This window comes from Streptosporangium sp. H13245, from assembly GCF_055690525.1.
This window is the reverse complement of sequence record NZ_JBSZKT010000005.1, coordinates 227,023-326,222: the sequence shown is the minus strand read 5'-3', so window position 1 is coordinate 326,222 and position 99,200 is coordinate 227,023. Positions and strand designations below refer to the sequence as shown.

77 protein-coding genes and 1 CRISPR repeat array (1 of these 78 running past the window's edge) are annotated in these 99,200 nt (G+C 69.0%); of the genes, 48 read left to right on the top strand and 29 right to left on the bottom strand.

The window, feature by feature from the left end:
- Nucleotides 1-287 precede the first annotated feature (287 nt).
- Nucleotides 288-2,129, bottom strand: coding sequence for a cellulose binding domain-containing protein (locus tag ACW9TB_RS13000; protein WP_472748232.1), 1,842 nt, complete (start codon nucleotides 2,127-2,129; stop codon nucleotides 288-290).
- A gap of 1,450 nt (nucleotides 2,130-3,579) precedes the next feature.
- Nucleotides 3,580-3,927: a luciferase domain-containing protein gene (locus ACW9TB_RS12995; RefSeq protein ID WP_472748231.1), complete on the bottom strand. Its 348-nt coding sequence runs from the start codon at nucleotides 3,925-3,927 to the stop codon at nucleotides 3,580-3,582.
- Nucleotides 3,928-4,221: 294 nt separating this feature from the next.
- Between ACW9TB_RS12995 and ACW9TB_RS12990 the strand changes: the two genes are divergently transcribed.
- The 3 genes from ACW9TB_RS12990 (at nucleotide 4,222) to ACW9TB_RS12980 (ending at nucleotide 6,282) form a co-directional block, all read left to right on the top strand.
- Nucleotides 4,222-4,881: a VC0807 family protein gene (locus tag ACW9TB_RS12990; protein ID WP_472748230.1), complete on the top strand. Its 660-nt coding sequence runs from the start codon at nucleotides 4,222-4,224 to the stop codon at nucleotides 4,879-4,881.
- Between the two features lie 67 nt (nucleotides 4,882-4,948).
- A complete protein-coding gene (locus ACW9TB_RS12985; RefSeq protein WP_472748229.1) occupies nucleotides 4,949-5,422 on the top strand; it encodes a TspO/MBR family protein in 474 nt (157 codons plus the stop codon).
- Between the two features lie 230 nt (nucleotides 5,423-5,652).
- Nucleotides 5,653-6,282, top strand: a complete 630-nt coding sequence (locus tag ACW9TB_RS12980; RefSeq protein ID WP_472748228.1) for a DedA family protein — start codon at nucleotides 5,653-5,655, stop codon at nucleotides 6,280-6,282.
- On the opposite strand, the gene ACW9TB_RS12975 is transcribed toward ACW9TB_RS12980, so the two are convergent.
- Nucleotides 6,266-7,930, bottom strand: coding sequence for an aldehyde dehydrogenase family protein (locus tag ACW9TB_RS12975; protein ID WP_472748227.1), 1,665 nt, complete (start codon nucleotides 7,928-7,930; stop codon nucleotides 6,266-6,268). The two genes, ACW9TB_RS12980 and ACW9TB_RS12975, sit on opposite strands and share 17 nt — an antisense overlap.
- Nucleotides 7,931-8,099: 169 nt before the next feature.
- On the bottom strand, nucleotides 8,100-8,501 hold the full coding sequence (locus tag ACW9TB_RS12970; RefSeq protein WP_472748226.1) for a lipocalin-like domain-containing protein: 402 nt from the start codon (nucleotides 8,499-8,501) through the stop codon (nucleotides 8,100-8,102).
- 210 nt (nucleotides 8,502-8,711) lie between these two features.
- Between ACW9TB_RS12970 and ACW9TB_RS12965 the strand changes: the two genes are divergently transcribed.
- The 4 genes from ACW9TB_RS12965 (at nucleotide 8,712) to ACW9TB_RS12950 (ending at nucleotide 12,550) form a co-directional block, all read left to right on the top strand.
- On the top strand, nucleotides 8,712-9,560 hold the full coding sequence (locus ACW9TB_RS12965) for a DMT family transporter (RefSeq protein WP_472748225.1): 849 nt from the start codon (nucleotides 8,712-8,714) through the stop codon (nucleotides 9,558-9,560).
- Between the two features lie 16 nt (nucleotides 9,561-9,576).
- On the top strand, nucleotides 9,577-10,791 hold the full coding sequence (locus ACW9TB_RS12960) for a glycosyltransferase (RefSeq protein ID WP_472748224.1): 1,215 nt from the start codon (nucleotides 9,577-9,579) through the stop codon (nucleotides 10,789-10,791).
- Nucleotides 10,788-11,495 carry a DUF998 domain-containing protein gene (locus tag ACW9TB_RS12955; RefSeq protein ID WP_472748223.1) on the top strand — a complete coding sequence of 236 codons (708 nt, stop codon included), beginning with the start codon at nucleotides 10,788-10,790 and terminating at the stop codon, nucleotides 11,493-11,495. The genes ACW9TB_RS12960 and ACW9TB_RS12955 overlap by 4 nt, the downstream gene beginning before the upstream one ends.
- A 122-nt stretch (nucleotides 11,496-11,617) precedes the next feature.
- Nucleotides 11,618-12,550, top strand: a complete 933-nt coding sequence (locus ACW9TB_RS12950) for an acyl-ACP desaturase (protein WP_472748222.1) — start codon at nucleotides 11,618-11,620, stop codon at nucleotides 12,548-12,550.
- Nucleotides 12,551-12,595: 45 nt separating this feature from the next.
- On the opposite strand, the gene ACW9TB_RS12945 is transcribed toward ACW9TB_RS12950, so the two are convergent.
- On the bottom strand, nucleotides 12,596-13,828 hold the full coding sequence (locus ACW9TB_RS12945) for an MFS transporter (RefSeq protein ID WP_472748221.1): 1,233 nt from the start codon (nucleotides 13,826-13,828) through the stop codon (nucleotides 12,596-12,598).
- A gap of 242 nt (nucleotides 13,829-14,070) precedes the next feature.
- The gene (locus ACW9TB_RS12940; RefSeq protein WP_472748220.1) at nucleotides 14,071-15,441 is read right to left on the bottom strand and encodes an MFS transporter; all 1,371 of its coding nucleotides are present in this window, start codon (nucleotides 15,439-15,441) and stop codon (nucleotides 14,071-14,073) included.
- Between the two features lie 54 nt (nucleotides 15,442-15,495).
- Between ACW9TB_RS12940 and ACW9TB_RS12935 the strand changes: the two genes are divergently transcribed.
- Nucleotides 15,496-16,713 (top strand): LacI family DNA-binding transcriptional regulator, encoded by a 1,218-nt coding sequence (locus tag ACW9TB_RS12935; RefSeq protein WP_472748219.1) that lies wholly within the window; start codon nucleotides 15,496-15,498, stop codon nucleotides 16,711-16,713.
- 317 nt (nucleotides 16,714-17,030) lie between these two features.
- On the opposite strand, the gene ACW9TB_RS12930 is transcribed toward ACW9TB_RS12935, so the two are convergent.
- Nucleotides 17,031-18,011 (bottom strand): hypothetical protein, encoded by a 981-nt coding sequence (locus tag ACW9TB_RS12930; protein WP_472748218.1) that lies wholly within the window; start codon nucleotides 18,009-18,011, stop codon nucleotides 17,031-17,033.
- A gap of 250 nt (nucleotides 18,012-18,261) precedes the next feature.
- On the opposite strand from ACW9TB_RS12930, the gene ACW9TB_RS12925 reads away from it, so the two are divergent.
- From ACW9TB_RS12925 to ACW9TB_RS12905, 5 genes are all read left to right on the top strand, one after another.
- The gene (locus ACW9TB_RS12925) at nucleotides 18,262-18,744 is read left to right on the top strand and encodes a hypothetical protein (RefSeq protein WP_472748217.1); all 483 of its coding nucleotides are present in this window, start codon (nucleotides 18,262-18,264) and stop codon (nucleotides 18,742-18,744) included.
- Between the two features lie 559 nt (nucleotides 18,745-19,303).
- On the top strand, nucleotides 19,304-20,473 hold the full coding sequence (cas7g, locus tag ACW9TB_RS12920; RefSeq protein WP_472748216.1) for a type I-G CRISPR-associated RAMP protein Csb1/Cas7g: 1,170 nt from the start codon (nucleotides 19,304-19,306) through the stop codon (nucleotides 20,471-20,473).
- A gap of 5 nt (nucleotides 20,474-20,478) precedes the next feature.
- On the top strand, nucleotides 20,479-21,861 hold the full coding sequence (csb2, locus tag ACW9TB_RS12915) for a type I-G CRISPR-associated protein Csb2 (protein ID WP_472748215.1): 1,383 nt from the start codon (nucleotides 20,479-20,481) through the stop codon (nucleotides 21,859-21,861).
- Complete coding sequence (gene cas3g / locus ACW9TB_RS12910) at nucleotides 21,858-24,716, top strand: type I-G CRISPR-associated helicase/endonuclease Cas3g (RefSeq protein ID WP_472748214.1); 2,859 nt, start codon at nucleotides 21,858-21,860, stop codon at nucleotides 24,714-24,716. Before csb2 ends, cas3g begins: the two co-directional genes overlap by 4 nt.
- Complete coding sequence (locus ACW9TB_RS12905; RefSeq protein WP_472748213.1) at nucleotides 24,713-25,648, top strand: type I-G CRISPR-associated protein, Cas3-extension family; 936 nt, start codon at nucleotides 24,713-24,715, stop codon at nucleotides 25,646-25,648. Before cas3g ends, ACW9TB_RS12905 begins: the two co-directional genes overlap by 4 nt.
- A gap of 229 nt (nucleotides 25,649-25,877) precedes the next feature.
- Nucleotides 25,878-26,501: direct repeats of the CRISPR family, unit length 36 nt; unit sequence GTTTCACCCCGGTCTCCGGACCGGTCTCATTGCGGC.
- 435 nt (nucleotides 26,502-26,936) lie between these two features.
- Here ACW9TB_RS12905 and ACW9TB_RS12900 read toward each other — a convergent pair.
- Both ACW9TB_RS12900 and ACW9TB_RS12895 read right to left on the bottom strand, forming a co-directional pair.
- Entirely contained in the window at nucleotides 26,937-27,152 is a 216-nt protein-coding gene (locus ACW9TB_RS12900; RefSeq protein ID WP_472748212.1) for a DUF397 domain-containing protein, read from the bottom strand.
- A gap of 10 nt (nucleotides 27,153-27,162) precedes the next feature.
- A complete protein-coding gene (locus ACW9TB_RS12895) occupies nucleotides 27,163-27,987 on the bottom strand; it encodes a helix-turn-helix domain-containing protein (protein ID WP_472748211.1) in 825 nt (274 codons plus the stop codon).
- 251 nt (nucleotides 27,988-28,238) lie between these two features.
- Between ACW9TB_RS12895 and ACW9TB_RS12890 the strand changes: the two genes are divergently transcribed.
- The 7 genes from ACW9TB_RS12890 to ACW9TB_RS12860 all read left to right on the top strand — a co-directional run bounded on the left by ACW9TB_RS12890 (nucleotide 28,239) and on the right by ACW9TB_RS12860 (nucleotide 34,224).
- Nucleotides 28,239-28,496 carry a hypothetical protein gene (locus tag ACW9TB_RS12890; protein WP_472748210.1) on the top strand — a complete coding sequence of 86 codons (258 nt, stop codon included), beginning with the start codon at nucleotides 28,239-28,241 and terminating at the stop codon, nucleotides 28,494-28,496.
- Nucleotides 28,493-28,900, top strand: coding sequence for an ATP-binding protein (locus ACW9TB_RS12885; RefSeq protein WP_472748209.1), 408 nt, complete (start codon nucleotides 28,493-28,495; stop codon nucleotides 28,898-28,900). The genes ACW9TB_RS12890 and ACW9TB_RS12885 overlap by 4 nt, the downstream gene beginning before the upstream one ends.
- A 4-nt stretch (nucleotides 28,901-28,904) precedes the next feature.
- Nucleotides 28,905-29,189 (top strand): hypothetical protein, encoded by a 285-nt coding sequence (locus ACW9TB_RS12880; protein WP_472748208.1) that lies wholly within the window; start codon nucleotides 28,905-28,907, stop codon nucleotides 29,187-29,189.
- Nucleotides 29,190-29,331: 142 nt separating this feature from the next.
- Entirely contained in the window at nucleotides 29,332-30,081 is a 750-nt protein-coding gene (locus ACW9TB_RS12875) for a class I SAM-dependent DNA methyltransferase (protein ID WP_472748207.1), read from the top strand.
- The gene (locus ACW9TB_RS12870) at nucleotides 30,078-32,732 is read left to right on the top strand and encodes an SUMF1/EgtB/PvdO family nonheme iron enzyme (protein WP_472748206.1); all 2,655 of its coding nucleotides are present in this window, start codon (nucleotides 30,078-30,080) and stop codon (nucleotides 32,730-32,732) included. Before ACW9TB_RS12875 ends, ACW9TB_RS12870 begins: the two co-directional genes overlap by 4 nt.
- Nucleotides 32,729-33,013 carry a hypothetical protein gene (locus tag ACW9TB_RS12865; RefSeq protein WP_472748205.1) on the top strand — a complete coding sequence of 95 codons (285 nt, stop codon included), beginning with the start codon at nucleotides 32,729-32,731 and terminating at the stop codon, nucleotides 33,011-33,013. Before ACW9TB_RS12870 ends, ACW9TB_RS12865 begins: the two co-directional genes overlap by 4 nt.
- On the top strand, nucleotides 33,010-34,224 hold the full coding sequence (locus ACW9TB_RS12860; protein WP_472748204.1) for a hypothetical protein: 1,215 nt from the start codon (nucleotides 33,010-33,012) through the stop codon (nucleotides 34,222-34,224). Before ACW9TB_RS12865 ends, ACW9TB_RS12860 begins: the two co-directional genes overlap by 4 nt.
- Nucleotides 34,225-34,831: 607 nt before the next feature.
- On the opposite strand, the gene ACW9TB_RS12855 is transcribed toward ACW9TB_RS12860, so the two are convergent.
- Nucleotides 34,832-35,260, bottom strand: a complete 429-nt coding sequence (locus tag ACW9TB_RS12855) for a group II truncated hemoglobin (RefSeq protein ID WP_472748203.1) — start codon at nucleotides 35,258-35,260, stop codon at nucleotides 34,832-34,834.
- 354 nt (nucleotides 35,261-35,614) lie between these two features.
- Between ACW9TB_RS12855 and ACW9TB_RS12850 the strand changes: the two genes are divergently transcribed.
- Genes ACW9TB_RS12850 through ACW9TB_RS12840 form a run of 3 tightly spaced genes read left to right on the top strand, consistent with a single transcriptional unit; the run spans nucleotide 35,615 to nucleotide 37,573 of the window.
- Entirely contained in the window at nucleotides 35,615-35,983 is a 369-nt protein-coding gene (locus ACW9TB_RS12850; protein WP_472748202.1) for a YbaB/EbfC family nucleoid-associated protein, read from the top strand.
- A gap of 52 nt (nucleotides 35,984-36,035) precedes the next feature.
- A complete protein-coding gene (locus ACW9TB_RS12845) occupies nucleotides 36,036-36,371 on the top strand; it encodes a hypothetical protein (protein ID WP_472748201.1) in 336 nt (111 codons plus the stop codon).
- Nucleotides 36,368-37,573, top strand: coding sequence for a hypothetical protein (locus tag ACW9TB_RS12840; protein ID WP_472748200.1), 1,206 nt, complete (start codon nucleotides 36,368-36,370; stop codon nucleotides 37,571-37,573). The genes ACW9TB_RS12845 and ACW9TB_RS12840 overlap by 4 nt, the downstream gene beginning before the upstream one ends.
- Nucleotides 37,574-37,731: 158 nt before the next feature.
- On the opposite strand, the gene ACW9TB_RS12835 is transcribed toward ACW9TB_RS12840, so the two are convergent.
- Both ACW9TB_RS12835 and ACW9TB_RS12830 read right to left on the bottom strand, forming a co-directional pair.
- The gene (locus ACW9TB_RS12835; RefSeq protein WP_472748199.1) at nucleotides 37,732-37,971 is read right to left on the bottom strand and encodes a hypothetical protein; all 240 of its coding nucleotides are present in this window, start codon (nucleotides 37,969-37,971) and stop codon (nucleotides 37,732-37,734) included.
- 80 nt (nucleotides 37,972-38,051) lie between these two features.
- A complete protein-coding gene (locus ACW9TB_RS12830) occupies nucleotides 38,052-38,519 on the bottom strand; it encodes a MarR family winged helix-turn-helix transcriptional regulator (RefSeq protein WP_472748198.1) in 468 nt (155 codons plus the stop codon).
- A gap of 62 nt (nucleotides 38,520-38,581) precedes the next feature.
- Between ACW9TB_RS12830 and ACW9TB_RS12825 the strand changes: the two genes are divergently transcribed.
- Nucleotides 38,582-38,968, top strand: coding sequence for a tautomerase family protein (locus ACW9TB_RS12825; RefSeq protein WP_472748197.1), 387 nt, complete (start codon nucleotides 38,582-38,584; stop codon nucleotides 38,966-38,968).
- Between the two features lie 110 nt (nucleotides 38,969-39,078).
- Here the strand turns inward: ACW9TB_RS12825 and ACW9TB_RS12820 are convergent, their stop codons facing one another.
- Nucleotides 39,079-40,398, bottom strand: a complete 1,320-nt coding sequence (locus ACW9TB_RS12820; RefSeq protein WP_472748196.1) for a hypothetical protein — start codon at nucleotides 40,396-40,398, stop codon at nucleotides 39,079-39,081.
- 202 nt (nucleotides 40,399-40,600) lie between these two features.
- Nucleotides 40,601-40,921, bottom strand: coding sequence for a hypothetical protein (locus tag ACW9TB_RS12815; protein WP_472748195.1), 321 nt, complete (start codon nucleotides 40,919-40,921; stop codon nucleotides 40,601-40,603).
- A gap of 121 nt (nucleotides 40,922-41,042) precedes the next feature.
- On the opposite strand from ACW9TB_RS12815, the gene ACW9TB_RS12810 reads away from it, so the two are divergent.
- Nucleotides 41,043-44,300 (top strand): tetratricopeptide repeat protein, encoded by a 3,258-nt coding sequence (locus ACW9TB_RS12810; RefSeq protein ID WP_472748194.1) that lies wholly within the window; start codon nucleotides 41,043-41,045, stop codon nucleotides 44,298-44,300.
- Between the two features lie 48 nt (nucleotides 44,301-44,348).
- Here ACW9TB_RS12810 and ACW9TB_RS12805 read toward each other — a convergent pair whose 3' ends face one another.
- The 4 genes from ACW9TB_RS12805 to ACW9TB_RS12790 form a co-directional block, all read right to left on the bottom strand.
- Nucleotides 44,349-45,221, bottom strand: a complete 873-nt coding sequence (locus tag ACW9TB_RS12805) for a serine hydrolase domain-containing protein (protein WP_472748193.1) — start codon at nucleotides 45,219-45,221, stop codon at nucleotides 44,349-44,351.
- A gap of 165 nt (nucleotides 45,222-45,386) precedes the next feature.
- Nucleotides 45,387-45,896, bottom strand: a complete 510-nt coding sequence (locus ACW9TB_RS12800; RefSeq protein WP_472748192.1) for a GbsR/MarR family transcriptional regulator — start codon at nucleotides 45,894-45,896, stop codon at nucleotides 45,387-45,389.
- A gap of 348 nt (nucleotides 45,897-46,244) precedes the next feature.
- Nucleotides 46,245-47,315, bottom strand: coding sequence for a hypothetical protein (locus ACW9TB_RS12795; protein WP_472748191.1), 1,071 nt, complete (start codon nucleotides 47,313-47,315; stop codon nucleotides 46,245-46,247).
- Nucleotides 47,316-47,353: 38 nt separating this feature from the next.
- The gene (locus ACW9TB_RS12790) at nucleotides 47,354-47,809 is read right to left on the bottom strand and encodes a helix-turn-helix transcriptional regulator (RefSeq protein WP_472748190.1); all 456 of its coding nucleotides are present in this window, start codon (nucleotides 47,807-47,809) and stop codon (nucleotides 47,354-47,356) included.
- A gap of 62 nt (nucleotides 47,810-47,871) precedes the next feature.
- Between ACW9TB_RS12790 and ACW9TB_RS12785 the strand changes: the two genes are divergently transcribed.
- Entirely contained in the window at nucleotides 47,872-48,279 is a 408-nt protein-coding gene (locus tag ACW9TB_RS12785) for a hypothetical protein (protein WP_472748189.1), read from the top strand.
- A gap of 192 nt (nucleotides 48,280-48,471) precedes the next feature.
- On the opposite strand, the gene ACW9TB_RS12780 is transcribed toward ACW9TB_RS12785, so the two are convergent.
- Complete coding sequence (locus tag ACW9TB_RS12780) at nucleotides 48,472-49,080, bottom strand: ATP-binding protein (protein ID WP_472748188.1); 609 nt, start codon at nucleotides 49,078-49,080, stop codon at nucleotides 48,472-48,474.
- 330 nt (nucleotides 49,081-49,410) lie between these two features.
- Between ACW9TB_RS12780 and ACW9TB_RS12775 the strand changes: the two genes are divergently transcribed.
- Complete coding sequence (locus ACW9TB_RS12775; RefSeq protein WP_472748187.1) at nucleotides 49,411-51,021, top strand: hypothetical protein; 1,611 nt, start codon at nucleotides 49,411-49,413, stop codon at nucleotides 51,019-51,021.
- A 169-nt stretch (nucleotides 51,022-51,190) separates the two neighbouring features.
- Here the strand turns inward: ACW9TB_RS12775 and ACW9TB_RS12770 are convergent, their stop codons facing one another.
- Both ACW9TB_RS12770 and ACW9TB_RS12765 read right to left on the bottom strand, forming a co-directional pair.
- Nucleotides 51,191-51,769 (bottom strand): GNAT family N-acetyltransferase, encoded by a 579-nt coding sequence (locus ACW9TB_RS12770; protein ID WP_472748186.1) that lies wholly within the window; start codon nucleotides 51,767-51,769, stop codon nucleotides 51,191-51,193.
- Nucleotides 51,770-51,907: 138 nt separating this feature from the next.
- A complete protein-coding gene (locus ACW9TB_RS12765) occupies nucleotides 51,908-53,146 on the bottom strand; it encodes an NAD(P)/FAD-dependent oxidoreductase (protein ID WP_472748185.1) in 1,239 nt (412 codons plus the stop codon).
- A 145-nt stretch (nucleotides 53,147-53,291) separates the two neighbouring features.
- On the opposite strand from ACW9TB_RS12765, the gene ACW9TB_RS12760 reads away from it, so the two are divergent.
- The 5 genes from ACW9TB_RS12760 to ACW9TB_RS12740 all read left to right on the top strand — a co-directional run bounded on the left by ACW9TB_RS12760 (nucleotide 53,292) and on the right by ACW9TB_RS12740 (nucleotide 58,885).
- A complete protein-coding gene (locus ACW9TB_RS12760; protein ID WP_472748184.1) occupies nucleotides 53,292-53,543 on the top strand; it encodes a hypothetical protein in 252 nt (83 codons plus the stop codon).
- 15 nt (nucleotides 53,544-53,558) lie between these two features.
- Nucleotides 53,559-54,263 carry a hypothetical protein gene (locus tag ACW9TB_RS12755; protein ID WP_472748183.1) on the top strand — a complete coding sequence of 235 codons (705 nt, stop codon included), beginning with the start codon at nucleotides 53,559-53,561 and terminating at the stop codon, nucleotides 54,261-54,263.
- A gap of 218 nt (nucleotides 54,264-54,481) precedes the next feature.
- A complete protein-coding gene (locus tag ACW9TB_RS12750; RefSeq protein ID WP_472748182.1) occupies nucleotides 54,482-54,967 on the top strand; it encodes a MarR family winged helix-turn-helix transcriptional regulator in 486 nt (161 codons plus the stop codon).
- Nucleotides 54,936-57,722, top strand: a complete 2,787-nt coding sequence (locus ACW9TB_RS12745) for a PEP/pyruvate-binding domain-containing protein (RefSeq protein ID WP_472748181.1) — start codon at nucleotides 54,936-54,938, stop codon at nucleotides 57,720-57,722. The genes ACW9TB_RS12750 and ACW9TB_RS12745 overlap by 32 nt, the downstream gene beginning before the upstream one ends.
- A gap of 161 nt (nucleotides 57,723-57,883) precedes the next feature.
- Nucleotides 57,884-58,885, top strand: a complete 1,002-nt coding sequence (locus ACW9TB_RS12740) for a carbohydrate kinase family protein (RefSeq protein WP_472748180.1) — start codon at nucleotides 57,884-57,886, stop codon at nucleotides 58,883-58,885.
- 43 nt (nucleotides 58,886-58,928) lie between these two features.
- Here the strand turns inward: ACW9TB_RS12740 and ACW9TB_RS12735 are convergent, their stop codons facing one another.
- Entirely contained in the window at nucleotides 58,929-59,510 is a 582-nt protein-coding gene (locus ACW9TB_RS12735; RefSeq protein WP_472748179.1) for a TetR/AcrR family transcriptional regulator, read from the bottom strand.
- Nucleotides 59,511-59,565: 55 nt separating this feature from the next.
- On the opposite strand from ACW9TB_RS12735, the gene ACW9TB_RS12730 reads away from it, so the two are divergent.
- The 7 genes from ACW9TB_RS12730 (at nucleotide 59,566) to ACW9TB_RS12700 (ending at nucleotide 74,238) form a co-directional block, all read left to right on the top strand.
- On the top strand, nucleotides 59,566-60,708 hold the full coding sequence (locus ACW9TB_RS12730) for an FAD-dependent monooxygenase (protein ID WP_472748178.1): 1,143 nt from the start codon (nucleotides 59,566-59,568) through the stop codon (nucleotides 60,706-60,708).
- Nucleotides 60,709-60,911: 203 nt separating this feature from the next.
- Complete coding sequence (locus tag ACW9TB_RS12725) at nucleotides 60,912-63,302, top strand: alpha/beta hydrolase (RefSeq protein ID WP_472748177.1); 2,391 nt, start codon at nucleotides 60,912-60,914, stop codon at nucleotides 63,300-63,302.
- Between the two features lie 269 nt (nucleotides 63,303-63,571).
- Nucleotides 63,572-64,852, top strand: a complete 1,281-nt coding sequence (locus ACW9TB_RS12720; protein WP_472748176.1) for an ROK family protein — start codon at nucleotides 63,572-63,574, stop codon at nucleotides 64,850-64,852.
- 126 nt (nucleotides 64,853-64,978) lie between these two features.
- The gene (locus ACW9TB_RS12715) at nucleotides 64,979-70,777 is read left to right on the top strand and encodes a ThuA domain-containing protein (protein WP_472748175.1); all 5,799 of its coding nucleotides are present in this window, start codon (nucleotides 64,979-64,981) and stop codon (nucleotides 70,775-70,777) included.
- A 206-nt stretch (nucleotides 70,778-70,983) separates the two neighbouring features.
- Nucleotides 70,984-71,562 (top strand): hypothetical protein, encoded by a 579-nt coding sequence (locus ACW9TB_RS12710; protein ID WP_472748174.1) that lies wholly within the window; start codon nucleotides 70,984-70,986, stop codon nucleotides 71,560-71,562.
- 132 nt (nucleotides 71,563-71,694) lie between these two features.
- Nucleotides 71,695-71,916, top strand: a complete 222-nt coding sequence (locus tag ACW9TB_RS12705) for a hypothetical protein (protein WP_472748173.1) — start codon at nucleotides 71,695-71,697, stop codon at nucleotides 71,914-71,916.
- Nucleotides 71,917-72,351: 435 nt separating this feature from the next.
- Complete coding sequence (locus tag ACW9TB_RS12700) at nucleotides 72,352-74,238, top strand: adenylyl cyclase (protein WP_472748172.1); 1,887 nt, start codon at nucleotides 72,352-72,354, stop codon at nucleotides 74,236-74,238.
- Between the two features lie 237 nt (nucleotides 74,239-74,475).
- On the opposite strand, the gene ACW9TB_RS12695 is transcribed toward ACW9TB_RS12700, so the two are convergent.
- Together ACW9TB_RS12695 and ACW9TB_RS12690 are read right to left on the bottom strand one after the other, a co-directional pair.
- Nucleotides 74,476-75,018 (bottom strand): hypothetical protein, encoded by a 543-nt coding sequence (locus tag ACW9TB_RS12695; RefSeq protein ID WP_472748171.1) that lies wholly within the window; start codon nucleotides 75,016-75,018, stop codon nucleotides 74,476-74,478.
- 444 nt (nucleotides 75,019-75,462) lie between these two features.
- Nucleotides 75,463-76,125 (bottom strand): hypothetical protein, encoded by a 663-nt coding sequence (locus ACW9TB_RS12690; protein ID WP_472748170.1) that lies wholly within the window; start codon nucleotides 76,123-76,125, stop codon nucleotides 75,463-75,465.
- A gap of 134 nt (nucleotides 76,126-76,259) precedes the next feature.
- On the opposite strand from ACW9TB_RS12690, the gene ACW9TB_RS12685 reads away from it, so the two are divergent.
- On the top strand, nucleotides 76,260-76,991 hold the full coding sequence (locus tag ACW9TB_RS12685; protein ID WP_472748169.1) for a GntR family transcriptional regulator: 732 nt from the start codon (nucleotides 76,260-76,262) through the stop codon (nucleotides 76,989-76,991).
- A gap of 516 nt (nucleotides 76,992-77,507) precedes the next feature.
- Here ACW9TB_RS12685 and ACW9TB_RS12680 read toward each other — a convergent pair.
- Nucleotides 77,508-77,705: a hypothetical protein gene (locus tag ACW9TB_RS12680; RefSeq protein ID WP_472748168.1), complete on the bottom strand. Its 198-nt coding sequence runs from the start codon at nucleotides 77,703-77,705 to the stop codon at nucleotides 77,508-77,510.
- Between the two features lie 308 nt (nucleotides 77,706-78,013).
- Between ACW9TB_RS12680 and ACW9TB_RS12675 the strand changes: the two genes are divergently transcribed.
- Nucleotides 78,014-78,385 carry a hypothetical protein gene (locus ACW9TB_RS12675; protein WP_472748167.1) on the top strand — a complete coding sequence of 124 codons (372 nt, stop codon included), beginning with the start codon at nucleotides 78,014-78,016 and terminating at the stop codon, nucleotides 78,383-78,385.
- Nucleotides 78,386-81,889 (top strand): tetratricopeptide repeat protein, encoded by a 3,504-nt coding sequence (locus tag ACW9TB_RS12670; RefSeq protein ID WP_472748166.1) that lies wholly within the window; start codon nucleotides 78,386-78,388, stop codon nucleotides 81,887-81,889.
- Nucleotides 81,890-82,074: 185 nt separating this feature from the next.
- Here the strand turns inward: ACW9TB_RS12670 and ACW9TB_RS12665 are convergent, their stop codons facing one another.
- Nucleotides 82,075-82,647: a DUF6461 domain-containing protein gene (locus ACW9TB_RS12665; RefSeq protein ID WP_472748165.1), complete on the bottom strand. Its 573-nt coding sequence runs from the start codon at nucleotides 82,645-82,647 to the stop codon at nucleotides 82,075-82,077.
- A gap of 295 nt (nucleotides 82,648-82,942) precedes the next feature.
- Between ACW9TB_RS12665 and ACW9TB_RS12660 the strand changes: the two genes are divergently transcribed.
- The 3 genes from ACW9TB_RS12660 (at nucleotide 82,943) to ACW9TB_RS12650 (ending at nucleotide 86,158) form a co-directional block, all read left to right on the top strand.
- The gene (locus tag ACW9TB_RS12660) at nucleotides 82,943-83,479 is read left to right on the top strand and encodes a hypothetical protein (protein ID WP_472748164.1); all 537 of its coding nucleotides are present in this window, start codon (nucleotides 82,943-82,945) and stop codon (nucleotides 83,477-83,479) included.
- Nucleotides 83,480-83,748: 269 nt separating this feature from the next.
- Nucleotides 83,749-85,305 (top strand): AAA family ATPase, encoded by a 1,557-nt coding sequence (locus ACW9TB_RS12655; protein WP_472748163.1) that lies wholly within the window; start codon nucleotides 83,749-83,751, stop codon nucleotides 85,303-85,305.
- 1 nt (nucleotide 85,306) lies between these two features.
- Nucleotides 85,307-86,158, top strand: a complete 852-nt coding sequence (locus tag ACW9TB_RS12650; RefSeq protein ID WP_472748162.1) for an HNH endonuclease — start codon at nucleotides 85,307-85,309, stop codon at nucleotides 86,156-86,158.
- Nucleotides 86,159-86,320: 162 nt separating this feature from the next.
- Here the strand turns inward: ACW9TB_RS12650 and ACW9TB_RS12645 are convergent, their stop codons facing one another.
- Both ACW9TB_RS12645 and ACW9TB_RS12640 read right to left on the bottom strand, forming a co-directional pair.
- Entirely contained in the window at nucleotides 86,321-86,632 is a 312-nt protein-coding gene (locus ACW9TB_RS12645; RefSeq protein WP_472748161.1) for a hypothetical protein, read from the bottom strand.
- A gap of 580 nt (nucleotides 86,633-87,212) precedes the next feature.
- Nucleotides 87,213-89,444: a hypothetical protein gene (locus ACW9TB_RS12640; protein WP_472748160.1), complete on the bottom strand. Its 2,232-nt coding sequence runs from the start codon at nucleotides 89,442-89,444 to the stop codon at nucleotides 87,213-87,215.
- 567 nt (nucleotides 89,445-90,011) lie between these two features.
- Between ACW9TB_RS12640 and ACW9TB_RS12635 the strand changes: the two genes are divergently transcribed.
- The 3 genes from ACW9TB_RS12635 to ACW9TB_RS12625 all read left to right on the top strand — a co-directional run bounded on the left by ACW9TB_RS12635 (nucleotide 90,012) and on the right by ACW9TB_RS12625 (nucleotide 95,838).
- Entirely contained in the window at nucleotides 90,012-91,937 is a 1,926-nt protein-coding gene (locus ACW9TB_RS12635; protein WP_472748159.1) for a hypothetical protein, read from the top strand.
- Between the two features lie 461 nt (nucleotides 91,938-92,398).
- Nucleotides 92,399-93,712, top strand: coding sequence for an IS701 family transposase (locus ACW9TB_RS12630; protein ID WP_472748242.1), 1,314 nt, complete (start codon nucleotides 92,399-92,401; stop codon nucleotides 93,710-93,712).
- A 407-nt stretch (nucleotides 93,713-94,119) separates the two neighbouring features.
- Nucleotides 94,120-95,838: an HAD family hydrolase gene (locus tag ACW9TB_RS12625; RefSeq protein ID WP_472748158.1), complete on the top strand. Its 1,719-nt coding sequence runs from the start codon at nucleotides 94,120-94,122 to the stop codon at nucleotides 95,836-95,838.
- Between the two features lie 786 nt (nucleotides 95,839-96,624).
- Here ACW9TB_RS12625 and ACW9TB_RS12620 read toward each other — a convergent pair.
- On the bottom strand, nucleotides 96,625-99,200 hold the 3' portion of the coding sequence (locus ACW9TB_RS12620) for an AfsR/SARP family transcriptional regulator (RefSeq protein WP_472748157.1). The gene runs 205 nt beyond the window's last position; only the last 2,576 of its 2,781 coding nucleotides appear in the window; its start codon lies beyond the right edge, outside the window — the gene reads right to left on this strand; it ends in the stop codon at nucleotides 96,625-96,627.

Below are 99,200 nucleotides of genomic sequence, written 5' to 3'. Positions count from 1 at the left end.
CCGTGTACTTGCCCTCGAAGCCGGTGCCCCAGTCGGAGACCTTGGTGAAGACGGCCGTGTTGGGAGCGGCGAAGGCGGGGGTCGCGACCATTGACAGGCCGAGTGACATGCCGAGCGCGGCGAGGACCGCGGTCAGCGTTCGTCGAAATCTCATGGCTCTTCCTCGGTTGGGGGGTGCGAGGTTGGGAGGTGTTCGGGGTGCTCAGGTGCTCCGGGTGTTCGGGGTGCTCCGGGTCTTCGGGGGGCGGGATTCGGGGCCTGCCCGGACGGGCAGGCCCCGGGGGTCGCTAGGGCAGGGTCGCGAGGTGCGGCTTGACGGTCCTGGAGAAGTTCCAGTTGTTGCTGGCGTCCCAGTTGATGGACCAGGTCATCGCGCCACGGATCCCGGGGTAGGCGCGCGGCGGCACGAAGCTGCCGCAGTTGGTCCGGGTGGCCAGGCAGGTCAGGGCCTGGTTCACCAGGGCCGGGGCGACGATCCCGCCGCCCGCCGCGCCGGGTCCCGCGGGCAGGCCGAGCGCCACCTGGTCGGGGCGGAGGCCGTTCTCCAGCTGGATGCAGGCCAGCGCGGTCATGAAGTTGACCGACCCCTGCGAGTAGGCGGCGTTCTGGTCGCAGCCGAGCATGGAGCCGGAGTTGTAGAACTGGGTGTGGACGACGGTGAGGATGTCCTTGATGTTCAGCGCCAGCTTGAAGTACTCGCCGCCGGTGGACTGCATGTCGATGGTCTGCGGCGCCATCGTGATGATCAGGTTCGCCCCCGCCTTGGCCCGCAGCGACCGGAGCGCCTGGCCCATGTAGGTGGAGTTGAGCCCGTTCTCCAGGTCGATGTCGACGCCGTCGAAGCCATAGCTCTGCATCAGGGCGTAGACGGTGTCGGCGAACTTGGTCGCGGCGGCGGCGCTGGCCACCTGCACGCGGCCCGCCTCGCCGCCGACCGAGAGGATGACCTTCTTGCCTCGGGAGTGGAGGGTCTGCACGTCGGCCCTGAACTGGGCGTCGGTGTAGCCGCCGAGGGAGGCGGACAGGCCCGGGTCCACGCCGAAGACGACCTCACCGGGGGTGGCGGTGGCCTCTCCGAAGGAGACCGCGACCAGGTCGTACTCGTTGGGCACCGCCGACAGCCGCAGCTCGACGGCCGGGTTGTCGAAGTTGTGCCAGTAGCCGGTGAGGAAGTGCTTGGGCAGCTGACCGCCGCTGGTGCAGCCGGTCGTGGTCGCGGTGGCCGGGTCGCTCTTCTGGCCCTCGCCCGCGGAGTTGTACGCCGCCACCGTGTAGGTGTGCGCCTCACACACGCCCAGCCCCGACACCGTCGCGCTCGTCCCGGTCACGGTCGCCCTGACCGTCGTCCCCTCGTACACCCGGTAGCCGGTCACCGTTCCCGAGGACGCGCCCCACGACAGCGCGACACTGTTCGCGCCACCCGTCGCCGACACCGCGCCCGGCTTGCCGGGGGCTCCACCGGTGCAGCCGGTGGTGGTGGCGCTCACCGCTCCGCTGGCGGCCGACTCCCCCTGGGCGTTGTACGCCTTCACGGTGTAGGTGTGCGAGGTGCAGGTACCCAGCGAGCCGATCGTGGTGCTGGTCCCGGTGACCTGGGCCCGCTGCGTGGCCCCCTCGTAGACCCGGTAACCGGTGACCGTGCCACTGGAGGCACCCCACGACAGCGAGATCGAGGAGTTGGTCGTCCCGGTGACCGACGGATTCCCCGGTGCCCCCGGAGTGGTGGGAGTCGTCCCGCCGCCACAGGCCACGCCGTTGAGCGTGCAGTTGGACGGCGTCGCGCCGCCCGGACTGCCGTTGAAGCCGAAGCTCACGCTCGCCCCGGGGGCCAGGGTGCCGTTCCAGCCGACGTTGGTGAAGGTGAACCGCTGCCCGCTACGGGTCATCGACGCGTCCCAGAAGGACCCGATGTTGGCACCCGAGGGCAGGTCGAAGGCGACCGACCAGCCGCTGATGGTCGTCGTCCCACCGTTGGTGACCGTGTACTTGCCCTCGAAGCCGGTGCCCCAGTCGGAGACCTTGGTGAAGACGGCCGTGTTGGGAGCGGCGAAGGCGGGGGTCGCGACCATCATCGCCAGGACGAGGGCCGCCAGAGCGACGAGAGAACGAGCGATGGCGCGTAATTTCACGTTAACCTCATGCATTCCGTGGGGGTGACCGTACGACCCGCGCCACGCGGGGGGTGCGCGGGCGCGAACGTGGGCGCGAGCCGTACGGCGGGGTGGGCACGGTTTCGCCCGGGGGCGGGACCGTTCCGTTGATCGGCGCGGGACGCCGGGACCGCCGGGTTCAGCGAGTCGTCACCGGGTCACCGGCACCCGCGCCGCCTGAGCCGGTGCCGGTACCCGCGCCGGTGCCCGGACTGGCGCCTGTGCCGATACCTGTACCTGCGCTGCCTGTGCTTGTGCCGGTGCCTGTGCTGCTGCCTGCGTCGGCGCCTCCGCCTGTGCCGGTGCCTGTGCCGTCGCCGTCACGTGCCCCGGACGTCGCCGATCGGCGGGTGGCGCCGCCGGGATCCGGCAGCGGCGCTCCGGGGACGGGCCGCGCCCGGCTTTCCCGGGGATCGGGGGCCCGGCCTCGGGGAGGATCAAGGGGGCGGCGAAGGTGTCCGTGGTCGCGCGCTCGCCCGTGGCTCGCGGGCCCCGGTCTGGCGCCTCGGGGCGGGCGACGGCGGCGGCCACGGGGACGGCGACGGGAACGACAGGGACGGCCGCGGTGCCGGAGACGGCGGTGGTGCCGGGCGCGGGCAGGCCACGGTGAGGGCTTGCAGCCACAGTCAGGACAAGTAAGGGAAAGGTGCGCCGCATGATCGCTCCCATGGACGTGGAACCTGGGGGGTGAGGCGTCCGGACGGTCGGACCTTCAGCAGCGACGGCTCTCGCCGCCGAGTTTTCGCAGCTAGAAATCGGTCGGAGGGGAAGCGCGGGCCACGGGCACTCCCTGTCGGCATTTCTTTTAGGAAAGTTTCCTAAGAGTTGTCGCGATCGTAGCCTTGACAGACCCCTGCCACAAGGCCCAAAAACGTCAGCCGCCGATACCGTGTCCGGGCGCGTTCCAGCGGGGGACGGGGACGCCGGTGCGGCCCGACTCGCGTGGATCGGGTTCCGGATGCTCCGGCCGGGCGCCCGGTACCGGGAGTGAGGACGCGGAGGCGACCCCGGTCCGCGAAGAGTTCCTTCCGCGAGGCCCCGATCGTCGGCTTGATGAACCCGGAGGCCCCGATCGTCGGCCCGATGAACCTGAGGGCGATTCCGCCCTTCATCCGGCTCGCGGACCCGGCCTACGGCACTTCCGCGCCGTCGTTCCTACTTCTGGGCGCGCTCTACCCGTCGGTGCCGATCTTCGATCGGACGTTCCCGGCCCGGCGCGGGCTGTCGGCCGTCCGGCGCGCTCCACCTGTCGAGGCCGATCTTCGGTCGGACGTTCCCGACCGGTCGGCTCCGGGCCCGGCGCGCTCTATCTGTCGGCGCCGAACTTCGGTGTCACGTTCCCGACCTGTTGGCTCCGGGCGCGGGCGTGGGCGCGCTGTTCATCGGCTTCGGGGCGAGACCGGTCGCCGCGCCCCTCGGTCGGTGCCGGTTACCGCGAGCCCTGGTTGGCCTTGATCGCGACGCTGACGAGCGAGAGGAACAGCTCGGCGTCGGCCCGGCCCTCGATGGACATGGCCACCCACCCCGTGTCGGCTCCGGGGGTGACGCGGTGGCAGTCGGTGAGCACCCGTGCCCATCGGTCGATCACGGGTTTGGTGAGGAGCAACTCCGCGGTGTGGTCACCGGACATCCTGACGATCTCCCGGCCACCGGCCCGGAACCCCAGCCCTTTCCTGGTACGTTTCAGCGCCAGGTCGGGCCAGCGTACGAGCTGGGCCGCGACATTCTCGACACCCTCGGTGGAACGGCGGAACGCGTGCGTGCGCAGCACTGCCATGTCTCTCATCGTCGCGGACCGGCCCCGATCAGGAAAGCTCCTGTTTCTTAACCGTTACCGGCATAGTGATCCTTTTCATGAATCGTAATGATCCTCACCGGTCTCATCCGTTATTGCAGTGTTATTGAGTTGTTTTCACGAGAGCGCTAGCCGGGGTCAGGTACGGTGAGTGGCCGGTGAACTCCGGAACCAGCCCTCTCCAGCAACCCCCTGCGACGGCCTGACATGCGTGTGTCATGCCGGGGTAGGCGTGAACGCCCAGCGTCTGCCACCGCACCAGCCCGTGGAGTGTCAATGAGCCATCAGCCCATCGTCCTCCCCCGCCTCGCGGCTCTCGCCAGGCAGGCCGCGCCGAAACTACTCGAGGGCGTCGTCGCCCCCCTCGCCGTCTTCTACGCCGCCCTGGCCCTCCTCGGCCTGAAGGGCGCGCTGATCGCGGCGGTCACCTGGGTGTACGCGGGGGTGGGATGGCGGCTGGTCCGCCGGATCCCCGTCCCCGGGACGATGATCCTCGCCGTCATCGCGATCACCGTACGGGCGCTGCTGGGCTTCTGGACCGGGAGCGCGGTGATCTACTTCCTCCAGCCGGAGCTCGGGACGATCTGCATCAGCATGGTCTTCCTCGCCTCGGTGCGCCTCAACCGCCCGCTGGTGCAGAAGCTCACCCTCGACTACATCCACCTGCCCTCGGCGGTGCTGAAACACGAGCGGGTCCGCCGGTTCTTCGCCCGTATCACCCTGCTGTGGGCGTTCGTGCTGCTGGCCAACTCCGCGGTGAGCATCTGGCTCCTGCTGCACGAGTCGATCGGCACCTACCTGCTGGTCCGCACCTCGGCCGTGGCCGTCATCAGCGGCCTGGCGGTGGCCTTCTCCCTGTACGCCTTCCGCCGGATGCTGCGCCGCCTGCACTACGACCCCGTGGCCACCCCGGCCGTCGCCGCCCCGCCCGTCTAGGACGCCTTTCCCGTACGGGGGAAACCGCCGTGCGGCGGGCGTACGAAGGAGGGGGCGGGAGGTTTTCATGGTCATCGCGCAACATCCGAAACGCTGGGCCGGTTTGCCGGTGTTCGCCGTCGCGCTCGTGCTGGTGGCGGTGGTGGGGTCGCTGGCCGCCGTCAACGCCGGTGGTGAGTACCTGTCGCTGGAACGGCCCCCCTGGGCCCCGCCGCAGTGGCTGTTCGGCCCGGCCTGGACGGTCCTGTACGTCATGATCGCCCTGTCCGGCTGGCTCGCCTGGTCGGCGCGCGGCCTGACCCCGGCGCTCGGCGTCTACGCGGTCCAGCTGGTTCTCAACGCGGCCTGGACGCCGCTGTTCTTCGGCGCCGGGCGGTACGGCCTGGCGTTCGCGGAGATCGTCGTCCTCTGGCTCGCGATCGTGCTCACCATCGTCCTGTTCCGGCGGATCAGCCGCCCGGCCGCCTGGCTGCTGGTGCCCTACCTGCTCTGGGTGACGTACGCGTCCGCGCTGAACCTGGCCATCTGGCGGCTCAACTGAGCCGCGTCTCCTCCCTGAGGAGGAGGGCCCCCAACCGAAGACGGGGGATGACTCAAGCCGTTCGAGTGATGCGCCCGGATCCGTCCGATTCCTAGGGTCGACGGGACGGACCCCCGGTGATCTCAGGGGCGTGCTCTGGGAACACCGGGGTTCATCCCCGATGTCCAAGGGGTCGCCGGGCCGTCAGCCTTCTGCGTGAGACATTCCGCGACCCCCGGCTGGAGCTCGATGTGACACAGGCCATCCTCGACGTCCTGCACGACGTGATGACGTCTCCATGGATCTACCTGGCGCTGTTCGCGCTGGCGATGCTCGACGGGTTCTTCCCCGTGGTCCCGGCGGAGACGTCCGTCATCACGGCCGGGGTGTTCGCCGCCTCCACCGGCGCCCCCGACCTGCTCCTGGTGATCGTGGTGGCCGCGCTGGGCGCGTTCGCGGGTGATCACATCTCGTACGCCATCGGGCGTACCACCAACGACCGGCTGCGCAACGGCAGGCGCAGCCGCAAGGCGTTCGCCTGGGCGGAGCGGGCGCTGGCCGAGCGGGGCGGGCTGGTCCTGGTGGTGGCCCGCTACATTCCCGGCGGCCGGACCGCCTGCACCCTGACCATGGGCGCGGTCGCCTACCCCCGGCGCTCGTTCGCCCTCTTCGACGCCGTCGCCGCGGGGTCCTGGGCGGTCTACTCGGGGCTGATCGGCTACGTGGGCGGCGCGGCCTTCGAGAACGACCCGATCAAGGGGCTGCTGCTCGGCCTGGGCATCGCCCTGGGGATCACCGCCGTGGTCGAGATCGTCCGCTACCTCCGCCACCGCCGTGCCGTCCCGGAGAAGGAGGCCGCGCTGGTCACCTCCGGTGACTGACGGAGGGGCGGCGTGACTGCGTGACGCGGAAGCGCCCGGACACGAAGGCGTCGTCGGTGAGGGAGGCGTTCCCCGCCGGATTGAGCCCGCTGACGTGGTAGTCGCTGTAGGCGGCGGAGAAGTTGAGCGGCATCGGGCCGGTGAGGTTGGAGGTCAGCGCGGCGCCCGCGAGGGCGAAGGCGTCCTCGGCCCGGCCGACGAAGTCCTCGTCCACCGAGTAGCAGAACGCGGTGATCGCGCCCTTGTCCCCGGCGTCGGCCGAGGCCGTCCGCAACGCGGCCTCCCGGTCCTCGGCGGGGACGAGGAACGCGACCGGCCCGAACCGCTCCTCGCCGTAGACCGCCGGGTCCCCGGTGGCGAGCAGGAGCGGCCCGCTGGTGCGGGCCGAGGGAAACTCCGGGTGCTCGTACGGCGCGGCGTCCAGTAGCACGGTGCCCCGGCCGCGCAGCCCGTCCAGCAGGGCGAGCGTGGCGGGCGACTGGATGGCCGCCAGCACGGAGGCCGCCCGCCTGGGCACGGTGGAGATCTGCCGTACGGCCTCCGCCAGGGCCTCGCCGACCTCCTCGAAGGAGACCGTTCCCGAGGAGGTCCGCACCCCGGCGCGGGGCACGAAGATGTTCTGCGGGCTGGTGCACATCTGCGCGGAGAACAGGCAGAGCGATCCGGCGACGGCCCGCAGCACGGGCGCGAGGTCGTCGGCGGAGTCGAGCACGACCGCGTTGAGCCCCGAGGTCTCGGTGTAGGAGATCGCGGGGAAGGCGTTCGCCTCCACCCAGGCGCCGAACGCGGCGCTCCCGGTGAAGTCGACGATCCGGCAGGCGGGGTGGCCGATGAGCTCCTTGGCGATCGGCGCCCCGGCGGTGTCGACGGCGAGGGTGACCAGGCCGGGGTCGAACCCCGCCCCGGCGAGGACCTCGCGGCAGGCGCCGACCGCCAGCGCCATCGGCAGCACCGCGGTGGGGTGCGGCTTGACGATCACCGGGTTGCCCGTGGCGAGGTTGGCGAAGATCGCCGGGTAGGCGTTCCAGGCGGGGAAGCTCGCGCAGGTGACGACGACCGCGACCCCGCGCGGCACGATCCGGTAGCGCTTGTCCAGGCTGAGCTCGGAGGTGCCGAAGCCCCGGGCCCAGGTCGCGTGCGGGGTGACCCGCTCCATGGCCGACCAGGCGGCGGCGATCGCCTCGATCCCCCGGTCGAGGGCGTTCGTGCCGCTGCCGGTGAAGCTCATCGCGGCACTCTGGCCCGCGGTGTGCATGGTGGCGGGGACGAACTCGAAGGACCGCTCGTAGATCAGGTCGCAGGCGGCCAGGCAGAGGTCCGTCCTGGTCTCGGGGGTGGCGTCGCGCCAGGCGGGCCACGCGGCCAGGGCGGCCCGGTAGACCTCGTCGGCGCTCGCGACCGGGTAGGCGACGCCCAGCGGCTCACCGGTGTAGGGCGAGACCTCGCCCCGGGCGACGGCGTGGGCACCGGGGTGCTCCGGCAGGTCGAACCGGCCGCCGAGGCGGGACTCGTGGGCCCTCAGCCCGGCCTCCCGGGCGCTGTCACCTCCAGGGTGGCGGGAGGGCGCCTCGGGGTAGGCGCTCCAGCTCTCCCTGGTGCGCCTGGCCTCGACCGCCCGCGCGAGCCGTGCCGACCGCTCGACGTTCATGACCGCCTCCAGATCCGTGCCGAACGCCCGGCGCTCATGACCGGCCGCGCGAGCCGTACAGAACGCCCGGCGCTCGTGATCGACCGCGCAGGCCGTACCGACCGCTCGACGTTCATGATCGAACGCGCGACCCGTACCGCCCTGGTAAGCCGTACAGAACACCCGGTGTTCATGATCGCTTCCAGATCAGGGTGTGCCATCTGCCGCCCTCGGCCGCCGCCAGGACCAGCCGGTCGCCGTCGGCGTTCAGCTCGCGGACCTGGACGGTGCCGGCGAGGGCCGGGTTGAGCGCCACCTCGACGTCGTGGGCGACGTGGCCGTCGCGGACCTCGTAGCGGCCCGCGTAGGCGAAGAACGAGGTGAACGCCTCGGCCAGCGCCTCCGGGGGCGCCTGCCTCGGGCTGACGCCGGGCAGCGGGGCGCGCCCGGCCCGCGCGATGGTCGCGCTCATGTGGCCGTCGGGGGTGTAGCAGAGCAGGCCCACCGCGTCCGTGCCGAAGGGGTGGGAGACCCGTCCGTCGGCACCCACGATCCGCCACTCGACCAGGTGCCAGGCGCCCACGAGATTCATGCCCGCGAAACTACGATAAGAAAAGCCAGCAGGTCAACAGCCCCGACGCGAATCTCGGGGAATTCCCTGCGAAGTCAGGGAGAACCCCTATGGCTCCGGCACCTCCATCCGGGGGACGCTTCGACTGTTCACCGTAAGCCCCTTAACGGACGCCTCCCAGAGGTGATCCGGTCATCTCGCCATGTCTTCATCTGCTTGGGAGGAGTGCGCATGACTGTGCTGGCTGCCGGCCTGGCGTTGCTGGGATCCCTGTTCTTCGCACTCGGTGCCGCGCTGCAGCAGTTCGAGGCGGCGAGGACACCCAGCGCCGGCCTCGTCCATCTGGCCCGGCGCCCCCGATGGCTGCTCGGCGGGCTGGCCATCGCGGGCGGCACGGCCCTGCACATCGTCGCGCTGAAGTACGGCCCGCTCACCCTGGTGCAGCCGATGGGCGTGGCCAGCCTCCTGTTCGCCCTGCCCTGCGCCGCCGCCCTGCAACGCCGCAGGCCGAAGCCCGGCGAGCTGGCCTCGGCGGCGGTGATCGCCATCGGCCTGATCGGCCTGGTGCTGGTCGTGCCCGAGCACAGCGGGAAACCGCACCTCAGCACCGGGGAGGCGGTGACCCTGCTCGCGGGGGCGGCCACCGCCGCCCTGGTGCTGTGGGTCCTCGCCCGGCAGGTCTCCCCCGCCGCGCGGGCCTGCCTGCTCGCCATGGGGGCGGGCGTGCTGTACGGCGCGACCGCCACGCTCACCCGCGTCCTGGTCGACGGCAACTGGGAGCTCTGGTTCCTGCTCGCCGTCCCGATGCCCGCCCTGATCGCGCTGGCGCTGCTCCAGCGCGCCTATGCCGTCGGACACTTCGGCGTGGCGTTCGCCGCCCTGCAGGTGGCCGATCCCCTCACCGCCGTAGCCTTCGGCGCCCTCCTGCTCGGCGAGCCTCTGCCGACGGGCGCGGCGAGCACGCTCACCGCGCTGGCGGCGGCCGCCCTCACCGCCGCCGGAACCGTCGCGCTGGCCCGTACCACCCCGATGTCCCCTCACACGACGTGTGTCCCCTCACACGACGTGATGGCACGATGAACGGAGCATTATGGCCATGTCAGCCACCGCCCTGCAGACCCCCGCGCAGGGTCCCGCCCTCCTCTCCGCCCGGCCCCGCCGGGTGCTGATCGGGGCGGACACCTACCCGCCGGATGTGAACGGTGCGGCCTACTTCGCCCACCGGCTCGCCCAGGGGCTGGCCGAGCGGGGGAACGAGGTCCACGTGGTGTGCGCCTCGGACGAGGGGCCGGGCAGGACCGAGCACGTGGACGGGGTGACCGTGCACAGGCTGCGCTCGGCGCCGGTGCTGGTCCACCCGACCATGCGGGTCACGGTGCCGACCAGGCTGGACCGGCTGATCGACAGGATCGCCCCCGACGTGGTCCACGTGCAGGCGCACTTCATCGTCGGCCGCGCGGCGATCTCCGCCTCCCGGCGCGCGGGCATCCCCGTCGTGGCGACCAACCACTTCATGCCGGACAACCTCTTCCAGTTCGCGCACATCCCCGCCCGGTTGCGCGAGAAGGCGGGCGCGCTGGCCTGGAAGGACTTCAACCGCGTCTTCTCCAAGGCCGACCGCGTCACCACGCCCACCGAGATCGCGGCCGGGCTGCTCACGGGCAAGGGCTTCGGGCCGCCGGTGGAGCCCATCTCCTGCGGCATCGACCTGGCGAGGTTCCAGCCGCGCGCCGAGCCGAAGGCGTGGGCCCGCAAGGCCTTCGGCCTGCCCGACCGGGACACGATCGTGTTCGTCGGCCGTCTGGACGAGGAGAAGCGGCTGGACCAGCTCATCCGCGCCCTGCCGCACGTGCTCAACGGCGCCGACGCGCAGATCGCGCTGGCGGGCACCGGCGGGCAGCGGGTCGCGCTCGCCAAGCTGGCCGACCGGATCGGGGTCGGGGACCGGGTGTCCTTCCTCGGGTTCGTCCCCGACGAGACGCTGCCCCAGGTGTACGCCGCCGGGGACGTCTTCGCCATGCCGGGCGTCGCGGAGCTGCAGAGCATCGCCACGCTGGAGGCCATGGCCAGCGGCCTGCCGGTCGTCGCCGCGGACGCGATGGCCCTGCCGCACCTGGTACGGCCCGGTGAGAACGGCCACCTGTTCCAGCCCGGAGACGTCCAGGAGCTGGCCCGGCACCTGGGCGCCCTGCTCGCCGCCCCCGAGGTACGGGCCACGATGGGCGCCGCGAGCCGCTCCATCGCGCTGACCCACGACCACCACACCTCCCTGACCCGGTTCGAGCGGATCTACCAGGAGGTGGTGCGATGAGCGAGGAGCCGCCGTCCCGCTGGCCGGGCGTGGCCGGGCCACTGGTCGCCCTGGCCACGATGGGCTACGCGCACCTGGTCGCGGCGGACACGGTGAGCCCGCTGAACGGCCTGATCAGCGACTACGCGCTGCTCGACGACAGCGCCTGGGCGACGGTGGGCGGCACGATCGCCCTGGCCATGGGCTGCCTGTGGGTCGCGTACCTGCTGGCCCGGGTGGAGCCGGTGCGCGGCGCGGCGCCGCGCGCGCTGTTCGTGGCCGCGACGCTGGGCCTCCTGCTCACCGCCGCGTTCCCCACCGACGCGGCGCCCGGCGTCGTCTCCGCCGCCGGGGAGATCCACCGCTGGTCGGCGGCCGTGGTCTTCACCGCGCTGCCCTGCGCGGGGTGGATGCTCGGCCGCCGGTCGGGGAACGGGCCCCTGGCGGCGGTCTCCGTCCTGTCGGCGGTGCTCCTCGCCTGGTTCCTGGCCGCCCACCCGGGCTCGCTGGTCTCGGACCTGATCGACGGCGCCGAGCACTACGGCCTGGTGCAACGGCTGCTGGTGCTCTCCGAGATGGCTCTGATCCTCATGGCCGCCCTCTGGGCGGACCACCGCGACGGCGCGACCGGCCGGTCGGCCGTGAAGGTCCGGGGTATGACGATTCCCGCCCAGCCCGGCCCGGACGACACCCGGCACCCCCGCCAGCCGATCGGTCTCGGTTGACGGCGAAGCGGCTCCCTTGAATCGCCCATGGGTGAGTAAATGAGACATGCAGCACGTACCTACTACGGTCTTACCTACGCTAACGTAGGTTACGGTTGCGTAGTCTTCGAGGGAGAAACCTGATGCGAGAGTTCAGTGAGACCGAGCTGCTGCTCGAGCTTGAGCCTGTCGTGGCGGGGGAGCTGGACCGGCACCACAAGGTGGCCAAGGAGTGGTTCCCGCACGAGTATGTCCCCTGGTCGGAGGGGCGAAACTACGACGGCCTCTACGGCGGGGACGCCTGGGTCGAGACCGACACCAAGATCCCCGAGGAAGCCCGCATCTCCCTCATCGTCAACCTGCTGACCGAGGACAACCTCCCCAGCTACCACCACGAGATCGCCACGACCCTGGGCCGCGACGCGGCGTGGGGCACCTGGGTGCACCGCTGGACCGCCGAGGAGGGCCGCCACGGCACCGCCATCCGCGACTACCTGACGGTCACCCGCGCGGTCGACCCGGTCGCGCTGGAGCGGGCCCGGATGGTGCACATGAGCGAGGGCTTCACCAACTCCTACGAGGGCGTGCTCGCCTCGGTGGCGTACGTCTCCTTCCAGGAGCTGGCCACCCGCATCTCGCACCGCAACACCGGCAAGGCCTCCGAGGACCCGAACTGCGAGCGGCTGCTCGCCAGGATCGCCGCCGACGAGAACCTGCACATGCTCTTCTACCGCAACCTGCTCAACGCGGCCTTCCAGCTCGCCCCCGACCAGACCATGCGCGCCGTGACCGACGTCGTCACCACCTTCCAGATGCCGGGATCCGGCATCGAGGGCTTCACCCGCAAGGCCATGACCATCGCCAACGCCGGAATCTACGACCTGCGCCTGCACATGGACGACGTCCTGCAGCCGGTGCTGCGCCAGTGGGACGTGTTCAACCTGAAGAACCTCGGCGCCGACGGTGAGAAGGCCCGCGACGAGCTCTCCGACTTCCTCGCCCGGCTGGAGACCACCGCCTCCCGCTTCGTCGAGCGCCGCGAGGCCCGCCGCGCCCGCCAGGCCGCGACCGCCTGACCCCCGCCCCCGCCCCCGCCCCCGGACTTCCCTAGCAGGCGGGTGTCAGGCCGCGGCGACCAGCTCGCGGGCCGGGACGCCGTCGGTCTCCGGCCGCAGGCGGCGCAGGAGGGCCAGGACGAGCAGGGCGGCCAGGCCGGTCGTGACCGGGGGGACGAGGAAGGCGAACGCCGCGCCGAAGCGGTCCACGAGCTGGCCAGCGACGGCCGCCCCCGCGGCGATGCCCACGCCGACGGAGCCGTTGAGCCAGGTGAACGCCTCGGTCCTGACCTCGGCCGGGACGAGTCCCTCGACCAGGGTGTAGCCGGTGATGACGGCCGGGGCGATGACGAACCCGGCCACGGCGGCCCCGGCGTACAGCGGCGGGAGCGATCCGGCGAGCGTCAGGGCGACGGTCGCGGCGGAGAGCAGCCCGAGGGTGGCGGCCAGCCTGGCCGGGGCGCCGATCCGCCAGCGGACCATCCCGTAGAGGATGCCCCCGACGAAGCTGGCGCCGGAGAAGGTCGCGTACACCGGTCCGGCGGCGGTGGCCTGGCCGAGGGCGGCGGTGTAGGAGGTGACGCCGACCTGGAGGCTGCCGAAGACGGTACCGAGGGCGACGAACGCCCCCGCGAGCACGGCCACCCCGCGCAGCCGCAGCACGCCGCGCCGCGAACGGACCCGGACCGGCATCGGCTCGGGAGCGCCCCCGCGGACCCCGGCGAACACGAGCGTCCCCGCCACGACCATGACCAGCGCCACCGACAGCGCCCATACCGGTGAGAACCCAGTCGAGATGGCCACGAGCAGCACCGGGGCGAGGGTGAAGGTCAGCTCGTCGGTGATGGATTCGAGGGCGAACGCCGTGTCCAGCCTGCCCGACCCGCCGAGCACGTACGCCCAGCGGGCACGGACCATCGAGCCGACCTGCGGCATCGTGGCCCCGGCCAGCGCCGAGAGGACCACCAGCGAGACCGCCGGGGCGTGCGCCGAGGCGAGCGCCAGCAGGGCGCCCAGCGCGGCGGCGTGCACGACGACCTGCGGGACCAGCACCCTCGCCTGACCGTACCTGTCGGCCAGCCGCCCGGTCCGCGGGCCGACCAGCGCGGGCGCCACCGCGGCAGCGGCGGCGGCGACACCCGCCACTCCGTACGAGCCGGTGGACCAGTGCACGAGCAGCAGCACACCGAGCTGGAGCATCGCGTTCGGAAGGCGCGCGACGAAGGCGGGAAGCAGGAAGCGCCACGCGCCGGGCGAGCCGAGCACGGCGAAGTACGAGGTCAACAGATCTCCGTCCATCGTCCAGACGGAGACTCCGCCCGGTTCGGGAGCCCACCGGGGTGGCGGGCTTCGACCGGGGTTGATACCGCTCTCGCGGCCGCCGTGCGGTCATCGTGTACGTCCATCCCGAACGCACCGACGAGTCACCTTATGCCATCTTCCTCACATTCGAGGACCGGAAGGTGTGCGGGGACCCGGAACAGCCCCTCCCCCGGGCGGAGCAGGTCGTGATCTCCGGCAGATCGAAAGTCCGCAGGCCGTCATCGGGTGCGACCGGCGACGTCCTCCGGTCGACCGGGAGCCGGGGGCGAGTCCCACGGGGAGCCGGTGCCGACGGCCAGCCGCAGGAGGGGCCACGCCAGCACCACGAGGGCGGCGGCCAGGGCGGCCACGGCCACCATCGCCCCCGGCAGGCCGGTCGCCTCGGCCCAGCGTCCGACGTAGACCGGACCGGCGAGGAACCCCAGGTAGGCCACCGTGGTCACCACGGACGTCGCCCTCCCCCTGGCCGCCTCGCCCACGTGTGCCGCGACCACGCCCATCAGCATGGGGAAGAGCACCGCCGTACCGGCCGCGGCCAGGGCCAGTCCCAGCAGGACCACCGGGACGGCCGTCGCGACGGACACCAGCGCGGTCCCGGCCGCGGCCGTCACGGCGCCGCAGGCGAGCACGGTCGCGGCGTACCGGGAACCGACCGCACCGGCCGCGAAACGGGTGAGCGCGACGACGGCGGCGAACACCGCCGGGCCCGCGGCGGCGAGCGCGGGCCCCGCGTCGGCCACGTCGGCCAGATAGACCGCGCCCCAGCTCTGGTGGGCGTTCTCCACCGCGAAGGCCAGCGCGCCCAGGCCGCCGACCACGAGCAACGGGAACAGGCGTACGGCGTACCTGCGCCCGGCCCCCGCCGCGCCCGGAGCGGTTCCCTCGGTGACCGAGGCGGCTCCCAGCGCGTCCGGGACGGTCACCTCGACGGCCGGAGCGATCCCCGCCGGATCCTGGGCGGTTCCCGCGGTGACCGAAGCGACTGCGATGGTCTCCGCCGCGTCCGGCGCGGCTCCCCCGGTGACCGAAGCCGCTCGCCAGTCGGCCACGACGCTGAGTGCCGCGCCGACCGCCACCCCCGCGACCAGCAGGAACGGCACGACGACCGGTACCCCCAAGCCGCCGAGCAGCAGTCCGGCGGAGAGGCTGCCGACCACCACCATGGCGGAGAAGGTGCCGTGCGCGCGGGTGATGACCGGCCTGCCGGACGCCCGCTCCGCCGAGGCCGCCGCCGAGTTGATCGCGACGTCGGCCGCCCCCGAGGAGGCGCCGAGCAGCGCCAGCCCCGCCGACAGGCTCCAGACGTCGCGTCCGGCCACGGCCACCAGCGTCCCCACCGCGCCGAGCGTCACCAGCAGGAGCGCGGCCACCCGCAGCCCCCAGCGGTCGACCGCCCTCCCGGTGACGAGCATCGCGGGCAGCGCCCCCGCCCCGATGAACAGCAGCGCCGTACCCAGCTGCCCGTCACCAAGCTCCGCCTGGGCACGGATCGCGGGCACCGAGGCACCCCACACTCCCCAGAAGACACCGAACGCGGCGAACCCCATATAAGCCGTACGCGCCCGGACTCCGCTCTTTCCACCTGACATGTGTGTAACGATACACAAATCAGCTGTGTATCGATACACAGATATCCTCGGCCCATGAGCGGACGGACGGCGCGGCGCCGGGTGACCATGGCGGAGGTCGCCCGCGCGGCAGGGGTGTCGGTGATGACCGTCTCGTACGCCTACGGCCAGCCGGGCCGGGTCTCCGACGAGGCGCGGGCCAAGGTCCGCGAGGCCGCCGAACGCCTCGGCTATCCGGGCCCACACCCCGGCGCGCGGTCACTGCGCAGCGGCCGGACCGGCAACCTGGGCGTCGTCCTCGGCGAGCACCTCACCTACGCCTTCGACGACCCGCAGGCGACCCGCTTCCTGTCCGGCGTCGCCCAGGTCTGCGCCGACCACGGCATGGCGCTCACCCTCGTCCCCGTCACCGGAAGCACCTCCGACGTCGACCGGGTCACCGAGGCCGCCGTCGACGCCTTCGTGGTCTGGACGACCGCCGACGACGACCCCGTCATCGACGCCATCTCCGCCACCGGCCTGCCCGCCGTGGTCCATGGGGGCCCGCGCCGCGACGGCCTCTCCTTCGTCGCCGCCGACGATCGCGCCGCCGCCACAGCCGTGGGCCGCGAGGTCTTCGCGGGGGCCCGGCGCCCGGGGGTGCTGAGCTTCCCCCTCGACCGCGCGAGAGTCTCCAGCGTCGCCTTCGGTGTCCCCGGCGTCGTACGTCCAGGAAGCACCTGCGGTCCTGGAACCATCGACACCGATTCCGGAACCGACGACGCGTCCGGTGCCGGTTCCAGAACTGCCCGCGTCCCCTCCCCCGGTGCCGCTTCCGGGACCACCTCGGACGACGCGTCCCCGGGCATCGACCCCGACGCCTCGACCTTCCGGGTGACCCGCCAGCGCCTGCGCGGCTACCGCGACGCCTGGGCCGAGACCGGCGGCGACTGGTCGCAGGTCCGGGTGGCCGTCTGCTCCGTCAACAGCACCCACGAGGCCGAGGCGCTCGCGGCCGAGCTGCTCACCGGCCCGTACGCCTGCGACGCGATCGCCGCCATGGGCGACGAGCTGGCCTTCGGCGTCCTGCGGGCCGCCACCCGCCTGGGCCTGGCCGTGCCCGGCGACCTCACCCTCAGCGGCTGGGACGACTCCGACGCCGCCGCCCCGGCGGGGCTCACCACCGTCGCCCAGTCCCTCCGCGACCAGGGCGCCCGCTGCGCCCGTACCGCCCTCGGCCACCCCACCCCCGCCGACCGGGACGACGAGGTCGCCTGGCACCTGGTCAGCCGCGAATCCACCCGGCGCCCCTGAATGGCTGATACGGCGGGGCGACTCCCCAGCCCCAGCGGGCACCAGGCTGGGAGTTCTGTTCGACGTATCCGGCGAACGCCACCCGGAACTCGGTAGGAGGGGAGGCCCACCCCGTCGGTCACGTCCATCAGCAGGCTGACCCACCTGCGGCGCTGCCGCTCCGGTGAGGTGCTTGCCGAGATGCCGGGAGAACGCACTCGCCTCCGCGCGGGGGTGGGTCCTGACGGTGACGGAGGACGGGGGCTCGGGCCAGTGCAGAAGTCGTCTTCGACCTGGGGTTGGTACGAGCCCGTTCCGATGCGGGAAGCTGGGGCTGATCACGCGGTGGCGCCGCGGCCGTGGACGTCGATGGGCGGCGGAAGCGTCCGTAGCCGCTCGTGGAGATCCCGCACCGTGGTGATATCCGCGTCGCCCAGCGTGGCCGCCACCTGCCGCAGGCGCTTCCGGGATGTGGACCGCAGCCGATCGGCCGGGACTCGCTCCAGCACATCGAGGGCCCGCGCGGCAGCATCCCCCGGCCGCACCGGCGTTTCCGCTTGGGCGAGCACAAGCGTCGCCGCCGCCCAGCCCGGCGTGTACGGCACGCACCCCGCTGTCGACGCCTCGGCGCGTCCCACGGCCCGGTCGGTGCGGCCCAGGGCGAGCCATGCCTCCGCCTCGTGCAGATCCAGCTCAGGTGCGTCGAACCCGAACCGCCCCGGGGCGCCGCCGGCGGGGTCCGCGGCGAGGAGGTTGCTCGCTTCTCCCAGAACACGTTCAGCCTCGGCCGCCCGGCCCAGCTGAGCCAGCGACGGCAGTACCGCCCACCCCAGCAGCTGAGCCCGCACCAGCGGAGACGTTGCTTTCACGGCGCCAGCCTGCGCGTAGGCGAGAGCGGCGATCTGGTCGTGACGGGCGCGGGCCACCATGCTCTGGGCTCCCAACGCCCACGCTGCCAGGCGGGCGTCCCCGACCTGGTCGCCGAACGCCGCGGCGACCGCCAGGTGCGCGCGGGCGCCGCTGTGGTCGGCCAGGTGGAACGCGAGGTTGCCGAGCAGCCCGGACAGCCATCCGGCGGCGCGGCGCAACTCGGCGCCGGTCGTAGCGTCGGCGGGGGCGGCCAGCGCGTCCCCGAGGAGGCCGCGGGCGGCGTGTACCTCGTCGAACAGGGTGGACGGCGGGTGCTTGGAGTAGTTGAGGGCGTAATGCTCAACGGTCGCCTCGGCGAGTTCGACGACCAGTGGCCCACCGTGGGGGGCGTCCAGCAGTGCCAGGCGTAGCGACTCTCGGATGGCGGGCAGTCCACTGGCTGTGGTCATCACATCTCCTGGCAGCAGGACCGACGCCCACCCGGGATGGGCCTCCGATCGACCGTATCTCTGCTCCCCGTACCCGCACACGCACCGTGGCCGTAGCCCGAGCCGATCAGGGTGCACCCCGTAGGCACGGGCCAGCATCGTCGTGTACTCCGGGCCCGGCCGGTTCGGTCCGTGCTCGAACCGGCACAGCATCGCCTCCGACAAGGCCGGTGGCCTCAGGCCGTCAGCGAGATAGAGGCCCGCGATCCGCGTGACGGTCTGGGCACGGGACCAGCCCTCTGCCCGCGTGGCCGTCCGGGAGCAGACAGGCCCGGCCATCGGCATCCGGTCGGCCGACGTCGGGTTGACCTCTGGACTCGCCGCGCACATCACCACCACGGGGGCCGCCTTCTTCGTGAAGGCGGCCCCCGCCGCCGCGCCGGTCGCCGAACACCTGCTGCGCGAGCGCACCGCCAACCAGACACTTCCCTCGGGGGTTCCTGCGCCGCGCCTGCTGTGGACCGGCGACGTGGCCGACTGGCACGTGCTGCTCTTCGAGCACGCGCCTGGCCGGGAGGCGGACCTGGCGCCCGGCCCGTACGCCCGCGACGCGATCGCCGCCATGGGCGACGAGCTGGCCCTGGGCGTCCTAAGAGCCGCCACCCGCCTGGGCCTGGCCGTGCCCGGCGATCTCGCCCCCGCCGACCGGGACACCGAGGTCGCCTGGCACCTGATCAGCCGCGAATCCACCTGAAGACCTTAAATACGATTTTTACCTATTCATCAGCATAAAAGATGCAGGCTTCTCTATAAGAAGGGTTCGAAGGAGCGTGAATTTCTAGCGTAGCGACTTTCCTTGTTCTCGCACCCGACACCCCTTCGACCGCTACTCTCGCATCTCGAAACCAACGATCCGCCTTCACAATGCGAGGTCGCCATGGGCGAGCATGCAGTCAGCAAGAAGATCAAAATCAAGAGTGTCGCCTGGCCAGCGGCAGTAATACTGCTCGCAGCCACGATCTGGCGATATCAGCATTCCGGCAGACCCATAAAGATCTCAGTACACACATGAAGATAAATAAGTCTCTATTTTAGACTAAATCCCACCTTAAGCGATACTTCCGTGATAACCGAACTATTCGGACGTTGCGGTCTCATTGCGGTTCTATCGGTCGCGTTCGAAGGTACGCGCAAGGCACCTCCGCAGCCCCTATTGCTGCCGGTATCGCAGGCGGGCCGATTTTGTCGGTCCCGCCTGCCACCCTCTCTTCAAGCAATTTCTCGCGGTCAGGCAACACAGAGAGGTGTTCGCGGTGAGCACGAGTCTTTCGGCGCGTCTTCTGAGCGCGCTCGGTGACGACAGGAAGCACACGGCGCTGGTGGTGCGAGCCAGATATCAACCGGTCGGCGGTGCGGGCAACGTCGTGATGCCCCCCACCTTCCCCACCGACAAGAACGAGAAGGACCTCACGAAGAAGTACGTCGTCGCCGATCGCCTGGTCGACGGCGAGCAGGTCAAGACGGTCACAATCGACCAGGAGCAGTCCCAGTCCAACCGGCTGGAAGAGGCCCTGCGCGACGCCCGCGACGCGGGCCGTCTCACCCTGCCGATGTTCGAGCTCCGGACGAAGACGTCCCGGGGCGAGATCCGGCTGACCTCGCTCGACTTCCCACACCGCTACGCCGACGCCTACCTGCGCGACAGCACGATCGGAGGAGTCCGCTTCGACCAGAGCGCGATCGGCGAGCGGCTGCGTGCCGTCAGCGTGGCCGACGTCCGCCCGCTGTTCGAGCGGGAGCCCCTGTCCCTCGTGCTCGGCGCGTGGGACTCCCACCGCAAGGGCCGCTGGCCCAAGTTCGCCCGCCTCTACACCGCGACCATGTACGGCGTGGCCCCCCACTTCGCCGCGCGACGCGGAGGCCGCCTCGACCCGCAGAACCTCACCGGCTCGGTCGACGACAAGACCAAGGCGGAGAACCACTGGAAGTTCGTCGCCGACGGCGAGAAGAAGAAGGGCGGCAAGCTCAGCGAGATCGGGCACGGCAACATCGCCCCCAACCCGGTGCCGGGCGGAGCGACCGTCGCGGAGATCCGCCGGATCGCGAGCATCTCCTTCGCGGGCCTTGAGCGCCTGCGCTTCGGTGACGCCTCGGCCGAAGCCTGCGTGGCCGGACACGCCACGCTCGCCGCCCTCACCCTCGTCGGCGACCGGCTGGCGTTCGGACGCCCGTCGGTCTGGCTGCGCTCGGGCTGCGACCTGGCCAAGGCGTCCGAGACGGTCGGCCTGGAGCTTCCCGGCGGCAGCGTCGAAGAGCTTGAGGTTTCCATACGAGAGGCGCTGGACGCCTATCACGAGCTGCGCGACGAGGCGGCCCGGCTGGGTGTGCCGATGGCCGACGACACGATCGAGGTCACCCCGATCCCCTCGCTCCAGCAGGCGATCGAGTTCGCCTTCGCCCAGTCCGCCGCCGACGAGGAGTAACAGCCGTGGCGCTCACTCTCACGGTGCGGCTGCGCCATGGCCGCTACGACGCCGGTGACATGCGGCCCAGCCGGGCCGAATGGCCCCCTCACCCGGCCCGGCTGTTCTGCGCCCTGGCCGCCTCGGCGGTGCGGGCGGACGACTGGGACGCCCTGCGCTGGCTGGAAAGTGCCGGAGCGCCGGTGGTGCATGCGGCCATGGATGACGCCCGGCTGGGCCGGACCGACTCCTACGTGGTGACGAACCAGACCGAGCAGAAGAGCGGCAGCCAGACCTGGCCGGGCCGCACGAACGGGGCGCGCAGCCGCGCGTTCGTCACCCCGGCCTGCGACCGGTTCGCCGTGGTGTGGCCAGGCGCCGACCCCGACCCCGGCGTGCTCGCCAAGCTCGGCGCCCTGGCCCGGCGGGTGCCGTACGTCGGCCGTTCGACCAGCCAGGCCGAGGTGACCGTGACCGGTTCCCTGCCCGACGACGAACCGGCCTGGTCGGAGCTTGCCCCGGTCGCGCTCGGCACCCCCGGCGCGATCGAGCTGCGCGTACCCTACGTCGGCTACACCGATGCGCTCCGAGACGCCTACGACCGTGGTGGGAGAGCGTGGGAGGCCGCGCGGGCGCTGCCGTACTCGCAGGTCGTGGCGGTGGAAGAACCCGCCCCGACACACCTCTCCCCCTGGGACGACCTTATAGTCTGGGGATTCGAGCGGCCCAGCGCCCGCATCAGCGGCGATCAGGTCGCCCGGCTCACGCTCGCCCTGCGCAAGGCCGTCATGTCCAGGGTCACCGAGCCGATCCCCGCCCAGGTGAGCGGGCACGGGGCCGACGATAAGACCCACGTCGCCTTCCTCGCGCTTCCCGACATCGACCAGCCACACTCCGACGGCCACCTCCTGGGAGTGGCGCTGGCACTCCCTCGCCACATGCCCGCCGAAGACTGGAACCGGCTGGCCAAGGCCGTCATGGCCGACCCGCTGACCAGGCTCACCCCCTGGCCCGGTGAGCCCCTACGGCTCGGCCAGGGTCAGAATCTGCGTACCCTGCGTCGCGGCCGGTGGACCGGCCGGGCGGAGGGGACTCGCACCTGGGTCACGGCCACCCCGATGATGACCGACAGCTTCGCCCGTCCCGGTCGCTCGTACGAGCAGATGGTCGCCAAGTCGCTGCGCCGGGCCGGTTTTCCCGACGTCATCGACGTCGAGGTCTCGACGGCGCCGCTGACACGCGGGGCGATCTGGCGTCCCCGGCCGGGATCCCTCCCGTCCAACCGACCGAAGAAGCCCATCGTGCACACCCGGGTCGTCTTCGACCGGCCGGTGGTGGGACCGGTGATCGCGGGTTCGCTGCGCTATCTCGGCCTCGGCCTCTTCGTTCCCGAGGGGATCTCCGGATGAGTGCCTTCGCCGTCACCGACTTCCCCGCCTTCTACAAGGAGGTTCACGGGTACGAGCCCTTCCCCTGGCAGACCGCGCTTCTCGAACGGGTGGTTCGGGAGGGCTGGCCGGAGCTGATCGACGTCCCCACCGGCCTGGGGAAGACGTCCGTGATCGATGTCGCCCTCTTCGCGGCGGCCCTCGGCAGGGCTCAGGCTCGCATCGGAGTTCCCAGGCGCGTCTTCTTCGTGGTCGACCGTCGGCTCATCGTCGACGAGGCGTACCGGCACGCCGAATCCATCGCCAAAGCTCTCCTCACCTCCGAAGACGACAGCCTCGCGGCCAAGGTCGCCGCCGCCCTCCGGGTGGATGGAGACACCGCCGAAACTCCGGTGGAGGTGACCCGGATGCGCGGCGGGGTCAACTGGTCGTGGCGGTGGGTCGAGCGACCTGACCGGCACGCGATCGTCGTCGGGACCGTCGATCAGGTGGGCAGCCGGTTCCTCTTCCGCGGCTACGGTGTCGGGGAATACCTGCGCCCAATCGACGCGGCACTGGTGGGCACCGACAGCCTGATCGTGGTGGACGAGGCCCACCTCTCGGAGGCGTTCCTGGCGAGCGTGCGCGGGGCCACGACCTGCGACGAGACACCGGCTTCGATCCGGCCGGTCGTGGTCAGCATGTCCGCCAGCCCCGAGGCCGACACCGCCAACGTGCACGGCATCACCGAGGCGGACGAGAACCACGAGGAAGCGTCCAAGCGGTTGAAGGCATCCAAACGGCTCCACCTGGTGGACGTGCCAACCACCAAGGCCAACACGGCGAAGGTGATGCCCGACGCCCTCGCCCACTGGGCGCGGGAGCTTCACCGCGAACACCCGGTCGTCGGTGTCGTCGTCAACACCGTGGCGCGGGCGCGAGCCGTGTTCGAGCTCCTGCGCACCGACCGCGAGAGCCGCTGCGTGCTGCTGACCGGCAAAATCCGTCCGCTGGACCGCGACTACCTGCTGTCCAACCACTACGAGCGCATTAGGGCGGGCCGGGACCGCGCGTCCGCCGAGCCGATGTTCGTCGTGGCGACCCAGACGATCGAGGTCGGCGCGAACATCGACCTGGACGCGCTCGTGACCGAGTCGTCCTCGCTGCCCGCGCTCATCCAGCGCCTCGGCCGCCTGAACCGCCTCGGCGATCAGAAGACCGTGGCCTCGGCGGTCGTGCTGCACGGCTCGGCGGACTCCGACGGCGTGTACGACACGGCCCGTCCGGCGACCTGGGCCTGGCTGTGCGAGCAGGGAGGCACGCCCCTCACCCACTCGCAGAAGGCGCGGCTCCCCGCCGGATCGACGGGCATGGACGTCTTCCCCTCGGCACTGCGCGCACTGGTCCGAGCCATGCCCCCCGGCCGGTGGGCGACGCTGCGCGAGCCTCGCTCCTACTTCCCCTTCCTGGGCCGGGCCCACCTGGACGTCTGGGCCCGCACCTCACCGATCCCCCTCAACGACATCCCGGTGGATCCTTACCTGCACGGGATCGACCGGGAGAGACCCCAAGTGACGGTGATCTGGCGTGACCTCCCCGACAACGAGGACCTGTGGCCCGACCTCGTCGGCCTGGTGCCGCCGACCTCGGCCGAGAGCATCGAGCTGCCGCTCCCCTACGTCAGACGCTGGCTCCGCGGGGAAACGGGCGGCGACGACATCAGCGACTTGGAGGCCGAGCACCTCCCCGACATCGCCGTCCCGCCCGGCGGCAGGTCCGTGCTGCGCTACCGCCCACGCGGCAGCGCCGAAGTGGTCGGCCCAGCGAAGATCCGCGCGTCCGACCTCGTCGTCGTCCCCACCTCCTACGGCGGTTGCGACGAGTACGGCTGGCATCCCGACAGCCGCGAGCCCGCGATCGACATCGCCGACCTCGCGCAGTCCGGTGTTCGGGGCGGGATGACAATCCGCGTCGGCCCGAGCCTGGTCCGCGCCATGGAAACCTACGCTCCCGACCTCGCCCTCGAAGTCACAGCCTGGGTCGAACGCCTGCGATCCGACCACCAGGACGCCCCGGCCCCGGACCCCACGCTGTCGCTCCGATCCACGCTGAGCAAACCCCAACCGGGTCAGGACGAGCTGCCTCACCTGACGATGCTCAGACGGCTGACCGGCCGCTCCCAGGGTCGGCTGATCCACCACATCGACACCGGCGCCCTCCTCCTGTCGTTCGGAACCACCGCGTTCCGTGAGGACACCACCGCCGCAGGGTCCTCCATCTCCGCCGCGAAGCTCTCCCTGGCCGTCCACCAGCGAGAGGTGGCGGAGAAGGCCGAGGAGTTCGCCCGCAACCTGGGCATGGAGCTGAAGGTCATCCAGGCCGTCGGGCTCGCCGCCCTCTGGCATGACGAGGGCAAACGCGACCCGCGCTTCCAGGTCATGCTCCACGGCGGCGACCGCTGGGCGGCAGCGGCCAGCGACGAACCGCTCGCGAAGTCAGGCATGAACCCCGGCGACCGCGCCGCCTTCCGGCAGGCCCGCCGGAGAGCGTCCTATCCGGCTTCAATGCGCCACGAGGTGCTCTCCACCCAGATCTCGACAGCACTGCTGGTCGACGTACGCGACGTCGACCACGACCTGGTCCTGCACCTCATCGCCAGCCACCACGGACGAAGCCGTCCGCTGTTCCCTCCGGTCATCGACCCCGCGCCGACCACCAAAATCGAGCGGGACGGCCAGCCGATCGAGGTTGACACCTCCCGGTCGGTCGACTGGACGTCTCCGGGCCGCTTCGAACGCCTCAATCAGCGCTACGGCCGCTGGGGGCTCGCCCGGATGGAAGCCGTGGTCCGGCTGGCCGACATCTGGTGCTCGGCCCTCAGCGAGGAACGGACATGACGACCTTCAGCACGGAGCTCCCCGCTCTCGACGGACGAGACCCGCTCGGCTTCCTCGCCGCCCTGGGCCTCCTGCGCGTCTGCGCCGACATCTGCCACGTACCCGCCGCGCTCTCCTTCTCCGATACCACCGCCTGCGCGATCCTGCACAGTCCGTACGAGACGGCCGAGGAGATAGCGGACGCCCTGCGCGGTGTCGTCGCGTCGATCCCCGACTCAGCCGTCCTCCCCGACGGCGGAGCCGGTTTCCCACCACCGTCCGGCTCGGGAAAGGACCCACTGCGCCGATCCCGCGAGGACTTCCACCAGCTGATGGCGAGTCATCCCGAGGCTGTGGAAACCTGGCTGCCGTCCCTGGTCACCGACCTCGCCCTCGACAAGCAGGGCCGCTGCGCCATCACACCGTTCACCGCCCCCAGCGGGCAGCAGAAGCTACGCACGTTCTTCGAGAAACCCCTGGAGGCGGTACGGCACGAACCGGAGCGACTCCTGGAAGCCCTCATCGGCTGGCGACGGGTCGAGGGATTCACCGGCGAATACCTCGACCACCGGGTGCTGCGCAGCAACAGCGACGACACCGAGGGCCGCCCCGGCCGGGAAAGCGGCGTCCCCGGAGCCACCTGGCTGGCCACCATGGCCCTGCCCCTCCTCCGCATCACCGGCGACGGTCACCGCCTCCGCGCCACTCTCTGGCACCGAACCGGCCCTACCTCAGTCATGCTCTGGCCCCTCTGGCGGCCCGCCCTCGATCTCCCCTCCGTGAGGTGCCTTCTCGACCACCCCGCCCTCGCCCCCCGCGACCGCGTCCCCACGGTCGCCTCCACCTCCTGGCCAGCCCTCGGCATCTTCAACGTCTACGGCGCAGAACGCCAACGCATCCCCGGCCGCACCTTCGACGGCGTCCTGGCTCCGCTTCTCGTGACGGTCACCTGATTTCTGGCACGCGTACGCACGACTCGCCATTTGAAAACCGCATAGTGTCTGATCCTCGTCCCGGCGGAAACCTTGTCTTGCTCCACCCGTCTCTGCGGCGGTTAGGAACCCCAAGCACGCCCACTTTTCCCGGGAGGTTCCGAAGTTCAAACGAACACTTGAAGCACCAAACAGGACATCGCGTCGATTCAGCGTAGTTACTCATGGTCATAAAGCCAGCTCGCGAACCGTTTCACCCCGGTCTCCGGACCGGTCTCATTGCGGCCATCCAGCGCCGAGGGTAAATCCCGACCAGCACCAAGGTTTCACCCCGGTCTCCGGACCGGTCTCATTGCGGCGGTCGTGTTGTGACCTATATCACACCCCAGAGACGTAGTTTCACCCCGGTCTCCGGACCGGTCTCATTGCGGCGCGTAGGTGTGCGAGCTGTCGTCCTCGGAGAGGTCGCCCGTTTCACCCCGGTCTCCGGACCGGTCTCATTGCGGCACCGCAAATGCGTGGGGGAGCCCCGGCTACGGCGGCACCGGTTTCACCCCGGTCTCCGGACCGGTCTCATTGCGGCAGATCGTCGGCCGCACTGCCGACCAGCTGCGTACCCTGTTTCACCCCGGTCTCCGGACCGGTCTCATTGCGGCTCGTGCGTGCCGACGACCTCGCGGCCGAGCTCGGCCGTTTCACCCCGGTCTCCGGACCGGTCTCATTGCGGCGGCGCCGCCGTCGCGACCGGCACCCCGCTGCCCGAGGTGTTTCACCCCGGTCTCCGGACCGGTCTCATTGCGGCAGCTCGAAGGAGCAGCAGCATACGTTCCACTTCCCGGTTTCACCCCGATCTCCGGACCGGTCTCATTGCGGCTGCAACATGCCGTACAGGCCGTTGATCAGACCTTGCAGGTTTCACCCCGATCCTCGCGATCGGTCTCATTGCGGCGTCAAGGTCGCCTACGATCCGGCGTGGACAGACACCGATTGCACCCCGGTCCTTGCGACCGGTTCCATTGCGGGGGTGAGGGGCGGGCACCGGAGACGTTCATCCCGTACGAGTTGCACTCCGGTCCTCACGACCAGTCTCATTACGGCGTGCCAACGCCACCGGCAAGCGCGAGATGACGATCGTTTCACCTCGGTCCTCGCGACCGGTCTCATTGCGGCCTTCAGGGCGAGGCGACTCGACTCCGCGCCGCTTTGGAGTTTCACCCCGGTCTCTGGATCGGTCTCATTGCGGCGCGCGAGCGGTAGCCGCCGGTGCCGCCCGTTTCACCCCCGTCTCCGGACCGGTTTCATTGCGGGATCAGATAGCTGGATCGTCGAATTCGCCACTCTTAATGCCACCGATAAAGACATGCCATTCAATAGACGTGAAGATCAGAGCGGGACCAGTCCGATCTTTGCTGTCGCGGACTCCGACCCGCTCATGGGGAAGCGTGGCAACCTCGACGCACTGGCCGTTGCCGCTGCTGCGGGTGCTCTTACGCCAGGCTGCGCCCGACAGATCCAGGGCGGTCATCTCGCCTCCCTCACGTCGCATCTTTGGCGATCTTGGCTATCAGCGAGCACGAGTCGTCGGGGCCCAGTGCCACGGCGCGGAGGTGCTCAAATATGAGGGTATACCGCTCGACGTCGGTTTCCGCATCCAGGAAAAGATCTCCCGCCATGCTGTCGACGTAGACAACCGCCGGGTCAGGCTGCGAAAACTGTAAAAGTGCAAACGAACCTGGCATGCCCGGGTGAGCGCCTACCTCGAACGGGATGACTTGAAGGGTCACGTGAGGGAGGTCAGTTGCTTTCATCAGATGACGAAGCTGGGCCAGCATCACCTGCGAGCCGCCGACGCGGCGGCGTACAGCGGCTTCGTCAATAATGCCCCAGAGCCGGAGGGGAGACTCACCGAACAGGAGTTGCTGTCGCTCCATGCGGGCTTGGACACGGCTATCGATCTCATCCCTGCTGGCGGTGGGCAGCACTCCTCGGATGACGGCCTGAGCGTAGTCCTCGGTCTGGAGCAGACCCGGCACGAACAACGACTCGTAATTCGACACCGAGTATGCCTCGGCCTCAAAACCGATGTAGGTCGTGTACTGCTCGGGCAACTCGGAGGAAAAGGACCGGAGCCAGCCTCGTTGAGCAGCCGCTTTGGAGAGATCCACGAGTTCGGCTCGCTGGGTGGCCGTGACCGCGTAGGCGTCGCACAGAGCGGCGAGAGTGCGCGTCTGCGGACGAGTCTTCGCGGTCTCGATGCGATACAGAGTGGCTTCGTTGATTGAAGTCCGGGTGGCTACGTCCTCGCGAGTCAGCTGAGCGGCCTCGCGAAGTCGTCGTAATTCGGCGGCGAGACGACGCAACCGGACTGTGGGGGCATGGCGCCTGCTGGACAACGGCGACCTTTCTGGACGAATGATGCGTTCAAAATCTGGCGATGATCATTGCGGCGCAATTAATGCAATCAATGTATCTGCACGCCTTGCATAGTCCTAGGAGCTGGATGCAAGCTTGCCTCAGATGCTTCCACACCTACCCATGGTCGGTGACGGAGAGCTCCCAAACAGTTGTCCTGAGTTATATGGACCGATGGAGGGGCGGCGAGAAAATGAGAATGCATGATCTTCAGGAGTGGGGCGGCAAGCTGGTGGAGCTGGCCTGGGAGTTGAACGATCTTGGGGTTGACTCCGTGGTCCGGTTCCCGCCCGGACGGCAGCCGAGTATGGAGATCTTCCTTCCACCCGGACGACCAAGGCCCACGGCCGAGCAGCAAAACCACGTCTCGGCGTTCAGCTGGGAGCGAGGGTGCGAGCACGGCACCCGGACCAGGGCGCGGAAGGTCTGCGAGCGGATCACGCGGAGGACGCGGTGAGGGCGCTGCGGCTACTGGGCCAGGTTGAGGTGCCCGCCCAGGTCGCGGCCGTTCCCCGGGCTCGTCGCTACGTCCGCGACCTGCTGAAAGGGCTCGACCATCCGCACACCGACGACGCGCTGCTGCTCGTCACCGAACTCCTCACCAACGCGATCCGCCACTCCGACTCCGGCCGATGCCCCGATGGCCGGGTCATCATCGCCGTCGCCAACCATCTTGGAACGCTCCACATCGATGTCGTCGACGCCGGATCGGTCGGGCAGCGGCCTCGCCTCTGCGCGGACGTGAGTCCCGAGAGCGGCGGAGGGCGCGGGCTCTGGCTGGTGCAGGAGTTGTCCTCGGCCTGGGGTTGGTACGAGACCCTGGCCGGGCGCGTGGTCTGGTTCCAGCTGAGCGGACAGTGACATTGTGGTCAGCTGGGACTACTCGCCCCGCTGCCTCAGCCCGCACGTCCTCCCCGCCCGCTCCCACTGCGAGGCACTGACCTGGCACCCTCCGCGCGGGGACGGGCAGGCCCGGGTACGCAAGTGGACCTGCGACTGCGGTGGCCTGTTCTACGAGCTGTGCCAGGCGGGCGGGCTGAGGTTCATCCGCCGTACGCGACGGCACCGCTCGATCGAGGAAAGCGACCGCTGGCAGGCCCGGGAGGCGGACGCGATGTGGATCGCCCTGCTGCACGGCCTCGTACGGTAATCCACTGCTGAATTCGCTCCTATCAAATCCACACCCCTCCAAAAGAGCATGACCAATCCCGCTTTCGGAGCAGCCTTGACCCACCTCACCGTCCGTTGGACCCTTGGCTTGCCCTGGTGTCTCGGCTTGGAGGGAATGTCTCGTGCGGAGCGATGTCACGCGGGCTCACTACGATCGCCTCGCTGACAAATATGACGAGAACTGGGCATACAGTCCGGAATTCATTCAATGGATGACCGGAAACATTCTCGACCAGCTGCGGATCACCCCGGATCACCGGGTGCTGGACGTCGGGGGCGGGACCGGCCTGTACGCGCGGGAGCTCGCGGAGCACGCCGAGGTGGTGGTCTGCGCCGACCCCTCCCCCGCGATGCTCGACCAGCTTCCCGCCCATGAGCGTCTGGTCCCGCTGCGCGCCGGGGCCGAGGAGCTCGCGGAGCAGCGCGTACGACCTCCGCACGACGGCTACGACGCGATCCTGCTCAAGGAAGTGATCCACCACGTCGCCGATCCGCCACGGGTTCTCGACGGGCTGGCTCGTCTCCTGCGGCCGGGTGGGCGGATGCTCGTGGTCATGCTGCCGACGAGCATCGACTACCCGCTGTTCGACGCGGCGCTGAGGCTGTTCCGCGAGCGCCAGCCCGATCCCGTCGGCATCGCCGACGCGATGAGCGGCAGCGGACTCGATACGGAGTTCACCTACGACGAGTTCCCGCTCGCTTTCAGCACCGAGCGTTATCTGCGAATGGTCCGAAACCGCTACATGTCACTGCTTTCCAGCTTCGATGATGCAGAGTTGGAAAAGGGCATCGAGGAAATCCGGGGTAGGCATCCGGGTGCCGAGTTACAGTGCCTCGACCGGTTCGCCTTCGTATTCGGGGTGAAAGCGTGAGCAGCGTGGAGCTCGACAGCCGTCTCTACCAGCTCCGCAACGAGCTGGACGACCACTCCCGCGTCGCCCGTCACCTCGGCCTGGACTTCGAGCGGCCGATCAAGTCGCTCGGTGACGGTTACCCCGAGAACGCGATCTCGCTGGTCGGGAAGATCACCGAACGGATCCTCAAACAGCTCTGGCGGCACCACAACGTCCCCGGCGACCCCGGCGGGAAGGCCCTGAGCGAGCTGATCAAGGGGGCTCAGCCGCACATTCGCAGCAGTGGCGTCCTCGACTCGCTGCGCGACATCCAGCGCCTGCGCAACCGGTCGGCCCACGACGGCTACGAGATCGCCGACGAGGACGGGCTGACGGCCGTACGCCGATTGCTGGACGTGCTGGCCTGGTTCGGCAGCACCGGCAGCGGCATCCTGACCGGGGACGTGCCCAAGCTCTCCCCCGAGGTGGCGCTCAAGGCGGAGTTTCTCGCCGGGCTCTACCTGACCCTCGACTACAAGCCGGTCAAGCGCTTCGAGCTGTCGCGCAACACCGTCTACCAGCTCTTCTTCCGCGAACGGGGGCTGCGCAGCGAGTACGTCGAGCTGCTGCTCAGCAGGAACGTCGACGACGTGGCCGCGGTGCTGGAGGCCACCGGCGGTGAGCTGCTGCAGACCCAGCTGCCCAAGCTCACCCGGTTTCTCATCCTGGAGGAGGACGGCGTCCCCGTGGTCCCGAGCCCGCTCGGGGAGGACTATCGGATCGTCACCTACGACCGTTTCATGGACGCCTTCGTCGATCTGGACCGGCATCTGGCGGACGTCTTCGGCGCCTACCCGAAGCTGCTCGACCCGGCGGGCCTCACGATATCCGGTGACCTGCTCACCACGGACGAACGTACCGGCGAGCAGCGGATCTCCCGGATCGGTGCCGCCGACCGGTTGCTGGACGAGGTCGCCTCCTCGGGCGGGAACCTGCTCATCGTCGGCCGTTCGGGAAGCGGCAAGTCGACGCTGCTCAAGCAGCTGGTCGCCGGGTCGGCGACGGCGAGCCGACGCCGTTACCGCTTCTACTTCGACATGAGCCTCAAGGGCCGCGACGAGGAGTTCCGGGAGTTCGTCACGCGCACGCTCGCGCCGTACATGGCCGTCGAGAACTCGTACGTCTTCGACGTCTTCCACTACTTCGCGCGGTCGGGGTCGGTGGCGTGCGCGCTGGACGGCCTCGACGAGGCGGTGCCGTCGATGACCCAGGAGGGGTTCCTGGAGCTGTTCACCGAGCTCGCCCAGGTGCTGTCGGCGGAGTCCGCGGTGGTCACCAGCTCGCGGGTCTCCTTCCTTGAGGACTCCCCGCAGGTGCGACGGCTGCTGGACGGCACCGCGCTGGTGTCGGAGAAGCTCGTCCAGCAGCTCCATGCGCAGGGTGTGAACCCGCTGCGCGTGCCCCGTTTCTCGGCGCTGCGGCTCCAGGACGCTACGGACGCCGGGACGCCCCTCGAACTCCGCCTGGCACGCGAGCTGGAGCTCGACGGCGGCGACGGCCGCCCGCACCTCGTCGATCTCGCCTGGCGGCACATGACGCGGGTGGCGTCCTCGGCCGGTCTCGCCGATGCTCTGCCGTCGATCGTCGAGTACTTCGGTTCGGCCTTCCTGCGTGGCCGTACGACGTTCACGTTCGTCGAGCTCGTCAACGAGCTGGGCATATCGCTCTTCGAGGGAGGGCGGCTGACCTATGGCGCCTTCCGGTTGAAGGAGTTCTTCCGGCCCGTCGACTCGTCCGGGATCGCGTTCGCGCACTCGGCCTACCAGGAGCTGCTGGCGGCCGAACACCTGCGCACACCGTCCGGCCGGGAGTCGGCCGTCGAGGCGGGTCCGCGTCTGACCGAGCAGGTCCGGGAGTTTCTCTACCGGCGTTCCCGCCAGGCGCCGCAAGATCCGGCCGACGACTGCGTCCTGCCCGCGGGCGCGTACCTCGTCGGGCCGAGTCACCACCTGATGCTCCGGCGCGTCGAGCGCCCGGTGCGCTTCGACCGCTTCCCCGTCACGGTCGGCCGCTACAACCGCTTCCTGGAGGCCGTACGAGAGCACGGTTCGCAGCAGTGGGACCACCCGGACAAGCCACCGGAGTTCTCCCACGAGCCGTGGCAGGAACGCCTCAAGGTGCAGGAGTACTTCACCGACCCGGCGTACGAGAACCATCCGGCGATCTGCGTCAACTACTGGAGCGCCCACGCCTTCGCCCGGTTCGAGGGCAAGCGCCTGCCGACCTCCCTGGAGTGGGAGGCCGCCGCGCGGGGTGGCGACGGGCGGTTGTTCCCCTGGGGGGACGACATCGACCTGGGGATCGTCAACTGCGCCGACTCGTGGAGCGGACGGCCTTTGATCACGTACGAGGCGTGGCGGGAGGAACTCGACCGGGGGCGGCTCAGCCAGGCCATGCCCGGACCGGTCGACGCGCATCCGGCGAACGTGTCGCCGTTCGGGGTGCGGGAGATGGCCGGGAACGTCTGGGAGATCACCGGCACGGTGCTGGAGAACCTCAACGAGGTGGTCATCTGCGGCGGCTCCTACGACAACCCGTACCGGGCGTTGCAGGTCTCCTCCAAGGGGTTGTCCCGGCGCCGAGGGTGCAGCAACGCGGTCGGTTTCAGATGCGTCGAGGAGCTCGGATGAGCATCGAGGAAGCCGGGACGGCGAGCGGCCAGCGGTTCGGTCACATCGTCGACCGCATGCCGCTGGGCAGCGGGCACGACGGCCGCCAGGGCACGTACGTGGTCCGCGACATCGAGACCGAGACGCACCACTCCTTCATGTACTCCGACATCGTGACCGAGGGGTTCCGGACGATCCGGACCGGCGAGCGGGTGAGGTTCATGGTCGACCCGGACGACTCGGAACGGGCGCGCTATGTCATCCGACTCGACCTTCCGGACATCGAGGACTACTACCGGTGACCCGACTGGCGAGGCAGGTCGTTGTCGCCGTCTACGAGGCCAGGTTCCCCTCCACCCCCGAGTGGGCACCCGGGCCGCTAATCCTCCAGCATCGGCAGGTGCGCTCCACCGCCGAGGCGCGCGGCGAGTACTACAGCGACAAGGCCGCCCGTGTGCTGTACGGGCGAGACGATCACCCTCGCCGCTGGCACGACCCCGTTCACCGCGTCGTCGGCGATGTCGAGGTCCTGGGTGTCGAGGCGCTACGGGCATCCGACGAGCCGGACGCCTGCGGGCTGGTCGCCATTCACCTGCGGCCTAGGCGAGGGGCACCACTGTCGCTGCTGCGCGGCCTGGCCGGTCGCCGGGACGCGGCGCCCGTCGGCTTCGACCCGCAGTCCCTCGTCGAAGGTCAGGCGAAGATCGAGCCCGGACGCCCGTTCACGGTCTGCTTCGTGACTCCCAGCGGCAGAGGACTTCCTCGCCTCTATCGCCAGCCCAGATACTGGCGCTGGCCCGCGACACACCAGTGGCTGTGGGCCTTGGCCTCGCGTACCACCCTGGCGGACTATCCACCCGACCCCCAGAACCTCGAACCGGCCGACAGCGAGATCATCAGACTCTCCGTCGACTGGCACGCCGCCGTCCTGCGCGACGGCGTGGGCGTGATCGGTGTCCGTAATGATGACGGGGCCGAGGATCGGTTCTTCGGGTACGGGGAGTTGTACGTGCGCTCCATCTATCTGGACGCCCTCATGCTCGGCCTGCTCCAGAACCAGGGGCTCAGACACCTTGAAGAGCACAGTGTGGCCGCGCTCGACTCCCCCCGCCCGGAGGCGATGGCCGAGTTGGAACGGGAGGTGGGCTCCTTCCGGCGCCGCCTGTGGGCTCAGCACCTCACCAGCCACGGCATCCCGAACCGGCTCCTGACCGCCTACCAGCGCCAGCACGGCCTCCGTGAACGCTTCGAGCAGATTCTGACCGAGATCAGCGACGCCAACCGGCTCACCCGCGAAGACGAGACCCGCCACGTCAACAGCGCGGTGGTGGTGTTCACGCTTGTCACCGTCCCGGCCGGAATCGCGCTCGCACTGCTCCAGGTCGTGGAACCGGACGACCCCTGGCTCTACGCCTCCGTCGGCGCGGCCCTCATCGTCTTGACGGCCCTGCTCCTACGCACCCGCTCCGCACGCGTCGCCCTCCGGGCCCTACGCCGCCGCTTCACCGCGTAGGGGAACGCAGGTTGTCAGAGCAGGCCCGCGAGGGCATCCTGATCTCGTACGCGGGCCTCGCCATTTGAAAACGCACAGCGTCTTGATCCTTGGTCCACTGGAGTTCTTCAGCTCACGCCATCGCCCTCTGGCAGCGGTCAGGAACCTCAAGTACGCATGCTTTCCCTGGGGGTTCCTAACCCCAGACAAGCAGTCATAGGGTCAAACCGGGCACTTCTCTGGTGTTGACTTGATTACTTTCCGACATATTGCCAGTTCGCGAACCGTTTCACTCCGGTCTCCGGACCGGTCTCATTGCGGCTTGTCCGTGGTGGGCCGGTCGCGGAGGATGCGGGCGTTTCACTCCGGTCTCCGGACCGGTCTCATTGCGGCCCTCAAGGCCAGGCTCGGCTCGTTGTGGGCGGGGGAGTTTCACTCCGGCCTCTGGGCCGGTCTCATTGCGGCGGCGGAGGGGTGCGCCCCTACGGCTGGGGAGTAGACACGTTTCACTCCGGTCTTCGGCCCGGTCTCATTGCGGGTCCGTCCGGGTCGGCCAGGCCGCCCAAGCCCTCAGCGACCAGCAAGTCCGTCGCGCCCGCCTGTGGTTTCGCGTCGTTCGGCGCGGAGCCTAGACTATAAGCCCCACCTCGTCGGCCGCGTCCATCAGCAGGCTCACCCACCTGCGACGCTGTCGCTCGGTGAGGTGCCTGCCCAGATGCTGGGAAAGCATGTGCGCGTACCCTCCGCGCTCGCGGGTGTAGCGGTCGGGGCCGCCGAAGACCTCCGCCAGCCACAGCGCGACGTGTCGCGGATGGCCCGGGTCCATGTGCGCGAACAGCGGGCCGATCACCTCGTCCTCGCGTACGTGGCCGTAGAACGTCTCGGTCAGCCGCTCGAACGCCGCCGCGCCGCCCGCCCACTCGAACAGCGTCGGCTCGGTCTTCCCGAGCACCCACCCCCAGCACCTCGGCCACCCGATCCGGTGACATGCCCCCTCCAGCAACCGAAGGGCGAAGATCTTCTCCTCGAACGTCGCTCTGCGATCTTTTCTGGCCATTCTCCCGCTTGCGCCTGCCAAAACTCGATCTCTCAGCGCCACTCAACACGTACCAAAACTTATGATCGGCTCAGTATGTCGGAGGCGGTCGCCCGGTCCGGCGCCTTTGCGGCCGCTCCGGCGGGCGACGAGGCGGCCAGGAAGGTCCGGCGGGGAAAGCGTACGCTGCACGTTTTTCAACGGATGACGGAAAAGTGAACTCTCACTGAACTCTCACGACACCAAGATCGACACGGAAGTCGTCCAGCGTGAAATGAGTCCTCCGAATCCGCAACAGGCGTTTTCGGCAAACGGGGCAGAGAATGAACGGATACGAAGTGAAAGCGCAAAAGCTATCGTATGGAGGATGATCCTATGGACCAGGAGGAGATATTCGACCGGTTCTCGGCCATACGAGGAACCGGTACCGCGGCAAACGGCTTGGTCAAAGTGGAGATCAACGGGGTCGGGGAAATGGCCGATCTGCTGATCGAACCGAGAGCGATGCGCCTGGCGTCGGAGGAACTGGCCACGGCCATCAGGCACGCGTTCGGCGAAGCGCGGTCCGCGGTCGACGCGCAGATGGCAGAGGCCATACCAAAGGCCATGGAACAGAGCATGCCCGAGCTCCAAAACACTTTGAAGGACATCACGATGAGTGTACGGGGCGACCTGAGCGAAACACTGGCCGTCGCCAACGAGCTGTCCAGAAAGCTGGACCAGCTGATGCGCCCGACCGCATGAACACATCGCACGGGCACGAGAGTGACCTCGGCAGCGAAATGGCGGCGAACACATGAAAGACATGTTGCGGGTCGTTCCGGAAGGCCGCCTGGCATCGGCCTCCGAGATCTCGGAGGCGGCCGACCGTATCGATCGCGCCGTAGCCCATCTGAGGTACCGGACATCGGGTGGGGGAAAAGGAGAAGGGAGCGACGGTCGCCCCGGAGCCGATTTCGACAGGGAATCGGCCGAACTGGTCGGCCTGGCACTGGACGCCTACGATTCCACCGTGCGTCGCCTTCACGACTTCGCCGTCACGTTGAACGAGAACACCAAGAACTATGGCGCCGCCGAGCAGGCGGGCGTGGACGCGGCGCGCGGTCTGGGTGCGGGGGAGGAACGCTCGTGAGTAAGGCACTCCCGGCCGAGCTGGAGTCGGTCCGCGGTCTGGTTCGCGAAGACGCCCCATGGCCGATGGACGAGACGGAGAGGCTCCAGGCCGCGCGAGACTGGACGGACCTCGCCACCGAGACGCGACGACTCGCCACCGAGGCGGACTCCGCTGTTCGGCGGGTACGGGCGGCCGGCAACTCGGGAGAGGAGGTCGATGCGTTCGAGGGTGCCTGGAACACCGCGGACGGTCCCCGGGAACAACTGGAGAACAATACCGCCGCCGCGGTCCTCGCGGGCGCGGGAAACGTTTTTCTGGTGGTGTACAAGGCCGCCTGGAAGCTTGTCTCCGTATATCTGCTGATAATTTTGCTCGTCTCTATCTACCAAGCGCTCCAACTCGGGCCGGCCATCGGCGCCGCCGTCGCCGCACGGCAAACCGGGAGCGTCCGCAGCGCGCTCCAAGCCGCCCTCCGGAAAATTGAGAGCAATATTCAGGGGAGTGCGATAAAAGCCATCCAGAACGCCCAAGCGATCTTGCGGGCCACCTGGGCGGCACCGGCTACGTACACATCGGTTCCCCTGCTCGTCTCGGTGATCAAAAATGCCTGGGACGTTGATCCGCAAAAAGCGCAAGAAGTCGAAAGGGTGCTGAACGAGACCGAGATCGGCAGGGAGGCACTCGCCTGGGTTCGTGCACACAACGTCCCCATCGCGTACACGGATATGGACAATGCGGGTGAGTACGCGCTGTTCGACTTCATCCGCATCGCGGACAAGGGACTCACTGCCGAGGAAATGGCAGGAACATTCGTTCACGAAGTCAACCATGCGCGTCACCGATACACACCCGACCCCTTGACGATGCAGAAAAATGAATATGTTGGGGCCAGCATCAAGGAGGAGGCCCAAGGCGAAATAAACGCCGCCCGGATGTTCCAGCAACTGGAGGCCGCTCGCGGAACCGAGGTATGGAGTGGCGGTGTCCAGGAGTCATACGAAGAGGCTTACGGCAATGCCGTGCGACAGTCGGAGGTCAGTCGAGAAAGGGACGGTGAACCGGCACCGACAGAAGACGAGAAACGGCAGATCGGCGAGAGTGCCGCCTATCAGCACTTTGTGACGAAACTCTCTGGACCCACGCACGAGTACACCGACCTGTACAGCAAAAGACGCGACGTTTCTCTTGTAGAAGGGATCCTCGACGTGCTTTACAGCTGAGTGGCGTCCGGGGCGGCCCTTCGCGCTTGATCCGCCTCGATTCGTCAGGGGTCAGCCCGTCGTGATCGGTTGCCCTTTTTGTCCCTAGGGTGAGGGCGGCGGTTCTTCCGCGAACGGGGACTGCGCAGCGAGGTTTTCCCCCGGCCTCCGGACCGGTCTCATCGCGGGTCCTTGACCTTGCGGGCTCCGCCGCTGATCGAATCGCCGGTCTCACTCCGGTCTTCAAACCGGCCTCGTCGCGGCTCAGCCTCAGCGATCTGCTCATGAAAGTAGTTCGCCAGGGCTTCGGCGAGTGGGGCGTCGCCGTAGACCTGGGCCGTGCCGAAGGCGACCGCGGTCGCCGACAGGCTCACGCCCAGCGGGAGCGGGCCGGAGCCGACGTCGGCCAGGCCGTTCATCGACCGAGGATCCTGCCGCCGGGAGCATCCGGGTGCCGCTTCTCGCGACGCGTCACCGTGTCGGCGCGGGCACTTTCGCCTCAGGTGCGCATCCGCTCGCCCAGGGCGGTCTCGTAGGCGCGCATCGTCCGTACGATCGTGGCGCGTTCGGCCGGGGTGAGGTCGGACAGGACCTCGGCCCACGTCAGCGCGCTGCCCGCCAGCCACTCGTGGATCGCCTCGGCGTACTCCGGCGCGATCGCGACGACCCGCCGTCGCCGGTCGGCGTCGTCCTCCTCCCGCGTCAGGACACCTCGGCGGGACAGGTCGCCCACCATGAGGCTGACGGTCGTCGGAGCGACCTCCAGTCGCTCCGCCAGCCCGTTCACCGTGAGAGGACCGTCGTACTGCAGGTAGGCGAGCAGCGACAGGTGGCGGGGTGCGAGGTCGAGCGTCCGCAGCGGCTCCGGGACGGGCAGCCGCTTGGCCCGCCCGACGAGCCTGGGCATCAGCAGCAGCATGGACCGCACCGCCTGCTGGGTCGTCATGCCGTCCGCGTCGTTGACCATCTGGCACCTCACCGATTACCTTTATATACAAAGCTAATTTGACGGCAAACGAGAGGTCCACGATGCCACACCTGACCGTGCGAGTCCTGGAACCGCAGCTCGCGGGCAACGAGTCGGCCCTCATCGCCGCGCTGACCGACGCGGTGGTCGCCGTGTACGGCGAGTGGGCGCGCGACGTCGCGGTCATCCATCTCGACGGCGTACCCGCCGGACGGTGGGGCCTGCGCGGCAAGCCGGTCGACGAGGCCCCTCCCGCGATCCTGTTCGGTATCCGCGAGGCGGCGTTCACCCGCCCGGACAGCGGCGAGCTCATCGCCAGGCTCGTACGAACCGTCACCGACGCCACCGCCGACGTCCTCGGAGCGCACCTGCGCGACACCATCGCGGTCGAGCTCGTCGCGACCCCGGCCGGTCGCACCGCGATCGGAGGTGTGATCGTCGACGGCTAGTCCCGTTCTCGCACATCGAGGTGGTCGGACTTCGCCGGTTCGCCGGACGCGTGCTCCACGGCAGCGCCTCGGGAGTTCACGCGAGTCTCGCTCCGATCTCCGGGCCGGTCTCACACGGCCGCCGGTCCGGGACGGGGGCGACGGCCCCGGTGGCGCCGTACCAGGGCGGGCAGCCAGGGAGCGGCGCCGATGACGAGCAGCGACACCAGCAGCGGGGTGCGCCACCAGGGTGAGATGTCCGCCGGTGGCGGGGAGAGGGAGGGCGCCACCCAGGGGCGGGCGGTCTTCGACCAGGCCAGGAACGCGTCGCCGATGGGGAGGAGGCCGAAGGCGTACCGCTTGGTCCAGGGGGTGTCGATCGGCAGGCCGGCCAGTTCGCCGTAGTTCGCCAGTGCCCCGGCGAGCGGGGTGTCGCCGTGGACCTGGGCCGTGCCGAGGGCGACCGCGGTCGCCGACAGGCTCACGCCGAGCGGGAGCGGGCCGGAGTCGACGTCGGCCGGGCCGTCCATGCCGACGGGATACTCGCGTACGGCCGGTCCGAGGCCGAGCGGGGAGACGACGTAGCGGTCACGGAAGCGCCGGTACTGGTCGGCGGCGAAGGCCGGGTCGATCTCGACGAGGAAGCGCTGGCCGAGGCTCTGCGAGCTGCCCCTGGCCACCTCGGCCGGGGCGCCGGTGCCGGGGTCGGCCTCGTGCGGGAGCAGGCCGGTGCGGGGATCGAGCCGTTGGCGTACCGCCTGGAGCCATCGGTCGGCGGTGCCTGCGAACCGGGGAGGCAGCAGCGTGTCGTGCAGCCGCAGCGACGCCATGGCCACGGTCGAGTCGACCGGCCACGCCTGCCCGGGGTAGGCCGCGAGATAGGGCGACGCCGAGGTGTCGAACGCCTTGGCGAGCGCGGCGGAGTCGTCGGCGAACCGGCGCAGCTCGGCCGGGTCGCGTCGCGCGGAGGGTTGCAGGGCGAGCGTCCCGCCGCGCAGCCAGTTGGTCCAGCCACGGTAGAAGACGCCGTACGACGGGGTGAGGTCCGGGCTGAACGGGGCACGGCCAGGCGGCGACTCCAGCCGGGCCAGCGCCCAGCGCGCCTCCCGCAGCGCCACCGACCGCTCGCCGTCCGGTGCGCGCATGCCGAGCTCGACCCAGCTCAGGCCGTACAACGCGTGCAGGAAGAAGTAGCCCTCGGGGAAAAGGCTCTGCGCCTGGTCGCCTGCTCCCCCGTCGAGCGCCGCGCGCAGGAACGTCAGCTGCCGCCGGACCCCGGGCGGCTCGCCGGTCGTGCCCGAGGTGGCGGGTACGACGAGTCGTACCGCGCCCAGCAGCGCGCAGACACTGACCGCGACGGCGACCAGCCGACGTGACCACCGCAGCGCGCGGCGCGCCGGACGCGTTTCCGGGCGCGGTGTCCGGCGAGCTGCGGAGGGCGGCTTGATCATCCGCCGATCCTATTGCCGCCGGAGCCGCCACCGGGCCCCCTCACCGTCACCCCGCTCACCGGGGACACGGCCACGATCACGCTCTGAACGGCGAGTGTGCCTCCGCCCACTTCGCACTTCGCCTGGGCGACGGCGGGCCGGATCAAGTAACGGGCCCAGAGCCGAGCCGCGAAGCGGTCAATCCGTGGATGACCGCCGGTGGTCACGGTATTTCGTCGTCGGCTTCGGGCCTGCCGGTCAGTTTGAAATCGTGGCCCTGCATGACGGGTCCGTGGAAGGTGCCGCCGCTTATCTCGTTCCGTACCTCCCCGCGCGGCGTGGCGGATACGGACGTGGAATCACGGCGGCCGGTGACGAAACCGGCGATCGCCAGCCCCAGCCCAGCCAGCCCGGCGAACATGCCGAGCACACTGGAGAGCTGGTCGGCCTTGTCCAGTCCCACCTGGCTCAAGTAGACGCCCAGCCCGATGGCCGCCGTTAAGGCGAGGGCGCATCCGCCCCATTTTGCGATGCGCGACGACATGTCCACATCATCGCGCGCGGAACCGGGGCGGGAAAGTCATCGCGAATACACGAACAGGACCAAAAAGTCGGGGTTAATCAAAGTTGTGGGCGTCGCCGTACGCGCCGGACAATGACCATTGATGGATTCGATCCAGAACGAGATCAGTGGCGGCGCCTTCTTCGGCACGGTGATTCAGGGGCGGGACATCCGCGTTCTGTTGCCGACCGCCGTCACGCCCGCGCTGTCGGGCCTCCCCCAGGGGACGGACGCGTTCACGGGACGCGCGAACGAGCTGGGCGTCCTGCTGGATCGGCTGCGCTCCGGCGCCGTCACGACGGTCGTATCGGGGCTGGCCGGGGTCGGCAAGACCGCGCTCGCCATCCACGCCGCTCGCCGGATGCTGGACGGCGATTCGTTCCAGGGCGGGGTGCTGTTCGCCGACCTGCACGGCTACGACGAGGTCCGGCGGGTGGCGCCCGCGCGGGTCCTGGACGGGTGGCTGCGGGCCCTCGGCATTCCCGGCGAGCACGTACCGCCCGCGACGCAGGATCGGGAACGGCTCTACCGGTCCGTGCTCACCGCGCTGGCCAAGGAGAACGGTGGCCTGCTCATCCTGGTCGACAACGCCAGGACGGCGGCCGACGTGGTCCCGTTGCTGCCACCGGAGGGAACCGGTTGTGCGATCGTCACCTCCCGTCACTCCCTCGGCCTGCTCGACGCGCGGACCGTCCACCTCGCCGCCCTGGACGAGTCGGACGGCGCGCTCCTGCTGGCGCGGGCACTCGCCGTACTGCGCCCGGAGGACGCCCGGTGCGCGGACCATTTCATGGACGCGCGTCGCGTCGCGGAGCTGTGCGCCGGGTTACCGCTGGCCCTGCGGATCGTCGCGGCGCTGCTCGCCGACGATCCCGGCCGGCCGCTCGCGGCCCTCGCCGATGACCTGGAGCAGGCGCGGCTGGCGGAGCTCGAGTACGGCGAGGCCACGATCAGGGCCGCGTTCGACCTGTCCTTCCTGCACCTGTCCACCGAGCAGGCCGCCGTCTTCACGCTCCTGCCCGTCATCCCCGGGCCGGACACGTCGGCCGAGACGGTCGCCGTGCTCGGCGGGCTCGACCTTCCCGGGGCGCGGCGGGTGCTTGAGAGCCTCGCCAGGGCGCACCTGGTCGACCGGGACGAGGACCGCTGGCGCATGCACGACCTCGTCCGCCTCTACGCCGCCGAGCGCACCGAGGATCCGGGTGAGGCGCTCGCCCTCCTGATGGACCACTACCGATCCACGGTGGACGCGGCCCTCAGCCACCTCGAACCCAGTCTCACCGCCGAGAGCCGCTTCCCCGACCGGGCGTCGGCTCTGTCCTGGATGGATTCCGAACGGGTCAGCCTGCTCGCGGCCGTCCACGCCGTTCCGCCCGAGCTCCTCCAGCAGCTGCCGACCAACCTCGGTACCTACCTCTCGCTGCGCGCGCGCCACCACGACTGGATCGACGTGTGCCTGACCGGTCTGGACGCCACGCGTCTTCTCCGGGACCGCAAGCGCGAGGCGATCGCCCTGAACAACCTGGGGATCGCCTACCGCGAGACGGGTCTGCTCGACGAGGCGCTGGACGCGTACGAGCAGGGCCTCGCGATCACCAGGGAGCGCGGTGACCGGGACACCGAGGCGATCATGCTGACCAACCTCGGTGGCGTGCTGCGACGCCTCGGCCGGGGCGAGGAGGCCATCGCCGCCTGCCGCGAGGCCGCCGAGGTGTTCGAGGCCGCGGGCAACGCGCGCGGGCTGGCGCAGGCACGCGGCAATCTGGGCAGCGTGCTCCGCGACCTCGGACGACGCGAGGAGGCCATCGCCGTGCTGCACGAGGTGGTGACCGACTTCGACGAACTCGACGACCCGGAGAACGCGGGCATCGCCCTGAACAACCTCGCCAACGCCCTGCTCGACGCCGAGCTGCCGGTCGAGGCGGAGAGGTACGCGCGTGACGCGGCGGATCGCCAGCGCAGGGCCGACGCCCGCTACATGGAAACCGAGGCGCTGCTCACCGTCGGGCTGGCCCTGCGGGCGCAGGGCAGACTGCGGGAGGCGGCCGAGGTCCACGAACGGAATCTGGAGCTTCTCGCGGAGTTCGACGACGCGAACCGGGCCGCCCAGGTGGCGGCCCACTACGGCGACACGCAGGCCGCCCTCGGGCGACTGACTGAGGCGTACGAGGGCTATTACGTCGCCTCGCGGCTGTACGAGACGCTGCGGGATCCGTCCAACGAGGCCGCGATGATGGCGAACATCGGGCTGGTCTGGCTCAGGCAGGACCGGCAGGGGGAGGCGGCACGGATCCTGTGGACGGCCGCCGATCGGTTCGGCGCGGTCGGCGACGAGAGTAACGAGGCACGGACACTGGCCATGCTCGGCCCCCTCGAACTCTCCCTCGACCGGCCGGTCGCCGCCATGACCGCCTTCGGGCGAGCGGCGCGGCTGCATCACCGTCTCGGCGACGCGTACGCCGAGGGCTCCGCGCTCGCCACCCTCTCCGCCGTCCAGCAGGCCGACTCCCTCTACGAGACCGCGTCCCTCACCGCCGTCGAGGCGCTGCGGATCTGCCGGGAGACCGGTGACCGTCAGGGCGAACAGATCGCCCTGAACACCCTCGCCCTGGCCCTGAGCATCCTGAAGCGCTACGAGGAGGCCCTCCCCGTCCACCACGAGCAGGTCACCCTGTGCCGCGACCTCGACGACCGACGCCCCCTCGCCGACGCCCTCGTCAACCTCGGCCACACCTTGCGCGAGGCCGGCGGGCACAACGAGTCGAAGACGGCCCTGCGGGAGGCCGCCGACCTCTACCGCGCCCTGGGCGACACCGGCGAGGCCGGAAAGATCGCGAAAGAGTTCAGCGTGACCGGGCGGACGCGCCGCCTCCTGCGCGCCGCCGCCCGGCCGCTGAGGCGCCGCCATGCCCTCTTCAGGGATCTGATGGGCGTGAAATACCTGGAGATGGGGCTGGCCGAGGATGCGATCCGCTGCCACCTCATCAGCGGCGCGATCTGGCGCGCGGTCGGCGACCGCCACATCGAAGGGCTGAGCGTCCTCGATCTCAGTAACGCCTTCTTGGCCATCGGCGAGTACGACGGCGCCGGACGGGCCGCCGAGTACGCCGCCCAGATCTTCCGCTACGACGGCCACGAGTGGCACGAACTCCTCGCCTGTCTCAACCACGCCCGCGCCCACAACGCCGCCCTACGCCCGCGCGATGCCCTCCCGCCGTACGAGCGCGCCCTGTGGCTCGCCCGCGCGCTCGAAGACGCCGAGGCGGAGAGCATCATCGCGGGCGAGTACGACGAAGCCGGCAAGGCGCCGGACCTTCCCGGTGCCGTCGTCTGGACGGTACGGACCGGCGGGGGCGCCTAGCGGGTCATCCGGATTCCCGGCCGGGGTTGAACGGCATCGGGCGGGGATTCAGGCGACCTTGGGGGTGACGCGCATGCCGATGTACACGCACTCGGTGCCGTCGGTCAGGGTGGAGAAGACCACCGGGATGTGCTCCCCTCCGAAGGCGGGACCGCCGGAGGCGGCGAACACCGTTTCCGACACCGGCACCAGGTCCATTTCCAGGGGCGGGGAGAAGTCCTTCATGCCGTCGACGAACTCGTACCGGATGTGCGCGCCGTCGGCGTCCTGGGTGACGGTGGTGACGACGCCCTCGCGCCGGTAGGTGCCCACCAGCCGCGTCATGTCCACCGCGGGCGGGTTCGCCACCGGTCCGAAGGCGCCCGGCATGCGCACCCCGGCCAGCTCGTCCAGCAGTTCCCCGAACAGGTCGGCGTACAGCCCGCCGGTGCCGCCGCCGTTGGCCAGCAGGACGACGGCCACCCTCGCCCCCGGAACGACGCGCAGGTAGGAGTACTGGCCGATCGCGGCGCCGTCGTGACCGTAGCCGGGGACGCCGTCCCAGTCGTACAGGGTCCAGCCGAGGCCCCAGCCGTCGGCGCCGACGGTCCACTTGTCCGGGCTGTCGACCACGCGCCGCCGCATCTCCTCGGCGGCACCGGCGGACAGGACCCGGGTGCCGTCGGGGGCGACGCCGCCGTCCAGGTGCGCCCGCGCGAAGCGGGCGACGTCGCCCGCGGAGATGATGACCCTGCCGTACGGCCCTGCGGAGCGCGGCATCAGGTCCCAGGCCGTTCGGAGGGGGACGGCGTGCCGGGGCGTGCCGACGACACCGGTGCCACCGGGGCACCGGCCGGAAAGGATGGAACCGCCCTTGGGGACGGGCCAATGGACTTCGCCGAAGGAGGGAACCGTCTTCGGGAGACGGCCTCGCGGTTTCACGGCTTCGCGGCCTTGCGGCTTCGCAGTCTTGAGGCTTCGCGGCTTCGCGGTAATGGGGCTCGGGTTGAGGGGGACCGACCTCGCGGACGGTCCGGTGGCGTCAGGCCAGGACGAACTCGTCCCGACCGCGATGGGCCGGGACAGGCTCGTTCCGGTGTCGCCGGGTTAGGACCTGCTCGTCCCTGTGTCGCCGGGTAGTTCGCCGGAGGCGCGCAGGGCGTCGCGGCGCTCGCGCCACTCGGCCGCGAGCGCGGGCATCCGCTCGACGAGGAACTCGGCGAAGGCGGCACCCTCCAGGAGACGCGCCCGCCGGGCCGGGGGCGCCTCGTCCAGCACCTTGAGACCCTGGCGCGTGAGCGCGCCGAGCGAGGTGTACTCGGAGGGCTTGTCGACCATCCTCAGCCAGATCGCGGGGTGGAGGCTGACGCGATCCACCCGTTCACCGGCGGCGCGTGAGCGCTGGATCCAGGACCACTCCTCAAGCATGGAGACGGCGCTGCTGACGGCGGTGCGGCTGGCCCGCAGCGCCTCGCCGAGCTCCGCGATGGTCTGCTGCGGCGGGTCGCAGATGAGGAGCCACCCGGCCACCCGGCCGGTCATCGGGGGCAGGCCGTTCTGCCGCGCGAAATGACGGCCGACCTCGTCGGCGTAGGCAAGCTCGGCCTCGTAATCCATGTCACCGACATTACCCACATAACCGAAATAACGCAAATCTCCGACATTTGCGATGCAGTTGGCCTGTCACCCCAGAGACCGGCTCGCCACCTCAAAGATGCGGCCGACATGCCCCGAGATACGACCCGGCTTGCCACCCCGGAGGCGCGGCCGACCTGTCACCTCGGATCTGTGGAGGGCCAGGGCGAGCCGACGCGAGTGCGATCGGTCCAGGTCAGCCCGGTCTCAGTCTCACCCCGGCCCCGCCTCGTCTCGTGCCGTCCGGCGACTCGTCCATCCGGCAAGCGGAGCGATCCGCCCCACCGGAACTGCCGGTCCATGCTCAACCGGCCCTGTCCCGCCGGATTCTCAGCCGCCGAAGGCGGGGTAGCCCGGTAGTGGGGGGACGTCCCAGTCGCCGGCCACCTCCCGGAGCAGCAGGCGCATCGTCTCCGCGAAGGCCGGGAACTCCTCCAGGGTGCTCGCCATCTCCCAGCGGTGCCTCAGCAGCTGCCGCAGCGTGGGGACGGGACGCCGGGTCCTGTGCGTCGGCCCGTCCGTCGCCGTACGCGGGAGCAGGGTGGTCGTCATGTACACCGTCCAGAGCGCGATCGCCCGGCGGACCCCCGGCTGCCAGATCTCGTCCTCGGCCAGTTCCGGGTACGCCTCGACGACCTCCGCGCGGTACGTCTCCTCGATCCTCTCCGCCAGCCCGGCGGGCAGGGTGAAGACGCACCAGCAGGTGGCGAAGGGCATCCGGCAGTACGCGGCCGTCATGAAGACCGGCTGGTAGCAGGCCGACTCGAAGTCGATCAGCCGCAGGCCGTCCGGGGTGAGCAGGTTGTTGTCCGGGCAGGTGTCGCCGGGGGTGAAGGCGAGGTATTCGTCCGCGCCCGTCTTCGCGATCCGTTCCAGCTCCCCGGCCAGCTCCGGCGGCGCCTCGATTCCGTTCCCGGCGAGCGCCGAGGGGAATCCGGCCGCGTACTCCAGGGTCCACGGCTCCTCGTCCCAGGACGGCACGCCCAGACCGTACCGGGCCGACAGGGAGGCCAGGTCGGCACGCCGGCGCACCGACGCGGCGGACAGCTGTCCGAGCCCGCGCGCCCAGGCCGACAGGCCGTCCAGGGCGGCCTGCGGATCGTCACCGAGCAGTACGTCCGCGAGTGTCGGCGCGGTTCCGAGGTCCTCCATCACCAGCAGCGGGACCGAGGCGTCCACACCCAGCAGCTCGGGACCGGCCAGCCGCATCGAGAGCCCGGCCGCCTCCGCGGTGAAGGCGCGCAGGCCCTCACGCTCCGCGCCGTACTTCTTGACGACGACGCTGCCGCCCGAAGCCGTCCGGCAGCGCAGGACCACGCTGCGCGGGTTGCCCCCGAGGTCCACCGGATCGGACAGCTCGACGCCCACCACTTCGCTCGCGGCCCGCAGGATCGTATCCATCCCGGCATTCTGCCCTTCGCGAGCCGGACGAGAAAACTCTATTTCAGCCGGTCGGGAAGCCCGGACGTCAGCGACCCCGGAGGCACGGTCGTCATCTGGGGCGTTTCCGTGGCGTGGAGGGCCGCGAGGAGTTTGTCCATCGCGGAACGGGCGCTGGCGGAGGCGTACGGGCCGACGGCGGCCAGGGCGACCACCAGCGCGGCGGCCTCGCCGGGGGTGAGGGACAGCGGGGCGAGCCGGGAGGACGTGTCGAGGCGGTAGCCGCCGCCGGGGCCGGATCGCACGGTGATGGGCACACCGGCCTCCCGCAGCCGGGCGATGTCGCGTTCGATCGTGCGTACGGCCACGCCGAGCCGTTCGGCGAGCAGGTGGCCCGTGGTGGCGCGCGGGGCGCGGGCCCGGAGTGCCTCGATGAGCGCGTGCTGGCGCTCCACCCGGCGCAGGACCAGATGCTGGTCCATGGATTCGGCGGAGCGGTTCCGCGCCGTCGGCATCGGGAGATCCTCTCGCCATGACCGACACCGGCGTGTCGGTCACCCCAGCCTAGGGTCGGGTCATGGAGATCGAAGACTTCCTTTTCCGGTACGCCGACGCTCTCGGCGCGGGGGACCTTGACGGTGTCGCCGCCTGTTACGGCTATCCCTCCCTGATTCTCGGCGACGAGGGCGTGCAGGCCGTCGGGGGCGCGGCCGATGTGAGAACCGCCTTCGACGGAGCCGCCGAACGCTACCGCGCCCAGGGTCTTACCGGGATACGCCCGACGATCGGTGAGACGACCCGGATCACCGAACGGCTCGTCGACGTCAAGGTGCGCTGGGAGTATCTCGACGCCGAGGGCGCCGTCCGAGCGGAGGGGCACTACCGCTACACCCTCCGCGACACCGGCGGCGAGCCGGTCATTCACGTGGTCGTCCCGATCCCGGCCGCCGGGTTCGGAGCCCGAGGCGTCGGCACCTCCCGGTGAGACCCGTCGACCGGCCCGTCATCGCCCGGAAGCCCGGCCCGCATCGCCCGGGAGCCGGAAGCCGGAAGCCGGTCCGGGGGGTTCACCCCTGTCCGGGCGGACCGTGGCGGGACGAGCGTCGCGACGGACCGTAATCACCGGCCTCACGATTCCCGACAAAACGACGGGCCGGAGAAGGCGCCCGGGACGGGGTCACCCGCGCGCCGCGCGCCGCCGGGAGGAGTACGCGTACGGTCTCGGGGACACCGCGGCCGGGATGTGCCAGGCGGACGGCAGGGCCCAGCGGCCGAAGACGACCTTTCCGCCGTCCGGTGCCGGGTAGTGGCCCCACTCGTCGGTGCACATGCCGACGAGCCGCAGGCCCCGGCCGCTCTCGTCGTCCTCCTCCGCCTCGGCGACCTCGGGCTCGCCGTCACAGCTGTCCCAGACCTCCGCGAACAGGTCACCGGCGGTGAGGCGGAGCCGCAGGAGGATCGGGAACGGGCCGGCGGCGCGGGCGCGGCCGGGCGGATGGCCGGAAGCGGGCGGGCGGGCGTAGCCGTACGGGACGGGCGGGGTGGCGGTGGCCTTGATGGCGTTGGTGGTCATCTCGGAGACGACCAGGACGCAGAGGTCGGACAGCTCCTCCAGGCCCCATGTCCGCAGTTGCGCGCGCGTGAAGTCGCGCGCCTGGGAGGCGGCGGCCGGCTGCGCCGCCAGCCGAAGTTCGTTCGCGTCCAGGAACAGGTGGTCGGCGGCGTCCAGGTCAAGGTGAAACGGTGAGTGCATCGATCCCGGCCGTTCGACGGGGAGCACGGTCATTGGTGGCTCCAGGGAAGTTCAACGGAGGTACGGTCGCGCGCCCCGGCGCAGGATTGAGGGACGCCCCCGCCCGAGCGGTGAGACCACGCGGATCTGACACGGCTCCGGCGTTGTCCTCAACCCTGCTGCACGGAGCGTGCTGGAAACAGGCGACGGCACCGAGTCTGTTCGTCACTCTCGGAGGTCATCTCGCCCCGTAGAGCGACGGCGGTGCAAGTAGCGGTGATCTGGTCGCCGGTTTACGCACTCGACGGTCACCGAACGTGATCGGCCGGTAACGTTCGGCCCGAAGAATCGCCGCCGGAGAACCCGCCGGGAGGGGCCGAGACGATGCCACGTGCACCGCGCAGCGTCAAGCAGCAGATGGACGCCTTCAGCGCTGAGCTTCGCGAACGTGGTTTCACGTGGGCCGAGGTCGCCGCTGAGTTCAAGCGACGCTGGCGCCTCAACTCCCGCCAGGGCTTCCGCGAGGCGCATCGCCTGACACAAGCCAAGGTCTGCCATCTATGGAACGAGTACTGGCCGAACGAGCCGCTGACGACCCGGAAACTCGGGTCGTGGGAAGCGTGGCCCGGCCCCACCGGCAACGAGCCGCCGATCGCCGGGCTCAACCGGCTGGCACGCATCTACCAGTGCCGCACCGCCGACCTGGTCGACGGTGAAGATCACCGCGATGCCGACGAGCACAACACACCGGCCGTCAGGTCCCGGGGGCGGGAGCTGGTGGCGGCCGGGGCGGCGGGCAGCCTCCGCCCCGGGGACCTCCGGGGGGTGCTGGCGGCCCTGCCCGCCCTGCCCACGGGACCCGTGCCGTTCGGGACCTCGCGCGACGAGGAGTACGACGCCCTGGTCCAGGCGCTCGCCCAGTGGGCGGCGACCTTGAAACGGCGCGACGTCCTCGCCCTGATCAGGGCCGCCGCCGCGGCGGCGGCGGCCTCTCCGCTGCTGGCCCGGCTCAACGACGACGAGCTCGACCGGCTCGCCCTGATCGCCGCCGAACCGTCCCGGGTGGACGAGGCCACCGTCGACCACATCGACGCCGTGCTGCACCACTGCATGCGCCAGGAGGACACCCTCGGCCCCCAGTCGGTGCTGGGGACCGTGCTCGCCCAGCACCACCTGGTGCGGTCGCTGATCCCGGCCGCGTCGACCGACGAGGTGCGTGACCGGCTGCTGTCGCTGCTGGCCAACATCTGCCGGTTCACCGCCTGGGTGCTGTTCAACCTCAACGACTTCAACGGGGCGAACCACTACTACGAGCAGGCCAAGTTAGCCGCGCACCAGGCCGACGACGACGCGATGAACAGCTTCGTCCTGGCCAACTGGTCGCAGCTGGCGACCTGGCGGGGCGACCCCAGGCAGGGCGTCGAGCACGCGCTGGGGGCACTGGCCTGGGGGCAGCGCGCCAACAGCAAGCTGCTGGTGTCGTACGCGTGTGACGTGGGGGCCCGCGCCTACTCGGCGGTGTTGCGCCGGTCGGCCAAGAGCGACCGCCACAGGGACCACGCCCGGTGCATGACCAGCCTCGACCAGGCCCGCCGCGAGCTGGGGCACGCGGGCGAGGGCGACGTGGGGGCCAAGCTGCTCTACTTCTACGGTGACGGGCAGTATCTGTCGACCAAGACCAAGTGCCTGCTGGACATGGACGACGCCCAGACCGCGGTGGAGATGGCCTCCCGGTCCCTGGCCAGGATCGATCCGGCGTTCGTCCGCAACATGGCGTTCAGCCGCCTGGATCTGGCGCGCGGGCACCTGCGGCTGCGCTCCATCGACGAGGCGTGCGAGCAGATCGGCGAGGCCGCCCGCCTCACCTGCAAGAACACCTCGCCGCGGCTGGCCCGCTCGGTGGTGGAGGTCCGCGAGACGCTGAATCCGTGGGCGAGAACCCGCCAGGTCGCCGCCCTGGACGAGAAGCTGCACACCTTCCAGCTCATCGCCTGACGGCTTCCCGCCCTTCGTGATCTTCGACCGGCGCGCACCGGACGTCACCCTTCGCGGTCTTTGACCGGCACGCACCGGGCGTCACCCTTCGGGGTCTTTGACCAGCGCGCGCCGGGCGTCACCTGTCGCGATGGATCAAAGTGCGCCGGATGTCACCCGTCGCGGTCGGTCAGCGTGCGCCGGGCATCTCCTCCAGCACCAGGACGTCGAAGACGGGGGCGGGGATCGGCGGGTCCATCAGCTTGTGGGACACCTTCCGCCATCCCCACCTCCGGTAGACCTCCCGGGTCCGTACGGCCTTGGGCTGCACCGAGAGGGTGGCCCGCTCGGCCCCGGACCCCGAGAGCAGCTCGTCGTGGATCCGGTGCCCGGCTCCGGCGCCCCGCCGTTCGGCCAGCACCCCGTAGTCGATGACGGCGAACGTCCTGGTCCCGGTCTCGGCCGCGAACTCCTCGCCGACCGGTTCCGCCAGCCTGCTCCACCAGAGGGTGTCGGCCGGCAGCAGGTATCCGTACCCGAACCCGATGACCTTCGGCCCGGAGCGCGCGGTGGTCAGCCGGAACCCCGGCCGGTCGACCAGCCTGGGGAAGTAGGAGCGCTGGTTGGCGAACTCCGCGGCGTTCCCGTTGAACGGGGGCAGTGAGAACACCGCCTCGTAGAGCTCGCAGATCGTCCCGGCCAGCGCGAGCGCCTCCCGGCGGCCGTGTGTCTCTATGGTCAGCTTGCCGATGGGGGTCGTGTCGGTCATGCCCTTCTCCTCGCCTCCGCCTTGCCGTCCTCCCCCCTCCGGGGGGCTCCTTACCCGTGGACGGGCGCGGTAGCCGCTCCGGTTCCTGCGGAGAGGACGGCTTTTCGTGGAAGGGGCGGTTTTCAGGAAGGGGACGGGTCAGCTCTTCGTGAGGTCGGCCAGCGGTACGGAGAGGTCGGCGAGCCGGCCGGGGTCGACGGTCGCGCCCGCGCGGATCAGCTCCTGCGCCGGTGCGATGCCCTCGTCCCACTGGTTGACGTGCATGCCCGCCACGACGCGCCCCCCGGCGAGCCAGAAGGCGTGGAAGGCCCCCGACTCCAGGTCCCCCCGGATGACCACGGAGTCGTACCCGCCGGGTGCGAACCAGCCGGAGAACTCCATGCCGACGTCGTACTGGTCGGTAAAGAAGTACGGGGGCCTGTCGTAGACCACCTTCTGGCCGAGCATGGCCTTGGCGGCCGCCGCTCCCCCGTTGAGGGCGTTGGCCCAGTGCTCGACGCGGACGCGGGTGCCGTACAGGGGGTTGAACGCGTTGGCCACGTCACCGGCGGCGTAGACGTCGGGGTCGTCGGTGCGGAGGGACTCGTCGACGAGGATCCCGTCGTCCACGGCCAGGCCCGCCCGCTCGGCGAGTTCGGTGTCGGGGCTGACGCCGATACCGACGATCACGATGTCGGCCGGGATCTCCTCGCCGTCGTGGGTGGCGACCGCGCGGACGTGCCCGGGGCCGAGGAGGCCGGTCACCTCGCGGCCGAGCCGTACGTCGACGCCGTGGCGCCGGTGCACATCGGCGAAGAAGGCGCCCAGCTCGGGGCCGAGCGCGGCGTGCAGCGGCACCGCCCTCGGCTCGACGACGGTCACCTCGCAGCCGTACTCCCTGGCGGCGGCGGCGGTCTCCAGCCCGATCCAGCCCGCGCCGACGACGACCACCCTCCTGCCGCCGCCGCGAACGGCCTCGCGCAGCCGCTCCGAGTCGCCGAGGCTGCGGAGGTAGTGCACGCCGTCCAGGTCGGCGCCGGGCACGTCGAGGCGGCGCGGGGAGGAGCCGGGGGCGAGCAGCAGCTTGTCGTACCGGACGCGCCGCCCGTCGTCGAGGTCCACGTGGTGCGCGGCCCGGTCGAGGTCCGTCGCGCGGCGCCCGAGGAGCGGTTCCACGGAGTTGGCGGTGTACCAGCCCTCGTCGTGGACGTAGAGCTTGGCCTTCTCCTCCTTGCCGAGCAGGTATCCCTTCGAGAGCGGGGGCCGCTCGTAGGGAGGCTCGGTCTCGGCGCCGATCAGCGTGATCCCGCCCTCGAAGCCCTCGTCGCGCAGGGACTCCGCCGCCTTGGCACCCGCCAGGCCCGCTCCGACGATGACGAACGTCTGCTCGGTAGTCATAGGTTCCTTCCTACTCCGATTCCCGTACCGGTTCCAACGATCGCGGGAACCGGCGGGCCGTGCGACCTTCCCCGAACCGGCCTGGCCTGGCCGGAACACGGGTGAAGCAGAGCGGGACGCGATTCCGGAATACATCGTGGCCGACATGACGAAGAAAGCCTTCTCGTCCCTCTCACCACACATGGAAAAATCACATGAAACCGCCGAGGACATCGTTCCCACAGACCGGAGAAGACACTCAATACTCTCGGATGACAGGACAGGGAAATTTTCGTTTACCCGGCCGGAAACGGAATTCCACTCCCCTCCAAAGGAGGTCGGATATATTTTCCAGGCCATCAAGATCGCGCCGCTGACGGGGATATCGATGAGCTCCGCCCACGGCGCGCTTTTTTGATAAGGAGCATGCCGTATGCCATTGAAGCGACGATTTGCCCGAGTCACGGTCAGCTGCGCCTTCGCGGTGGCCGCCGTGCTGAGTCTCGGAGCCTTCTCTCCCGCGCCGCCAAGCGTTCCGGACAGCCCGCCGCCCGTACTCCAGCCCGAGGGACCCACCTTCCAGTCGTGGGAGCCCGCGCCCCAGCCAGAAGAGATGGCGCCGCCGCCCAAGCCCACCGTGCGCGCCCTGACGGCCGCGGAGATTCGGGGAAAGGGACTCGATAAATACATCGACATGTCCCGCCAGAAGGAAACGGTTCCCAGCATCATCGACACGGACCAGGGGAGGTTCACCAGCAACCTCCTCCCTCCCGCGAAGCGGCCGGGAAACACCGGTCCCGCCAATTTCGCGACGGGCTGCTGGTATCTCGCGACGACATACGGATATCCCGCTCTCCAGGGAAGCGCCTACCACACCTGGTGCGGTGACGGCGTCCGGGTCACGTACACCTCGGCCAGTTGTACCGGGAGCACGAGCCTTTCCACCTATCTCTACGAGGGCTGCCAGAACGTCCAGGCGTACGGGGTCGGCTGGAATGTCTGGGACGTCACCGACAAATGGCGTTTCTGCACGGCCTACAACCGTTTCACCGGCGTGTGCTCCTCCCGGATCTACCCGTGGCAGAAGAACCGCTACGGCGCCAACGGCCAGGTCTGGCTGCTCGACTGGGGCAACTAGGGGGTGACCCTCCGGCGGCGCGCGGGCGAGGCTCGTCCGCGCGCACCGGCCGAACGGGACGGCCACCTCGCGATCATCCGGGATCGCGAGGTGGCCGTCGGCATGTCCGGGCCGAGCACGGGACCCGCACGCGAATTTCATCACTTGTTGACTTCCTGATTTCCCGGGCTTACCGTTGCGGCAACGCATTGGTTGCAGTGGTGCAAGGAGTTGCCCCGATGGATCCCGTGGACGGCGCGGAGCGCGACCGGATGGCCGATGACATCGGCGACCTCCGCCGGGCGCTGATCCCCGGTCTGCTGCTCCATCTGCTGAGCGGGTTCGAGGGCGACGAGCCCTCCATGATCCAGATCGCCACGCTCTACACCCTCGACGTCCCGGCCGCCCCGACGCTCCGCGAACTCGCCGGGCGCGTCGGCCGGTCCGTCTCGGCCACCAGCCGCCTGGTCGACCAGCTCGTACGGCGAGGGCTGGCCGACCGCAGGGAGGACTCCGGCGACCGGCGGGTGCGGCGGATCGCCCTCACCCCCGCCGGAGCGGATTTCCTCCGCACGTTCGAGCGCGTCCGGGCCGACGCGCAGCTCGAAGTCATGGCCCATCTGACCGCCGAAGAACGCGAGCTCGTGACCCGGGCCATGACGCTTCTCGGCGAAGCCTCAAGGAGACGCACCCATGTCGAAGCCGCTCATCCTGAAATTCGATGACATCGGGGCGGAGATACTGCCCCTGGTCGGCGGCAAGGCCGCCAATCTCGGCGTGCTCACCGCCGCCGGGCTTCCCGTTCCCCCCGGTCTGTGCGTCACCACCGAGGCCTACCGCAGGGTCACCGAGCGAGCCGGGCTGGAGGACGTGCTCGCGGCGCTCGCCACGACGGCCGCCGGGGACGTGCCCGCCCTGAACGCGCTGGCCGCGAAGGCCCGCGAGCTCGTGCTCACCGCGCCGGTCCCCGACGACATCGCGAACGCCGTGCGGAACGGCGCGACCGGTCCCGTCGCGGTCCGCTCCTCCGCGACCGCCGAGGACCTGCCGCACGCCAGCTTCGCCGGGCAGCAGGACACCTACCTCAACGTGGTCGGCGCCGACGCCGTGCTGGACGCGGTCCGGCGGTGCTGGGCCTCGCTCTGGACCGACCGGGCCGTCGCCTACCGGGCCGCGAACGGCATCGGCCACGACACGGTGCGCCTGGCGGTGGTCATCCAGGAGATGGTCCAGTCGGAGGTGGCCGGGGTGATGTTCACCGCCAACCCGGTCACCGGGCGGCGGCGCGAGGCGGTGATCGACGCCAGTCCCGGCCTCGGCGAGGCCGTGGTCTCCGGCGCGGTCAACCCCGACCACTTCGTGGTCGACACCGCCACCGGCGAGATCACCGAACGCCGCCTCGGCGACAAGCGGCTGGCCGTGCGGTCGCTGGCGGGCGGCGGCGTCGAGCACGTCGAGGCGCCGAGCCCGACCGGCTCCCCGGAGAGCGTCTGTGTCACCGACGCGCAGCTCAAGAGGCTGGCCGAACTCGGCGACCGGGTCGAGCGGCACTACGGGGCACCCCAGGACACCGAGTGGGCGATCGACTCCGGCGGCGTCCTCTGGCTGACCCAGTCGCGTCCCATCACCACGCTCTATCCGATCCCCCACCACGCGGAGCCGTCCGCAGACCCGGGCGGCACGGGCGGCACGGGCGCGCGGGAAGAAGACGGCACGCGGGTCTACTTCTGCTTCAGCCTGGCCCAGGGTCTCTACCGGCCGATCACCCCCATGGGCATGTCGGCCTTCAGGCTGCTGTCGTCGTCGGCGTTCGAGATCCTGGGGCTCCCGGTGGCCGACCGGGTGGCCGGGGCCCCCGTCGTCGCGGAGTCGGGCGGGCGGCTGTTCTTCGACGTCACCGGCTTCATGCGCGGCAGGGTGGGCCGCGTGGCCTTCCCGAAGGTGCTCGACGTGATGGAGGCCCGGTCGGCGAAGGTGCTGCGCGGCCTGTTCGACGATCCCCGGTTCGGCGTCACCCAGCCCTCGCTGCGCCCGCCCCTGCGCCGGGCGGTCAGGGTCGCGTCCCGCTTCCGCGTTCCACAGCGCGCCGTACGGGCCCTGCTCAAACCCGCGTCGGCGCACCGGGACGTGGAGCTGCTGGACGCGCGCCTCCGGAGGGAACTGGCCGCGCCCGAGGGCTCCACCCCGGCCCGGCGTCTCGACCACGTCGAACGGGTGCTGAGCCGCCAGGTGTTCCCGCTGCTGCCGATCATCGCTCCGGCGGCGGCGGCCGGGTTCGCGATGCTCGGGCTGGCGGCCTGGGCGCTGGGGAAGCGGGCCAGGCCCGGTGAGCTGCAGACGGTCCTGCGCGGGCTGCCGCACAACGTGACCACCGAGATGGACCTGGCGCTGTGGCGGCTCGCCACCCGCGTCCGCGAGGACCGCGACGCCGCCTCCCTGCTGCTGGGCACCCCCGCCACCGAGCTGGCCGGGCGCTTCCGCGCCGGATCGCTCCCCGGTGTCCTGGGCAGGGGCCTGACGGACTTCCTCTCCGTCTACGGCGTCAGGGCGGTCGCCGAGATCGACCTCGGGCTGCCGCGCTGGTCGGAGGACCCGACCCACATCATCGGCGTCCTCGCCAACTACCTGCGGCTGGAGGACCCGGCCCTCGCCCCCGACGCCCTGTTCGCCAGGGGCGCCGCCGAGGCGACCCTCATGATCAAAACGTTGAGCGGGCGCGCCGGAGGTCTTCGCGGATGGTTCGTCCGCTTCGCGCTCGGCAGGACCCGGGCGCTGGCGGGCCTGCGCGAGATGCCCAAGTACGCCATGGTGACCGCCCTGGCCGCGATGCGGGCCGAACTGCTGGCCGTCGGCGCCGAGCTTGCGGCGCGCGGGCTGCTGGCGAACGCCGACGACGTCTTCTTCCTGACCTTCCGCGAGGCCAGGGCGGCCCTCGCCGCTCCGGCCCCGCCCGGTCGCGCGCCCGGCACCGGGCCGGTCACCTCCCCCGCACCGGCGCGAACCGTCACCTCCCCGTCCGGCGAGACCGTACGGCCCGCGCTGGCGGAGCTGGTGGCGCGGCGGCGCGAGGAGACCGCCCGCGAGCTGCGCCGCAGGCACGTCCCCCGTGTCCTGCTGTCGGACGGCACCGAACCGGAGGCCGTCTCCGTACGGGCGCCGGTGGACGGGGCGCTGACCGGCACCCCCGCCTCGGCGGGCACCGTCACCGGCGTCGCCAGGGTCGTCCTCGACCCGGTCGGCGCGCACCTGGAGCCCGGGGAGATCCTGGTCTGCCCCTCCACCGACCCCGGCTGGACACCGCTGTTCCTCACGGCGGGCGGCCTGGTGATGGAGATGGGCGGCGCCAACTCCCACGGCGCCGTGGTGGCCCGCGAGTACGGGATCCCGGCGGTGGTGGGCGTGAGCGGGGCGACCGAGCACATCGTCACCGGCCAGAAGATCACCGTTGACGGCGCCTCCGGCGTCGTCACCGCCACCTGACCGGGCGCGGCTCGTTCACGACTCGTTCGCGGGTCCCATGGACGAGACCGCTACGGGCGGCGTCGCCAAAGCACCTGCTGCACCGTCTTCAGAAGCCGACTCCGGGAAGATTCCTTCGGGAAGCTGTTTTCGAGGAGACACCTCCGGGAAAGGCGGGGATCATGCCCTCCACCCAGGTCGCCGTACTCGGCGAGTGCGTCGCCGACGCCTTCACCACGAACGGCGCCCCGGGCGACTCCCCCACAGCCGAATCCCCCACAGCCGGTTCCGCCTCGGATGACGTCCTCGTCCCGGGTGGCGCGCGGGACGAACTCGTCCTGCGCGTCCTGCCCGGCGGCGGCCCCGCGAACACCGCGGTGGCCCTGGCACGCCTCGGCACCGCCACCCGCTTCCTGGGGCGGCTGTCGGGTGACGCCTTCGGCACCCTGTTCCGTACGCACCTCGGCGCCTCCGGGGTCGACCTGACCGGCTGCGTCGACGCCTCGGAGCCGAGCACCCTGGCGGTGGCGACCCTGGACGAGTCCGGCCAGGCCCGCTACTCCTTCCACGCCGACGGCGCCGCCGACTGGGCGTGGAGCGCGGCGGAGCTGACCGCCGAGCGGGTCGGTGACGTCGCCTGCCTGCACACCGGCTCGCTCGCCCTGGTCCGCGCGCCGGGCGCGGAGGTCGTCGAGGAGGCGCTGGCGGCGACCGCGACCCGTGCCACGATCTCGATCGACCCCAACGTGCGGGCCGTGCTCGTCGCCCCGGCCGTCTACCGGGAGCGGATGCCCCGGTGGTGCGCGCTGGCCGACATGATCAAGCTGAGCGACGACGACCTGGAGCACATCCATCCCGGCGAGCCGGTCGAGCGGGTCTGCGACACCTGGCACGACGCCGGGGTGCGCCTGGTCGTGGTGACCCGGGGCCCGCTGGGGGCGCTCGTCTCCGTCGGCGGCGAGCGCGCCACGGTCCCCACCCCGCCCACGGAGGTCGTCGACACCGTCGGCGCCGGTGACTCCTTCACGGCCGGGCTCCTGCACCGGTTGCACGCCTCCGGCCTGCTGGGCGGGCGGCTCGACCGGCTCGACCTCGACCTGGCGGTGGACGCAGCGACCTTCGCCGCCAGGGTCGCCTCGCTCACCTGCTCGGTGGCCGGGGCCAACCCGCCGTGGGCGCGCTGACCGGATTCTCAGCGTTGGCCCGCGAAGGGACACCGACCTCGCGCTAGTCGCCCGGCGCGGCAGAGCCGTACACCATGGTGTCGACGATGGCCTCGACGGCGGGCCGGGTGACGCTGCCGGGGGGCGCGCTGACCAGGGCGAACAGGGCGCTGCCGTAGAGCGCGATGAGCGCGGGGACCTTCTCGCGTGCGATCTTCAGCCCCAGCTGGTCGTGGTACCCGGCGGTGAAGCGCACCGCGACCTCCTGCAGCCCCGCCAGTGCCTCGGCCAGCGCCGGGCGGCGTACCGCCTCCAGCTGTAGCTCGAAGATCGCGATGTAGCGGTGGCGCAGCGTGGTCGCCGCCGTGAGCAACGACCCGGTCAGCATCTCCACCAGGTCGACGCCGCCCGAGGGTTGATGCTCGGCCGCCCGGTCCATGTCGGCCAGGTGGAGCTCGACCACCCGCTCGGCGGCGGCCACCAGCAGCGCCTCGCGGCTGCGGAAGTAGTTGGACGCCGTACCGGTCGGCAGCCCCGCCGCCTTCTCCACCGCGCGATGGGTCACCCCGTGCACCCCCGAGGCCGACAGCAGGTCGATGGCGGCGTCCGTCAGGGCTTGGCGGCGGGCTGGGTTGGTGGGCGGCACCCGGCCATGCTACCAATAACCGTAGTAGTACGGTCGTAGTGAATGGAGGAACGTCATGCGTGTCGTCGTGGTCGGTGCCGGGCTGGGCGGGGTGGCGGCCGCGGTGGGCCTGCACCGCCAGGGACATCAGGTGACCCTCTACGAGCGGGGCGCCGAGCTCCGCGAGACGGGCACCGGCGTGGTGATCATGCCCAACGGGTTCCGGGCGCTGGAGGAGCTCGGCTACGACATGAGGGGCCGGTCCACCCCCGCCCGCAGCGGCGGGCTGCGCGACTGGCGCGGGAGACCGCTGCTGGTCACCGACGCCGTACGGGCACAGAGCGAGGTCGGGTCGATGATCGTGGCCGACCGGTCGGAGCTGCACCGCGCCCTGCGCGCCCCGCTGCCCGCCGAGGCGGTGCGGACCGCGACGCCGGTGGAGCGGCTGGAGCCCGGCGCGGCGGGAGTGGCGGTGTTCAGCGGCGGCGAGCGCGTCGGCGAGGCGGACGTGGTGGTCGTGGCCGACGGGATCGGCAGCGGGTTGCGCGGGCAGCTGTTCCCCGGTCACGGCGGGGTGCGCAGGATCGGCCGCATGGACCTGCGCGGCACCCTGCCCCGTCCCGCGGGGCTGGACGTGGAGGAGTTGCTGGCGGGCATCCTGCTCGACCGGCGCACCGGGGGGATGTTCGGGCTGTTCCCCGTCGGCGCCGACGGGCTGTACTGGTTCACCGACTCCGTGCTGCCGGACCCCGTCCCCGGGCCGGAGGAGGCGCGCGGGCGGATGCTGGCGCTGATGGCCGACTGGCACCCGGCCGTCCCCGCGCTGCTGGCGGCCACCCCGGCCGACGACGTCCACGTCGACCCGATCGCCTGCCTGGCCAGGCCGCTGCCGACGTTCGTGACCGGCAGGATCGCGCTGCTCGGCGACGCCGCGCACGCCATGACGCCCGACCTCGGGCAGGGTGCCAGCCAGGCCTTCGAGGACGCCGCCGCGCTCGCCCGCCACCTGTCGGGGGCCGGGCCCGCCGAGGTGGCCGGGCGGCTGCTGCGCTACGACGCGCTCCGCCGCCCGCGCGCCAACCGGCTGATGCGGGCCGCGGAGCGGCAGTCGCGGCTGACCTCGCGGACCGGGGCCGCCGCCTGGGCGCGTGACACCCTGCTGCGCGCGATCCCGGCCCGCCTGGCCACCCGGCAGCTCGCCGCCATCTGGCACGCCTAGCGCGGCTCGCGGGTATCCGGGCTCCGGCACGGGCCTGGTGAACGGTTTTCCAGTGGTCATCACGAAATGTCATTTACAGACTCGCAAAAACCTCGTAACCCTCGCGGGCGACCGTGCGCGATCTGATTCGGGTCGTACATGCAAAAACCCCACCAATAGCGGACGTAAGCGCCGCCTGGGGCATTGCGCTCGAAGGGAAAAACATGCGCTTGCACGCGCAGCTCGCCGGAGCCGTGACCGCCGTGGTCGTCTCCACGATGCTCTTCGCCGGACCCGCCCACGCCGACCCGCCCGTATCGGGAACCGGTGAGGACGGTTCCTGGTCGATCGAGACCTCGGAGGGCGGCTACAAAATCACGCTCCGGCTCGCCGGACCGCTCCCGGTACGGGACGCCATACCGGAACTCGCCGTCGACGGCGCCTCGCTCGGCCCCGCCGTGGAGTCGCCGGACGGCACGACCCTGACGATCACCACGTCCGACCCCAGGGCCTCCGCCCCGGCGTCCGTCGACGTGGCCTGGAACGGCGAGGTCCCCTCGGAGGCCGCCCCCACCGCGAGGATCGCCCCCGAGCCCCGGCGGAAGAGGCCGAGCGTCCCTCCCCCGCCGATCGACCCGGCGACCCCCGGCCGCTACACCGTCGTCCACGACGAGTACGACCTCGGCGACACCGCCGTCACCCTGGCGGGCCTCGGCGGCAGGCAGGCCGAGATCCGCGCGAAGGTGTACCTGCCGAAGGAGGCCGTCGGCAGGCTCCCCCTGGTCGTCTTCCAGCACGGCCGCCACTCCGCGTGCTACAACCCCGTCACGCGCCAGACGTCGAACACCACCTGGCCGTGCCCGGCCGGTCAGCAGCCGATCCTCAGCTTCACCGGGTACGACGGCCCCGCCGACGTGCTCGCCAGCCACGGGTACGCCGTCGTGTCGGTGAGCGCCAACGGCGTCAACGCCGCCGACAACCCGTTCAGCGAGGACCGGGGCGCCCTCGCGCGCGGCGAGGTCGTCATGCGCCACCTCGACCTGCTCGCCGACGCGGCGAAGGGGACGGGCGACGGAAAGCTCGTCGAGCTCTTCAATGACCGCCTCGACATGGAGGACATCGGCCTGATGGGTCACTCGCGCGGGGGTGAGGGCGTCGTCAAGGCCGCGCTGCTCAACGCCGGGCGTCCCACACCGTACGGGATCAGGGCGGTCCTCCCGCTCGCGCCCACCGACTTCGCCCGCGCGACCCTGCCCAACATCCCGATGTCCGTCTTCCTGCCGTACTGCGACGGGGACGTCTCCAACCAGCAGGGCCAGCACTTCTACGACGACTCCCTGTACGCCTTCGACAAGGACGAGGCGTCCCGCTCCTCGCTCATGATCATGGGAACGAACCACAACTTCTTCAACACCGAGTGGACGCCGGGCGTGGCCGTCGCACCGGCGAGCGACGACTGGAGCAACCGGAACGACCCGGTGTGCGGCAGCACCGCCGCCCCCGACCGGCTGACCCCGGCCGAGCAGTACGCGGTGGGCACGGCGTACATCGCCGGGTTCTTCCGTCTCGTCCAGGGCGGGGAGCACGAGCTGCTCCCGCTGTTCGACGGCAGCGGCGCCGTCCCGGCGTCCGCCGGGCGCGCGGTCGTCCACACGGTCGCGCAGGCCGAGGCCGACAAGCGCCTCGACGTGGCTCCCTTCACGTCGCCGTCGTCGCCCTTCACGGTGTCGGGGGCCGCGACCGGCGCGATCTGCTCCGGCATGCTGGACCGCTCGCCGCAGAGCGGCGTGCCCACCTGCGCCACCAGGCTGACCACGTCGCAGGCGCCGTCCTGGACACCCGCGACGTACGCCGGGAACGTCGCCGCGACGCCGGTCCTGCGGTTCGCCTGGACCGACACCACCGGCGCGGTGAGCGTCCCGCTGCCCGAGGGGTCGCGGAACGTCAACGGCCGCGACGCGCTGACCTTCCGCGCCGCCCTCGACGAGAACGCGACGGGGAACGTCGACCTGGCGGTCACCGTCGCCGACGGCCGCGGCACGACCGGCACCGTGCTCGTCTCCAGTGTGAGCGACGCCCTCACGCCGTTCCCCGGCGCGGTCTCGCCGCTGCCCAAGACGTGGCTGCGGACGGTACGCGTCCCGACGTCGTCCCTCGGCGGGGTCGACCTGCGTGACGTACGGGAGGTGCGCGTCACCGGCGCGAGCCCGACCGGCGGCGTGTACCTGAGCGACCTCGCGTTCTCCGACGTCCGCGTGGGCAAGGCCGAGCTGGACGAGCTGCCGCAGGTCTCGCTCCAGGGGCTCACCGTTCCCGAGGGCGACGGTCCCGGCGCGGCCACCCTGACGCTGACGCTGTCGGGGCGGAGCAAGAAGCCGGTGACGGTCAACGTCCAGTCGATCGTCAGCGGCACCGCGCCGGTCGTCACGGCACTGGCCCAGCGGGTCGTCATCCCCGCCGGGGCGAGGTCGGCCACCTTCCAGGTGCCGGTCGTGGGTGACACCGCACCGGCGACGGCCCAGCAGTCGTACCAGGTGGTCGCGTCCGTGCCGACGAACGCGACGATCGGGAGTGGTTTCGCCCGCCTCGTCGTCACCGACGACGACGCCCTCTGATCCCGCCGCCTCACACCGCATGACGAACGGGTACGGCTCGCGAGCCGTACCCGTTCGTCATGCGGTGGTGCCGACAGCCCTGAGCTGGGCGTCCGCCGGAAGCGCGGACGGCGTGAACGTATCAGTCCAGCCGCGAAGCGCCTGTGCCGCCTACCTGCGCGTATTCGAAGATGTCAACTCGTTACCTCGCAACAAGGTGCACAACGGACACCTGCGTGTTACAAACCTCATTAGTTAATTGCCGAGACAAACGAAAGGCGGTGCCCGGCGTGACCCAGGATCACAACGTCCCGTACGCGGCCGGTACCGCCCCGCCGACCAGCTCTCCCATGGTGCGCCAGACGAACCTCTCTCTGGTCCTGCGCCACCTGCGTGACAACGCGTGCCAGTCCCGGGCCGACATCGCGGAGGTGACCGGCCTGCACCGGGCGACGGTCTCCAACCTGGTGTCCCAGCTAATCGACCGGCGGCTGGTCAGGGAGGTCGACACCGAGCACGTCGGCGCGGTCGGCCGTCCCCGGCGGCCCCTGGCCCTGGACGGCGCGCACGTCGGCGCACTGGGCCTGGAGATCAACGTCGACTACATCTCGGTCCACGGCTCCGACCTCAGCGGCCGGGTCCTGGTGGAACGCCGGGTCGGCTTCGACGCGATAACCGGCGGGCCGGACCGCGCGCTGCGCGTGCTCGGCCGGATGGCCCTGGAGGCCGTCGAGACGATGGAGCGGGCCGAGGCCGTCCCGGCCGGACTCGGGGTGGCCGTCCCCGGCCTGGTCGACGTGGCGCGCGGCGTCGTCACGTTCGCCCCCAACCTGGGCTGGCGCGACCTGCCGCTGGCGGCGAGACTTTCGGCGGCGCTCGGCCCGTGGAGCGTTCCAGTGTCGGTGGACAACGACGCCAACCTCGCGGCCGTGGCCGAGCACACCTCCGGCGTCGCCGCGGGCACCCCCCATCTCGTCTACCTGACCGGCGAGGTCGGCGTGGGCGGCGGCATCTTCGTCGACGGCAAACTGCTCCGCGGCGCGGACGGCTTCTCCGGCGAGGTCGGGCACCTGCCGGTCGACCCGGGCGGCGACCGCTGCGGCTGCGGGCGGCACGGCTGCTGGGAGACCAAGGTGGGACTGGCCGCGCTGGTACGGACGGCCATGCCCGACCGGGCGTACCCACCGGCCGACCTGCCGGTGTCCGACCCCGAGGAGCACGCGACGGAGATCGCCAGAGGACTGGCCGCGGGTGACCGCCAGATGATGGACGCGGTCGCGCGGGTGGGGCGGTGGCTCGGGCTCGGCGGCTCGATCCTGGCCAACCTGTTCAACCCGCGGGTGATCGTCGTCGGCGGCTACTTCGCGACCCTCGCCGAATGGCTGCTGCCCCACGCCCAGGCGGAGCTGGAACGGCTGGTCGTGGCCAGCTCCGCCAACCGATGCCGGTTCGTCGCCTCCGACCTCGGCTTCGGCGCCGCCTCACGGGGCGCCGCGAGCATGGTGGTCAACCGGCTCATCGACCATCCGACCATGATCATGGATCCACCACCCCGGCTGTCGGTCATCTGACGGCCCCCCAAAGCCTGGAGGCGGCACCCTCCAGCCACTGCAGTACCCAACCTCATGTCACAAGTGGCACCAGCGCGGCGGCGCGCGCTTTGCCTGACACCCCCCAGTCAGGGAAGGAATTACCCCATGTCACCACGTTCTCGAACGTGGGCCAGGCTCTCAACGATCCTGCCGAGAACCGAAACCCGCTCCCTACGCAGGACGGCGACGGCGATGGCCCTGGCCCTCGTCGTGCCCCTGACACCCGTCCTCACACTTCTGGCCTCACCGGCGAACGCCTCCACGGCCCAGACGTCGTCGGCGAACGCCGCCGACCCCGCCTTCAAGGTGCTGGTCTTCTCCAAGACGAGCGGCTTCCGGCACGACTCGATTCCCGAGGGAATCGCCGCCGTCCAGAAGCTCGGCCTGGAGAACAACTTCGCGGTCGACACGACCGAGGACAGCGCCCAGTTCACCGACGCCAACCTGGCCCAGTACCAGGCCGTCATCTTCATGTCCACGACCGGTGACCCCGTCACCACGCCGGACCAGAAGGCCGCCTTCGAGCGCTACATCCAGGGCGGCGGCGGCTTCGCGGGCATCCACGCGGCCTCCGACAGCGGCTACAACTGGGAGTGGTACGGCAAGCTCGTCGGCGCGTACTTCAAGTCGCACCCGGCCACCCAGCAGGCGAAGGTCGTCACCGAGGACCTCGCCCACCCGTCGACCTCGCACCTGCCGACCTCGTGGACCCGCGTCGACGAGTGGTACGACTTCCAGGCCAACCCGCGCAACAACGTGCACGTGTTGCAGTCGATGGACCAGAAGTCCTACACCGGCTCCACGCAGGGCATCGACCACCCGATCTCCTGGTGCCAGGACTACGACGGCGGACGCTCCTGGTACACCGGCCTCGGCCACACCAAGGAGAGCTTCGCCGAGGCCAACTTCACCAAGATGCTCCTCGGCGGGATCAAGACCGCCGCGGGCGCCGAGAAGGCCGACTGCTCGGCCTCGCAGAGCGGCAGCTTCGACAAGGTCACCCTTGACGACAACACGGCCAACCCGATGATGACCGACATCGCCAAGGACGGCCGTGTCTTCTACATCGACCGCCTGGGCGACGTCAAGATCATCAAGACCACCGGCTCGACCGTGACGGCCGGCCACCTGAACGTGTTCACCGCCAACGAGAGCGGCCTGCTCGGCCTGGCGCTGGACCCGGACTTCGACACCAACAAGTGGCTGTACCTCTACTACTCGCCGACGAGCCCGAACGTCGACCGGCTGAGCCGGTTCACCGTCAACGGCGACACGCTCGACTTCTCCAGCGAGAAGGTCGTCCTCGACGTGCCGGTGCAGCGGGCCGAGTGCTGCCACCACGGTGGCGGCATGCTCATGGACCACAAGACCGGCGACCTGTGGCTGGCCACCGGTGACAACACCAACCCGTTCGCCTCGGACGGCTACACGCCGACCGACGAGCAGTCGGGCCGTTCCTCGTGGGACGCGCAGCGCACCTCGGGCAACACCAACGACCTGAGCGGCAAGCTGCTGCGCATCACCCCGCAGGACGACGGCACCTACACCGTGCCGACCGGGAACCTGTTCCCCGCGGGCACGGACAAGACCAAGCCCGAGATCTACGGCATGGGCTTCCGCAACCCGTTCCGCATGGGCCTGGACCCGAAGACCGGTCACGTCATGGTGGCCGACTACGGACCCGACGCCGGTGCCGCGAGCGCCACCCGCGGTCCGCGGGGCACCGTCGAGTGGAACCTGGTCAGCAAGCCGGGCAACTACGGCTGGCCGTTCTGCGTGGGCGACAACACCCCGTACATCGACTACAACTTCGCCACCAAGGCGTCGGGGGCGGCCTACAACTGCGCCGCGCCGGTCAACGACTCGCCCAACAACACCGGCCTGACCAACCTGCCCCCGATGATCCCGGCGGCGATCCCGTACACCGGTGCCACCAACCCGAACTCCTTCCCCGAGCTCAACGGTGGCGCGCCGATGGCGGGCCCGGTCTACCGCTACGACGCCGACCTGGAGTCGCCCGTCAAGTGGCCGGCCTACTGGGACGGCAAGGCGATCTTCGGTGAGTGGAACACGAACAAGATGTTCTCGTTCCAGCTCAACGAGGCCGGCGACGCCCAGATCAAGATCAACCAGATCCTGAGCTCCATGAGCTTCAAGCGCCCCATGGACATCAAGTTCGGTCCCGACGGCGCGCTGTACCTGATCGAGTGGGGCTCCGGCTTCGGCGGCGACAACGCCGACTCGGGCATCTACCGCATCGAGTACGCCAAGGGCACCCGCCCGCCGGTCGCCCGCATCACCGCGGACAAGACCGACGGCCCGGCCCCGCTGACCGTGCAGTTCTCCAGCCAGGGTTCGAGCGACCCGGACGGCAAGCCGCTCACCTACGCGTGGGACTTCGACGGCGACGACACCACCGACTCGACCGAGGCCAACCCCTCGCACACCTACACCCAGGCCGGGCAGTACAGCGCGGTCCTGACCGTCACCAACGCCGACGGCCTCAGCGGCACGGCGAACCTGCCGATCACGGCGGGCAACACCCGCCCGGTGGTGACCTTCGAACTGCCGCCGAACGGCGCGTTCTTCGAGTTCGGCGACCAGGTGAACTACAAGATCAACGTCACCGACGCCGAGGACGGCACGATCGACTGTGACGACGTCAAGATCCAGGCGTACCTGGGTCACGACAGCCACGGTCACCCGCTCGACCAGCACGACGGCTGCGAGGGCACCATCCAGACGCTGTCCGACAGCGGCCACGGCATCGACGACAACCTGTTCTACATCCTTGAGGCCACCTACGCCGACAAGGGCGGCTCGGGCGGCGGCCAGTCGCTGACCGGGCGGGCCGAGGTCATCCTCCAGCCCAAGCGCAAGCAGGCCGAGCACTTCTCGTCGACCGGCCGGGTCGCGGGCGGCACGGGCACCGACGCCCCCGGCGTCCAGACCGAGACAGGCGCCGACCCGGCGGGTGGCGCCCAGAACATCGGCTTCACCAACGACGGCGACTACTGGGCCTACACCCCGATCAACCTGGGCGGCATCTCCCAGATGCGGTTCCGGGTCTCCTCGGCCGGCGCCGGCGGCACCGTGCAGATCAAGACGGGCAACGCCGACACCGGGACCCTGGTGGGCTCGGTCGACATCACGCCGACCGGCGGCTGGCAGACGTACAAGGACGTCACGGTCGACCTGACCAACGTCCCGACGACGAGCGGCCCGCTGTTCATCATCGTGCGCAAGCCGGCGAGCGCGGCCAACGACGCCTACCTGCTCAACTTCAACTGGGTCGACTTCATCGGCCAGGGCGCCACCGACAACCAGCGCCCGACGGTGACCGCGTCGGCGACCCCGGTCACGGGCATCGCCCCGCTGAAGGTCGACTTCACCTCGACCGCCACCGACCCCGACAACAACACCCCGCTCACGTACAAGTGGAAGTTCGGCGTGAACGGCTCGCCCGAGCCGGCCACCGCCAACGCGAGCCACACCTACACCGCGCCCGGCACGTACACCGCCACGGTGACCGTGACCGACACCAAGGGTGCCTCGACGAGCAAGACGATCTCCATCAAGGTGGACCCGCCGAGCACCGCGTGCCTGACCGGTCGTTCCGACGACTTCCTGGGCACCTCGCTCGACCGGGACCGCTGGACGGTCGTCCGTGAGGACCAGAACCTCAAGGTCGAGGACGGCAAGCTCGTCCTTCCGACGTCGCTCACCGAGATCTACGGCTCCGGCCCCGGTAACACGACCAACCTCGTGCTCCAGCCGACGCCGAACGGGGCCTGGACGGCCACCACCAAGGTCACGCTGAACGCCCGCGACATGTACCAGCAGGCGGGCCTGATCGTGTACGGCGACGACGACAACTACGCCAAGATGGTGCTCCAGGCTCGGGGGACCAACAACCACGCCGCCCGCATCTTCCAGTTCATCCGGGAGGAGAACGGCACGCCCAACGAGGTGACGCAGAGCAACACGGCCGAGCTCGGGGACGCCTACCCCGACACGGTGTACGTGCGGTTCATGAGCGACGGCACCAACCTCACCGCCCACTACTCGGCGGACGGCACCACCTTCACGGCGATGCCGCAGAGCAAGGCGCTCGCCGGGATCACCAACCCGAGGATCGGCCTGTTCGCCCTGGCGAGCACGGGCAACCGCCCGGTGGTCGACGCGTCCTTCGACTGGTTCCACATCACCCCCGACGACACCGCGGGCAACCCGGAGCCGAGCGACGAGTTCAACGGCTCGTCCATCGACACCTGCCGCTGGAACGCGATCGTCCGTGGTGACAGCTCGGCCGCCCGGGTGACCGGCGGCAACCTGGAGATCGACACCCAGACGGGCGACATCTTCGGTACCGGCAACACCGCTCCGAAGAACTTCATCCTGCAGACGGCGCCGAGCGGCGACTGGACGCTGGAGACGAAGGTCGACGGGTCGGCGCTCAACGAGCAGTACCAGCAGGGCGGCCTGATCCTCTACGCCGGTGACGACGACTACGTGAAGCTCGACTACGTCGTCGACAACACCGCGGGTTCCGCGGTGTCGCGGCGGATCGAGCTGCGCAGCGAGGTCGCCGGAGTCGTCCAGGACCCGCAGCCGCAGATCGGCTCGCTCACCCAGGGCGTCTGGCACCTCCGCCTGAAGAAGGAGGGCACCAGCTTCAAGGGTTCCTACTCCGCCGACGGCACCGCGTGGACCGAGTTCACGCAGGCGGTGACCAACACCGCCGTCGGCAGCGGCAAGATCGGTGTGTACACCATCGGCACCGCGCAGCAGGCGTCCAAGACGGTCAAGTTCGACTACTTCCGCCTCAACGGTGGCGGCGGTACGAACGACTCGACCGCGCCGGTGACCACGGCCACCCCCGACCCGGCCCAGCCGGCGAACGGGTGGTTCACCAGCCTGATCCTGGTCACGCTGGCCGGCGCCGACGAGGCGCAGGGCAGCGGCGTCGACAAGACCGAGTTCCAGCTCGACAACGGCGCCTGGACCACGTACCTGGAGCCGGTGGTCGTCACCGGTGACGGCAACCACACCGTGGCGTACCGTTCCGTCGACAAGGCGGGCAACGTCGAGGCGACCAAGACGCTCGCCGTCAAGGTCGACGCGACCGCGCCCACCACGACCGCGGACTTCCTCCCGGTCGGTCAGAACACGGTGCCGGTGACCCTCGCCGCGGCGGACGCGACGTCCGGCGTGGAGAAGATCGAGTACGCCCTCGACAGCGGCGACTGGACGCCCTACACCACGACGGTCAACGTCACCGGTGTCGGCGACCACGAGCTGCGCTACCGCGCCACCGACAAGGCCGGCAACGTCGAGGAGACCAAGGCCGCGACCATCAAGATCGAGGAGGGGGGCACCCAGCCCACCATCCTCATCTCCGGTGTCGCGGACGGTACCGAGTACGGCGACAGCCAGGACCTCACCATCGCCTGGGAGGTCTCCGGAGCCGGGATCAAGACCGTGACCGGCAAGCTGGACAACCAGGCGTTCACGTCCGGTACCGTCCAGCAGCTCCACAAGCTGGCCCTGGGCGACCACACGCTCACCGTCACCGTCGAGACCGAGTCCGGCGGCACGTACGAGCAGTCGGTCGCGTTCAAGACGGTCACCTCGACCGACGACATCTCCGCCCTGATCGAGCGCTTCGAGGCGGCCGGGCAGCTGACCGCCACCGGTGCCGCGAAGCTTCAGGACAAGATCTCCAAGGTCATGGTGTCCGAGGACAAGGAGCGCGAGCGCGACAAGAAGAAGATCGTCAAGAAGCTTGAGCGCTTCATCGAAGCGGTCAACGACCCGAAGATCGTCTCCAACGCCGCGGCGAAGGCCACGTTCCTGCGTGACGCCAACGCCCTGATCGTCGCGAACGGCGGCACGCCCGTGTAAGTGGGGCCACGGCCCCGACCCTGGGGGTGCCGGGCTCCTTCCCTGAGCCCGGCACCCCCGATGGATCCGTAGTCGGGGTGCCCCACAGCACGGGGCACCCCGTTTCGCACTCCGGCGTCGGCGGGTCCGCCGGACCCGCCGACGCCGAACCCACCACTGAACCTGTCACCGGACCCACCGCCGAACCCGGAAGGGAACCACGACCCATGAACAAGGCCCTGAGGTACGCCGCGGCCACCCTGCTGGCCGGGCTCGGGCTGCTGCTCGGCGCCCCGGCCGCCACCGCCGCCCCCTTCACCTCCGCTGCCTCCGCCGCGCCCGGCTCGCCCATCGCCCTGGAGGTCGCCGGGGACGGCGCCCGCAACGTCAACGTGCTCTTCACCTGGAAGAAGGACGGCCGCCCGGTCACCGACATCGTCGCGGCCACCCTGCTCGCGAAGGCGGCCGACGGCCGTACCTTCGGCCCGATCCCGCTGAAGTCGGCACCCGAGGGCCAGAACCTCTACAACGCGTCCGAGCCGCTCCCGGCGGGTGAGTGGAAGGTCACCGTGACCGCCACCAAGCCCGCCGAGGCCCGCAAGTCGGCGACCGTGAAGGCCCAGGACATCAAGCTCCCCGCGGCGGCGGCCGCACCGGCGTCCAGCACGGCCCTGGCCGAACGCGCCGCCCAGGAGAGCTCCTCGGACAACGACCTCCCCCTCCAGATCGCCATCATCGCCGCCGCGGCGCTGGCCGCCGTCGGGGTCATGGTCGTCCTCGTCCGCCGCCGGAACGTCTCCGGCTGACCCCTGGGGGCCGGAGGATCACCGTGCCCCCGGGGCTCGAACCCCGAACCCGCGGATCGAAAGACCGACCTGAGACCGCCAGGGAAAGGCCAGTACAGGTCAGAGGCGACGCGCGGTCTTTCCTGACCGGCCGTGCTCGGCCTTGACGGGCGCGGCGGCCTGGACGGCGACCACGCCCACAAGATGCTCAGCGATCAGCGCGGCCCGGCCTTACAGATCCCCGATATGCCACCTCTGGGCATCCTCATTGATGTCACAGCCATTCGCGATCAGGTCCGTACCATTTCGCGTGGCGTTACCCGCGAATTCCATGCAAAGCCCTCGGCCATTTGGGGCGCCTGCTCCACGGCGTAGTCCACCTCGGTGGCCATGTCTCGATCGCCCTTGGCGGTGACGGCTCCGGGAAGGCGGGGGTCCTCACGATCTCGGCGGCGATGGTGACGGCCTGCCCGGCGATCGGCAGGAGTGCACGGGCCCGACGTCCTGAGCACGGTCCACAACGCCGGGCGCTCCCGGACGGCCGCCCCGCTCGACGCGATGGCCTCGGCCGGTGGCGTTCGGCCGCCTCTCGTTTTCCACGATGATCCACAGGACCCGCCCAGCCGACACGGCTCGTTTACTTGTGCTCCGGCCAGTTCACGCGGTAGAAACGTATCAATTCCTTCAACCCTTGATACAAGTCTTGCACCCCTTTGAGAGAGCGCTCTCACGGCCCGGCGGTGTCGGCCGCCGTCGAAGGATCTCACCCCCCGAATAACCGCTGCACACGCAGCGGAAAGGACGAACCGTATGGCGACCAAGCCTCCCGGCTACGAGAGTGTGACGACGCGACGCCCGCGCCGTCGGCGGATCGGCCGGGCCTTAGCGTTCGGTCTCGTACTCGCGACCGCCGTCATGACGGCCGGAACACCCGCCACCGCCGCATCGCCGACCCTCAGCGCCCCTGATCTCGGGCCGAACGTCACCGTCTTCGATCCCAGCATGCCCGTCAGCTCGATCCAGGCGACCCTCGACGCGAAACACGCCGCCCAGGTCGACAACGAGATGGGCACCACCCGCCACGCGTACCTCTTCAAGCCCGGCACGTACGGCACCGCGGAGCAGCCGCTCCAGATCAAGGTCGGCTACTACACCGAGATCTCCGGCCTGGGCGCCTCGCCCACCGACGTCGTCATCAACGGCAAGGTCGAGGTCTACAACCGCTGCCTGGAGGGCGGCGGGACCGGCAACTGCCTCGCGCTCGTCAACTTCTGGCGCACCCTGTCCAACCTGTCGATCAACATCAACGCGGCCGGCCAGGACGGCTGCCGGGGGTCGGCGAACTTCTGGGCCGTCTCCCAGGCGGTGTCCCTGCGGCGTCTCAACATCAACAGCGGCACCCTGTCGCTCATGGACTACTGCACCGCCGGGCCGCAGTACGCCAGCGGTGGCTTCATCGCCGACTCCAAGCTGCCGTCCGTCACGAACGGATCGCAGCAGCAGTGGCTGACCCGCAACAGCGAGGTCGCCGGTTGGTCGAACGCCGTGTGGAACCAGGTCTTCTCGGGCGTCGTCGGCGCACCGGCCGAGTCCGGGTTCCCGAGCCCTCCCTACACCACTCTCGACACCACTCCCGTCAGCCGGGAGAAGCCCTACCTGTTCGTCGACGAGCAGGGCAACTACAACGTCCGCGTGCCCGCCGTCCAGAAGAACTCACGCGGCATCACGTGGGCCAACGGCATGACCCCGGGCTACACGCTGCCGATCAGCGACTTCTTCATCGCGAAGCCGTCGGACTCGGTGAAGACCATCAACAACGCTCTCAAGAGCGGCAAGCACCTGCTGCTCACCCCCGGCGTGTACGACATCGAGAAGAGCATCGACATCGAGCGCCCGAACACGGTCGTCCTCGGCATCGGGCACGCCACGCTGACCGCCGTCAACGCCTCGACCCCGATCGAGGTCGACTCCGTCCCCGGCGTGATCGTCGCCGGTGTGACCGTCGACGCGGGTCTCAAGAAGTCGCAGGTCCTGCTGAAGGTGGGCAAGAAGGACAAGAGAAGCCACAGCACGGCGGACAACCCGATCACCCTGTCCGACGTGTACTTCCGCGTCGGCGGACCCCACATCGGCAGGACCAACACCGCGCTTGAGGTCAACAGCGACCACGTACTCATCGACCACACCTGGGTGTGGCGCGCCGACCACGGCATCGAAGGCTTCACCGACACCCAGCGGTGGAACACCAACACCGGCCGCAACGGCGCCATCATCAACGGCGACCACGTGACCGCGACCGGCCTGTTCGTCGAGCACTTCCAGCGGCACAACACCATCTGGAACGGCGAGGACGGCACGACGATCCTCTACCAGAACGAGCTGCCGTACGACCCGCCGACCCAGGCCGACTGGATGGACGGCGACGTCGAGGGCTACGCCGGTTACAAGGTGGGCAGGAGCGTGAAGCGGCACCTCCTCTACGGCGGCGGGGTCTACGTCTTCAACCAGAACAACCCGCAGATCCACACCGAGAACGGCTTCGAGGTCCCGCAGACCCCGGGCGTCAAGCTGCACCACATCATGACCGTCAACCTCAGTGCCGGAGTGATCGACCACGTCGTCAACGGCGTGGGCGACGCGGCCGACATGACGAAGGTCGGCGCGCCGGTGTACATCACGGACTACCCGGCCCCGTAGGCCCCGCCCCGGTGGGCCGGAATCTCCGGACCCGGCCCACCGGGGACTTCGCAGGCAACTTGTTCGTACGGCGGGATCCGGCCAACCGTGGGATCCCGCCTCACGCCGTTCCACGCTGTTTCCCGTGGGATCTGGAACGCCTGTGGCACGCCACCGATACCCGGATGGACCGCAGGAAGAGCTGGCCAGCTCGGAGTAGAGCAGTGAAGCTGCTTCACCGCCACGGACGACAACCCGTTAGAGCCCGAATATGGCCAGAGCGGCGAGACCGAGGCTCATGGCCACGAATGGAAGCGTTCTGGGCTGTCGGGCCGCCTCTCGCCGTGACGAGATCACCAGCGTGGCGCCCACGGCCAGAGCCAACAGCAGGTGCAGGCCGTACCACCAGAGAGTGGGCACGCGTTCCAGGAAGGTCCCGGTGAGCAAGTCGTCGGCGGCGCCGAAGCCGGACAGCCCGCCGAGCACGCCCAGGCCCAGCACCGCGAGTGCGTACCGGAAACGGCCGAGCAGAGCCCAGACGACGGTCCCGATGAGGAGCAGGATCGAGGAACTGTAGTGCAGTTGCCGCATATACAGCCCCGACCGCACCTCGTAACTGATGTGCAGGATCGAGTTGTAGGCGGTGCTCATGGTGCCCCCCCGCAGCGGCTCGTAGGGGCCGCTGTAGGAAACGATCTGGTTTCCGGGCGTGTAGAAGAAGGCCAGGAATCCGCCGGTGAGCAGGACAACCGCGAAACAGTAGATCAGCATCTCGCCCAGCAGCTGCATTGTCCGCTCCATGGGCACATCCCATCAAAGGGCAGCCCAAGATCGTGGTGTGAGCGCCGCCTCCACCACGGCAGCCGCTCACCCGCGCACGCTGGGCGGCGAACAGACGATCGTCTGCACAAGGGGCGGTGATCAGTCCTGTTCTCCGATGAGCCGAGGTGGAGCTCGTCAGCAGCCTGGTCGTCGGAAGAAGGCTCTGGGATGGTCACATGACCTCCGGTAAATAGAGGACCGAAGGTTGGTCACCTTCATGTCCGCCGGGGAGGGCCCTTGCCCGACCGGGGAAGGCGGATAGGGCGATGGCGGCGGGTCGCGTGAGGCTCACCGAAGCCAGAGCTCATATCGCTGTGCCTCCTCGGAGCAGTTCCTGCTGCGCGAGACGGGTGGCCAGTTCCCGAGGCGCGTCGGCCTCCACGGTCCGGTGGAGCGGCGATTCGTCTGCCGCCTGCTCCTCTGTCAGTGGCTGGCGGTGAGTGCCCAGCCATCGGCCGTGGGCACGCCAGATGGTCCAGTTCTCGAATGCCTCGCTGAGGATCTTCGTCCACTCGTCGTCGTCGATGGGCAGGTTCGGGTCGGCAGTACGAGGCTCATACGGGTTCGCTCCAGTTTCGTCTTAAGGAGGTCTACGAGGGAGTGAGGGGTGTCCGCAGTCAGCGTGTGCGGCGCCACCGTGTTCGCTCCGGCCAAGGTGGCGCACCAGCGGCCGAAGTCGGTCCGCCAGATACTCCAGAGGGGGAACCGGAGCGCGATCATGCTTCGAACAACGCCCGCCCAAGCTGTGCGGGCGTCGGCTTCGGTGGTGTAGCTGCGAGCCCCCGCGAGTTCCCGATCGCGATAGGCCAGGTGGATCAGGTCGACGTCCCGAACCGTCGCCGCTTCGGCCGTGTCCCACGTGATGGAGGTCAGGCGACAGGGGTGCCGGAGGATGCTGTTGGAGATGCCGCGCCAGAATGCCTGCTCAGCCTGTTCGAAGGTGGAGTACGGCGTGCCCTGGGACACGGTGGAATTGACGAGGACGACGGTCGGTTCCGGGGCGTCGATCAAGTGCCAGCGCTCGTCCCGCCAGGTGTAGGACAGGCGAGCATGGTGTGCCGGATCATGAGGGACAGCAGCAGGCATGGGCGCTCCAAAGTGACGCCGTATACAGGCTTAGCAAGTTTGTATACGAACTTGCCCGACCGTGTACGGTGCTGTCAAGCCAATCTGAGGTTCAGGGGGTAGAAGTGACCGAGAGGCCACACGCCTATCTCCGCGTGGCTGATCATCTGCGTGAACTGATCACCTCGGGCGAGCTCGTCCCGGGCATGAAGCTCCCGGCTCAGCGAGTGCTCGCCGAGGAACACAAGGTCTCCGACATCCTCATCCGGCGGGCGCTGGAGATTCTCCGCAATGAGGGGCTGATCGAATCCCGCCAGGGCTCCGGTACGTACGTCCGGGAGCGCCCGCCCGTACGGCGCATCTCCATGGATCGCTACCTGGCCGACTCCGGCCCTCAGGAGCAGCCCCAGACGTCGTTCACGTACGACGCCGGGATCACCTGGTCGCAGTACCGGTTGGACAAGGCGTACCGGTGGATCGAGGCGGACGAGCGCCTTGCCGGTCTGTTCGGCATCGATCCCGGCGCCCGGGTGCTTGAGCGCCGGTTCGTCTTCTACGCTTCCGGCTCGCCGTCCCAGATGTCGCGCTCGTGTCTCCTAGCCGCCGACGTTGAGGGCACTCCTGTCGCCGATCCGCACAATGAGCCGTGGCCGGGTGGCAACATCGGCCAGCTGCGGACGCTCGGCATCGAGGTCGACCGTGTCGCCGAGGAGACCGCAACGCGGATGCCGACGCCGGAGGAGGCCGAGCTGCTCGGGATCGCGGCCGGAGTGCCGGTCTTCACCATCACCCGATTGATGTACTCGGGCGAACGCGTGGTCGAGGTCGCGGATCCGATCGTCATCCCGGGCGACCGCGCCGTGCGGGTGGATCGCATCGTTCTGTAGGAGACGCGGGTCGCCAGCCGATACCGAGCATGATCGAGCTTGCACAGCCTCGCTGCCGCTTGATTAGGCAGAGGGACGACCGGGACGGCAAAAGCGGCCCCACACACTCCGAACGCGGGGCCACCTCCCAGGCGGGCACCTGAGACTCGAACTCAGAACCTGCGGATTAAAAGTTGACAGTATTACTGTCGCCCAATGCCGCAGAGTGTCTATTTCTGTTAGACCGCCCGGATTTGCCACTGTCAAAGTGTTCGCTGGTAGTGCGCAATGCCCCCTGTGCCACGTACCAATGAGCAACCGCCGAGCACCAATCGTCGCCCTGATCGGCTTTGCCGAAACAGGTTGAGCTGCCTTGGCTATCTCGGCTTGAGGCTCTGTGTCGCCAAATTTGGCCAGCTGGAGAATTGCGTATTTGGTAAATCTTCCGGACGCCACACGGTCAATCCTCGTCCTGCCATTGGTGGGCCCTTTGCGTTTGAAGCGCGGAAAGACAACGGGCAGCCCGCGCTCGGCCTGTCAGACCTCGGCGAACGCGGTCAGCCTCGCCGCGTCCTGCCAGGCCACGCACATCCCAACGGCCTCGGCGACGGAGGCCGCGCCCAGCGGGGTGGCGCCGGGGCTTCCATGGAGGCAGGCCAGTCCGGTCTCGGCAATGTCCGGGTGAGGGGACAGTTTCAGGCACCCTCGGATCGTCTGGTGGTGGGAGGCCAGCATCGCGGCGACCTTCTGGGAGCCTCCGAGCCGAGGGTCCTGACCGGAACGCAGAAGCCGCTTTTGCGCGGGTGGAGGACGTGGGCCCGGCTGTGCGGCATGGTGAAGTAATCTCCGTTCGTTAGTTTCCGTTCCGTGGACATGCCGATGCCTCGCAGGGGGTGTGAGCGGGACCATGATCGCGTTCGGATCTTGGACAACGTAGCGATCACGACCGACAAATCCGACTGATCGGGGATTGGCACCACACGCGGGACCTTCGGCGCGCAGACTTGTTGTCATCTCAGTCTGAGTCTCACACGGGGGAAATCATGGATCCGATCTTTGGGGAGATCGCACTTGCGGCACTCGGCGGAGCGACCGGCGCATGGGGACAGGCGGCCACGACCGCCATGTGGGAGCGCCTGAAGAACAGATTCGGGCAGGAGCCGGAGGTCGGTGACGTACTGGACAGACACGACGCCGGACCGGAGGCCGTCGCACTTCTCACCGCGGCGCTGCGGCGCGACGCCATCGCGGATCCGGGGTTCCGGGCCGAGATCGAGGCTTGGTGGACGGCCCGCGATCCGTCCGCATCGAACGTCGTGGAGAACTCGACCGGGTTGAACGCGCCCGGTTCGGTATTCACCGCACCAATCACCATGAACTTCGGCCCGGCGGCAGACGCGCGGGGAGACGCGTAAGTGCACAACAACGTTGAAGGGTCCAGCGGACTCAACGCCCCGGGAAGTGTGTTCAACGCCCCCGTCCACCTTTACTCGGACTGGAGCCCGAAAGACAGGATCCCGGCGCCGGGTGAGCTCCTGCCCACCGGCTCCGTCCAGCCGCCGTACGGCTATCTGCCGCCGCAGCTCCACGGCCGTGACAGACTGGTCCAGGAACTGGTGCGCTCCGGACGCAACCGACGCATCCACGTCCTCAGCGGAATGGGCGGCGTGGGGAAGACGGCGGCGGCTCTGACGGTGGCGTCCATGATGGAGGAGAAGGGCCATCGCGTTCTCTGGATCGACGGGTCGTCTCTCGACGGCGCGGCCGCCGGATTCCGCCACGCGGCGCTCCTCGCCGGCGCGTCCCCCGAAGCGGCCCTTCACGCGTGGCGGGAATCCATGCAGCGGGCCGCCGACCTCCTCTGGCATCACCTGGCCGGCTGGGATAAGCCCTGGTTCCTGGTCATCGACAACGCCGACGACCTGGACGTCCTGACCTGCCCCGGATCCCAGCTGTCGTCGGGAACAGGGTGGATACGTCGGCCGGTCGGGCGATGCCAGGGCATCCTCGTCACCACGCGGGACACCAACAAACGCGTGTGGGGGAACAGGCTCGCCACGTTCCACGGCGTCCAGGGCGTCGACGAGACCAGTGGGGCCAGGATCCTCCTGGATCTCGCCCCCACCGCGGGGGTGATCGCCGAGGCGAGGAGGCTGAGCATCCGTCTCTCCAGCCTTCCGCTGGCCCTCCACCTCGCAGGGTCCTACCTGGCCGAGGCCAGTGAAGATCCGCTGGCGACGGCGCGAACCTTCGCCGACTACTTGGACGCCGTATCCCGGTCTCCGCTGTTCCTTGACGTCCACGAACCCGAATCGGCCGGCGACCTGCGTTCCGGCGAGGAACGCGCGCGGCACACGATCGGCAGAACCTGGGAACTGTCCCTGGACCTGCTCCGACGGCGTGGGGTCATGTCCGCGCCCTGGGTGCTCCAGGTCTTGTCGTGCTACGCACCCGGAATCCTCCTCCCCCGCCATGTGGTGGTTCCAGACGCGATCACGGCTCACCGGCCCGGCGAAGCCGGAGCCGATCAGATCCGTGACGCCATATACGGCCTGAAGAGGTTCGGGCTGCTGGGCGTCGCGGAGCATGGCGCCGAACCGCGATTTCTAATGTTCCGGCTGGTCGCGGAGGTGACGCTCGCCTCCCTAAAGCACCGGTCACCTGACCAGAGAGATGTCTGGGACACCGCGCGTGGCCTCCTCCTGCGGTGCACACCGTCGCACGGCCGGGATCCCGCGCTCTGGAAAGAGTGGGATGAGGTCGTCTCCCACTGGCGCAGCATCATCGATCATGAGCAGAGCTGGACGGTCCCCGGAGCCTCGAAGGATCTCCTGTCCACCGCAGAGTCGGCCATCAGCTACCTTCGGTCGCGAGGTGACTACGTCGCCGCGAGCGAGTTCGGCCGGTCGGTGGTCGACAGGGCGGTGGCCCACGGCGAACCCGAGGAAGCGCTTCGAGGTGTCCACTACCAGTCCATCCTGATTCTCCGTGATTCCGGCGACCTGCTCGGCGCCGACGAGGGTTTCCGGGCCCTGGCAGAGAAGAACGCGACGTCCTTCGGAGAACGTGATCCGCGGACGCTGGCCTGCCGTTACGAGGCGGCCGCGGTGATGGCCCGACGGGGAGAGCACGCCGAAGCCGTCGCCGAATTCGACGAGGTCATCTCGGGCGAAACCGCCGTCTTCGGGGAAGACGCCCATTACACCCTCCTGAGCCGGCATGATCGAACGCTGTCGCTGACGGCTCTGGGCAGATACGACGAGGCGGAGCGCGAGATGCGCACCATTCTCGATCTGTTCACGAGGCTCGCCGGAGAGTCGGATCCCGACACGCTGGCCAGCAGGCACGAGCTGGCGGTCATCCTCCGGAACAAGCAGCAGCTGGCCGAGGCGGAAACGGAGTTCCGCCTCGTACTCGAAGCCGAGACGAAGGTTCTCGGGGAGAAGCATCCGTCGACCCTCAAGACCCGCCTAAACCTTGCCCTGACCATGCAGATAGCGGGCGACGACGCATCGGCCGAGGCCGGACTGCGGGTACTGCTCAGCGACGCGGAGGAGGTTCTCGGGCCCCGGCATCCCGACACCTTGGAGATTAGGCACGCGCTTGCGACCTGTCTGGTCCGCTCGGGCAGCGCCAACGTCAAACGCGCGGAGAAGGAGTTCCGGAGCATCCTCGACTTCCAGGGAGCGCAGCTCGTTCCGCACCACCCGACCGTCCTGGTGGGGCGGGGCAATCTCGCCGCGACGCTCAGACTCCAGGGCGACTATGGCGAGGCAGTGGCTATCTTCAGGGACATCCTGAACATCCGCGAAAAGCATTTGGGCCCGGAACACCCACTGACACTGGCGACACGGTACGAATGGGCGACCGCCCTCGGCCATAACGGTGACCACCTGAAGGCCGAACGTGAGCTGAAAAGAGCCCTCAAAAAGCTACAAAACGCCTTGGGCCCGGATCATCCGTCATGTCTGGCGACGATGGTGGCGATCGGCTCCAACCTCCTTCTCCAGGGAAAACTCAAAGCCGCGGAATCCCAATTGAGGCTGGCCCTCTCGGCCTGTGACCGCAATCGGGAGAACACGAAGATCGAGGCCCGGAACATCCACAACGACCTGGCCGCGACTCTTCATGCGGCCGGAAAGTGGAAGGAGGCATCCGCGCTCTTCCAGGAGATCCTGAGAGGCGGCGACGGCGCCGACATCGAATCCGAGGCGGTTGAATCAATCAACGGCCTGGCCCTGACTCTCAAGGACCTGGGCCAGATCGACGAGGCGGCGGAGCTCTACCGGAGACTGCTCGACTCCGCCGCCGTAAGTGGGCCGGACAGTCGGCCGATGGTTCTGACGCTGCGGCACAACCGCGCGGTGGTCTGGCGGTTGCAGGGGCGGGTGGACGAGGCCGAAGCCGAGCACGTCTCGATTCTCGGCGAACTGCGAAAGAGTTTTGGGGAAGAACATCAGAATATTCTCAGTTCACGCCATTCATTGGCGCGGGCCTGGCAGGAGCAGGGGAAATCAGCGAAAGCCGAGGCCGAGTACAGAAGCGTCCTGGAAATACGGCGCAATAATTACGGTGCGGAGCATCCGTCCACCATCTACACGTGGGGAAACCTGGCCTTCCTGCTTCTTGCCACCGAACGCTTCCCCGAGGCCGAAGCCGAGTACCGCAGAACCCTTGAGGTGTGCAGGAGGCGCCTGGGGAAGAACCATCCCGAAACGCTCACCACGGAGAACAACCTGGCGATCACTCTCATGGGCCTCGGCGAGTTCGCCGAGGCCAGAGTCCTTCTGGAGCACGCTGTCAGGGCCAGATCCCGTCTGCTCGGTCCGGAGCACCCGGACACCCTCGAAGCACGCGACCGCCTTGCTTGGGCGCTCCGGCACCTCGGCCTAAGCGCGCCGAAGGCCTGGCTCCGCTGAAGGGCCCGGCATTGGAACTGGGTGAGCAGCGGCGGTCGGGTGGATTCGAACTCTGAACCTACGGATTAAAAGTGGAGGGCTTCCTATGCAGCGTGTGGTGCCGTGACCTGAAGTTTCGCGCCACATCGGGTGTGACGTGCCGAGACCGTTCCGCCTATGTTCCGGATCTTCATGAGCCAGGGGCGTCAGCGGTAGGGATGGAGGTGGTCGGTGGATCCGATCAGAGCCGGACGGGCGAAACGAGCGGGAGACAGGTGGACGCCCGTGGCGCGTTCGGCAAGGGCCAGAGCGCTGGAGACGGGGTCGTCGAGGAAGTCGGACTGGTCGCCGTTGATGTCCATGCCGAGGTCTTCGACATCCGCCTGGAGCTGGTCAGGGTCGGCCCCCTCCCGGAAACGGTAGGAGTACAGACTGAACGTGGTGATCAAGCGGCCGTCGACAGAGTGGGTGAAGTCCCGGTTATTGATGGTCGCCCGCACCGCGGCCGCGGCTGTGCCCTCCGACAGTTCCCTACCGCAGTTATAGATGATGCCGGCCCAGCCGTATTCGATCAGAGCGGTTCCGCCGTCGGCCGCATAAGCCGCGACACCGAATCCGGATTTCCCTAGAGGTCCCGGGATGACGCCGATGCGTTGCAGGGCCTTCTCGGGGGACAAGTCTCGGACGAAGCCGGCGAAGAGCCATATCTCTCCGACGCCGTCACTGAACTCCTGGCAGAGCCACTTGTAGGCTGCCGCCGTAGCGCTGCTCATTCTCATGCCTTCCCACGAGAGCGATGAACGCGAAGATCATGGCAGCGAGGTCCGACAACCTCACATGTTCAATCCGTGCACTGTCAGCTTTGGAATCATCTACTGACCTTGCTGTCCTGAGCTGGGAAAACGGGGTGCAGGTCAGGGCAGGTCGAGTCCCCGTGAGTGACCGTGGTTCCCCGCCTGTTCTGGCACGCATCTGGCACGGGAAACTCGCTCGTCGTCCATCACTTGACGGCAGCCTGATTGCGCTGCCGCTGATAGCCGATCTTGTCGGTGGCGGAGTCTACGCTTCCCGCCCATGACCAGAGATGAAACTCCTGTCGTGCAGATCAAACAGATGGAGGTGGAGGTGGATTACAGCCAGGCTTACCTCGTGGACGAGGGGTGCGACGTGGGCGGGTTTGACGACGTGCCGAGCCCCCCTGTGGGGATCATCCGCGTGGAGGAAGGCAGTGCCCTCTTGATTGTGGGCCCTCAGTGGGGACCGGTGGAGTTCACGGTGGCTGTCGCCGATCGGGATCCGGGTGCCGACCTCGATGGCTACGAAGACATCGTCGAGATCAGCTACGAGTCCCCATCGGGCCGGCTTTCGCTACAGGAGTGGGGAGGGGGGAGGACGCATCCTCTTCCTCTACTGCCCGCGGGTCCCGGAACATATCGTTTGCGATACCACATCAGAGGAATGGACGAAGAAATCGCGATTGAAATAGGTGATCACTACTTCCTGCAGATCTGGCCTGAGCCGCCACGCTATCCCACCGTGCTCAAATCTACGAGTTCATCCTTTCAATACTGGCTGAACTCTGAACGATCCAGGCAAACTGGCGCGGAATAGAGCGACCTGCATTATCAGCTTGGGAAGTCTCTAGCGAGGCTGGGTGCTGAGCTAGGAAACGCTGACCTGTTAGGGGGAGCACTCCGAGTGCCCCTGATTCCTTGCGAGTCCCCCTGCCCGACGAGCACCGTGCGGATCGCCCGGCGGCACGGGCGAGGCGCCCGGCCTCCCGCGGCTGACGTCGCCCGCGCCTCCAGCGCCGGCCCGCTGGCGAGGGACGGTGGCTCCGCCGGAACACCGAGCAGGGCGCCGGGCTGTAGGTTGATCGGATGCGTTTCAAGGTGCTGCCCGTGCATCGGCGTCCGAACTTGGCCAACCGTGGGCCAGGCTTCTTCCTGGTGGCGAACGACTGGGACGACTGGTTCACCTATGAGACACAGCACGAGCTGGTCCACATCGACGGCGAGGATCGGCGGACCTCGTTCGGCCAGGTGAAGATCGGCCAGTTCGGGATGGCGGAAGGCCAGCGCAAGCCTAACCTTCCGGAGGAGTTCGAGGAGCTCGACGAGCGGTTTTTCTCCCTGGGACAGGACGTCACCTACTACGCGGAACTCGGCGAAGCCTGCGGCGAGGACGTCCGGGAGCAGGTCCTGCGCGCCCTGCGGGACATCGCGGTGGACAAAGAACTGTTCCACCGGGCGCTGGCCGAGGATGTCACCGAACGGTCGCTCATGCGGTATGTGCGCCGCCCGACGGTGGAGACGCAGTTCCGCAGGGTCGGCACCGGTGGCGCCGCGACGACGAAGTACCACTTCACCTACACGCCGCCGTCCGAGCGCGGTGGCACGGCACCCACGCCGCTGGAATTCCACGTCATTCCCGGATCGAGGCCGCCCACCAATATCCACGTCCTCATCGGGCGCAACGGCGTGGGCAAATCCTGGACGCAGCACCACATGGCACGGGCCCTGGCCGAACCCGGAGCGAGCCCGGCGGAAGTAGGACACTTCCAGTTCGAGGACGCAAACGAGGACGAGGGGCGGTTCATCAATCTCGTCTCAGTGTCCTTCAGCGCGTTCGACGCCTTCGAACCCATCAGCAAGTCCGACAAGCCTGCGGATTACCCGGACTACGCCTACATCGGCCTCAAGACGATTGCCAGGAACCGTAGCCAATCCCAGGCGAGCAGGCCCCTCAAAGGTAACCCTGCTCTCGCCAAGGAGTTCGGCCAGAGCGTGTACGCCTGCTCCCACGGAGCCCGCCTGGTCCGCTGGCGGCGCGCGCTGCAAACGCTAGAGTCCGACCCGATCTTCAACACCGCGGGGATCGCCGACCTCACCGAGCTCGCCGACGACGAGAAGGCGCTGAAAGCGGAGGCGCTCAGCGTCTTCGGAAAGCTGAGCTCAGGCCACAAGATCGTCCTGTTGACGATCACCCGTCTCGTGGAAAAGGTCGAGGAGCGATCGCTCGTGCTCCTGGACGAGCCGGAGGCGCACTTGCACCCCCCGCTGCTAAGCGCTTTCACCCGTGCGCTGTCCGACCTGCTCGTCAACCGCAACGGTGTGGGGATCATCGCGACGCACTCGCCCGTCATCCTCCAGGAGGTTCCCCGCACCTGTGTCCTGACTGTCCGCAGATCGGGCTGGACGACGACAGTGGACCGGCCCGAGGTGGAGACCTTCGGGGAGAATGTCGGGACGCTCACCCGCGAGGTGTTCGGGCTCGAGGTCACCCAGTCGGGCTTCCACCGCCTGATCGGCGCGGAGGTCGACGCCAGCCTGTCCTACGACAGCATCGTCGCGAAGTTCGATGGCCAGCTGGGCGGAGAAGCCCGCGCCCTCATCCGTGCCCTCATCGCGGTCCGGGACGCCGAAGGCGGCCAGTGACATGTGGCCGATCACCCCCACCGCCCACAGAGCGGCCACCTCCTTCAAGCTATGCATCAGCCGCATCCGCAATCCCGACCTGAAACTCCGGCTGAACGCGTGCACCGGCCTCATCGAGACCGCCGAACAGCTCTACACCACCGCCGCCGCAACCGGCATCCTCCACACCCTGCGACAGGCCGACTTCACACCGGCGCCGCCGACGACCGACGACGAGCTCAAAAGTGTCTACACCAACCGCATGGCCAAGCAGAAGGGCCCAGGCAGGCAGATCTACGACGACATCATCATGACCGCCCCACACGAGCGCTGCCCGCTGTGCGGCCACCGCTCGGTCGCCACCCTCGACCACCACCTGCCCAAAGCCAACTACCCCGCCCTCGCCGTCACCCCCATCAACCTGATCCCCGCCTGCTCCGACTGCAACAAGGCCAAGCTCGACAATGTCCCCGCCACCGCGGAGGAGGAGACCCTCCACCCCTACTTCGACGACATCTCCGGCGACCTATGGCTCACCGCCCGCGTGATTCTCACCGCACCCGCCGCCGTCATGTTCTCCGTTCAGGCGCCATCGCACTGGAGCCCGACTCTGACCAAACGCGTTGAACTCCACTTTCAGACCTTCGGCCTCGGCAAGCTCTACGCCGCTCAAGCCGGTCAAGAGCTTGGGAACATCCGCTTCGGCCTCGGCGAAATTCACGCTGCCGACCCGACCAACGGCGCCGCCCTGGTGCGCGACGAACTCCTGCGCCAAACCCGAACCCGCCGCAAAGCCCACATCAACAGCTGGCAGACCGCCCTGTACCAGGCCCTGGCCGACAGCGACTGGTTCTGCGACGGCGGCTTCGCCTAGAAACATCCCCGTGGACCAGCCACGCGAGACGATCGCTGAGCCCGCAACAACGGACGAGGGCGAAACTGGTCGCCCACGACGTGAGACAAGAGGACAAGACGAGCACTCCTGAGATGCCCTGGCTCACGCCACAGACGATCTGCTGGGGCACCACCATGATTGTCAGCCGGGGAGTCGGTCGGCCGGCGCACCGGCGAGCGGCGTCATCGCCAGGAAGACCACCAGGCCGGCCATCACCACCAGTCCCAAAGTGGTCGCGCCACCGCTTTCGCCGATCAACGCGAAGCTCAGGCCGGGGCCGTCGCCACGGCGTGCGCCTGACGAAAACTCTCCCTGGCTCTGCCCTGTCGAACCCGCCCGCCCCCTGCGCAGTCCGCCGCAGCCGGGGTGGGTTCGGTGAACCGCGCCGGGATTGATAGAGGTGATGGTATGTCCCTGGTCTTGTGGAGGCGGGTTCTTGGATTCTTGTGCCACTCGTTGAGAGGAGAGTGGCATGGGACGGCGTGGTTACCCGCCGGAGTTCCGGCGCAAGGTACTGGATCTCATCGAGGCGGGAAGATCCGGCTTCCACCTCAACCGCCTACGGCCTTTGTGGTGCGACGTCGATCATCCCAGAGCCGAGTATCCCCGCCGGAGGCATAGCGGTTTTCAAGAGGGCTACGTTTCGAGCGGTGACAGTGCCTCTGACCAGCACAGAAGCATCTTTGCTGGCCTTTCTTACAGAAGGTCATCCCGTGCATATACCGCAAGGACTACGTGAGCTGCTTGCGCCGGGCTGCGGCCATCGGATTAAAAGTGGAAGGTGCGTTTCTCTGCTCGTAGCGCTCTGGCCTGGCACTTATCGTGTTGCCTTGCCTCAGTAAGGTAATCCTTGCATACTCCGGATCGTGCACTCCAGCCCACCCTCTGGCCTCAGAGTAGTTTCCAATACTTCAGTCCGCCTGCTCAGGGTGGCCCAGATCAGCCAGGTCCTCGTTGGGCCGGGGCTGAGGAACGAAGTTCTGGACCGTCGACCTGGACGGATGAATTTTCGGCGCCCGCAGGGTGGCCTCGCTTACCGACGAGTGGTCGCAACTTCGGCAGCGGGCCGCATCTGTAACGTCGCGACGAGCCGGTCGAGCTCGGTGTCGTCGGTCCACGGCTCGTCGAGTTGCACAAGGACAGCAACCCTACCCGGCTGGTTGGCTATGATCCCGATGCCGGTCCAGGAAGCGATGCGATCCAGGTGTTTGCGGGCACGGCACCAGGTGAGTAACCTCTCGCGGAGTTGATCAACTGTGTATTCCTTTCCGACGGACATGCCGGTGACACCGAACGAGGAGTGTGAGTCGGTGAACAGGCGGGTCTCGTCGTGTGGGCGCCCGTCGAGTCGGGTACGGCGGGCCAATCTGCGTACCATCGTGGCAATCTGATTCCGGACGTTGCGGTCGCCCTGGTGCAGGTTAAGGGCAGCGGTGGTCCATCCGTCAGCGCGTTCACACTCGAGTTGGGTGATCAGCTCACGGAACGCTTTTGGTGACCATTCCTGCCGCGGTTTCGGTGCCGGCGTCCGGCGCTGCCCTGTTTGGTGCAGGTAGTAGGCGTCCAAGGGGTCGGTCATGGATAGCGTGAAGAACCCGGTGGTGGGGTTGCCGTCCTGGTCGACGTGATCACCCATGTACAGGCCCTGGTCGAGGAACATCATGAACAGGTCGAGTTCCTCGGATGCGGTGATCATATCGAGGTTGATCGCCTGCTCATGCTGGTGCAGATAGTGCAGCAGCTGCGCCGGTCCTTCCACGATCTCGCAGATGACCCAGAGGTCGAACAGGCTCACGATCCACGGCAACTCGCGTCGTGACGGCAGGATCCCGGCGTCAACGAACGCGGATGCGCTGCCAGTGACGCTGGTGACGTCTTCCAAGGTGACGGCGATGGGAAAGACCCGTCGCACATGGGCGAAGTCAAACTCGGTCTGGTCTCGACCGCGGACGCGCAGCCGACCGTCGCGGGCCAGCGTGGTACGCAGCCGGTCAGCCTGTTGGACGGTGTCAGCGACGATGCGAGTGAAGTCACGGTTCATCCGCGCCGAATCACCTGAGCGCGCTCGCGGGGTAAGGCTGACGGCCTTGGCCTCTACAGCGAGCGCGACCCGGTCGCACACCAGGAGCGCATCGCTTTCCACAGCGCGTCCGTCAGCGAGTACGAACTCGATGTTGCGGTGCACCTCTTCAGGGCCGAGCCGCTTCTGCAAGGCGGCCACTGCCGCCTCTTCGACCCAGTCACCGCGGTGTTTGGCATAGCGGTCGAAGACCTTGTGCTGCTTGAAGGCGTCCTCAATGAGTTCCCGCAGGCCGAACAGCAGGTTCCCGATGTTGATTGGGAAGTAGCCGACCGCGTGGTCGTGGAGCACGGCCCTGGTTCGCAGCGGATTACGGCCACGGAAGTAGTCCTCGACCAGATCGACTGCCGGCCTGGTACCGAATGGCTGCGAAAACAGCTGAAGTACCGCCTCGATCGCGGAACAATCCTCGCCGAGCATGGTGGCGAGTTGCTCGGCGGTAATGGCGACCCGGCGCCCCAACCGGTCTGACACGATCGCCGCGATCGCTGCGACAGACACGCGCACCCTGTCTAGCCGTTCACGGTCCATCGTCTTGCGACCGTGCCGGGGACGGCGCGTGGCGGCCGAGTCCATAATAACGGGGTCAGCGGCTTGTGGGGCGGCCAGGATGTGCTCCCGGGCGGCGTCCACGCTGTCCCGGTAAGCGTTCTCGATCATCATCTGGAAACCGTCGATGACCTTGAGCGCCTGTTCGATGGTGAAGCCGAGGGTCGTGACAAGCAGGTCCGCCACCGGCGGCTCGCCGAACAGCCCTCGCAGCAGGCGCTCTTGCATGTGCGGGTAGCCCAGGTTGCGCAGCAAGATCTCTCGCTCCACCATGTGATACCGCAACTGCCAGTCAGGCCCGCCGCCGGCGTGCCGCGCAAAGTTCAGCAGATGCCCCGCGTCGATAAGGCGACGAAGGCCTGCGTCCAAATCACGGCAGAGCTGGGCAACCGCCCCGGGGTCCACGATGTCGTCGGATTCGAGTTCGCGGGGCCGCGAGTCGTCGCTCATCGCGTCGGCCGACGGCCGTTCCATCACAAGGAGCGCCGCGAGCTCCACCAACGCCGACAACCCTTCATGCGTGCTCTCCTGGTAATCCTCGGCGTATGCCATGTTCGCACGCTGTAGCCACGCCAGGACGTCGAACGCATGCCAGGAACTCGTCCGCTCGGCCAACTCGGCGACGACCATGTTCATCGTCGCCGTTGTCCGAGTGGCCGCCTCCTCCCACGACTCGGCCTCATTCATTAGGGCCATCAGGGCCTCGGCAGACCGGAGCGCTCGACGCTGGAACACTTCCACTTGCGCGGCTGCGTCAGCATCGGCCAGGCGCCAACCCTTCTGACGGTGTCGAGCTACCCGCTGCCGTCGAGACCTTTTTGCCACGCCAGCAACCTACCTGTGGAGTCCGACATCTCGTCCGCATTATCGCGGTAGTCGGTACATTGGACGTCGTCGCTGTGTGAGTTCGGAGCAGCGTTGCGCCGAAGCGAGCCGATCCTTGGCGAGAACTGGACACCTGAGGCCCTGGGCCTTGCTGGTTCGGGGAGATCGGGAGCATGTTCCGTTGAGGATGAAGAACTACCCGCTGCAGTTTCAAAACGGTGATCTTTAGTCACTCCGGACAGTCCAGTGCAGGTCAGCGGTGCATATAGGGTCACAGCCAGAGCTTCCTGACAAGACCTGCTCTAAAAAATGTCGTAGAGCACTGGCAGTCTATGCGGATGACCCATGTGTAGGCGGGGCTCGACGTCAGGGAGAAGCATGAATGGATGGGACTTACTCAGGACCGTGCCGCCCGATACGGCCGACGAGGTACGGCACGCTCTCGAACAGCCACACCAGCGTTGGTCGAACTCGCAAGACCTCCTGTTCCCTGAAGCCGTCGCCGAGCTCCTGGCGTGGCTGAATGATCCGCGTACCTTCAATGCGGCCTATCACCAAGAGGCGTTCAACTCAGCACTGCGGGGTTATCATGCCGCAGTCAATGAAGGGCTCGGCACGAAGGTTGAGACTGAGCTTCGAGCCGACTTAAATACAGTGAAAACCGAGCTAATGCGGCTCAAACCAGCCGGAAACAGAGCAGCGGCCATCCTCGCTGTGCAGGGCCCGCTGAACAGTCTCAAACATCCTGGAGTGCTTCAGGCTGCCTGGGGAGACCTATGGTCGAAATGCGCTAGGCCCGAGTCGCCAGCGGATGTCATCGCGATCCAGCGCGACCTGTTCCTGTCGCTCGCTCGACTTACCGGTCATGATCTCACCCGGTTAACCGATGCGCTCAAAGGGGTTCTTGCGAACCACCGATGGGACGTACAAAGGGTATGTGATGCTGTCGACGTTCCTACTCCTTGGGAAGACGATACGGACAGTGAGTCTGCGCAGGTATGCTTGAAAGTCAAGGAGCGAAAGGCACTGTGTGAGCACTTCCTTGCCTTTCCTCCGCAACCCAGTTCGCACGTAGTAATGCTAGCTTACGAGAAAGCGAGTCTTGCCCGAAAGATCGTCGATTCCCTCGGAGACATTACATTCTTCATGAGCGAGTATGTGCCTGATGATCCTCACGCGACCTCAACAAAGTTCAGCGGCCACTGTAAGGAATGGACCCCGACCGACGGCCAATTCCTCGCGCACATGCCACATAAGGTCGGCACCGTTAACATTCGAATACTCTTGCCAACTGGTATCTACACCGACCCCGTCGCGGCGGCCCGCGCTCGCATAGATGCCCTAGTCGCGATCGGGAAGTTTTACGCCCAAATACCTGGTGAGTATTGGCAGAGCACTCCCGGCCATAAACGCATCTCCGACTGGGTGCACAGTGAGCACCTCATCAAAACCACCAAATATACGCAAGCCTCGCTCGACCACGGTCGCCAGGCAGCGATTTACGCGCAGATGGCGGCCTTCTGGAAGAAGATCGACGGAACAGTGGCCATCGATGACAGTCGGCTAGTCGAGGCGGTGGAATTGCTGCACTGGTGGCAGGCCGCTAAAGAACAGTCACATCTTGCTCAGGTGATGGCAAGCGTGCGCGTGGTCGAAATCGCAGCTTCCCGAATTGGCACTGCGAAGTGGGTTGACCACCTCACCACTTACCTGAAGCCAGCTTGGTTGGCCCTGTCCATCCATCGAAGTTTTGACCGCGCCCTTAGGGAAGGCGCCGGAGGCGACCCCACAGGGTTGCCCGCCAAGGATCGCGCGTCACTTTTAGCCATCAAAGACGAGACACTCAAATCCCATGAATTCGGCTACATCGAAATTATCCCGGGGTCTACGCAGGCTGCCCTGACAGGGTTGCTCGATCTTTATCCAGAGCACCACCAAACGGCACGGCGCCTTCGAACCCTGGCAAAAAGGCTGGACAACCCACAGACGTTCAAGCGTTGGCACGCGCAGCTTGAAAATCAATGGAACAGCCTAATTGATCGTTTGATGAGAATCCGTAACGCGATCACCCATGGCGGTCCTACGACACTTGAAGCCGCCCAGTCCATCGCTTCCTTCGGTATGCAATTGAGTGCCTGGACAGTACAGATAGCACTTGAGTCGGCTCTGGCCAACACCGACCTTACTGTTGCCCATGAAAAATTCAACAATGACAACAAAGACCTGTTGTGCAGGATGCACCGGGCGGCGAAGCCTGGCGATGTGATCCATAAGTCGGCTGTGCCACCATTACTTCCCCCATGAGTAGTTGTGGCTACGACATAACCGGACTTCAAGTAAATGGTACGCATGAGCGGACCCCGAAGGGTGTTTGATATCTGACCATTGGTACGGCGGGGAAAAGCCAGTCGCTGGCAGCTCTAGCTAGCTTCCTCGCCGTCCTGACAAGGTGCCATAAATACCGAAATGATCAGCCCGTCATACTGCTCACTGTATTTCGAAAACATCGAAATGAGGGAATTACCTTGCGACACATGCTCCTTTATATACATCGCCACTGGTATTCGGTGAGCTGGGGCTGAGGAACGAAGTCCTAGTACTCCAGCCGCACATCGGGATCTCGTCGGGGCTGGTGGTGTTGTACGGACGTAGCTATGTGCGTACGTAGGCACTACAAAGGGGAACGGCCACCGCTGTGATCATTCAGGTGTGATGGATCTGAAGATCGTGCGGTGGCCGCGTTGGCCAGAGTAGAACACCCGAGCATTGCCCGTCTGCACGCTGGTCTGGAGGATGCGTTCGCCCGCGTCGCAGGCCGGTTCCGGCGGCGGGAAGTGCGTCTGCGCGCCCGCGCCTGCATCCAGGGACTGCTGTCCGGCGTGGAGCGCAAGAGCGGCTGGTCGTTGGCCGAGTACGCCGGTGAGGCCACCCCGGACGGGATGCAACGGCTGCTGATCACGGCGAGGTGGGACGTCGACGGTGCACGTGATGACGTCCGCGACTATGTGATCGACCACCTGGGTGCCGCCGACGGCGTGCTGATCGGCGACGACACCGGCTTTGAGAAGAAGGGCCGATGTTCGGCCGGGGTCCAGCGGCAATACACCGGCACCGTCGGAAAGATCACCAACTGTCAGATCGGGGTGTTCCTCGGCTACGCCACGCCCCGCGGACATGCCCTGCTGGACCGGGAGCTCTACCTGCCCCGCGCCTCGTGGATCGCCGACGCCGACCGGTGCGCCACGGCGAAGATCCCCCAAGAGGTGGGGTTCGCCACCAAACCGCAACTGCTGCAGGCAATGATCGAACGGGCGATCGTCGCCGGGGTGCCGTTTTCCTGGGTGACGGCCGATGAGGCCTACGGCGACAACGGCCCCTTGCGCCGTTTCCTGGAAGACCAGCGGCTCAGCTACGTACTGTCCGTGGCCTGTGACCACCAGATCACCACCGGCACGGGCAAGGCCCGCGCCGACGTCATCGCCAAGAGGCTTCCCAAGCCCGCATGGCAGCGCCTGTCGTGCGGCAACGGCGCCAAAGGGACGCGGCGCTATGACGGGGCACTGATCGCCACCACCGGCCCCGCCCACCGTCTGCTGATCCGCCGCTCCATCGCCAAGCCGACCGAGCTGGCCTTCTATCTGTGCCACACCCCGGCCCCGGTGCCGCTGGGCCACCTGGTGGCCGTCGCCGGCATCCGCTGGACGATCGAGGAATGCTTCCAGACCGGCAAGAACGAAGCCGCCTTCGACCACTACCAGGTCCGGCTCTATCCGGCCTGGTATCGGTACATGACGCTGGCCATGCTGGCACTGGCCTTCCTGGCCGTCACCCGGGCCGCCCTCGGTGACGAATCAGGCCTGCCTGACCGAGCCGAGCGAACTCGGCTTCCAGGCGATGATGCCGGACCCGCCGGTCAATCGATCGCAGTCTCCGCCAATGAGATCCGCCGTCTGTTCGCGTCGTTGACCCGTCCGCCTATCGACGAGCACCATATCCGGGAGTGGTTCCTCTGGCGTCTACGTCATCAAACGCGCGCCCGGCGAGCCCACTACCAGCGGCAACGCCTCAAAGATCACTAAGTACGGCTGGAGTACTAGAGCAGGCCATCGCCCGAGGTGCTGGACGCTGGCCCCGCTCTTTCACCGGTGGTTCGCCGACAGAGAGCCGAACACCTGCCATGTGCCCCGACCCACGGCGATCGTGTGCCGCCGTCATCGAGTACGCCGCCCACCGCGTCCACACCCTCGGCACCACCGAGATCACCCAACGTTGTCGCGATCTCGTCATGGCTCCGCGGGACGCGGGCGACAAGGCCAGACCCCTCCCCCCACGATCGGGACACCGAGTTCACCGCGGTCACCACCCGGGCTTCCGGGTGGTCGTCACCCGTCACGCTCAACGGTCCCCCTCCGCCGCCGGAACGGTTTCCTGCCAGGAGAAATCCCGCGTCCCGTTTCCCTCCCGGGGGCGGGGTAAGTGGCCCGGCATGCGCTATCACGTTCTGGCCTGTGACTACGACGGGACGCTGGCCACCGAGGGCCGCGTCGACGACGACACCCTGGACGCGCTCGAACGCCTCGCCCGCTCGGGGCGGCGGCTGGTCATGGTGACCGGCAGGGAGATCGAATCACTCACCCGGGACTTCGAGCGGCTGGACCTGTTCGACCTGGTCGTCGCCGAGAACGGGGCCGTGCTCTACCACCCCGGCGAGCAGGAGAGCACGTCCCTCGCGGAGGCGCCGCCCGAGGCGTTCGTCGAGCGCCTGCGCGAGCTGGGCGTGGAACCGCTCGGCGTCGGCTCGGTGATCGTGGCCACCTCCGAACCCCACGCCGAGACCGTGCTCGACACCATCCGCGAGCTCGGCCTGGAGATGCAGGTGATCTTCAACAAGGGCGCGGTGATGGTCCTGCCCTCGGGGGTGAACAAGGCCACCGGCCTGGCCGCCGCCCTAGCCGAGCTGGAGATGTCGGCGCACAGCACGGTAGGCGTGGGCGACGCAGAGAACGACCACGCGTTCCTGGCCGCCTGTGAGTGCGCGGTGGCGGTGGCCAACGCGCTCCCCGCCGTCAAGGAACGCTGTGACCTGGTGACCGAGCACGAGCGCAGCGCCGGGGTCGTCGAGCTGGTCGACCGGCTCACGGAGAACGACCTGGCCGACGTGGACGTGACGCGCCACCGCCTGCTGCTGGGCACCGGCGACGCCGGGGAGGTGCGCTTCCCGCCGTACGGCATGCGCGTGCTGGTCGCCGGGCCCTCGCACAGCGGCAAGTCCACCGTCACCGCCGCGCTGCTGGAGCGGATCACCGGGGCCGGCTACCAGTTCTGCCTGATCGACCCCGAGGGCGACTACACCGACGGGGTCGAGGGCGCGTCCGTGCTCGGCGACGTCCGGCGCGCGCCCACCCAGGAGGAGATCCTCCAGGTGCTGCGAGACCCCGGGCAGAGCGTCGTGGTCAACCTGCTGGGGGTGCCCCTCGACGACCGGCCCGGTTTCTTCCAGGACTTCCTGCCCCGCCTGTCGGCACTGCCGGCCGGTTCCGGGCACCCGCACTGGCTGGTGGTCGACGAGGCCCACCACATGATGCCCGACGGGTTCAGGCTGCAGTCGGTGGAGATGCTCCGCGAGATAGGCGGGATCCTGCTGGTCACCGTGCATCCCGAGGCGGTCAGCGAGGCGGTCGTCCAGACCCTCAACACGGTCGTCGCGGTCGGGGACGAACCGGGCGGCGTCCTGGGCGCGTTCGCCGCCGCCACCGGCCACGACGCTCCCGGCGGGGACCTTCCCGACCTGCCGACCGGGGACCTGCTGTTCTGGGAGCTCGGCGGCGAGCCGGTCAGGGTACGGCTGGCACCGCCCGAGGAGGAACGCCAGAGGCACCGCCGCAAGTACGCGGCCGGAGAGCTCGGGGAGGACGCCAGCTTCTACTTCCGCGGCCCCGACGAGGCCCTGAACCTGCGATGCGGCAACCTGACCGCGTTCTGCCGCATCGCCGACGGCGTCGACGAGGACACCTGGAACCACCACCTGCACCGGGGCGACTACTCACGATGGCTGGCCGACAGCGTCAAGGACGAGGAACTGTCGGCCGAGGTGGCCGAGGTCGAGCGGGACCCCGGCGACTCCGCCGACGACGCCAGGAGGCGGGTGCGCGAGCTCATCGAGGCCCGCTACACCGCCCCCGCCGAACCGAGCGGAATGGTGTGACTCCCCCGCCGGACCTGTGTGAGGGCCCGCCCGCGTGGGGCTGTGTTCGCGTCGGCCCACGCCGCGCGGGCGTGCCACACATGGCCATTTAGATTAAATGTATATTATCGCGGTAAAATCCATCCCCGCTTATTCCGCTCCATGAAACAGGCGCCCGCCGGGGCTTTTCTGGCCACAATTGGACAGGCAGCGCACTTTCCCCGCCACGCCCGGTCAGGGCACATAATCCTTTGTTCCGCACATACGCCCTGGTGGTGCCGGGCGCGGCGCGTGGCCGTAATTCCTCGGCTCTTCGCATCAAATAGACGTACGCTAAAAGAATTAACCGGAACGACATCGCCATATCTTGATCCGGGCCAATTCTCGTGTGAGGATGCGGAAGACCGATCCGACAGCCGCTTCCGCTCCGGCCGGAAAGACATAAGCAGAGGGCGAATTCCGGCGCCACCAGATCGGGAAAGTCATCACAATCGCATTTCAAGGAGGTGCGAATCTCTCGAAGGACGGCCGCCGATTTCCCGAGCGCCATGCGTACGTGCTGGGCGACCCCCGCGGACCGGTGCGAACCCGCGCCTGTCCGTGCCCATTCACGTCCACCTGGTCATCGGCGAGGTGACAGGCCGGACGCCGGGAAGTCCCAGGGGCGACGGCCGTCCTTCGAGTCACGTGTCCGGGCTTGTCGTCAAAAACAAGACAACCTGATCGCGCCCGGTTGCTCACACTCCAGGTGTCGGGCCACGGCGTCAGGCAAGGATGACCGAAGGCCGTACATGACCTCGAAGCGCGTCAGGGACGTTCCCGCGCCTCGTGCACCGCCCGTTGCTCCGCCCGCGCCTGACGCTCCCACTCCTCGTTGCCCAGCCGCTCGGCGAGGGTCGTCGCCTCGGAGACGAAGCCGAGGGCGTCGTCGAGCCGGCCCAGCAGCCGGCAGGCCCGCGACAGCCAGGTGAGACAGTGCAGCTGGCCGATGAGGTAGTCGGTCGTACGCAGCAGTGCCAGGGCCGCCTCCAGGTGGTGCCGCGCGGCCTTCGGGTCGTTGTCCCGCAGGTGCAGCTCGCCGAGGATCCTGTGGACGGTGCCCTGATGGGTGAGGTCGCCCTCGCGCTCGGCGTTCTCCAGCGCCTCGGTCAGTGCCCGCGCCGCCTCCCGCACACCGCCCAGTTCCTGGTGGGCGGTGCCTTTAATGATGAGGGCGTAGCGTACGCCCACCGCGCTGCCGATCCGCCGGGCTATGCGGAGCTGGCACTCGGCGTAGTACAGGACCCGGTCGTAGCGCTTCCACTGGACGTGGAGGTTGGCCAGGTTGCCCAGCGCGCGCTGCTCGCCGAAGAGGTCCTCCCGTTTCGCGCACAGCGTCAGCTGTCTCTCCATGTACGCGGCGGCCTCGTCCAGCTGCCGCCGCGCCTGCAGTCCGCCCGCCACGTGGCCGAGGGCCTCGGCGGCGATCGCCTCGTCGTCCAGGCGCCGGCTCACGTTCAGTGCCTGCTGGTTGAGGGAGATGAGGTCGTTCGTCCGATGGCCGAAGCGCTGGTGCCACATCAGGCCGAAGGCGATCGCCACGCCGAGCCGGGCGATCTCCGGGTCGGCGTCGGTCATGGCCTGCGTGGCGGCGGCCGTCAGGTTCGCCTCCTCGTCCGCGAGCCACGCCGCCGCCTCGTCGGCACCGGTCACCTGGTGAGGGAGGACGGAGGACGGGCCGGAGCCGATGTCGGGGGCGGCGGGCTGAACCCGGTGCGGGTCCCGGACCGCGCTGGCGTGCTGTGCCGAGAGCGTGTAGTAGCGCAGCGCGGCGCGCAGGGGCTCACGCGAGGGGAGCTGGCAGGCCAGTTCGGTGGCGTAGAGCCGGACCAGGTCGTGCGGCTGGTAGTGGCCGGGGCGGTCGCGGTCGAGCAGGTGGGCGTCCACCAGCCGCTCCAGGGCGCGCTCGGCCTCCGGCACCGGTGTGCCGAGCAGGGCGGCGGCCACCTCGGCCGTGATGTCGTGCACGTGCAGCAGGCCGAGGAGAGCCAGCGCCCGCGCGGCCGACCGGCTGGACTGACGAGCGCTGTCGCGCAGCGACTGCCAGCTGGCCGACAGGCTGGAGCGGACCGCCAGGTCACCGGCCTCCAGCTCGTGCAGCCGCCCCCGCTCGTCGCGCAGCCGGGCGACCAGTGCCGACACCGGCCAGTCCGGGCGGCCGGTCAGCCGCGCCCCGGCGATGCGCAGTGCCAGCGGCAGTCCGTCGCACAACCGGACCAGGTCCGCCGTCGCGCCAGGGTCCGCGGCGACCCGTTCGGCACCGGCCAGCTTGGCCAGCACGGCGACGGCCTCGGCGTGCGACATCCGGCTCAGGCGCCGCTGGACGCAGTCGTCGCCGGAGACCATGCTCTCCCGGCTGGTCACCAGCAGGCACGTGCCGTGGGGCGCCGACAGCAGCGGCTGGATCTGGCCGAGGTCGACCGCGTCGTCCAGCACCACCAGCATGCGTTTGGCGTGCAGCCGGCTGCGCCACAGGGCCGCGGCCTCGTCCACGTCCGACGGCACCGCCTGGGGCGGCACGCCCAGCGCGCGCAGGAACCGGCCCAGCACCTCATGGGCCGACAGATGGGGCACGCCCGGCGTCGCCCCCCTGAGGTTGACGAACAGCTGCCCGTCCGGAAAACGGTCCTTGACCTGGTGCGCGATCCGTACGGCCAGAGCGGACTTGCCGATGCCGGGGGCGCCGGACACCACGACCAGCGGCGGCGGGACGGCGCCGTCCCGGGGAGTGAGCACCGCCCGCAGCCGGACGGACTCCTCGACGCGGCCGACGAACCCGATCAGGTCGGAGGGCAGCTGACGTGGCGGCGGCGGCCGCGTCTCGGCGGCGAGGTGAAAGATGCGCCGGTGGCAGGCGCGCAACCCCGGGCCGGGGTCCACGCCCAGCTCCTCCGACAGGATCCGCCGTCCCTCCTCGAACACCTCCAGGGCCTCCGCCTGGCGGTCGCATCGGTGCAGCGCGAGCATGAGCAGCTCGCGGACCTTCTCGCGAAGAGGGTGCTGACGTGTCAGATCCTGGAGGAAGGGGATCGCCTCCTTCGGCCGTGACAGGCCCAGGAGCACCTCGGCGCGCCGCTCCAGGGCGGCGAGGCGGCCTTCGTGCAGGCCCGCGCGCTCGGACTCCGCGAACGGGCCGGGAATCCCCGCCAGCGCCTGGCCGTTCCACAGCCGCAGCGCCAGGTCGAGGCAGCGCAGCTCGCCTTCGAGGTCCCCCGAGTCCTGGGAACGGCGGGAGGCGTCCATGTGGTCGGCGAAGGCGCCCACGTCGGTCTGCCGGGGATGCAGCCGAAGTATGTAGCCGGCCGCGGTACGGGCCAGCAGGGTGGAGTGCTCGTGGCGGCCCC

Bases quoted from the DNA above. Each gene is read 5' to 3' on its own strand.
- ACW9TB_RS12995 (WP_472748231.1), bottom strand. From the start codon at position 3,927: ATGGCAGTGCTGCGCACGCACGCGTTCCGCCGTTCCACCGAGGGTGTC.
- ACW9TB_RS12990 (WP_472748230.1), top strand. From the start codon at position 4,222: ATGAGCCATCAGCCCATCGTCCTCCCCCGCCTCGCGGCTCTCGCCAGG.
- ACW9TB_RS12985 (WP_472748229.1), top strand. From the start codon at position 4,949: ATGGTCATCGCGCAACATCCGAAACGCTGGGCCGGTTTGCCGGTGTTC.
- ACW9TB_RS12975 (WP_472748227.1), bottom strand. From the start codon at position 7,930: ATGAACGTCGAGCGGTCGGCACGGCTCGCGCGGGCGGTCGAGGCCAGG.
- ACW9TB_RS12970 (WP_472748226.1), bottom strand. From the start codon at position 8,501: ATGAATCTCGTGGGCGCCTGGCACCTGGTCGAGTGGCGGATCGTGGGT.
- ACW9TB_RS12965 (WP_472748225.1), top strand. From the start codon at position 8,712: ATGACTGTGCTGGCTGCCGGCCTGGCGTTGCTGGGATCCCTGTTCTTC.
- ACW9TB_RS12960 (WP_472748224.1), top strand. From the start codon at position 9,577: ATGTCAGCCACCGCCCTGCAGACCCCCGCGCAGGGTCCCGCCCTCCTC.
- ACW9TB_RS12955 (WP_472748223.1), top strand. From the start codon at position 10,788: ATGAGCGAGGAGCCGCCGTCCCGCTGGCCGGGCGTGGCCGGGCCACTG.
- ACW9TB_RS12950 (WP_472748222.1), top strand. From the start codon at position 11,618: ATGCGAGAGTTCAGTGAGACCGAGCTGCTGCTCGAGCTTGAGCCTGTC.
- ACW9TB_RS12945 (WP_472748221.1), bottom strand. From the start codon at position 13,828: ATGGACGGAGATCTGTTGACCTCGTACTTCGCCGTGCTCGGCTCGCCC.
- ACW9TB_RS12940 (WP_472748220.1), bottom strand. From the start codon at position 15,441: ATGTCAGGTGGAAAGAGCGGAGTCCGGGCGCGTACGGCTTATATGGGG.
- ACW9TB_RS12935 (WP_472748219.1), top strand. From the start codon at position 15,496: ATGAGCGGACGGACGGCGCGGCGCCGGGTGACCATGGCGGAGGTCGCC.
- ACW9TB_RS12930 (WP_472748218.1), bottom strand. From the start codon at position 18,011: ATGACCACAGCCAGTGGACTGCCCGCCATCCGAGAGTCGCTACGCCTG.
- cas3g (WP_472748214.1), top strand. From the start codon at position 21,858: ATGAGTGCCTTCGCCGTCACCGACTTCCCCGCCTTCTACAAGGAGGTT.
- ACW9TB_RS12905 (WP_472748213.1), top strand. From the start codon at position 24,713: ATGACGACCTTCAGCACGGAGCTCCCCGCTCTCGACGGACGAGACCCG.
- ACW9TB_RS12900 (WP_472748212.1), bottom strand. From the start codon at position 27,152: ATGACCGCCCTGGATCTGTCGGGCGCAGCCTGGCGTAAGAGCACCCGC.
- ACW9TB_RS12890 (WP_472748210.1), top strand. From the start codon at position 28,239: ATGCATGATCTTCAGGAGTGGGGCGGCAAGCTGGTGGAGCTGGCCTGG.
- ACW9TB_RS12865 (WP_472748205.1), top strand. From the start codon at position 32,729: ATGAGCATCGAGGAAGCCGGGACGGCGAGCGGCCAGCGGTTCGGTCAC.
- ACW9TB_RS12855 (WP_472748203.1), bottom strand. From the start codon at position 35,260: ATGGCCAGAAAAGATCGCAGAGCGACGTTCGAGGAGAAGATCTTCGCC.
- ACW9TB_RS12850 (WP_472748202.1), top strand. From the start codon at position 35,615: ATGGACCAGGAGGAGATATTCGACCGGTTCTCGGCCATACGAGGAACC.
- ACW9TB_RS12845 (WP_472748201.1), top strand. From the start codon at position 36,036: ATGAAAGACATGTTGCGGGTCGTTCCGGAAGGCCGCCTGGCATCGGCC.
- ACW9TB_RS12835 (WP_472748199.1), bottom strand. From the start codon at position 37,971: ATGAACGGCCTGGCCGACGTCGGCTCCGGCCCGCTCCCGCTGGGCGTG.
- ACW9TB_RS12830 (WP_472748198.1), bottom strand. From the start codon at position 38,519: ATGGTCAACGACGCGGACGGCATGACGACCCAGCAGGCGGTGCGGTCC.
- ACW9TB_RS12825 (WP_472748197.1), top strand. From the start codon at position 38,582: ATGCCACACCTGACCGTGCGAGTCCTGGAACCGCAGCTCGCGGGCAAC.
- ACW9TB_RS12820 (WP_472748196.1), bottom strand. From the start codon at position 40,398: ATGATCAAGCCGCCCTCCGCAGCTCGCCGGACACCGCGCCCGGAAACG.
- ACW9TB_RS12815 (WP_472748195.1), bottom strand. From the start codon at position 40,921: ATGTCGTCGCGCATCGCAAAATGGGGCGGATGCGCCCTCGCCTTAACG.
- ACW9TB_RS12810 (WP_472748194.1), top strand. From the start codon at position 41,043: ATGGATTCGATCCAGAACGAGATCAGTGGCGGCGCCTTCTTCGGCACG.
- ACW9TB_RS12800 (WP_472748192.1), bottom strand. From the start codon at position 45,896: ATGGATTACGAGGCCGAGCTTGCCTACGCCGACGAGGTCGGCCGTCAT.
- ACW9TB_RS12795 (WP_472748191.1), bottom strand. From the start codon at position 47,315: ATGGATACGATCCTGCGGGCCGCGAGCGAAGTGGTGGGCGTCGAGCTG.
- ACW9TB_RS12790 (WP_472748190.1), bottom strand. From the start codon at position 47,809: ATGCCGACGGCGCGGAACCGCTCCGCCGAATCCATGGACCAGCATCTG.
- ACW9TB_RS12785 (WP_472748189.1), top strand. From the start codon at position 47,872: ATGGAGATCGAAGACTTCCTTTTCCGGTACGCCGACGCTCTCGGCGCG.
- ACW9TB_RS12780 (WP_472748188.1), bottom strand. From the start codon at position 49,080: ATGACCGTGCTCCCCGTCGAACGGCCGGGATCGATGCACTCACCGTTT.
- ACW9TB_RS12775 (WP_472748187.1), top strand. From the start codon at position 49,411: ATGCCACGTGCACCGCGCAGCGTCAAGCAGCAGATGGACGCCTTCAGC.
- ACW9TB_RS12770 (WP_472748186.1), bottom strand. From the start codon at position 51,769: ATGACCGACACGACCCCCATCGGCAAGCTGACCATAGAGACACACGGC.
- ACW9TB_RS12765 (WP_472748185.1), bottom strand. From the start codon at position 53,146: ATGACTACCGAGCAGACGTTCGTCATCGTCGGAGCGGGCCTGGCGGGT.
- ACW9TB_RS12760 (WP_472748184.1), top strand. From the start codon at position 53,292: ATGACGAAGAAAGCCTTCTCGTCCCTCTCACCACACATGGAAAAATCA.
- ACW9TB_RS12755 (WP_472748183.1), top strand. From the start codon at position 53,559: ATGCCATTGAAGCGACGATTTGCCCGAGTCACGGTCAGCTGCGCCTTC.
- ACW9TB_RS12750 (WP_472748182.1), top strand. From the start codon at position 54,482: ATGGATCCCGTGGACGGCGCGGAGCGCGACCGGATGGCCGATGACATC.
- ACW9TB_RS12745 (WP_472748181.1), top strand. From the start codon at position 54,936: ATGTCGAAGCCGCTCATCCTGAAATTCGATGACATCGGGGCGGAGATA.
- ACW9TB_RS12740 (WP_472748180.1), top strand. From the start codon at position 57,884: ATGCCCTCCACCCAGGTCGCCGTACTCGGCGAGTGCGTCGCCGACGCC.
- ACW9TB_RS12730 (WP_472748178.1), top strand. From the start codon at position 59,566: ATGCGTGTCGTCGTGGTCGGTGCCGGGCTGGGCGGGGTGGCGGCCGCG.
- ACW9TB_RS12725 (WP_472748177.1), top strand. From the start codon at position 60,912: ATGCGCTTGCACGCGCAGCTCGCCGGAGCCGTGACCGCCGTGGTCGTC.
- ACW9TB_RS12715 (WP_472748175.1), top strand. From the start codon at position 64,979: ATGTCACCACGTTCTCGAACGTGGGCCAGGCTCTCAACGATCCTGCCG.
- ACW9TB_RS12710 (WP_472748174.1), top strand. From the start codon at position 70,984: ATGAACAAGGCCCTGAGGTACGCCGCGGCCACCCTGCTGGCCGGGCTC.
- ACW9TB_RS12700 (WP_472748172.1), top strand. From the start codon at position 72,352: ATGGCGACCAAGCCTCCCGGCTACGAGAGTGTGACGACGCGACGCCCG.
- ACW9TB_RS12695 (WP_472748171.1), bottom strand. From the start codon at position 75,018: ATGGAGCGGACAATGCAGCTGCTGGGCGAGATGCTGATCTACTGTTTC.
- ACW9TB_RS12690 (WP_472748170.1), bottom strand. From the start codon at position 76,125: ATGCCTGCTGCTGTCCCTCATGATCCGGCACACCATGCTCGCCTGTCC.
- ACW9TB_RS12680 (WP_472748168.1), bottom strand. From the start codon at position 77,705: ATGCTGGCCTCCCACCACCAGACGATCCGAGGGTGCCTGAAACTGTCC.
- ACW9TB_RS12675 (WP_472748167.1), top strand. From the start codon at position 78,014: ATGGATCCGATCTTTGGGGAGATCGCACTTGCGGCACTCGGCGGAGCG.
- ACW9TB_RS12665 (WP_472748165.1), bottom strand. From the start codon at position 82,647: ATGAGAATGAGCAGCGCTACGGCGGCAGCCTACAAGTGGCTCTGCCAG.
- ACW9TB_RS12660 (WP_472748164.1), top strand. From the start codon at position 82,943: ATGACCAGAGATGAAACTCCTGTCGTGCAGATCAAACAGATGGAGGTG.
- ACW9TB_RS12655 (WP_472748163.1), top strand. From the start codon at position 83,749: ATGCGTTTCAAGGTGCTGCCCGTGCATCGGCGTCCGAACTTGGCCAAC.
- ACW9TB_RS12650 (WP_472748162.1), top strand. From the start codon at position 85,307: ATGTGGCCGATCACCCCCACCGCCCACAGAGCGGCCACCTCCTTCAAG.
- ACW9TB_RS12640 (WP_472748160.1), bottom strand. From the start codon at position 89,444: ATGAACATGGTCGTCGCCGAGTTGGCCGAGCGGACGAGTTCCTGGCAT.
- ACW9TB_RS12635 (WP_472748159.1), top strand. From the start codon at position 90,012: ATGAATGGATGGGACTTACTCAGGACCGTGCCGCCCGATACGGCCGAC.
- ACW9TB_RS12625 (WP_472748158.1), top strand. From the start codon at position 94,120: ATGCGCTATCACGTTCTGGCCTGTGACTACGACGGGACGCTGGCCACC.